Below are 111958 nucleotides of genomic sequence, written 5' to 3'. Positions count from 1 at the left end.
AATATAGACAAGCAATTGAGATTTTGACGATTTCGATCTTAAAAGGTATATGGATACCCTGGCGCGATTTCGCGGACCTTCAAGCCATCGTCCGAACCATGACGTCGAGCCCGCCTTGCTCTACGCGCAACTCGTTAAACGAGGGCGGCGCATCACGCTGTCGTTCGGACAAGGTGCCAGCGCCAATCAGCCGCACCGAGCCTGCTGCCGTTTCGAAGCGTGAGTCGAACGGCTGGTGGACATGCCCGCTCAGCACAGCATCAGCACCGGCCGCAGTGATCGCCTCCAGCGCCTTCTGCCCACGCAACGTCTCCCCATGCGCTGCGGTCACCTCGGAACCGATCAGGGGGTGGTGGCAGGCGACGATGGCCAGATGATCGGGCGGGCAGGCACGCAGCCGCTCCACCGCTTCGGCGATCGCGCGGCGACGCACCACGCCCCAGGACCAGTTGAAACGCCATTGCGCCCGTGTCGTCGTGCGCAGCGGCACCAGCCATATGCCCGGCAGGTCCAACGGCCGCTCAAGTGCGCGTTCGAGCTTCCGGAAACGCCCATAAGGCGATGTCATCCGCGCGATCGGGTTGAAATAAGGCAGGTCATGATTGCCCGGCTCGATCGAAACCGGCACATCGAGCGCCAGTAGCCATTCGGTCGCCGCCTCGAACTCGCGCGATCGCGCCCGCATCGTCAGGTCGCCGGTGACGATCACCGCGTCGGGGCGTTCCGCGCGCACACGGTCAGCGAACCACGCCACGGCCACGGCATCCTCGCGGCCAAAATGCAGGTCGGAAATGTGGAAGAGGCGGGTGGCGGCCATAAACCGTAAAGCCACCACCGCGCTTCGGGTTCCGTCAGGCCTCGACCGGATCGCCCCCGCTCCATGAGAATTCCGGCGTCCGCCGCGCCAGGATCGTTTCGGTCCGCGCCTTGAGCATCGGATCGAGCGCCTCGGGCTGCGGCACGATCCAGAACTGCCCCTCGGCCAGCGCATCATACACCTTGTCGGCGAACTCGCCAGGCTCCAGCCCATAAGTGTCGAGCATGTGCCGCAATTCAGCGACGAAATGCTCTGCGGCGGGGTTGGCGATATCGCCGAACGGATTGTCGAAGATGCCGGTCTTGACCGGGCCGGGCGCCAACAGGCTCACCCCCACCGGCGCGCCGATCATCGCCAGTTCTGCATGCAGCGATTCCGTCAGCGCCACCGCGGCGAACTTGGTGACGCTATAAGGCGCCATCAGCGGGCTCGCACCGAAACCGCCCACCGATGCCGTGTTGACGATATGGCCGCGCCCCTGCGCGATCATGCGGGGCACAAATGCGCGAATGCCATGCAGGATGCCCTTCAGGTTGACATTGATCGACGCGTCCCAGCGGGCGGGCTCGATCTCCCAGCTATAGCCCGTCGCCATGATGCCGGCATTGTTGAACAACAGGTCGACGCCGCCGAAGGCTGCCCAGGCGGCATCCGCCAGCGCCACCAGCGCGGCGGGATCGGTCACGTCGGTCGGCACCGCGATCGCACCGTCGAGCGACGCGGCGAGCGCGCCCAAAGCCGCGGCGTCGCGATCGGCCAGCACCAGCTTCATCCCCTGCGCATGTCCACGTTCGGCCAGTCCCCGGCCGATCCCGCTCGCAGCCCCAGTGATGACTGCAATTTTGCCCTCGAAAAACGCCATTCTTATCCTTCCCGTCGAAATTTTCCGCAGCTTAGTCGTGCCCCGCGCGACGCACGCCGTCCAAATGGACATGCCTGATCCGCCGGATGTGGCGAACATCACAGCGCATGGTGCGCGGACGATGCATCCAGGGTTCAGATAGAGTCGTATCTAGTTCGCAGGTGTTCAGGAGCGTGTCATGAGTTGGATGCCGATCACGGACAGCTTTGAGAGCGTCGCTGGCGTTGCCAGTGCACCGCTTCTCGCCCTGTCGGCGCTTGAATGGCGGGTCGTCGGCCTCGCCATCCGCGAAGCGGGCCGCGGTGGCGGCATCGTCATCTCGACGCGCTGGCGTCGGCTCGTCAGCATCCTGACCGGTAACGAGGCAACCCGCCCGCTCGCCGATCCGCGGCTGGAAACGCTGCGCAGCTTCGTCTGCGCCGCCCGCAACGGCCATCGTCTGGCCGAACGGCTGGCAAGCAAGCTGTTCGAATTCGGTTTCAGCCGCGATCAGATTGACGCGGTGCGGATGCTCGCAGCCCGCTGACCATCACTCGTCCAGCAGCAACACCATGTGATTTCTACCGTCGCGCCGCTCGTAGGAGAGGATCTGCGACCAGGCGAGGACCAGCGCGATGCCCGCTCCCCCTCCCCGCTCGGGCGGCGGATCGCCGGGCGGCTCGGCATCGCGCGGGTCGAAATGCGTGCCGCCATCGACGATCTCCAGCCTGATGCCATCGTCCGCCCGGCTGAAACGGATATCGATCGGGTCGCCCTCCGGCGCCTGCCCGTGTTCGACGATATTCAGCACCAGCTCCTCGACGATGATCGCCAGGTGCGCTCGATCGTCGGCGTCGCATTGGCCGATCTTGAAGAATTCCCGCACCGCCGCCAGCGCTTCGGATACGGCGCGAGGGCCTGCTGGTACCGAAATCGCCAGATTGTCGTCTTGTCGCATCGGGCTTATTCTATCCGTCATATAGCGGGGGAAAAGAAAATGATTCGCCGTGCCTTCGCCACTATCATCCTGATGCTTGCCCTCTCATCCCCGGCATTTGCGGAAATCGGGCGGGTGAAGCGCGTGACCGGCCAGGCTTGGGTGGAACGCGGCGGCAAGAAGGTGGCGCCCGCGCCCGGCCTCGCGCTGGAGAAGGGCGATACCCTCGTCACCGGCAAGGATGGCCGCCTCTCCGTCACCTTCATCGACAATACCCGCTTTTCGGCCGGCCCCGGATCGCGCGTCGCGCTGTCCGAATTCAAGTTTGATGAAACCACCCACAAGGGCCAGTTCGTCACCAAGGTCGATCGCGGCTCGCTCGCCGTGGTGTCCGGCCAGATCGCCAAGGAAGATCCCAAGGCGATGCAGGTCCGCACGCCAACATCGCTGCTCGGCGTCCGCGGCACCCGTTTCGTGGTGATGGTTCCTTGATCCGCGCCTCCGTCGCGCTCGGCGCACTCGCGCTCCTCACCGCCTGCGCCACCCAATCGGTCCTGCTGCTGGACGGCGAAAATGGTGCCAAGACGGGCGCCGTCGCCGTAATCGACGAAAAGAGCGGCGAGGATCGCGCACTGATCGATCAGGCCAACACCCGCGCCAACGTCGGCGGCAGCACGGTGCGCCAGCGTGCCGTCGACCCGACCAAGCTCTCCGAACAGGATCGCGCACTGATCGACGGCCTGCCGCCGCCGCCGCGCAGCTTCACGCTCTATTTCGCTGAGGATTCGACCGATCTCGTCAGCGGCTCCGATGCGACGCTGAACGAGCTCTTCGCCGAAGTGGCACGCCGGCCCGGGGCCGACGTGCTGATCATCGGCCACACCGATCGGCTGGGATCGCAGGAGGACAATGACCGCCTGTCACTCGACCGCGCCCGCCACATCCGCGAGACGCTGATAACGCGCGGCCTCGACCCCACCTCAACCCGCGCCAGCGGCCGCGGCGAACGCGATCCCCTGATTCCCACCGCGGACGAAACCCGCGAACCGATGAACCGTCGTGTCGAGGTGCTGGTGCGATAGGGTCTGATTAGTTCGGCGCGCAGGCGCATAAATACTACCGCCGTCACCCCGGACTTGTTCCGGGGCCCACTCTTCGGCACGCACGGACGGTGATGGTCTAGAGCCGCGGGTGACACCGCTTGCGGAATGGTGGACCCCGGAACAAGTCCGGGGTGACCAGGGGGGACTTCATCACTCCCGCACCCCAGCCCCACGATAGCGAAGCGCCAGGACCGTCACATCGTCGCTCGGCTCGCCGCCCGCCTCGAAACGCCGCACCGCCCGCAGCAACGCCGTGCCCGCCTCGCCCGCCGGGCGGTCAACGCGCCAGCGTGACAGCGCTTCGCCCAGCCGGTCATGGCCGAAAAAATCGCCTTCCGGGCTCTGGGCCTCGGTCACGCCGTCTGTGACGATCACCAGCCCCTCGCCCGGAACGAGCTGCACCGCCTCGACCGCATAGGGAAAGCCCTCGGCCGCACAGAGCGGTGGGCCTCCTTCCATCACCACTTCCTCCACCTGCCCATCCGCATCGACGCGCAGCGGATTTTCGTGGCCGGCATTGCACAGCAACACCTCGCCCGTGTCGGCGTCGATGATGCCGACCAGCATCGTCACGAACATATCCTGCCCATTGTCGCGGGAGATTTCGTCGTTGAGCGCGGTCATTGCCGCGCCAAGATCGGCCGGCCCGCGCCGCAACATGCTGCGCGCGAGCGCCTTGGAAAGCGCCATGAACAAGGCCGCCGGCACGCCCTTGCCGGTGACGTCGCCGACCAGGAAGCAGACGCGCCGCTCGTCGATCCGCATCGCATCGAAGAAGTCGCCGCCCACCGACCGCGCTGGCTCCAGCAGCGCATCGAGGTCGATGGCGGGGTTGAGGCGCGTCATCCGCTCCGCCGGCGGCAACATGCCGAGCTGGATATCGCGCGCCGCCTCCAGTTCGCCGGCCGCCTTGGCAGCGCCCAGCCGCTCGGCATCGAGCGCCAGTTCCAGCCGATGCCGTGCCCAGCCGGCTTCGACGAACAAAGCCACCAGCAACCCCGCCCCCGCCGCGCCGGCGATGATGATCGGCCGTAACGGGTCCAGCAGCAGCCCGGAAGAGTGGAAGGCTAACCAACTCGCCAATATCAGCGCCGCCACGGTCGCGATCGGGACGATGGCACTCCAGGGCAGGCGCAGCTTGGGGAGCAGCCATTGCGCCAGCAGTGCGAGCACGACACCGGCCACGCTCTCCCATAGTATCGCCAGCCGCGGGCGGACGAGCGCCTCGCCGCCGACGATCGCATTCACCGCGCGGGCCTGGACATAGACGCCATAGGTCTCGTCCTCGATCGGCGTCGTCACCACGTCCGCCGTGCCGGCCGCCGCCAACCCGATCAGCACGATCTTGCCGCGGAACCGGCCGGGGGCGAGGCCGCGTTGCAGCAGCAGATGCGCCGGCGTCACCGATTTTTCTGGCATCGGCCCATAATGCAGGCGCATCCGCCCGTCCGCCTCGACCGGAATGGTCCGGTCGTCGAGGCGGATGGCGCGTAGCCGCGATCCTTCAAGGATCGGCTCGACGCGCTCGATCTCCTTGCCCACCCGAGCCAGTTCCAGCGCAAAGCCCGGCGTGGGCACCCCGCCGACATTGGCCGCCATCAGCACGCGGCGGACTACGCCGTCCGCGTCGGGTGCGCCGTTGATCAGGCCATGACCCGCCGCCACTTCGTCCAGATCGGGGATATTGGCGATCGCGCGCGGGAAGCTGGCAACGTCCGCGGGCAGCGGACGGGTAAACTCCGCCTCCACCGGCAACTGACTCGCGTCCACATTCCCGGCCACCTCATAATCGGTGCTGCCGGGAACTAGGCCGACGCGGGCGAGCACGACCGGGTGGCTGCCCACCACCTCAGCGAACACCGCGTCCATCGACGGCAGCGCCGCCACATCGGCCTGCGCGGCCGCGCTCAATTCGGGATAGAGCGCCACCAAATGATCGGGATTATAGCGATCGGGCTCGGGGAAATTCATGTCGAAGCCGATGGCGGCCGCCCCGCCCTGGGCGATGCGCTCGGTCAACCGAGCCAGCGTGTAGCGCGGCCAGGGCCATGGTCCCACCGTCCGCAGGCTCTCGGGATCGATCAGCACGACATGCGCGATCTGGCGGGAAGGCTTGGCCGGCGCCCAGTTCTGGTAGCGATCGAACAGCCGCTCGCTGATGCCGGGCCCGGCGAAATGCAGCAGGATTACCGCGAGCAGCGCCGCCGCAAGCCCGATCGCGCGCGCCCGCACCAGCGGCGAGCGCGGCCGCGCGCCATCCGCGTCAGAGCGCGACTTCAAGCCCGTCATAGGCGCACAGCACGTCCAGCTTCGGCCGGTCGCCCCGGTTCAGCTCCTCGAACCGGATAGATTCGCGGTGCATCCGCTCGATATCCTCGTCGTTATAGGTCGGCTCATGGTGGAACAGCGCCAGCCGCTTCACCCCGGCCGCCTGGCAGAGATCAATCGCGACAATGTTGCTCGAATGGCCCCAATCGGCCTTCATCGTCACGCTGTCCGCCAGCGAATACATGGTGTCGCAGATGCAGAGGTCGGCGCGCGCGAAGAACGCCTCGAACATCTTCTCGTTATCCATGTCGTCGACGCGGTGTTCGGCATCGGTGCTGAAACAGACCGCCTTTTCGCCGTCGTCGAAGCGATAGGCATAGGATGTGTGCGAATGATATTGCGGCACCGTCTGCACCTTCAGACCACCGATGTCATAGGTTTCGCCAGGCACCAGCGTCTTGAATTCGATCTCGGCGCGCAGGCCGTCAAACGGCACCGGGAAGCTGATTTCCTCCTGCTGGCGGCGCAGCGCCTCTTCGGCATCGGGATGGCCGGCATGGATGATGATGCGGGCATTGGGATCGAAGGCCGGCCCGAAGAAGGGGAAGCCCATGATATGATCCCAATGGAGGTGCGACAGGAAGAAATTATACTCGCGCCGCTTGCCGGCGGCGCAGCGGGCGAAGGCGTTGACGCCCAGTTCGCGAAGGCCCGATCCCATATCGCAGATCACGAAACTGTCGTCGCCGCCCTCGATCTCGACGCAGGTGGTGGCGCCGCCATAGGTGCGCGCGGCGGCAAAGCTCGTATCGTTGGAAAGATAAGCGAGCGCTTCCGCCTCGTCCGCGAAGCGCCGCCCGCCGGCCGCCACCAGCGCCTGCGCCACCTTGCGTTCGATCGTCGCAGCGCGTGCCGCCACGGGAAGCGAGCCGCGCGTGCCCCAGAAACGAACCAGCATCATCTCTCCCCCATCCCGGATTTCAGCCGACGGCGTCGATTGCTGCCGTCACCGGGAAAATCTTGTCGTAGCGGCTGATCGCCAGGATCTCCCGCATCCTGTCATTGGGGCGGGCGAGTGTCATGCTTATGCTCCGGGCGTCGGCCTCGCGCTTGGCGATGGTGAGCGCGCGCAAACCGCGCGACGACATATAATCCAGTTCCGAAAGGTCGAGCACGAAGCGGTTACCCGCATCTCCTGCAACCGCAATGGTTTCCGTCATCTGCGCGAGAAAAACTTCCCACGTTTCCTCGTCCACGCGGCCACGCGGGCAGCCAATGGTGATGTTCCCCGCCGTGCTGCTCGCCCACTCCATATGCCGCAACGCTCCCCACTGCCTGCCGCCCCCCGGCAGACCTTCATCATTACTATGATTCATGGGTTTGACGACAGTGAAAGCAGCATCAACCAACTGTTCTGCATCAATTCGATACGAAAAATTGCCTTGCCATCGCCATCCGCGCGATACCGCTGTCGATCGTCTCGTCGCGCTTGGCGAAGCACAGCCGCACGACGTTGCGCACGGCGTCCTCGGCATAGAAAGCGGAAACCGGAATGGTCGCCACACCCGCCTCGCGCACCGCCATTTCGGCGAACGTCACATCGTCGGCGGAGATGCCCGACGCCGCGAGATCGACCGACAGGAAATAGGTGCCGACCGATGGCAGGACCGCATAACCCGCTTGCCCCAGCCCCGCCGCCAGCCGGTCGCGCGATCGCGCATAACCTTCGCGCATCTCCGCGAAATAATCGTCGGACATGGCGAGGCCATAAGCCGCGGCGGCCTGCAGGTTCGGCGGAGTCGTAAAGGTCAGGAACTGGTGGGCCTTGGCGATCACCCGGGTCAAATGCGGCGCCGCGCACATCCAGCCGACCTTCCATCCGGTCAGCGAGAATATCTTGCCCGCCGATCCGATCTTGACGGTGCGTTCGCGCATCCCCGGCATCGCCATGATCGGCAGATGGCGGCGCCCGTCGAACACCAGATGCTCCCACACCTCGTCGCTGATCACGATCGCATCATGGGCGACGATCCGTTCGGCCAGCAAAGCCAACGAGTCGGCATCGAACAGGCTGGCCGAAGGATTAATCGGGTTGTTCAGGATCACCAGCCGCGTGTTCGGCGTAAAGGCCGCGTCCAGCATTTCGGCGTCGATCCGCCAGTCGGGCGGGGCAAGCCTGGCGAAGCGCGGCACGCCCCCGGCGCGCAGCACCAGCGGCAGATAGGCGTCATACATGGGCTGGATCAGCAGCACCTCGTCGCCCGGTTTCACCAGCGCGAAGATCGCCGCCGCCAGCGCCTCGGTGGCGCCCGACGTCACCGTCACCTCGGTCGCCCAGTCCAGATCCATGTCCTGATGCCGGCGATAATGGTCTGCGACCGCGCGGCGCAGTTCGGGCAGCCCCGGCATCGGCGGATACTGGTTGGAACCTTCGCGGAGCGCCGTCACGGCATGCTCAATCACCGCATCCGGCCCGCGCCCGTCCGGAAAGCCCTGGCCGAGATTGACGGCGCCCAGCTCGCGCGCGAGCGCGGACATCGCCTCGAAGATCGTTGTCGGCATTTCGGCGTAGATCGGGTTCATGGCGTCCCTGAATATGCCACCCCCTCGCCGATCGAAAGGGCAGGCAGCGCCAAAAGAATCCCTTTGCCCGGAAATAGCAAATTGCCATGGCAATTTATTCTCTACTGATTTAGTAGTGTTTATAGCGAAAGGAGAATGCCATGATCGAAACAGCCGATGCCGATCGTTCGGCAAACCCCATCAACGACGATTGGAACGATCGCGATCACCGCGATCCGCCCCCGTTGACCGCAGACGAATTCTGGGCGCGCATAGAAGCCCCTTTGCGCTGACGATCACGGATCTGCCCGTCCGGAATCCCCCTCTTTCCGCGGGCAGCGGGACCGATCCTCCTCTCCGATCGCATCCCTAGACTGGACCCGATCGCTCCAGGGCGATCGGGTCTTCTTTTATCCCCGCGCCAGCACGTCCACCACATCGGCTACATGGATCGCACTCGGTTTCGCCGCGCGTGCCCGAAAATCCGGCGCGGCCGCCCTGGCCCGCGCTGCAAGCGCATCGTCGGCATGGACCTGGTTGAGCAGCGCCGCGACGGCGTCCCGTTTCAGCACTCCATGGTCCATGCTGGCACCCAACCCGGCCTCAACCAAAGCCGCTGCGGTCAGCCGCTTTTCCATATCGAACGGAACGATGACATGCGGCAGCCCCGCGCACAGCGCCGTGCAGGTCAGGCCCAGCCCGCCATGGCTCACCACTAGCCGCGATCGCTCGACGATCTTCGTGAAAGGCACCGGCTTGCGCTCGAAAGTGATGCCCGCGCGCTCCAGTTCGCCGATCTCCGCCTCGCTCATCCGCGGATCATGCATCCTGATCCTGAGCCCCGAATCTACGGCGCCGAGAAACAGCTCCTTCTGAAATCCGGCAATGCCGTTGAAATAGAAGAACAGTTCCTCGCCCCGCCCGTCGGCCATGGGCGGGATCCCCTGGATATGCGGCGCGGAATAATCGCCCGCGTCGCGCCACCCGCGATAGGGGTCGAGTTCCCGGAACACCTCGGTCAGCGTGCGATCGGCCCGCAACATCGCCGGCAACGCCGGCAGGGCTGACCGGTCCACCGCGTCCAGCTCGCGATTGACATGATCGAGCAGGCGGCGCTCGTCATGCGCGGCGGGTTTGCCAGTCAGGCTCGGAAATGTCGTGGATTCAGCGGGCGGCGTGCCGAAGCCGGTCCCGATGGCCAGCGCCGGAAACCGCCCCGCCGCCGCAAGCAGCAGGGACGGCGCGAACTCCGCCACCACCAGGTCAGGCCGCGCAGCGCGCAAGATGCCGTCCCAGGCGCGCAACAGGCCCGAAACCACGCCGGTCTCCGCCAGCCCGAGCGCCACCAATATGTCGCCGAAAGTGGCCGGGCTTGCCGTCGATCGCCGCCCCCGCGCGGTCAGCAGCGCCGGCCATAACGGCGCTTGCCATACCTCGCATCCAGCCGGCACCGCGCTGGTCTGTTGCACGGCCACCACCACCTCATGGCCCCGGCGTTTCAGTTCGGCGGCGACGTCTTTCAGTTTGACGATATGGCCCTGCCCGGCGCCCAGCTCCCAACCGATCAGGACGCGCGCCACGGCTCCTATATGCCGTCCGGGAAAGTTTCGCGGCCTATCACCGTCAGCCGCGCCACCAGATCGTCGGTGCAGGCGTCCAGCCTTTGCTGATCGGTCGATCGGATCACGAAGTTCGCGCCCACCGTGCCGTCACGGAAAAAGGGATAGCTGCCGATTTGGCACCCTTCATGCGCGGCTTCGGTCTCGCGCAATATGTCCGCCACCTCGCTTTCGGCGACCCAGCAGCCGACCGTGCGGGAGATCAAAGGCCGCCCGCCTTCAAGCTGGCCCGACAATGCCTCCAGCATCAATGCGGCGATATGCGGCACGCCGGCCATGATGATGACGTTGCCAACGCGAATACCAGGCGCGCCTGACATGCGGTTCTCGATCAACTCGGCCCCCTCGGGCACTCGCGCCATGCGCAGCCGCGCCTCGGTCAGCCCGCCGCGGCTGGCATAATAGCCTTCCAGCACCGCGCGCGCCTTGGGGTGGACGATCACGTCGCGCCCCAGCGCCGCGGCAATCGCATCGACAGTGATGTCGTCATGCGTCGGCCCGATGCCTCCGGTTGTGAACAGATAATCGTTGCGCGCCCGCAGCTCGTTCACGGCGGCCACGATCGCGTCCTGCACATCGGCGACCACGCGCACCTCGGCCAGGCGAATCCCTTGCAGGTTCAACCACAAGGCGACCTGGGCGATATTCTTGTCCTGCGTGCGGCCCGAAAGGATCTCGTCACCGATGACGATCAGGGCGGCGGTCCAGATGCGATCCTCACTCATCGCGTGCGGGCATAGAACAAGTGGCGGCCGCGGGGGAAATGCTTTCACCACACGCCTCGCAAAAACGCGTCCGGCTTGCTATATCGCGGCCATGGACAGCTATGTGAACGTCAAGGACGGCGATACCGTCACCCGCAACGGTGCAATCAAGCTCTATGGGCCCGAGGGGTTTGAGGGCATGCGCAAGGCCGGCCGGCTCGCCGCCGAAATCCTCGACGCGCTCGTCCCCCACGTCCGCCCCGGCGTCTCGACTGCGGAGATCGACGACATCGTCCGCAAGATGACGCTCGACGGCGGCGGCGTCCCCGCGACGCTCGGCTATCGCGGCTACACGCATAGCTGCTGCATCAGCATCAACCATGTCGTCTGCCACGGCATTCCCGGCGCCAAGACTTTCAAGGACGGCGACATCGTCAATATCGACGTCACCCCGCTGCTCGACGGCTGGCATGGCGACACCAGCCGCATGTTCCTGGTCGGCGACGTGCCGATCAAGGCGCGCCGGCTTGTCGAAGTTACCTATGAATGCCTGATGCTCGGCATCGAACAGGCCAAGCCCGGCAACCGCCTCGGCGACATCGGCCACGCCATCCAGACGCACGCGGAAAAGCACCGCTACGGCGTCGTCCGCGATTTCTGCGGCCATGGCCTCGGCCGCGTCTTCCACGATGCGCCGGAGGTCGTCCACGCCGGCCGCCCCGGCACTGGCCCGGAACTCCGCCCCGGCATGTTCTTCACGATCGAGCCGATGATCAATATCGGCCGCCCCGACGTGAAGGTGCTCGATGATGGCTGGACGGCGGTGACGCGCGACCGTTCGCTCTCCGCGCAGTTCGAACATTCGATCGGCATCACCGAGGACGGCTGCGAAATTTTCACGCAGAGCCCCACCGGCCGCAACGCCCCGCCTTACGCCTGATCAGTAACGGACGGGATTGCCCACGCACCCCGCCCGCCTACTCAGCCTGCGCCGAAGGCGGGATGGTAATCCACCCGCCCCGTCGCCGCGGGGCCGGCCAGCACTAGCCGCATGAAATATTCGGCCGGTGCGCCCTCATAACGCAGCGCCGCATCCTGCTCGAAACCGAAGCGCCGATAATAATCCGGCTCGCCCAGCAGCACGCAGCCCGCGGCCCCGCGCTCCCTAAGCTCGTCGAGACCCGCACGGATCAGCGCGCTGCCGATGCCGCCGCCCTGCCGGTCGGGCCGCACCGATACCGGCCCGAGCCCGAACCAACCCTTGTCCGCGCCGTCGATCGTCACGGCCGAGAAAGCAACATGGCCGACAATCTCGCCGCCCTCCACCGCCACCAGTGAAAGCGTCAGCGCACCGGCCTCGCGCAACGCGGCTATGATCGCCGGCTCGGTCTGGTCGCTATGCTCGACGGCCGCGAAGGCCCCGGCCGTCACCCGGGCGATCGCATCGCGATCCCGGGCCTGTTCCTGACGGATAATCATCGGCTGGCCCTTCATCGGTTGTCGAGCTGCGATCGCACCGATCGCCTACCCAGTTGCGAGATACGGTAAGGGCTCGATGCCTTGGATTCGATCAGCCGTTTGCGCCTCAACTTCTGGAACACGCCAAGCGTGCAATCAGAAAGAACATGGCCGTCACGGGTGAAGCAAAGGACATCGGCGATCCGCCCCTTCTCGTCATGGCGATGACGAATGAGGCCGCCTTGAGCGAGCACGTGAAGCACGCGCTGCTCGCTTCGTGAAATGTTCATTATAAGCTCGTGGATAGAACCGCATATAAGACAACCCTCGGTGCGCGATCGATCGCGCCCGGCTATCGGTTGTCGGCAGTCTCGATCGGTCGAGACGTCAGGCGGTTTGCACAAGCTCCAACATAGAAGCGGGCCGATACAATGCGGCTTCTCCGGCTGTCAAACCGCGGAAGGGTGGGCGGCGGCTCTTGGGCAGCGTGGACAAATGCGGATCATGGCCGTCTATCGGAGTTTTTCCCCTAATTGCTGCCTGTCGGGACACGCGACATTGCGGACAATATAGCCTTCGTGCAGGCTGGCAGCGGGCTAATGATTGGGGGATTTCGAATGCGGAGCATGTGGGCGTTCTTGGTTGCCCCATTTCCTGCAGCGCTGTTTCAATCCATCGTGGTCGCGTTGTGGCCGAAGGAAGGGATGGGCGTATTTAAACACCCGTCCTCAATGTTCGTCGCGGTCTGCATTTATTACTATTTCTCGGGCCTGCTTCTCGGATTGCCAGCGTGGCTGGTTATGCGGAAGCGCAATGTCGTTGGCTTACGTGGCCTTGCGATCGCCGGACTAATTGTTGGACTCTTGCCCGTCGCGGTCGCCCTTGGCTGGACAGTCGTAAAGGAAGGCGCGTCGGCCTACGTCGTTACCTACAACCTATTGTTCTTCGGGCTGGGCGGAATGGCTGCGGGTTGGGTGTATTGGCTGGTTGCGCTGCGCAATCGTGGAGCGATTGCTCCTACACAGGCTAAGGTTTAGCGTCCGCTTCCCCCGACTTTTCAGACCTTCCGCATATGAAACCTGCTACCTGAAACCCGGCCGTCGTTCATCGTCGGGATTCGCCCCCCGTAGCCTAGATTAGGTAGCCCAGCTCGTAGCAGCCCCAGCGCTTGCCCGCGAAGTGCAGCGGCACGAACACGCTTCTCAGCGGTCGATAGCGGCCTTCGCCCAGATCCTGGCGGTAGGTGTAGAGGAACCAGTCGCCATCGCGGTCCAGTGCGTCGCGAGTCTGGCGGTCCATGAAGATCTGGCGGTTGCGCGCATGTTCGGCATTCCACCGCCGGTCGCCGGTTCGCTGGGCGTGGCAGCGCGCGCTGATGTGTGTGGGCAGATGGCCGTTGCGGTCGATCAGGCAGCAACCGACGATCGCCGGATCGCGCGCGGTGGCCGCGTCCAGCATCGGCCGGATCACGCGATCGGCAAACGGCACGAAGCCCGTCATGAATTGCGGCGGATCGCTCTCGGCAATCGCGCGATAGGCGGTGACGAACAGATCGGCCTCGGCCAGCCCGCCCGTCTCGATCGCGCGCGCAATCACCGCCCGCAGCCGTTCCGCTTCCTCACAGGCCAGATCGATGAAGCGGCTGTCGGGCGTGGCGATGCCACTATGGGCGACCTGGTCGAGCATCCGGTTGGACGCCGATTCCAGCTCGTCCAGCCGCTGGCGCGTGCGCGCGAGTTCGGCGGCGTTCTCGGTTCCGCGGGTCAGGAAGGCGCCCAGCCCCTCATCCAGCGTCGCGACATGCTGGGTCACGTCGTGCCCGGCCCGCTCGATCGCCGCCGATTGCTGGTCGAACTGGGTGACGAGCGCCGCGATCGTCTCCAGCGCACCCGTGATCTCGCCGGTGCGGCTGCGCGCCGCCCGCCCGCGTTCGGCGCCCGATCGCATGTCGCCGATCACGCGCCGCGCGCTGCCGTCGAGCCGTTCGATGCTGTTGCGCACGCTCGCCGTCGCACCCCGCGCATTGCCCGCGAGCCTCTTCACCTCGCTCGCCACCGCCGCAAAGCCGCTCGCCGAATGGCCGGCGCGTGCCGCCTCGATCGAGGCGTTGATCGCCAGCATCGCCGTCTGTCGCACGATCGCGTCGAGCTGACCGGAAACCATCGCGACCTGCTCGATCGCCGACGTGAAGCCCTCAAGCTCGTCGCCCATGCGGACGACATCGTCGATCAGGCAGCCGATTTCGTCGAGCGCTCCCACCACCGCGCCATGGCTGTCGGTGATCAGGCCCGTCGCGCGCTGGGCAACGTCGCGTATCTCGGTCGCCGCCTCATTGGCCTCGTCCTGCAGCAATTGCAGATGCGCGACGCTGTGCCGCAGCGTCTCCAGCCGGCCATGATCGTCCTCGATCCGCTGATTGACCTGCGTGACGAAGCCGGCGACGTCGCTGCATTGCAATGCGAAATCGCCGCACTGCTCGCCAAGGCGCGCCAAATGTTCGTCGGTTCCCAACGTCAACGGTAACTTACCCCCTGCCCCGACAATGCCTGATCGTTGATGCAATGCAACAATCTATCGCGGGCAAATGGTAAAGTCTGTGTGAAGCCTTGTCCCTGACGCCCAAGCGCGGCAAGGCTAGGTCCATGTTCTTTTCCTTCCTTGAAGAGCTCCGCGCCGCGGGCATCCCGGCTTCGATCAAAGAGCATCTGGTGCTGCTGGAGGCACTGGAACGCGACGTCATCGAGCGCCGGCCGGAGGAATTCTATTATCTCGCCCGCGCCGTCTTCGTGAAAGATGAAGGCCTGCTCGATCGTTTCGACCAAGTGTTCGCCAAGGTTTTCAAGGGTATCGAATCCACCTTCGGCACCGATGCGACCGAACTGCCCGAAGATTGGCTGCGCAAGGTGGCCGAACTCTATCTCACGCCCGAGCAGATGGAGGAGATCAAATCGCTCGGCTCCTGGGAAGAGATCATGGAGACGCTGAAGAAGCGGCTCGAGGAACAGCAGGGTCGCCACCAGGGCGGCAGCAAGTGGATCGGCACCGGCGGCACCTCGCCCTTCGGCAATAGCGGCTACAACCCCGAAGGTGTCCGCATCGGCGGCGAAAGCGTCCACAAGCGCGCGATCAAGGTCTGGGACAAGCGCGAGTTCAGGAATCTCGATTCCACCAAGGAACTCGGCACCCGCAACATCAAGGTCGCGCTCCGTCGCCTCCGCCGCTTCGCCCGCGAAGGTGCGGCCGACGAACTCGATCTCGACGCCACCATCGACGGCACCGCCCGCCGCGGCTGGCTCGACATCCAGATGCGGCCCGAACGGCATAATGCCGTCAAGCTGCTGCTGTTCCTCGATGTCGGCGGATCGATGGACCCGCATATCAAGCTCTGCGAGGAGCTGTTCTCGGCCGCCACAGCCGAGTTCAAGAATCTCGAATTCTTCTATTTCCACAACTGCCTCTACGAAGGCGTGTGGAAGGATAATCGCCGCCGCTTTGCCGAGCGGACGCCGACTTGGGACATCCTCCACAAGTACGGCCACGACTATAAGCTGATCTTCGTCGGCGACGCGGCGATGAGCCCCTATGAGATCACCCATCCCGGCGGCTCGGTCGAACATTATAATGAGGAAGCCGGGCATGTGTGGATGCACCGCATCACCAACACCTACCCCGCCGCCGTGTGGCTCAACCCCACGCAGGAGGAGCATTGGAGCTATTCCCAGTCGACCCGCATCCTCCGTGAGCTGATGAACGACCGGATGTATCCGCTCACCCTCGACGGCCTCGACGATGCGATGCGGACACTCAGCCGGAAGAGCTGATCCAGTCAGCCCCGCGCAAGCCTGCGCCAGCTATAGCCGCCCCACGGAGGCCCAGATGAAGTTCACTCACGCATTGATGATTGCCGCTATGGCCTTGGGCACCACGCCCGCCATGGCCCAGGTTAAGCCTGTTCCCAATCCCTATAGCGATCGGCTGGAAAAGCTGACCGAGCTGCAGCGCAACGCCGCCATGCGCCGCGCGGTTCTGGACTCAGGCCAATATTGCAAGCGGGTCGAATGGAGCGGCAAGCAGCAGCAATACAAGAATCTCGTAATGTGGGTGGCCCGCTGCGATCCGGGAGGCGACAAGGCCGTCTATATCGGTCCAGATGGGTCAGTGCAGGTCCGCCCGTGCACGGATGCTGCGCAACTCAAGCTGCCGCAGTGCAGGATGCCGCCGGCGAAGAAATAAGCCCGGCTTGTCGGAACCGGCCACCGTCGATCGTCCTTGGGGCATCGAACGAACAGCCGGGAATTTCGACATGACGGAGCATTCCGACACAAGCCGCGAAGAGACAGCAATCCGCGCCCTCATCACAGCACGTGACAAGGCGATCTCGGACAAGGATTCTGCCGGCGTCATTCGCCATTATACGCCGGACATCAGGGTGTTCGATCTGGCGCCGCCGCTTACTGCGGAAGATGTTCTCGATTCCCGTGGGATCGAGGCATGGTTCGCGACGTGGATCGCGCCGATCGGTTACGAAACGGTCGACATGCGCATCGCCAGCACCGGCACGCTCGCCTTCGCCCACGGCTTCGCCCGCATATCGGGCCGCAAGACCGACGGCGAAAACGTCAATGTCTGGATCAGGCAGACTTTATGTCTGCATCGCAAAGACGGGAATGGCTGGCGCATCGCGCACGAGCACAACTCCGTCCCCTTCTATATGGATGGCAGCTACCGCGCGGCGACCGACCTCAAGCCGTGATCGCGTGGGATCACGCCGCCTTGTGCAGCACACCCCCGGTCAGCGGCTCCGGCGCGCCGGTCGTGCCGGGGAAGCTGATCGGTTTCCCGTTGAGCGACCGCACGGCCATATAAGCGAAGCCCTCCGCCTCGGTGGCATCGCCGTTCCAGCCATATGTCTCGATCGGTTCCGGCACGACGCCGCAGGCTTCGCCGAGCATCGTCATCAGCGTCGCATTATGCCGTCCGCCACCGGCAACGATTAGCCGCTTCGGCGGCTCGGGCAGCAGCTTCAGGCCATAGGACACGGTGATCGCGGTGAAGGCGGTGAGCGTCGTCGCCCCGTCCGCCGGTGACAGGCCACGCACAGGCTCCATCGTGAAATCCGATCGGTCGAGCGACTTGGGCGGCGGCTGATCGAACCATGGATTGTCGAGCATGGCCTTCAGGATCGCCTCGTCGACGCGGCCCGTCGCTGCCAGCGCGCCGCCCTGGTCGAAGGGCTGGCCCGCCTTCGCCAGCATCCAGTCATCAATCAGGCCGTTGGCCGGGCCGGTGTCGAACGCGACCAGTTCGCCGTCGCGGCCGATCCAGGTGAGGTTGCCGACCCCGCCGAGGTTGAGGATCGCGATCGGCAATTCCTGCCCCGCCATCAGCGCGCGGTGATAGACCGGCAGCAGCGGCGCCCCCTGCCCGCCCGCCGCCACATCGGCCGCGCGCAAATCGTTGATCACGGGAATGCCGAGCGCTGCCGCCATGCTGGCGCCGTCGCCGATCTGCCAGGTCCAGCCGCGATCGGGGCGATGCGCGATCGTCTGGCCATGAAAACCGATCACCGCCACGTCGGCGGGCGAGACATGCGCGTCGATCAGCAGCTTGCGCACCGCCAATATATGGCTGCGCGTCACCAGTTCCTCGGCCGCCAGGATGTCGGGATTGGCCCGCGGCGACTCGAACGCCAGCGCTAGCTCCGTCGCCGCCTTCAGCGTCGCGCGGGCGGAATCCGAATAACGCTCGCCCCGAAACGCCACAGGCCGGACGAAACCTTCCCCATCGGTCTCGATCAGCGCCGCGTCGATCCCGTCGAGCGACGTGCCGGACATCAACCCGACAGCCAGCACGGTCTTGCTCATGAATCGAACCTCTCGGGGTGGCCGCGGCGCGCGGCCCGCTCGGCGCGGGCCAACAGGAAGCGCAGTTCCATCGCACCCTCGGCCGTCAGCGGCAAGGCCAGCTTCGCGGCTCGCGCGCGGATGTCGTCCAGTTCCTTATCAGCGATACGGATGCCGACGAAATTGTCCCAGTCCCAATGCGGATCATGCTGACCGCTCAGCAGCGCATAGAGGTTGCCGGCGACATCCTCTGCCGATCGCTCCATCGGCCGTTCCGTCAGGCGCACGATCAGGGCAACCGGAATCGCGACCGGCGCCAGCGCCACGGTGATCGCGGCATTGGCCACGTCCGCCCACGTCCAGCTCCGCGCCTTTGCCATCCATTCGCCCAGCACGCTCATCTCCGCAGCACCCTAATCAAAACGCCCACTTCCATCTGCCCCTACACGGGCGCGGCGGGCCATGCTAAGCGCCGCCACCGATCAAGTTAGATGGCACCATGACCGAATATAAGTCCGATCTCCTGCGATTGCTCGATAGCCGAGGCTATATCCACCAGACGACCGACGCCAATGCGCTCGACGCGCTGGCAGCGCGCTCCATCGTGCCCGGCTATATCGGCTTCGATCCCACCGCGCCGTCGCTGCATGTCGGCAGCCTCGTCCAGATCATGCTGCTGCGCCGGCTTCAGCAGGCGGGCCACAAGCCGATCGTGCTGATGGGCGGCGGCACCGGCAAGATCGGCGATCCGAGCTTCAAGGACGAGGCGCGCAAGTTGATGACCGGGGACGTGATCGCGGCCAATGTCGCCTCGATCAAGCGCGTCTTCGAAAAGTTCCTGACCTTCGGCGACGGGCCGACCGACGCGGTGATGGTCGACAATGCCGATTGGCTCGACAAGCTGGAATATATCCCCTTCCTGCGCGACATCGGCCAGCATTTCTCGATCAACCGGATGCTCAGCTTCGACTCCGTCAAGCTCCGGCTCGATCGCGAACAATCGCTGAGCTTCCTCGAATTCAATTACATGATCCTCCAGGCCTATGATTTCCTGGAACTGTCACGGAAGGCCGCCTGCCGTTTGCAGATGGGCGGATCCGATCAGTGGGGCAACATCATCAACGGTGTCGAACTCGCCCGCCGGGTCGACGGCACCGAAGTGTTCGGCATCACCACGCCGCTCATCACCACCGCCGATGGCGGCAAGATGGGCAAGACGATGTCCGGAGCGGTCTGGCTGAACGAGGAATCGCTGCCGGCATATGATTATTGGCAATTCTGGCGGAACACGCACGACAAGGATGTCGGCCGCTTCCTCCGGCTCTTCACCGATCTGCCGCTCGACGAGATCGCCCGGCTCGAGGCGCTGGACGGCGCGGAGATCAACGCCGCGAAGATCGCGCTGGCCAACGCCGCGACAACGATGTGCCGCGGCGCCGATGCCGCCGCCCAGGCCGCCGAAACCGCGCGCCGCACCTTTGAAGAAGGCGCCGCCGGTGATGCCTTGCCAACGCACGCGGTGCCCGGCGGCAGCATCGCCATCGTCGATGCGCTGGTCGCGCTCGGCCTCGCCGCGTCCAAGGGCGAGGCGCGCCGGCTCATCAAGGGCGGCGGCGCCCGCATCGATGGCGAGAAGGTGTCGGACGAGGCGCTGATCGTCGCGATCGGTGACGCGCCGGTCAAGATTTCCGCCGGCAAGAAGAATCACGGCGTGCTCACCGCATCCTGATCGCACCAGAATACATCTTCGTCGCAACTGTGCCGTTTCGGATCAGAAACGGCATGGACGGCGCTATTTCCATAGAATTCGCAATGCTATGGCCCCGATCGACCTGACCGGAGGGCGTGGAGGCGCGTCGAGTGCCTCGCCGGAAGGGTCGCCTTTCATCACAATTCGGGTGTATCCGATGCGCTTGTCTCCCTTGTTCGTTGCGTCGACCTTCTTTGCGCTCGCCGCCACACCGGCCGCGGCGGCCACCTGCGGCTCCGTCTCGTTCGGCGCAGATTTCGTCGGCAGCTATAGCTGCAGCAGTCTCGGCACGCCGACCGGCGTCACCGGCCAGCTCGGCGGCGTCACCTTTCTCGACGACAACACACTGCTGATCGGCGGCAACGCCAATAGCGCCAACGGCTATATCGCCAGTATCGATGTCATCCGTGGGGCCGATGGCCACATCTCCGGCTTTGGTGCGCCATCGACCTTCTTCGCGGCCGCGCCGCAGATCGACGGCGGCCTTTCCTTCGGTCCGGGCGGCGTGCTGTTTGCCACCGGCTACCCGACGAACACATTGCTGCAATACAAGACCGGCAGCACGACGCCCGACAAGATCATCAACCTGTCTGGCGTCGGCGGCTCCGTGGGCACGCTGCAGTTTGTGCCGCAGGGCTTCGACGGTGCGGGCAACCTCAAGATCGCCAGCTATTCGACCGGGCAATTCTACACCGCGTCGCTGACCGCGGATGGCAACGGCCTCTACAATATCGGCGCGCTCACGCTGTCCGGCCAGTTGTCGGGCGGGCCCGAGGGTCTTGTCTATGTCGACGGCGGCAATGCTGGCTTCGGCGTCGATAGCCTGCTGGTGTCCGAATACAGCGCGGGCAAGGTCGGCACCTACAAGCTCGACGCCAACGGTAATCCGATCGCGGGCACGCGGCGGGATTTCATCAAGGGTCTGAACGGCGCGGAAGGCGCGGTGATCGATCCGCTGACCGGCGATTTCCTCTTCTCGACCTTTGGATCTGGTAACGGCTTGTTCGTCATCAGCGGGTTCACCGCCCCGGCACCGGTTCCCGAACCCGCAAGCTGGGCGATGATGATCTCGGGCTTCGGTCTGATCGGAGGTGCGCTGCGCCGCCGCACGGGTCGCCTCACCATCGCCTGATCGGCCGAGCCGGCGGCCATTAACCATGGCCGCCGGCTCGACTCGTCGTATTAACCATCTTCCTTGTGCCGCGCTTAATCCCCCGGGTTCACCGTCACCCTCTATCTCGGGGTAAGAATCATGGCTTCACAGGGTCTCGCGCGTCATCTCTTCGAAGTCGAGAAGCGCCGCGCCTCGCGTGACGAAGTCTTCCTGCGGACCTCCATTCGCCTGGCCGGATCGCCGGAAATCCCCGCGGAAATCATCAATATCTCGCGCTTCGGCTTCATGGCACGCACCGCCGCCATAGTCGCGCAGGAAGCGGTCATCGAAATCCGCCTGCCCGGCCACGAAATGTGCAAGGCCCGCGTCGCCTGGTCACTGGGCAACCGCATCGGCGCCGAGTTTCGCCCGCCGATCGACGCTGAAGAATATCGCCTCATTTTCGAAGAGCTTGGCGACTAGCCCGACCTGAGCAATCCAACAGCCGCATCCCGCTCGAACAGGTAAAGCGCCACCCGCGCCGCCCGACCGCGCTCGCCTTCCAGCCCGCCATCCCGATCGACCAGCAACCGCGCATCGGCCGTGGCAGTATCAACCAGTGCCGAAACCTGCTCGGGATCGGCCAGCCGCATCTCCGCATCACCCGATTGCCGCGTGCCAAGTATCTCGCCCGCCCCGCGCAGTTTCAGATCCTCCTCGGCGATGAAGAAGCCGTCGTTCGAATTCTTCATGATCGCCAGCCGCGCTCGCCCCGTCTCGCTCAGCGCACCACCGCGCAGGAGCACGCAGCGCGACTTGCCCTCGCCGCGCCCCACCCGCCCGCGCAACTGGTGAAGCTGGGCAAGGCCGAAGCGTTCGGCGCCCTCGATCACGATCAATGTCGCATTGGGCACATCGACGCCGACCTCGATCACGGTCGTCGCGACCAGCACCGAAACATCGCCCCGCTGGAACGCGGCCATCACCGCATCCTTTTCCGGCCCCTTCATCCGGCCATGAACCAGCCCGATCCTGTCGCCGAAACGCATCTTGAGCGTCGCGGCGCGCGCCTCCGCGGCCGCCTGGTCGGAAACCTCGCTCTCCTCGACCAGCGGGCACACCCAGTAAGCCTGCCCGCCCCCGGCGACGTGTCGCCCCAACCCATCGACCATTTCGTCGAGCCGTTGATCGCTGATCACCAGGGTTTCTATCGGCTGCCGGCCCGGCGGCATCTCGTCGAGCCGGCTCACGTCCATCTCGCCATAATGGCTGAGCGTCAGCGTGCGCGGGATCGGCGTCGCCGTCATCACCAGCAGATGCGGCGGCATCTCCGCCTTCGACGTCAGCATCATCCGCTGGGCGACACCGAAGCGGTGCTGCTCGTCGATCACGGCAAGGCCAAGCTGTTTGTAGGTCACGCCCTGCTGGAAGATCGCGTGCGTGCCGATCAGGATGTGGATCGAACCGTCCGCCAGCCCCATCAGCACACTTTCCCGCGCTTTGCCCTTCTCGCGCCCCGTCAGGATCGCGACATTGACGGGCAGCCCCGCAAGCTGGCGGGACAGCGTCTCGAAATGCTGTCGCGCCAGGATCTCCGTCGGCGCAAGCAGCGCGCCCTGCGCTCCAGCCTCCACCGCCGTCAGCAACGTCATCAGCGCCACCAGCGTCTTGCCGGCGCCGACATCGCCTTGGAGCAGCCGCACCATCGGCGTCGACTGCTGCAGATCGCCCTCAATCTCCGCGATCGTCCGCTGCTGCGCGCCCGTCGGCGCATAAGGCAGCCGCAACATGCCGCGCAGACTGCCATCCCCCTTGAGCGGCAAACCCCGCCTGCGGCGCGACGACGCCCGCACCAGCATCAAGGCAAGCTGATTGGCGAATATCTCGTCATAAGCCAGCCGTTCCCGCGCGATGCGATCGGACGGGTCGGCGTGGACGCGGCGGATCGCGTCCTGCCACGCCGGCCATTGACGCTGCGCCAGCAGGCTGGGTTCGATCCACTCGCCAAGCTCCGGCGCACGGCCAACCGCCTGTTCCGCCAATTGCCCGGCCCTGCGATTGGCCAGTCCTTCGGACAAGCGATAGACCGGCTCGCGCGCCGGCAGGTCCACGGGCTCGTCCGGTGCGATCACATGATCCGGGTGGATCATCTGCATTTCCTGACCGTACAGCTCGATCTTGCCGGAAACGGTGCGCGGCTCGCCCAGCGGGAACAGCTTGCGCGCCCAGCCCGAATTGCGCCCGAAATAGACGAGGCTCAGATAATTCCCCACCTTGTCCGTCGCATGAACGCGAAAGGGGGCGCGCGCCGATCCCGTGGCGCGATAATCCACCGGCGTCACCTGCACGGTCACCACCCGCCCCGCATCCTCGGCCTCCAGCGTCTCCACCGCCTTGCGGTCGATCCAGGTGACGGGGAGATGGAACAGCAGGTCGATCACCCGCTCCAGCCCCAGCTTGCGCAGCGGCTTCATCAGCGCCGGGCCAACGCCCTTCAGCGCTTCCACTTCGGCGAACAACGGGTTGAGAATGTCGGGGCGCATAGTAGAGGACGCATTCTTATCGACGAGCCGGCAGGTGCGCCAGCACCCGCGGGCCGATTGCCATTTGTGCGGAAAGCAAAGTCCATGGATCGAGAAACCCGGCTCAAGCGTCTGCGCTTCCGCGCCTGGCACCGCGGCACGCGGGAAGCCGATTACATGGTCGGCGGCTTCTTCGACCATGCCTCCGCCGGGTGGAGCGATGCCGAAATGGACTGGTTCGAAGCCTTCATGGAAGAACAGGACGTCGACATCATGGCCTGGGCGATGGGCGTGGAGCCGGTTCCGCCGCAGTGGCAGGGGCCGCTGATGGATGGCCTGATGAAGCTCGACTACATCACAGTGGTAAAGTGATTTGACCGATCTCCAGCGCATTCTGAAGGCCGATCGGCCGCTCACGCTGGCGGGCGTCGCCAGCGGCTTCCTGCCCTGGTTGCTGGCCGATCTCGCCCGCGCCTGCGCCGGCCGCAAGGATGGCGGCCGCGCGGTATTCGTGGCACCCGACGATTCCGCAATGCGCGCCGTGGCCGATGCCGCCCATTATTTCGCGCCCGAGATCGAAGTCCTGCAATTCCCGGCCTGGGATTGCCTTCCCTATGACCGCGCCTCGCCGTCGCTCCGCGCGACGTCGCAGCGGCTCGCCGCACTCCATGCGCTCCAGCGCAAGGCGGACAAACCGCAACTGCTGCTGACCACGGTCAACGCCGCCACCCAGCGTACCCTCACCCCCTTCCGCATCCGCCAGCTTGTCGCGCACCTCGCCCCCGGCGAGCGGATCGACCGTGACGCGCTGGCCCGGCTCCTTCAGGCCAATGGCTATGTCCGCACCGATACCGTCGCGGACGCCGGCGAGTTCGCGGTGCGCGGCAGCCTCGTCGACCTCTTCCCCTCGGGCGAGGAACTGGCGCTCCGCCTCGATTTCTTCGGCGACGAAATCGAAAGCGTCCGCCGCTTCGACCCCGCCGACCAGCGCACGGTCGATCGCGTCGACGGCTTCACCCTGCTCCCCGCGTCCGAGGCCCTGCTCGACGACGAAAGCATCAAGCGCTTCCGCACGCGCTATCGCGAGGCGTTCGGCGCCACTGCAACGGGCGATCCGCTCTATCAGGCCATCTCGGACGGCCGGCGCCTTGCGGGCATGGAACATTGGCTGCCCTACCTTGAGGATCGACTCGCCACCCTGTTCGATCATCTGCGCGACGACGACATCATCGTCCGCGATGCCGGCGACGAGGGCGCGGCCGATGCCCGGTTCGAGGCGATCGCCGATTATCACGCCAATCGTGTCCGCGCCCAGACGTCCGATCCCGGCAGCTATCGACCGATCGAGCCCAAGGCCCTCTATCTGCCGACCGACGAATGGCACGCGGTAGTTGCCGATCGCCCCATCCACGTCATCACGCCCTTCCACGAACCGCAAAGCACGACCGTTCTCGATTTCGGCGTCGACGGCCCGCGCGATTTCGCGCCGGAGCGGACGCAGAACCTCAACGTCTATGAGGCGGTGTCCGAGCATGTCGAGGCATTGCGCCGCGGCGGCAGGAAGGTCGTCCTCGCCAGCTATTCCGTCGGCGCGCGCGAGCGTCTGGGTGGCCTGCTCGCCGATCACGGGCTGACCGGCGCCACACTTGCGGACAATTGGCAGGAGGCCCTCGGCCGCGCATCGGTGGCGCTGATCGTCGTGCCCCTCGATCATGGCTTCACCACCCCCGACGTCGCCGTCCTCACCGAACAGGACATGCTCGGCGACCGGCTGGTGCGCCGTGCCAAGCGCAAGAAATCGGCCGACGCCTTCCTCGCCGAACTCGCCACGCTCACGCCCGGCGATTTGGTCGTCCATACCGAGCATGGCATCGGCCGCTATGAAGGGCTGACCTCGATCCCGGTCGGCACCTCACCGCACGATTGCGTGGCGCTCAGCTATTCGGGCGGCGACAAGCTCTACGTTCCGGTCGAGAATATCGACGTGCTCTCGCGCTACGGCGCCGAGAATGAAGGCGTCCAGCTCGACAAGCTGGGAGGGGTCGCCTGGCAGGCGCGCAAGGCGCGGATGAAGGAACGCATCCGCGAGATCGCGGGTGAACTCATCGCCACCGCCGCCGCCCGCGCGCTGCGCCCGGCAGATATCGCCGAGCCCGATTCCGGGGGCTACCCGGCCTTCGTCGATCGCTTTCCCTATCAGGAAACCGACGATCAGGATCGCGCGATCAGCGACGTGCTCGACGATCTCGCCAAGGGTACGCCGATGGACCGGCTGGTCTGCGGCGATGTCGGCTTCGGCAAGACCGAAGTCGCTCTCCGCGCCGCCTTCGTCGCCGCGATGTCCGGGATGCAGGTCGCGGTGGTCGTCCCCACCACCCTTCTCGCCCGCCAGCATTTCACCAACTTCGTCGAGCGCTTCCAGGGCTTCCCGATCAATATCGGGCGCCTGTCCCGCCTCGTCCCCGCCGCCGAGGCCAAGAAGACGCGCGATGGCCTTACCGACGGCTCGATCGACATCGTCGTCGGCACCCACGCGATCATCGCCAAGTCGGTCGAATTCAAGCGCCTCGGCCTCGTTATCGTCGATGAGGAGCAGCGCTTCGGCGTCACCCACAAGGAACGGCTGAAGGCGATGAAGTCGGACGTCCACGTCCTGACGCTCACCGCCACGCCCATCCCGCGCACCCTGCAGATGGCGATGTCCGGCCTGCGCGAACTTTCGGTCATCCAGACCCCGCCGGTCGATCGGCTGGCCGTGCGCACCTATGTCATGCCGTGGGATCCGGTCGTGCTGCGCGAAGCGCTGCTGCGCGAACATTATCGCGGCGGGCAGAGTTTCTTCGTTGCTCCGCGGATCAAGGATCTCCCCGACATCGAAGAATATCTGCGCAAGGAAGTGCCCGAAATCCGCGCGGTCACTGCCCACGGCCAGATGTCGCCCACCGAGGTTGAGGAGCGGATGTCCGCTTTCTACGACAAGAAATATGATGTGCTGCTGTCGACGACGATCATCGAGAGCGGCCTCGACATTCCCAGCGCCAACACGCTGATCATCCACCGCGCCGATCGCTTCGGCCTGGCCCAGCTCTACCAGATCCGCGGCCGCGTCGGCCGGTCCAAGACGCGCGCTTATGCCTATATGACGACGCCGGCGACGCGGACGATCACCGAAAGCGCGATGAAGCGCCTGCATGTCCTGTCCGATCTCGATTCTCTCGGCGCCGGCTTCCAACTCGCCAGCCACGATCTCGATATCCGCGGCGCGGGCAATCTGCTCGGCGACGAACAATCGGGCCACGTCAAGGAGGTCGGCTTCGAGCTCTACCAGTCGATGCTGGAGGAGGCGATCATGGAGGCCAAGGCCGGCGGCATGCGCGAAGCCGCGGTTTCGGCCCGCGATCTTTCGCCGCAGATCAATGTCGACGCGCCGATCCTGATCCCTGACGATTATGTCCCCGATCTCGATCTGCGCATGGGCCTCTATCGCCGGATGAACGAGCTCGAGACCGCAACCGAGATCGAATCGTTCGCGGCGGAGATGATCGATCGCTTCGGCAAGCTGCCCGAACCGACGCAGAACCTGCTGAGCGTCATCCAGACCAAGCTCAACTGCCGCAAGGCACATGTCGCGAAGCTCGATGCGGGTCCGCGCGGTGCGCTCGTCACCTTCTTCAACGACAGCTTCCCCGATCCGGCAGGGCTGATCGCTTATGCGCAGCGGTTGCAGGGCACCGCCAAGCTGAGGCCCGACAACAAGCTGGTCATCACCCGCCCCTGGCCGGACGCCAAGGCACGCCTCAACGGCGCGCTGCAGCTATCGAAGGGGCTGGCGAAGATTCTGGGCAGTTAGATCACACGGGGGGCAGCGAGCCTTGCTCAGCTTATACTCTCCTCCCTGAAAGGGAGGGGCTGGGGGTGGGTTGCGAGCGCCAGCGAGCTTCTTCCAGGGCGGCGTAAATCTCCACCGCACCACCAACGCGACGCGCTATGCCGTTTGCACATCGAACGCGAACCAGGCGCTCTGATTATAATCGTATAAATGAACGAGCCGCTCGCTCACATTTGCCACATAGAAGCCCGCCGAGCCCCGATCGTACCCCTCGGCCTTCGTCCCGTCGACGGCGAGAGATATGAAAACCTTGTCCCCCTCGTCGTAAAGCTCCGGAAGTGTGCCTCCGAACTTCGCTGAACGATCGCCATCAAGGCCTTGCAAGCGATTTCCCCGGCATTCGGCGGCAATCCGCAAATGCCGACCCGCCACATGGTCATACATTCCAGCGACTTTCTTGCCGATGATGACGGCATGAGCGGAAGCAGCGACCATCGCGCGGGCGTGAGGATTCATTCCTCTTCCTGACATCTTGGCGAGGCCACAGGCAAGAATTTTCGTTCAAACTGCTACGGCGCTTCCAAGCACTATCGCCAGACGCAATTCGGGCCGGGGATGAACCCGGCCCGAAAAGGCTTTGCGGAGTTACACACCCTGACCGGCAGGAACGGTTCCGGCTCGGGCGAAAGTCTTGCCGTCAGGCAAGCGCGGGGCGGCCGTTCCGGCGCCGCATTGCGGCACCGACCAGGCCGAAACCGGTAATCATCATCGCCCAGGTGGCGGGCTCGGGGACGAACGGCGTCACCACGGGCACCGTCTTCACCTTCAGATATTTGATCTTGAAGCCGTCATATTTGCTGTAGCTGGTGAAGCTGGCGCCCAGAAACAGCAGATTACCGGTTTCGTTATTGCCGTTGAGGCCGCGATACGCGGCCGAAGAGCCGCCATCCGAATGCTGGAAAGCATTGAACGGCGTGTCGACCGACGCCCAGGTCGGGAAGCTCAGCGCCGGGGAGCTGTAGGGGGTCGACGTATTGCCAATCATGATCGACGCGTCGCTGTCGGTCGAACCCGCGATGCTGTACGGCGTGAAATAGGCACCTTCCACTTCCACTTTCTTGTCGAACTGGAAGATCAGGAAGTCGAACCCGTTCTTGTTGTCGATGGTGTGGTAATTGTTGGCGCCGCCCTGATCGCTGTCATTGGTGTCGCCAAGGCCATTCGAGAAGCGGCCGAGATAGGCGTCCTGAACGGTATAGCCACCACCCGTCTTGGGCATCGCAGTCCAGGCCGTGACCTTCACCTTGACGGTTTCGGATCCGCTGGTCGCCGTGAAGGTGCGGACATTGCCGTCGGTGCCGTCGAGGCTGCCGCCACTGCCGGTCGAAAAGTCGAAGCTCAACAGCGCAGCCGAAGCCGTCGCCGGAACCACCGACATTGCCACCGCCAGTGCAGCTACACTCGCCAAACCCCGTTTTACGCAGCCCATGACACGCCCCTTGTCACTCGCCCCCGGAACTTCCGGCAGGCCAGCAGGATACACGCAAACAAGGGGCCAATCATGCCTGAATCGCAGAGATCAGCGTCCCAAAATGGTAAATGAGGCCCAAGCACTTATGATTAACGTCAAATTTGCCGACAGGACCGATTGCTCCGATTCCGCGGCATTCCGATGATCACCAATAGGGTCTTGAATCCCAATAGGAATACATCGGCGTCTCGCTCTCCCTGATTCGGTCGGTTTCGTCGAGATCCAGGCTTGGCGCGTCTTCGATCTGCTCGCGCGTGATTTCCGTGACATAGCCGCGGCGCGCCTTGTCATAGATCAGCCGCTCCCAGGGAATCGGGTGGACATGGCTGCCGATGCCGAACAGCCCGCCAAACTCCAGCACGGCATAGGCCACCTGGCCCGTCGTCTTGTGGATCATCACGGAATGCACCGATCCCAGTTTTTCGCCCTGGGGCGAGAATACCGGCGTCCCCTCGACTCGGGCCGAGGATATCAGTTCATGGGTTCCGTCTAACGATGTGGTCACATCTGTCATGGCCAGCCTCCAATCGAAGCCCCCGCCCATTCCAGCCGCGACTCTCGGGGAGCCGCTCCAGCGACCCCGCTATCATGCGCCTTTTGCGTGAAAATTGCCAGTGAGGGTGCGCCCGCGTCCGCCGCGGGCGCACCCGGATTTCAGCCGCGGAACGCCTCGTAGGTCCATTCCCAATCGCCGAGCGGCGGGCCGTCCTGGAAGCTGAACTCCTCGCGGATGTCGGTGATCTGCCAGTCCAGATAATCCTCCCAGCGGATCATGAAGAACGGCTTCTTCTGCTTGGCGCCCAGCATGGTTCCGCGCGCGATGCCGTCGAACAGGGTCGGCAGCACGGCGGGATAATGCAGGCCCGCTCGGCTGATCGAGGTCGCGGTCAGGATCGAGCCATAGGCATTGAGCTCGTGCGCGAAATCCGTGCCGAAATAATTGCTGTTGGCCATGGTGTTGGCCGCGATCAGCGCGATCTCGCCCACCGGGCTGGGATCGAGGCCGGTCACCATATGCTCGATGTCATGGTTCTGGACGCGGCGCTTGACCAGATATTCGAAATCGTTGGTCGGCGCGCCCGTGTACATGAAGTCGATGTCCAGGCCGCTCTTGACGATGAAATCATGCATCAGTTCGCCCAGCGTGCCCGGCGCCGAGCCCTCCACCAGTTCGGGCGTGAAGTTGGAAACATAGCGGGCGTCCAGCCATTCCGCGAATTCGGGAAGGCGCGCCTTCTCCGCCGTCAGATTGGCGAATACCTGGCCATAATCGGTCACCTCGCCGAACGCGCGGCTCAGTTCCGGGATCAGATAGGCGGCCGGCAGGTCGTGGCCGTCGCGCTTCAGGCCGAACTGAGCATAGATGTCGCGGAACAGCGGGTTGTTGAGATATTTGGACGTGCTGATCAGCACACTCGACTTGGCAGGCTCGGCCTGCCCCATCAGATAGGATGCTTCGTCCTTGTTGAGCTCGATCGGCTTGTTCATCGCCCTCTCCTGGCTTTTTCGCTTCAACCCATGAATTTCGGATCGCGGACGTTCAGTACCGTCCACGGATGGCCGACGAGCGCATCGGCGCTGGCGACGCCAGCCGCCGCCATCACGTCCGCCGCTTCCTCGGCATTGATATGCACCTGCGATCGGCCGCCGTTGGGAAACAGCAGTTCGATCGCCAGCGCAGCCTCGCCATCATGCGTCGCGGTCAGCCGCACGTCCGAGATGGTAGCGCCAGCGCTCATCGACCGCGAACCAGATCACCCCGCGCGGGGCGGCTCGACGAAGATGATGTCGGTCGGCGTGATCGCACCGACCGGACGGAACGCGACATAGAGGTTCCAGCTCTTGAGCAGGTTCACCGCATCTTCAGTCGGCGTAGCGGGCAATTCGCGGGTGGCGATGCTTTCCCAACTATCACCGGACAAAGGCTGGATGAAGTTGCGACGGGGCGCGATGCTGACGGCGTTGGTAGTCATGTCTCTCGCTCCCTTCAGGCGGCCATCGGCACGATCGCGCCGGTGCGGGCTTCGGTATAGCCGCCGTCACGGCTGTAGGCGCGGTGGCCGTTGACGAACACCTGTTCGACCCCGGTCGCGCGGCGGATGTAGCGGAAGCCGTCGGCAGGCAGATCGTCCACCGCGATTTCCGGCCCGCGGTCGATCGCATCGGGATCGAAAATGACGAGGTCGGCCGCATAGCCCGGCTTCACCAGCCCGCGATCCTTGATTCCCCACAGATTGGCGATGTCATAGGTCAGCTTGTGGACCGCTTTCTCGACCGACAGCGTCTTGTGGGTGCGGACATATTGGCTGAACAGGAAGCCGGTGTCGCCATAAGTGGAGAAATTGGTGACGTGCGCGCCGCCGTCGCCCGCACCAATGCCGATCAGCGGCTCGGCCAGGAAGTCGGCGATCTTGGTCGTATCGTTGTGGCCGAGCGCTTCCAGCCCGAACGAGGTCTGGAGATCGTCCTCGAGTGCGACATCGATGATCGCCTCGGCAATATGGCAGCCCCGCTCGGCCGCGATGTCGCGGATCGTACGCCCTTCCAGATGCGCGCTGTTCGGCCCCGGCCGCTTCACGAAGGCGTCCGCGAAGTCGATCTGCAGGCCGATCGGCATCATGAAATTCTCGATCTCGGCCTTCAGCTTGGCGCGATGTTCGGGGTCACGCAGAGCAACCAACTTGTCGGCATGCGGCATCATCGTCGTCGCCCACCAGCTCGGCAGCGTCGCGAAGGTCGACATCGGCGCGGTCAGGTCGAACGAAAGATCGATCGGCCGCGTCTGCATTTGCGGCACCACGCGCGCGCCGTGCGCGGTCTGCAGCTTCACCCGGTCGAGCGCGATACCCACCAGTTCCGGCGCCGCATTGCTGTCGAACAAGGGCGAGAAGGTGGTCGAGATCCCATGCTTGCGCGAAAGATCGCCCAGGATGTCGATCCGCGCGCACAACAGGTCCGCGTCCCAAAATTCGGGCACGATCTGCAGGATCGCACCGAATTCGCCCAGCACCGCGCAAAGCGCGTCCAGCTCCTTGGGCTCTGCCAGGCGCGCAGGCACCGGGCGGTTTTCATGGTCGATATCGACCCACGAACCGCTCATGCCGATCGCGCCGGCGCGCAGGCATTCGCGCAGTGCTTCCTGCATGGCCGCGATCTCTTCGTCGGTCGCCGCGCGCTCGCGCGCAGCCTCGCCCATCACCCACAGGCGGATCAGACTGTGGCCGACCGCCGGCGCGACGTTGATGCCGAGGCCACCGCGGATCGTCTCGACATATTCGCCGAATGTCTCCCACTGCCACGTGAGGCCGGCGTCGAAGGCGTTCTTGGGCATCTCCTCGATCTTGCGGAAGGTCGCGCCCAGCAGCTCGCGATGTTCGGCGCGCAGCGGCGCCAAACTCAGCGAGCAATTGCCGGGGACGATTGTGGTGATGCCATGCTCCAGCGAAGGCTGGGCAAGGCCGTCCCACACGAGCTGCGCGTCATAATGGGTGTGCGGATCGATGAAGCCGGGGGCGACGACCAGTCCTTTGGCGTCCACGACTTCCGCAGCATCGCCGCCGATCTCGCCGACGGCAACGATACGCCCACCGCGCACACCGACATCGCCGGTGAAGCTGGGTCCACCGGAACCGTCGCAGATACGCGCATTACGAATGATGAGATCGAGCGACATGCTGGCTTCCTCTGCCTCGTGATCACGAATCACCGGCACGGTCTCTGGGCCGCGCTCGGTCGTTCGATGATTACGATACAGACTGCATCTTATTTGGCAAGACGGGATTCGATGGCGGTGCCCGGCGGGCCGTCACCGGCCGATCGCCGCCCGCGTCAGGGCGCCGCAGTCCGCGTCGGTCGCCTGGGGGCCGCTCTTGCCGGAAAGCGTGCGGCCGATCATCTTGATGATCGTTCCCACCGACTTGCTTTCCTTGGGAATTACGATCTCCGGCACCCGAATGGTGCCGCGGACGCTGATCGTTCCGGGCAGGCGCAGCGCCGCTTCGCCCTTGGGTGCGCCGGACAATGCGACGGCAAGCGCCTCCTCGGGAAAAATGATCGTGCCGCTGCCGCGGGTCTGGCTGACGCTGGTGTCGACCAGCAGCGGATTAATGGTCCCGCGCCCGCCATCGACATCCAGCTTGATGGCCGCGCACCGCAGCGTCGTCTGCCCCTTGTCGTCGCCGAGCAGGCCCTTGCCCACATCGAAGCCGATCAGCGCCGCAATGCGGGACGGCAGCGATCCGGCCCGCGCCGTGACCCCAATGGCACCGTCCGAGTGGCCGACCGCTTCCCTTATCGTGTCTCCCGTGCCTTCCAGCCGCACCCGGGCGTCCACACGGCCGTCAATCTCCTTGCTATCGCCGCCGGCGAGGGCCGAAATGCTGCTGTCGGTCATGTCCAGTGCCAGCATCACGCGCGGTTTCGCCTGTCCCGCCCGCTGATCGACAATTGCCTTTCCGGTAACGGCACCCTGCTTCAGCCCCAGCCGCAGCGGCTCTGCCGTCAAAATGCGATTGTCGAGCGTCAGCACCGCCTGGACATCGGTGATCGACGAGGGGCGCCGCCCCGCCGTCACCCGGTCCACGCGCACGCGGATGCGGCCGTCGGTCTTGTCGATCTTGCGAATGTTGATGCGGGTGTTGGGGACGATCTTGAGGCCCTCCACCCGCTCCAGCGCCACCGCCTTGGCATTGCCCTCATCGCTGGCGAGATCCTCGAAATTGAGGCGCGCGAAGCGCACGTCGCCATCCAGCTTCGTCCGCCCATCGGTCTTGCGCGCCGTCAGGCGTCCAGCCAATTCGCTCGACCCGATGGTGCCCGCCAGTTTCTCGATCGTCCATGTATCCCCTTCATGACGAACCTCTGCCGCCAGATCGACCGGCTGTGTCCCGAAAAGCCCGGCTTCGATGATGCGGTCTATGCGCTTCAGGTCGTCTGCGCGGGCCGTCATGCGGAACCGCATGTCATCGGTCCGCAGCGGGCCCGCCATACTCCCCACCGCATGAAGGTTGAGCGCCATCCCTTCAATCGCCGCGTCGAACGCCCAGAAGCGGCCCGCCGCCATCGGCCCGCCACGCGCGCGCAGGCGGATCGGCGCCCCGTCCACAGTGCCGGTGCCATCGGCGGTGAGGCCCTTTGCCGGATCGATCCGGACGTTCACCGTGGCGGATCGCTTCTGCTTGGCGTCGCGATATTCGATCACGGCATCCTCGACACTCACCGCTTCCAGGCCCGCACCATCTTCGCGATTCCGCGAACCACCATCCTTGCGCCAGTTCACTCGCCCGTCCGCCGTCCGCGCTAAATTCAGCCGCACGCCCCGCGCCGTCAGCAGATCGGCATCGAGCCGCCCGATAAGGAGAGGGAGCAGATTCACGCGCATACGAAGCAGCCGGATGGACGCCATCTCCCCCTGCCCGGCCCATTGCGGCTGTGACACATGAACGTCAGACGCGCGAATCACCGGACGGAAAGAGAAAATGCCCTCTCGATCCACCGCACCGATACGAACTGGACTGTCGAACCGATCGGACAATTGGCGCTCGGCATGCCCCTTCATCCACCCCACGGGCATCATGGCGGCTGCCAGCAGCAATAGCGCCAGCATCAGCCCGCCTATCACGATCGACATTTTCAGGATGCGGCGCGGCGGAGTGAAGATCATCGCGTGGCGACGAGTGGTGCCCGCAAAGGTTCCCGGCTGCTCTTGATTGGCGGCGTTGGGCTCCGCTGCCCTTCAGTCGCCGCCGCAACCACCGCAGCCACCGCCCCCACCGTCGCTGCTGCCATCGGCCGACCCGCCACCGTCGCCCGAACTGGCGCTGCGCATCTGGTGAAACGCCGCCCAGCTCGATCCAGCGAGCACAGCCGTTCCGAACAACGCAACAGCGTGCGCGCTCTCGTCCGCGGTCGGCGCGCGACGCAGACGTTCGGCGGCCGCTTGCGCCTGCGCCAGAAGGTCGATCCCGGCGCGCGTGCGGCGATCGACGGCCCACCAGCGCATCAGGGCAAAGAACCCTGTCAGGATCAGCAGAAAGGTAAGGAAGCCGACCGGCTTGTCGCGGCCGACGCCGATCATCCACTTCGTCATGCCGAATGCCAGCAGCAGCAGATAAGGTGATGTCTGCCAAAAGCGCATCTGCAGCGTGAGCGTCTTGTCCATCAGCAACCCCGCCGAGGCCAGCGCGCGCTCCACCGGTTGCGCATAGGCTTTCAGGGCCCGTTCGATATCCTGCCAGCGAAGCGGCGTGGGCAGATGAAGGACAGCAATCGCGGCCGCGCCCTCTCCCTTATCTTTGTCGATGGCCTGGAACGCGTCCTTGCCGATCAAGGCGAGCGCCCCGGTGGTGAAAAGCCGCGTGATGGTCGCCTCGACGAACCGGGTCGGCCCTCCCGCCAGAATGGCCAGTTGATCGACATTGCGGATCGTGCCTGGTCGGCCTTCCGGCCGCAACCACCGGGGAATGACGAAGCCTGCGACGATCGCCGCAACAAGCAGAACGCCATAAAGCGCCAGAAACTCTCCGCCGTTCAGGTCGAATGGCCCCAATGACATCAGAAAGGCACTCCCTCCCTCACCAGAAAATGAAATGGGCGATCGCGATGGCAACAGCCGCGTACAGTATCCAGCGGGCGACGCGGCGTGACAGCACCGCACCGTCGCGGGGATGGATGCGCCGCGCCTTCGGATCTTCGATCAATCGCTGCGCGCCGCTCGGCCAGATGTCAGCGGGAGGAACCGCGCCGAACACCTGTTCATAGGCACGCAAGGTCTGGGCATATTGTTCGAAATGGCGGCCGCGCTCGTCCGGCCCACCGGCGGTCGGGCAATGATGCAGGCTTTGCCCCAGAACCTCCGGGCAAAAGCGCTCCCAATAGTCGCGGCTATAGGTGAGGTGGAGGTGCCAGGCTTGGTCCACCTGGTCCGACGGCGTGACTTCGATACCCGTCGTCACCGCCAGGAAACAGAAGCGGCGATACTCCTCGATCACGCGAGCGGTATAGTCGTCCGTCCACCAATTTTCCCTGGAAAGCCGCGCGGCAAAGGACAGCAACGCATCCTCAGGGCCGATCGTGTGAAGGGAAATGCGTTGCCAGATCGGGTGATCCGGATAGTCGGCAGCGGCAAGATTTTGCTCACGCATCCGATATTTCTATTATCATAGTAGATAATATTTCGCAAACTTCCCCGTTCGGATTTGCGATCGGCGCGGAGGCGCTTGGTCTGCTGTCCTACAGGCTCGCCGTCATGCTAGATCGGGCGTGAAATTGGCGGGTGTCCGCTCTTTTCACGCTCTTTCTTATCGTCGCCTTCCATGCCGTGTCGGGAAGTGGAGGACGCCAATGGCAATCCTCAACTTCCTCAACTTCGTCCCGTTTCGGGATGGCTCAGGCGGCCGTCCAGCCGCCGTCGATCGAAAGATTCGCGCCCGTGATCTGGGCCGCGCCATCGGTGCAGAGATAGATGGCGAGGCTCGCCACCTGCTCGGAGGTCACGAACTGCTTGGTCGGCTGACCGGCGAGCAGAACGTCGTTCATCACCTGCTCGCGCGTCATGTTCCGCGCCTTCATCGTGTCGGGGATCTGCTTTTCGACGAGCGGCGTCCACACATAGCCGGGGCTGATGCAGTTGGCGGTCACGCCGAAGGTCGCGGCTTCCAGCGCCACCGTCTTGGTAAGGCCGGCAAGGCCGTGCTTGGCTGTGACATAGGCCGATTTGAACGGCGATGCCGTCAGCGAGTGCGCCGACGCCGTATTGATGATCCGGCCCCATTTCTTCGCCTTCATCCCCGGCAGCGCCGCGCGGATTGTGTGGAAGGCCGAACTGAGGTTGATTGCGATGATCGCGTCCCACTTCTCGACCGGAAACTCCTCGATCGGCGCAACATGCTGGATGCCGGCATTGTTGATCAGGATGTCGACGCCGCCCAGCGTCTTCGCACAATCCTCGACCATTGCGACGATCTCGTCGGGCTTGCTCATATCGGCGGCCGAATAGACGGCCTTGCCGCCGCTCGTCGCCTCGAGCCCCTGCCGCTCCTGCTCGATCGCGGCCGCATCGCCGAAGCCGTTGATGAGGACGTTGGCCCCCTCCGCCGCCAGCGCCTTGGCATAAGCGAGCCCGATGCCCGAGGTAGAGCCGGTGACAAGCGCGGTCTTGCCCTTGAGGAACATAGTTTTACTCCGGTTTTAGCGATGAAGGAGATCGAAGGCGGCGGTTTTTCCGTCGACGATATTGCGGGCGATCAAGGCCGATTTGGTCATCGTCTCGGCCACGGCGGCTTGGCCCGCGGCCCAATGTTCGGCCATGGTCCGCGCTGAAAACTCATAGTCCCGCGATCCGCCTTCCCAGGCATTGGCGCGGTAAATGAGCTGGACGACATTGACCGAAGATTCCTCTGCCATTTCGGCAAGGCGGACCACATCCTCGTCCTGACCAAGTTCCGGCGGCAGCTTGGCGAGCACCTTGCGGATCACCTCGCGCTCGCGCCGGAGCTTCATCAACTGGTCGGATGTCTGCCGGGTCCGGCTGGAAAAGCGGATCTCCTTTTCCCGCGCGGCCACGTCCATGATCGTGTGCGGAAACGGCGATGACGCCGGAAATAGATCCACCTGGAACACCAGCATGTCGCCAAGCTGGGTGTCGAGGACGTAACTCAGCGGCGTGTTCGACACGAGGCCGCCGTCCCAATACCAGCGCCCGTCGATCTCGACCGGCGGCAACCCCGGCGGCAGCGCGCCAGATGCCATGATATGTCGCGCATCGATGCGGCGCGCCTTGGGGCCGCGCGTGTCGAAATATTCGAAATTGCCGCTCTCGATATCGACCGCACCCACCGACAGCCGCACCGGCCCGTCGTTCAGCAGATCCCAGTCGACCAGCGAGTCGAGCGTCGCAGCCAGCGGCGCGCTGTCGTAGAAGCTCAGCGCTTGCGGTGTGCCCGGCATGGCAAGCATCGGTGGCACCGCACGCGGGACAAAGAAGCCGGGCACCCCGAAGGTCGCGACATGCCCCGCCGACCATTCGTGCAGGAATTCGCGGACATTATCGTTCGGCCAGATCGGGAAGCTGGGCAGCCAGGCCGTCACCCCTTCCCAGAAGCGCCGCAATTGCTGGCAGCGTTTCGCCGGCGGATTGCCGGCGATGATCGCGGCGTTGACCGCGCCGATCGAGATGCCGGCAACCCGGTCAATCTCTATGTCCGCCGCGGCCAGCGCTTCATAAACGCCCGCCTGATAGGAACCCAGGGCACCGCCGCCTTGCAGGACGAGGGCGACCTCATCCGGCAAAGGCAGCGTCTTGCCGCAGGCCATTCGTAATGGATCGGCATCAGCCATGGCCGCAATCTGCGCCCGATATTGCACTGCGGCAAGATACAAGATTTGCAACCCGATGCCCGCACGCGCATTGTTGCCGCAGAACCGCGGGGGAGACCGAAATGCGCCTCGACGACGAACAGGAAAGCAGCCACATCGAAAGCCAGCGTGGCAGCGGCGGCGGCGGCTTCCAGCTTGGCGGCATGGGTGGAGGCGGCGGCCCCCTGGGCTTGATATTCGGTCTGGTCGCCAGCCGCTTCGGCATCCTCGGCATCATTGGCATCGCATTGGTCATGTGGCTGCTGGGCGGTAACCCCGCCTCGATGCTCGGCGGCGGCAGCCCGCAGGCGGTGCAGCCGAGCGCCAGCGGCGACTCCGCCATCCAGAACGAAACGGACCGTACCGTCGCGAAGGTTCTGGGATCGACCGAACGGCGCTGGACCGACCTGTTCGCCGCCCAGGGCCAGAAATATCCGCCGCCCACCCTGGTATTCTATGATCGCAACGGCATGTCAGGCTGCGGCGCGGCGCAATCGGCGATGGGGCCATTCTACTGTCCGGCCGACCAGAAGATCTATCTCGACACGACCTTCTTCGACGAACTCGCTTCCCGCTTCGGCGCGCCCGGTGATTTCGGCATGGCCTATGTGATCGCGCACGAGGTCGGCCATCACGTCCAGACCGTCACCGGCATTTCGGACAAGGTGCGCGCGGCGCAACAGCGGGCCAACGAGGCTGGCGCGAACGCGCTCCAGGTGAAGATGGAGTTGCAGGCCGATTGCTATGCGGGCGTCTGGGCCGCGAACGACAAGAATCTGCTCGAGCCCGGCGATGTAGAGGAAGGCATGCGAGCCGCCGAAGCGATCGGCGACGATACGCTGCAGAAGGCGGCAGGCCAGCGCCCGGTACCCGAAAGCTTCACCCACGGTACGTCGGCACAGCGCATGGAATGGCTACGCCGCGGTCTGCAGACGGGCGATCCCGCCCAGTGCGATACGTTCGCGTCCTGAGGGGCGTTAAACGGTCCGGGCGCCCTTAAAGCGTCCGGCCAGCGATCCGGGCGATTTCGCGCTGGACGACGCCTTCCACCAGTTCCGGCAGGCGCTGGTCGAGCCATTCCTTCAACATTGGGCGCAGCATCTCCCGCACCATACCTTCGAGCGTCAGCTCTGCGGTGGGAACCGGTGCCGCCACCTTTGCCGACAGTGCCTCGAACGCGTGGCGGCTCGCTTCCGCGGTCGCAGCCGAGATAAGCTCCGGATCGGCCGATACCGCGTCCACCTCGTTCGCCGGCTGGGGCAAGGCAATGGGACCAGCCACCTTGGCTTCCGGTTCCGCCGGGACGGCCTCGGTCAGTTCCAGCACCTCATCGGCATCGCTACCGCGAATCGGCGTGATCATTGATGCCGGGATCGGAACCTCGGCATCGGCCTGAGTCGCCACCGGCCGCACAGAACGCGTGCGCGGCGGGTTCATGACGGCCGCGCTGTCATCGGCGATGATGCGTTTGATGGAGGCGAGAATCTCCTCCATCGACGGGTCGTTGCGAACGTCTGCCATGGTCGAACTATTGCTCAGTTCGATGGCGGAGTCACGGGTCCTTGCGCGCGGGGATCCTCCTCCGGCGTTGCCGTCCGAGTCGCCTGCGTGGTGGGCGCGGGATCGTCCGACCAGTCCCACGCCTTGTTACGCACGCGCTTATAGTTGACGATCGGGTCGTAGAGCGTCCCGCCATCCAGGCCGAGATCGCGCATTTCCGCCTGCCCCATCGCGTTGAGCAGCGCAAAGCCCGCGACATAGGCCTCACGCCGCGCGGTCACGAGCAAGACCTGACTGTTGAGCAGTTCCTGTTCCGCGTTGAGCACGTCGAGCACGTTGCGCGTACCGACCGAATTTTCCGCGCGCGTGCCTTCCAGCGCCAGCCGGTTGGCCGCAACTGCCTGCTGCGACGATTCGATGGTTTCGAGCGCCGCCATATAGCGGCCGAACGCCGAACGCGCGTCGGCGATCACCAATCGCTCGACCTCGATCACCTGCTCCAGCGCCTGGCCCTGCAGCGCCTGCGCCTGCCGGATGCGGGCAGCCGGACCTCCACCTTGATAGAGCGGCATCCGCGCGCGCAGGCCGAAGAAGCTGTCGGTGAAGGCGTCCTTGGGGTTAAGCCCCGCAGCAGAGCCCGTCACATTATCCAGCGTACCAAGATAGTCGGTATAGCTGACACCTGTGCTGGCACTGAGACTGGGCAGCCGCGAGGCGCGCGCCGTCCGCACGTCATAACCCGCAGCCTTGGCATTTTCCTCGCTGGCCTTGAGGTTGGCATTGTTGTCGAGCGCGATGCGGACGGCCTCGTTCGGCGTCTGCGGCAAGGTCGGCAGCGGCGGCGGCGGCTCCAGCATGCCGGGCAGCAATCCCACCAGCCGGCGATAATTTTCGCGGCTGGTGGTTAAGGTGCTTTCCGCAACGGTCAACCGGCTCCGCGCGTCAGACAGGCGCGCCTCCGACTGGGCAACGTCGGTACGAGTGAGATCGCCAACGTCGAACCGATCGCGGCTGGCCTGGAGGTTGGTTTCCAGCACCTTCACCTGATTCTGGTTGAGCTCGACGATCGAAACGTCGCGAATCACGTCCATGTAGGCGGCAACCGTTTCGGTGAAGACCGCGCCTTCCGTTGCGAGCAGATCTGCCTGACCCGCAGAAACACGGGTGTCCGCCGCGCGAATCGAATTCTTGATCCGGCCACCGGCATAGATCGGATAGCTGGCGGTCGCACCGGCGGAAATCGATCGACCATTATCCTGGAATGGGCTGATGCCGCGATAATTCTGCTGAAAGGTCACATCGCTATCGACCAGCGGACGCGCCTCGGCCTTGGCAATCGGCACGCCTTCGTCAATCGCACGTTGGCGCGCGCGCGCGCCGGTGAGCGTCGGATTGACGTTATAGGCCTGAAGCAGCGCCTCGCGCAGCGTGTCGGCGGAGGCAGTATCGGCAACCATGGTCCCGGCGAGCGCCGCGCCGCAGAGCAACCAGAAACGCATGGTCGGAAGGCTCCTCAATCTCAGAACGTGAAAACGGCGGGCTTGGCGAAGCCGGGCAAGGGCGCGGCCTCTGCATCGGCAAAGGCGACGATACCGAAGCCACCGCCCGCCTTGCGGCCCACGGAAAGACGGCTCACACCGCGCTCGACGACGGCAGCGGCAAGCCGGCCACCTTCGACAAGCTGATCGATCAATGCCTGCGGCACGACCTCGATCGCACCATCGACCAGAATCAGATCATAAGGTGCGCCCGTCGCCCAGCCGGCAGCGAGCGGACCTTCGACGATCGAAACATTGCCAGGCAAGCTCGCGGTGCGCGCGGCTTCCAGCAGCGCGGCATCCTCTTCCAGCGCGACCACGCTGGACACCAGCCGCGCGAGCAGCGCCGCGGCATAACCGGTCGCGGCGCCCACCACCAAAGCGCGATCAGTTGAGGCAGGTGCCATTTCAGTCAGCAGGCGACCGGTCGCCATGGGCGCGTTGAGCGAGCGCCCGTGTCCCAACGGCACCAGTGTGTCGACATAGGCGACCTGCTCCCGGCCAGCCGGAACGAACCCTTCGCGCGGAACGGCACGCATCGCTTCAACCACGCGCACATCGTTGACGGCGGTAGTACGCAACTGGTTCGAAACCATCGCTTCGCGCATTGATTCAAAATATTGCTCGGTCACACTCGCCTCGTCGCACAACTGTCTTACAGATGCAATACACTAAAGACCACAGGCGCTTCTAGCCTGCGGCTTTTCACCCGCCAAGTCGGCTTACGACTTATGTTCGGCGGACATGCAACCAGCTTCGACAAAAAAATTGCAAAGGATGTCGGAAGCGCGGTCGTAAAATCGTCCTCGGGAGGCAACAAGCGCGTACGCACGAGGGAGACTGTCCGATGCTCTATGCCATCCTCTGCTACAATGACGAGGCCGCCGTCAGTGCCTGGAGCAAGGACGAGGAAGACCGCGTGATGGCACAGCTTGGCGCCGTCCAGGCCCCGCTCGCTGCGTCCGGTCGACTCGGCCCGGTCGCGCGCCTGATGCCGACGACCGCCGCGACCACGCTTCGCAAGGGTCGCGAGCCGGTCGTGCTCGATGGGCCGTTCGCGGAAACCAAGGAACAGTTGCTGGGTTTCTATGTGATCGACTGCGAATCGCTGGATGCAGCGCTTGATGTCGCGCGCGATCTCGCCTTCGCCAATCCCGGTACTGGCTCGTACGAAATCCGCCCAGTTCGGACCTTTGCCCCCAACAACGTCGTATCGTGACCGACACCGATTGGATCCACGCATCGCTCATCGCAGCGCGGCCGCAGGCGGTGGGCGCCCTGCTCCGCTGGTTCCGCGATCTCGATACGGCGGAGGAGGCCTATCAAGAGGCCTGTCTGCGCGCGCTGAAGGCTTGGCCGCAGAATGGGCCGCCGCGCGATCCCACCGGCTGGCTGATCTTCGTCGGTCGCAACGCCGCGCTGGATCGGGTCCGCAAGGACAGCCGGCTCGATGCGCTGCAGGACGGATCCGCGCCGTCGGATCTTGATGACGAAGAAGCGGCGGTGGCCGATCGCATCGACGGCGGCGACTATCGTGACGATGTGCTGCGCCTGCTGTTCGTGTGCTGCCAGCCGGATCTGCCGGCCACGCAGCAGATCGCGCTGGCGCTGCGGATCGTATCGGGCCTCACCGTGTCGCAGATCGCGCGCCCCTTCCTTGTTTCCGAAGCGGCGATGGAACAGCGCATCACGCGGGCGAAGGCACGGATCGCCAATGCGGGCGTCCCATTCGAGACACCCGGTCCTGTCGAAAGAGTGGAACGGTTCGCCGCCGTCGCAGCCATTCTCTATCTCATGTTCAACGAGGGCTATTCTGCCGCCGGCAATCCCGATGCCGCCTCCTTGTGCGATGAGGCGATCCGCCTTGCTCGACTCCTGCTCAAACTATTTCCCGCCGAGCCCGAGATGATGGGGCTGCTGGCGCTGATGCTGTTGCAGCACGCCCGCGCCGCTGCCCGCTTCGACGCAACCGGCGAGGCGATCCTACTCGACGACCAGGATCGGAGCCGGTGGGACCCATCGATGATCGGCGAGGCACTGGCATTGATCGACAAGGCGATGCGGCATCGCAAGCCCGGCCCCTATCAGGTGCAGGCCGCCATCGCCGCGCTTCATGCGCGGGCCGGAAGCCCCGATGAAACCGACTGGGCCCAGATCGACCTTCTCTATGCGACGCTGGAACGGCTTGAGCCTTCGCCCGTCGTCACGCTCAATCGCGCGATCGCGGTGGCGAAGGTTGCGGGGCCGGAGGCGGCGCTGGCGATGATCGACCCGCTGGGCGACCGGCTCGACGGCTATTTCCACTTTCATGGCGCGCGAGGCGGCCTGCTCCTCCAACTGGGCCGCCGGGCCGAAGCGCGCATGGCGTTCGACCGCGCCATCGCACTTGCCCGCACTCCCGCGCAGGCTACGCATATCCGAGCTCATCTCGATCGACTGACCAGTTCCTGATCCCTGGGTTGGAGCGGCCTTGTCGTTACTCTATGGCCCGACACCATGTTCGCCACGCCCGACGATTTCGCTGCCGCCCTTGCCGCCTTGCCCTCTGCGAGCGAAGCTTCGCGCGCAGTCGCTTCCGAACGGCAGGGACAGCTCACCAAGCCCCCCGGTTCGCTCGGCAGGCTTGAGGAGATCGCGATCTTCTTTGCCGGCTGGCAGGGGACCGAACGGCCGCAGATTGCCGGTGCGCGGATTGCCGTCTTTGCCGGGAATCATGGTGTCGCCGCGCGGGGTGTGAGCGCCTTCCCCGCATCCGTGACGGCCGAGATGGTGCGCAACTTCGCGAATGGCGGGGCGGCGATCAACGCGCTCGCCAAGGCTGCGGATGCCGAATTGTCTGTGGTGCCGCTCGCGCTCGACCGGCCGACCGCCGATTTCACGACTGGCCCGGCAATGAGCGAGGCCGAATGTCTCGACGCGATCAATGCGGGTGCCGCGACCATCATCAACGGGATCGACCTCCTCGCGGTCGGCGAGATGGGCATCGCCAATTCCACGGCGGCCGCAGCACTCTGTGCCCGCAGCTTCGGCGGCAGCGCCGCGGATTGGGTGGGGCCGGGCACCGGCGTTGATTCGGCCGGCATCGCCCGCAAGGTGACGGTGGTGGACGATGCGCTGGCCTTTCACGCCGATGCGCCAACCACGCCGTTCGAGACACTGCGTCGGCTGGGTGGCCGGGAACTGGCGGCGATCGCGGGCGCGGTCGTGGCGGCGCGGCTGGCGCGCGTGCCGGTAGTGATGGACGGCTTCATCGCGACCGCATCGATCGCGCCCATCGCGGCCGCCTGTCCCGATATAACCGATCATCTCATCGCCGGGCATGTCTCAGCCGAGCCGGGCCATGCGCGGTTGCTCAGCCGGTTGGGGCTGGAACCTTTGCTGGCGCTCGGCATGCGGCTGGGCGAAGGCAGCGGCGCGGCGGTGGCGATCAATGTCATCCGCGCGGCGCTGGCGGCGCACAATGGCATGGCGACCTTTGCCGAGGCGGGTGTTTCGGGCGGATGACGGCCTTTCTGCTCCACCTGCTGCGCCATGGCGCGCCAGCCCTGCCCGGCCGGCTGATGGGCCGCACCGATTGCCCGGCGACGGCGGAGGGCATCGCGGCCTGCATCAAGCAAGTGGAGGGGCTGAGCTTCGATCGGCTGATCTCGTCCGATCTCGTGCGCTGTGCCGATGCTGCGCGAGCCATTGGCGCGGCAACGATCGATCCGCGCTGGCGGGAGCTGGACTTCGGCGAGTGGGACGGGGTGGCAGCGAGCGAAGTCGACGCCGCGGCGATCGGTGCCTTCTGGGACGACCCCGATGCCAACCCGCCGCCGGGGGGCGAGCGATGGTCCAGCCTTGTCGAGCGGGTGGGCGAGGCGATCCGCGAGCTGGCGCCGGTTGATACACTGGTTGTCACTCATGGCGGGGCCATGCGGGCGGCTTTGTTGGATTTGTGCGGGTTCCAACAGAAGGATTTATGGGCCTTCGACCTGCCCTATGCCGCGCTGCTGACGCTCAAGATATGGCCGGGGGAACGGCCGACGGCGCAGATTGTCGGGTTGAGCTGATGCGCGGGCTGGTGATCGCCATCCAGTTCCTGACGCGGATTCCGACGCCGCAACTCAGGAATTTCGATGTCGCGGAGATGCCAGCCGCGATCCGCTGGTTTCCGGCGGTCGGCCTGCTGATCGGTGCAAGCGTCACGGGTGCGTGGTTGCTGGGCGCGCGAATCGACCCTTGGGCGGCGGGTCTGTTTGGCCTGGTCACGTGGGTGCTGGTGACGGGCGCGCTCCACCTCGACGGGCTGGGCGACATGGCGGATGCGCTGGGCGCGAGCCATCGCGATCCCGAACGGCTGCTGGCGGTGATGAAGGACCCGCATGTCGGCAGCTTCGGTGTATTGGCGCTCATCCTGCAATGCGCTGCCAAATTAGTGCTGCTCGCCCTCTTGGCGAGCCGAGTGGGGCCGTGGCCACTGATCGTCGTCCCGGCGCTGGCGCGGATCGGACCACTTGGATGGACGCGATGGCTGCCGCCGCTCGGCAGTGGCATGGCCGAACGCTTCGCCTGGGCCGTCCGCCCGATCGACATCGCCTTCTGGGCGGCAGCGGCCATCGCTGCGTTCGTCTTGTGGCCGCCACTCGCCATCGCGGCTCCACTCACGATCCTGTGGGCACTGTGGCTTAAACGGCGGATCGGCGGCATCAGCGGCGATTGCCACGGGGCAGGTATCGAACTGATCGAAACGGCCCTGCTTGTCGCCCTGCTCGTCGGGGCCCGATGATCCCGGCGGTCATGCCTTATTTGGTCCTCATCGCGAAACGTCCGCCCCTTGCCGGCTGACCGGCGGAAGCAGAGGATTCCATGACTGCCTGAAAGCTGGAGATTCGACCTGACCGCCCTCGCCATTCCCGATCATGTGCCGGCCGATCGGGTGTTCCATTTCGACTTCCGCAACGATGAGGCGCTCCGCCAAGACCCATGGGCCTATCTGGCGACGCTGGATGATCTGCCCGACATCTTCTTCTCGCCCGATCTCGGCGGCTACTGGGTGGTGACTCGCGCGGCTCTGATCGACGACGTGTTCAGCCGGCACGACCTGTTCACCGCCACCTCGCTCGCCATCCCCAAGATCGAGAATGCGCCGGTCCTGATCCCCAATCATCTCGATCCGCCCGCGCACACGGCTTATCGCAAACTGATGGCGGGCAGCATGTTCTCGCCGCGCGCACTGGCCGGATTGGAGGAGGATACGCGCCGCTTCGCCCGCGCGCTGTTCCACGCCTTCCCGTCCGGCCGCTGCGAGTTCGTCCACGATTTCGCCTATCGGCTGCCAATCGATATCTTCCTGAGCATGATGGGGGCAGACCTTGCCCATCGCGACGAGTGCCTTGCCTTCATCAAGGGCATCTTCCGCGGCCGGACGGTGGAGGAGACGACGGCCGGCTTCCACGCCGCCCACGCCTTCACCACCCGCTGGCTGACCGAGCAGCTAGCCGACCCGGACGCCAACCAGGGCGGAATGTTCCGGGCGATGGTGGAAGCCCGCATAGAGGGGCGGTCGCTCAACTTCGAGGAGATGCTCTCGATCACGCTGATGCTGCTGTCGGGCGGGCTTGATACGATCACGTCGCAGATGACGCACATCATGCGCTTCCTGGCGGAAAGCCCGAAGCATCGCGCCTTTCTGGTCGACAACCCCGATGCTATCCCGGTCGCGCTGGAGGAGATGCTGCGGCGCTTCGGCATTTCCTTCATCGGCCGCGCGGCGGCAGATGACTTCACCTTTGAAGGCGTCACCTTCCGCAAGGGCGATCCGGTGTGCGCGGCGACGCCGATCGCGGGGCTCGACCCCCGCGCCTTCCCCGATCCGCTGGCAGTGGATTTCGGGCGCGGCGGCGAAGGCCGGCGGGTGAAGCATCTAGGCTTCGGATCAGGCCCGCATCTGTGCATCGGCGCCTATCTGGCCCGCACCCAACTTCGCATCATGCTGGAAGAATTGCTGCCCCGCATGCCGGGGCTGCGGATCGCGCCTGGGGCAACGATCGAGAATATGCGCGGTGCGACTATGATGCTCCATTCGCTGCCGCTTGAGTGGCAGCAGGGTTGAGGCGGGCGGTGGAATCGATCCGCCCTCCGGTCGCGCCCCCGGCAATCAAGGCATAAGCCGCGGCAAGCCAGCCGTTGGCGAGATCGAAGAAGCGACGGCGCAGTGCGTCCGTGGCGGCAACGCGCGCCGCATAGAATGCCGGATCATCGATCAGCCGGCCAATGGCCGCGACGTAGCTATCGACATTGTCGACTTCCGCCTCGACGGCCGCGGGGGCGAGCATGGCGCCCCCCCGCAGACAGGCGCTGGAGGTGACCAGCGGCCGATGGGCCAATACCGCCTCGATCGAGACCTTGTTGAAACCTTCCAGGAAGGTGGAACGCGTCGGCACGATGACGGCATGGGATTGGCTCAGCAGGGCCAGCGTCCGATTGCTCGCGGTATGACCGTGAACATGGACATTCGGACCGAGCTCCATTGCCTCAACCCGCCTCTTGAGTTCGGCGAGCGCAGATCCATCCCCGCAGATATCCAGCGACACGTCCCGCCCGGCGGCGCGCAGCGCACGCATCATATCGAGCAGATCGAAGACGCCCTTCGCCTCCTCCACCCGGCCCGCAAAGAACAGGCGGAACTGGCCGGCGCCCGGGTGAACGGGCGGTTGCACGTCAGCGAAGCGGGATTCGAGATAGGTGCCGTGGAAGGTTGCGATCGGCAGCCTGTCGGACGTCAGGCGCGCGGCCTGCGCCGCGACCTCCGTGGAGACCGCGAGAAAGCCCTGGTAGAAATGGCCCAGCGCCCAGCCCTCTATCCCGAGAATGATCTGACGGGCCGGTCTGATCGGGCCGGGCGGCAGGATTTCGGTATGTTGGGAGCCGATCAGCTTGACGCCAAACAGCCGCGCGGGCGTGAGCAAAGCCCAATAGGCCACGCCGTCCATGATGATCGCATGGCTGGGCCGCGCCCGGATGAGTTGCCCGAGCAGTTCCAGCGACTGGCGGGCAAGGCCGAGTTGATAGCGCCACCCCCTGCCGAGGGATCGGGGACGCCGTGGCATGAAAGTGATGCGATCATCGCTCAACGCGGGAAGACCGGGCGGGCAGGAAACGACGCCACGTTTTGCCAGCATCCCGCAAAGCTCGAAGAATTGCGCCGAATAGGTGATCGAGGTCTGGCCCGCAGCAGGCTCGCCAGCGCGCCAACTCTGCCAGTCCGCAACCGTATCGCCAGCCACCGCCGCATAGAAAATCGGCCGGTCCGGGGTTTGCCCCATAGCCATAACCCCGTCGTTATCAGTCCGCGCCCTTTAGCCACAGCCGAACGAGTCCGACCTGCCGTAACTTGCGCGCCACTATATTATTTGTAACCACATCCATGCGCCCAACAAGACGGGAGTCGAATCTTGTTACAGCTTGATCGCTGCCCGGCCTGCAATTCGACCTCGACTGCCTTCGATTATGAAGGCGTCTGCCGTCGGACGGACGATGGCGGGCGCCCTTGGTCGGTCACTGTCTGTCAGGATTGCGGACTGCGCTTCCTGAACCCGCAGCCTGAATGGAGCGACCTGTCGCCCTATTACGACAAAAGCTACAGCGCCTATGCGCCCGACCATGGCACCGGAGGCGTCGAGGCCGAGATCGCCCGAGCGAAGGCCGCCGGCGAATACCGCCATGTACGGATCACGCCCGGCATGAAGGTGCTGGACGTGGGTTGCGGCGGCGGATCCTTTCTTCAGGTGGTGCGCGGACTCGGCGGCATTCCGCAGGGCGTGGAGCCGAGCGAGGCCGGGTTCCGATCGACATCGGCCGCGGGGCTGCCGGTATTTCACGGGCAGTTGCACGAATTCATCGCTTCCGGCCAGGCGGAGCGATACGACCTCATCACCGCAAGCCATGTCGTCGAACATCATCCCGAACCGGTGCGGATGATCCAAGAGATGTATTCGCTGCTCGCGCCAGGCGGGCGGCTATGGTTCGCCGTGCCCAATGGCGAGACGCCGGATGCCCTGGCGCTGCGCGATCGCTGGCACAGCACCGATCTGCCCTTCCACCTCACCCATTTCGGCCCGCGAAGCATGGCGAAGGCATTGGAGCGCGCCGGGATCGCCGACTATCAGCTGGAAACCTATTCGCTGCCCGACGCAGTGGAAGCGTCGATCCAGGCGCGATTGCGCTGGGGTATCGGCCTGCCCGTGCGAATCAGCCGCCATCTGCCGCTAGGCGGCATCGCCCGCAAGCGGGGCGGACGGCTCGACCGCGAAAATCGGGGCGAATCGATCCTGGTGAATGCCATCGCCCCAGCCGAGGCCGGGGCGACACCACAGTTTCATGGTATCGCCGCCGAATAACCTGAGGCGCCCGCCGATCAGATGTGGATCGGCAGGCCCTGCACCGCCATCGCCGCTTCCTTCAGCGCTTCAGGGTGCGTCGGGTGGGCGTGGCAGGTGTAGGCGATGTCTTCCGACGTCGCGCCGAACTCCATCGCCTGCGCCGCCTGCGAGATCATCGTGCCGGCCACCGACGAGATGATCCAGACGCCGAGCACCTTGTCCGACTTCGCATCGGCAATGACCTTCACGAAGCCCGCCGTATCATCGATCGTCTTGGCGCGGCTGTTGGCCAGCATCGGGAATTTGCCGACCTTCACCTCACCGCGCGCCTTGGCGTCTTCCTCGCTCAAGCCGACGCCGGCGATCTCGGGCATGGTGTAAACGACCGACGGGATCACATCGTGGTTCACGATGCCGGTCAGGCCGGCGATATTCTCGGCCACCGCAATGCCCTCATCCTCCGCCTTGTGGGCGAGCATCGGGCCGGGAATGACGTCGCCGATCGCCCAGATGCCGGGGACCGCGGTCGCGAAATCATGATCGGTTTCGATCTGGCCGCGCTTGTTGAGCGAGAGGCCAGCCTTTTCGAGCGCGAGGCCATCGGTGTTGGGGCGACGTCCGATGGAAACGAGGACGACGTCCGCCTCGATCGTCTGCGCTTCGCCGCCAGCCGCGGGCTCGACCGTCAGGACAGCCCCGGCGCCCTTGCGTGTCGCGCCCGTCACCTTGGTCGAGGTCTTGATGTCGAAGCCCTGCTTCTTGAACAGCTTGGCGGCTTCCTTGCGGACTTCGCCGTCCATGCCGGGCAGGATCTGGTCGAGGAATTCGACCACCGTGACCTTGGCACCGAGACGACGCCAGACCGAGCCAAGCTCCAGCCCGATCACGCCGCCGCCGATGACGACCATGTGGCCCGGCACCTTGGAAAGCTCGAGCGCGCTGGTCGAATCGACGATCGCTTCATTGTCGACGGTGACGCCCGGCAGCGGCGTGACCGAGGAGCCGGTGGCGATGATGATGTTCTTGGCGCGATAGGTCTTGCCCGCGACTTCCACCGTATCCTTGCCGGTGAACGCAGCACGGCCCTTGAGCCATTCGATCTTGTTCTTCTTGAACAGGAATTCGATGCCGCCAGTCAGGCCCTTCACGGCCTTCAAGCGCTGACCGTGCATCGCATCGAGATCGAGGCTGGCGCCGTCGATCTTCACGCCGAACTTGGCGAGCGCGCCCGAATGCGCTTCCTCATAGAGGTGGCTGGCGTGGAGCAGCGCCTTGGACGGGATGCAGCCGACATTGAGGCAGGTGCCGCCCAGCGTCTCGCGGCTTTCGGCGCAGGCGGTCTTCAGGCCGAGCTGCGCGGCGCGGATCGCGGCGACATAGCCGCCGGGGCCGGAACCGATGACGAGGACGTCGAAATCATAGTCGGACATGGGCACTTTCCTCATGCGTCATGCCAGCGAAGGCTGGCATCTCGTGCGACAGGAGGGCGCTCTTGCGGCACGAGACCCCGGCTTTCGCCGGGGTGACGTTACTAATTACAGGTCGATCAGCAGACGGGTCGGATCCTCGATCGCTTCCTTGATGCGGACGAGGAAGGTCACAGCGTCGCGACCGTCGACCAGACGATGATCATAGCTGAGCGCGAGATACATCATCGGGCGCGCGACGATCTGGCCGTCGCGGACGACCGGGCGCTCCTCGATACGATGCAGGCCCAGCACGGCAGACTGGCCGAGATTGATGATCGGGCTCGACAGCAGCGATCCGAACACGCCGCCATTGGAGATGGTGAAGGTGCCGCCCCGCATCTCCTCGATCTTGAGCGTGCCGTCCTTGGCGCGCTTGCCGAAGTCGGCGATCGTCTTTTCGATGCCGGCGAAGCTGAGCTTGTCGGCATCGCGGACCACCGGCACGACCAGGCCCTGCGGCGCGGAGACCGCGACCGAGATGTCGGCATAATCGCGATAGATGATCTCGTCGCCATCAATGACAGCGTTCACGGCCGGCACGTCACGGAGCGCGAGCACCGCCGCCTTGGCGAAGAAGCTCATGAAGCCGAGGCGGATGCCATGCTTCTTTTCGAACAGATCCTTGTAGCGGTTCCGCGCATCCATCACCGCCGTCATGTCGACGTCGTTGTAGGTGGTGAGCATCGCCGTGGTGTTCTGCGATTCCTTGAGGCGCGACGCGATCGTCTGGCGCAGGCGCGTCATGCGGACGCGCTCTTCCTTGCGGCCGGACGCGTCAGGCGCGATGCGCGGCGCTGCCGGGGCAGCGGCCGGGGCCGGCGCGGAAACGGCGGCGGGCTTCGGCTGACCCTGGGCCTTGGCGGCGGCGAGCACGTCATCCTTGGTCAGGCGGCCATCCTTGCCGGTACCCTTGATCTTCGATGGATCGAGACCATGCTCCAGCACCACGCGGCGAACGGCGGGCGACAGCGTCTTGGGGTCCTCATCGTCCTCGACCGGAGCGGCCGCGGGTTCGGCCGGGGCCGCAGCCTCGGCCTGGCCGACGGCGTTGCGATCTGCGACCGCGGGCGTGGCAGGCGAAGCGGCGCTCGCGCCCTCGTTTACGAGCGCGATCACGGCGCCGACCTGGACGGTATCGCCCTCGGCCACGGCCTGCTCGCCCATCACGCCATCGACGGGCGAATTGACCTCGACGGCCACCTTGTCGGTCTCCAGGCTGGCGATCGGCTCGTCTGCCTTCACCGCCTCGCCAGGCGCCTTCAGCCAGCTACCGAGCGTCGCTTCGGTGATCGATTCGCCCAGCGTGGGCACCTTGACTTCGGTCGCCATGTCTCAGTTCGCCTTCACTTCATGGCCGAGCGCTTCCGCAACGAGCGCCGCCTGCTGTTCCACATGCTTGCGTGCGAGGCCGGTGGCCGTCGCGGCGGACGCCTTGCGGCCCGCATAGACTGCGCGGGCCGGGCCGGTGCCCGCTTCCATCAGACATTCCTCCAGGATCGGCTCGACGAAGAACCAGGAGCCGTTATTCTTCGGTTCTTCCTGGGCCCAGACCAAGGTTTCGAGGTTGGGCATCCGCGCCAGCCGCTTGACCAGCGCTTCCGCCGGGAACGGGTAGACCTGCTCGATACGGATGATCGAGGTGTTCGTGTCGCCCGCCGCGTCACGCGCTTCGGCGAGGTCGTAGAAAACCTTGCCCGAGCACAGCACGACACGCTTCACGTCCTGATCCGCCGGTGCGTTCGGATCGGACAGGATCCGCATGAAGTGGCTGTCGCCCATGAACTCGTCGATCGTCGACACTGCCGACTTGTGACGGAGCAGCGACTTCGGCGTCATGATGATCAGGGGCTTGCGGAAATTGCGGTGCATCTGCCGGCGCAGCGCGTGGAAATAATTGGCCGGCGTGGTGATGTTGCACACCTGCATATTATCTTCGGCGCAGAGCTGGAGATAACGCTCCATCCGGGCCGAGGAGTGCTCCGGCCCCTGCCCTTCATAGCCGTGCGGCAGCAGCATCACGAGACCGTTGACGCGCAGCCACTTGGCTTCGCCCGCGGCGATGAACTGGTCGATCATCACCTGCGCGCCGTTGGCGAAATCGCCGAACTGCGCTTCCCACAGCACCAGCGTGTTGGGCGCGGCGGAGGCATAGCCATATTCGAAGCCGAGCACGCCGAACTCGCTGAGCGGGCTATCCAGCACCTGGAAGCGCCGATCGAGCGACGACAGGGGGATATATTTGTGGCCGTCTTTCTGGTCGGTCCACGCCGCGTGGCGCTGGCTGAAGGTGCCGCGGCCGCAATCCTGGCCCGACAGGCGGACCGGGAAGCCTTCGAGCAGCAGCGATCCGAACGCCATGGCCTCGGCGGTCGCCCAGTCGAAGCCTTCGCCCTTGTCGAACATCACCTTCTTCGCATCGAGAATGCGCGACAGGGTCTTGTGGATGTTGAAGTCTTCAGGAACGGTCGTCAGCGTGGCCGCGAGCCGGTCGACCGCGTCCTGCTTGATGCCGGTATTGGCCGCGCGGCGCTGGCTCACATCCTCGCGCGGGGCAGCGAAGCCGGTCCAGTCGCCTTCGAACCAGTCGGCCTTGTTGACGCGGAAGCCCTTGGCAGCGTCAAACTCGCCGTCGAGCATCTTGACGAAGCCTTCAACCTCCTGATCGAGCCACGCCTGATCGATCACGCCCTCCGCCTTCAGGCGGCCGGCGTAGAGATCCGAAATCGGCGGATGCTTGCGGATTTCGTCATACATCAGCGGCTGGGTGAAGCCCGGCTCGTCGCCTTCGTTGTGGCCGAAGCGGCGATAGCACCACATGTCGATCACCACGTCGCGCTTGAACGCCATGCGGAATTCGGTGGCGAGCTTGCAGACGAAGGTCACGGCTTCGGGATCGTCGCCGTTGACGTGAATGATCGGCGCCTGGACCATCTTGGCGATGTCCGACGGATAAGGCGACGAGCGCGCGAACTGCGGGCTCGTGGTGAAGCCGACCTGGTTGTTGATGACGAAATGGATCGTGCCGCCGGTGTTGTAACCGGGTAGCCCCGAAAAGCCGAAGCATTCCATGATGATGCCCTGGCCGGCGAACGCGGCGTCGCCATGCAGCAGGATCGGCATCACCTTGGCGCGCTCGAGATCGTCGAGCTTGGTCTGCTTCGCGCGCGACTTGCCGAGCACGACCGGATCGACCGCCTCGAGGTGCGAGGGGTTGGGCGCGAGGCTCAGGTGGACGACATTGCCGTCGAACTCACGGTCGGTCGACGTGCCGAGGTGATATTTCACGTCACCCGAACCGCCGACATCTTCCGGATTGGCCGAGCCGCCGGCGAATTCGCTGAAGATCGCGCGGTAGGGCTTTTCCATGACGTTGGCGAGGACGTTGAGGCGGCCGCGATGGGCCATACCGATCACGACCTCGTTCACGCCACCGGCGCCGCCATATTTGATGACGCCTTCGAGCGCGGGGACCATGGATTCGCCGCCGTCGAGGCCAAAGCGCTTGGTGCCGACATATTTGCGGCCCAGGAACTTCTCCCATTGCTCGGCATGGATCACCTTGGACAGGATCGCCTTCTTGCCGAGATCGGTGAAGTGGATCTCCTTGTCGCGGCCTTCCATCCGCTCCTGCAGGAAGCGGCGCTCCTCAATGTCGGAGATGTGCATATATTCGATGCCGACATGCCCGCAGTAATTCTTCTGCAGGATGGCGACGATCTCACGGATCGACGCGCGCTCAAGCCCCAGCGTGCCGCCGAGGTGGATCGGACGGTCAAGGTCGGACCCGAAGAAGCCGTGAAATTCCGGCGTCAGATCGGCCGGCAGTTCGCGCTTGACGAGGCCGAGCGGATCGAGCTGCGCGCCGAGATGGCCGCGCACCCGATAGGAGCGGATCAGCATCACCGCGCGGATCGAATCCGCAACGGCCTGGACGACATCTGCCGAAGAGATCGACGGACCGGTCGGCGCCGGCGCAGCGGCGGCGGGAGCGCCCTTGGCAGGCTTGGGCGGTAGGGCCGACTGGGTGGGATCGAAGCCCGCGGTCAGGCTGTCGGTTTCGGTCAGCGGCCAGTTCGACCGCGCCCAGGATGGCGACGTCACCGTGTTCGCCAGTCCTTCGAAGTAGGTACGCCAGCTCGGCTCGACCGCTGCGGGGTCAGCCTCGAAGCGCCGGTACAGCGCCTCCACGAAGGAGGGGCTAACTCCCTCCAGTTCGTCGAAACCCAGACCTTCGATACCCATTTTGCCGTCCTCGCGCGGGAGCCACGCATTAGGTTGGATGTGCCGGCGCCTTTGCACCGGTTGTCGTTAACACGTCATTTAGGGCGGAAAACGGCCGAACCCAACCGCCTCCCGCCCCAATTCATTCCGCGTGTTCCGCCCTCCCCGACGGAACCCGCGTCAAGGTCAGCCCTTGAGCACCTCGACCAGCGTCGTGCCGAGCTCCGACGGGCTAGCCGCGACGCGGATGCCGGCCGCTTCCATTGCCGCGATCTTGTCCTCAGCGCCGCCCTGGCCGCCCGAAACGATCGCGCCGGCATGGCCCATGCGACGGCCCGGAGGCGCGGTGCGGCCCGCGATGAAGCCGGCCATGGGCTTCTTGCGGCCGCGCTTGGCCTCGTCGATCAGGAACTGAGCGGCTTCCTCTTCGGCCGAACCGCCGATTTCGCCGATCATGATGATCGACTTGGTCTCGTCGTCGGCGAGGAAGAGTTCGAGCACGTCGATGAAGTTGGTGCCGTTGACAGGATCGCCGCCGATGCCGACAGCCGTCGTCTGGCCAAGGCCGGCGTTGGAGGTCTGGAACACGGCTTCATAGGTAAGCGTGCCCGAGCGCGAAACAACGCCCACCGAACCCTGCTTGAAGATCGAGCCGGGCATGATGCCGATCTTGCACTCGTTCGGGGTCAGGACGCCGGGGCAGTTCGGGCCGATCAGGCGCGACTTGGAACCCTGCAGCGCGCGCTTCACGCGGACCATGTCAAGCACCGGAATGCCCTCGGTGATGGTGACGATCAGCGGCACTTCCGCATCAATCGCTTCCAGGATCGAGTCCGCGGCGAAGGGCGGCGGAACGTAGATCACGGTCGCATCGGCGCCGGTGGCGTGAACCGCCTCATGCACCGTATCGAAGTTCGGCAGGCCCAAGTGGGTGGTGCCGCCCTTGCCCGGGGTGACGCCCGCAACCATCTGCGTGCCGTAAGCCAGCGCCTGCTCCGTGTGGAAGCTGCCGGTGTTGCCGGTCATGCCCTGGGTGATGACCTTGGTGTTCTTGTTGACGAGGATCGACATCGGGTTTGTTCGCCTTTTCTGGGGAGGCTCGAAGGACCGGAGGATTAGGCCAGGCTGGGATCGATGCCCTTGCAGGCAACCAGCAACTCCTTGACCGCGTCGACCGAGACCTGAAGGTTCGTCTTCGCCTCTGCATCAAGTTCGATCTCGACGATCTGCTCGACGCCGTCCTTGCCGATGATCACCGGCACGCCGACATAGAGCCCATCGACGCCATATTTGCCATCGACATAGGCGGCGCAGGGCAGCAGGCGCTTCTGGTCATTCAGATAGGCTTCGGCCATCGCGATGCCCGAAGTGGCCGGCGCGTAATAAGCCGAGCCGGTCTTGAGCAGGCCGACGATCTCGCCGCCGCCCGAGCGGGTGCGCTGGACGATCGCGTCGATGCGTTCCTGGGTGGAACGACCCTGCTTGATGAGGTCCGGAACCGGGATGCCCGCGACAGTCGAATACTGCACAACCGGGACCATCGTGTCGCCGTGGCCGCCGAGAACGAAGGTGTTCACGTCGCGCACCGAAACCTGGAACTCGTCAGCGATGAAGTGGCTGAAGCGCGCCGAATCGAGCACGCCGGCCATGCCGACGACCTTGTTGTGCGGCAGGCCGGAGAATTCACGCAGCGCCCAGACCATCGCGTCGAGCGGGTTGGTGATGCAGATGACGAACGCGTCGGGGGCGTTGTTCTTGATGCCCTCGCCGACAGCCTTCATCACCTTGAGGTTGATGCCGAGCAGATCGTCACGGCTCATGCCCGGCTTGCGGGCGACGCCTGCAGTGACGATGATGACGTCCGCGCCCGCGATATCGGCATAATCGTTCGAGCCGGTGATCTTAGCGTCGAAGCCTTCAACCGGGCCGCACTGCGACAGATCGAGCGCCTTGCCCTGGGGAACGCCTTCGACGACGTCGAACAGGACGATGTCGCCCAGTTCCTTGATCGCCGCTAGGTGGGCGAGCGTGCCGCCGATATTACCAGCGCCGATGAGCGCGATCTTCTTCCTGGACATGCAAGTGCCCCCAAGGGTTCGAGTTGGCTATGGGTGGCGGCCGCGCCGTTGCGTCCGCCCATGAAACGGCGCCCGCTTAGCCCCATGGGACGGCCGGGGCAACCGCTCGCGATGACGATCGGGACAGTTTTTGTTGCGCCTGCTGCCATCCGAGCTTTGCATAGATGTCGCACTCCCCCCTCTCCCGCATGCGGGAGAGGGATACGAAGCCTTATGTCCGCAGGACATTAGGCGCAGTTGGGTGAGGGCAAGCGCCGCTGTGCGGCGCGCGAGGCTGCACCTCGCTTCCCCCTCACCCAGCTACGACTAGGCGGCAAAGCCGCCAAGTCTGCGCAACCCTCTCCCCATTGGGGAGAGGGTTTTCACGCTCAGGCGTCAATCGCTTCCTCGTCCATCTGCGCGGCATTGGCCTGGATGAAGGCGAATCGGTGTTCGGGATTCTTGCCCATCAGCCGGTCGACGAGATCGCGCACGCTCTGCCGCTCCTCATATTCCTGCGGCAGCACCACGCGGATGAGGCTGCGCTTCGCCGGGTCCATGGTGGTCTCGCGAAGCTGCTGCGGGTTCATCTCGCCCAGGCCCTTGAAGCGGGCGACCTCGACCTTCTTGCCCTTGAACTCGGTCGCTTCCAGCTCGGCGCGGTGCGCGTCGTCGTGCGCATAAGCGCTCTTCGCGCCCGAAACGAGGCGATAGAGCGGCGGCTGGGCGAGGTAGACGTGCCCGCGGCGAACGATCTCGGCCATTTCCTGGAAGAAGAAGGTCATCAGCAAGGTCGCGATGTGTGCGCCGTCGACGTCGGCGTCGCTCATGATGATGATGCGCTCGTAGCGCAGCAGATCGGGGTTGCACTTTTCCCGCACGCCGCAGCCGAGTGCCTGGATCAGATCGGCAATTTCCTGATTACCCATGATCTTGGCAGACGATGCCGAGGCGACGTTGAGGATCTTGCCGCGGATCGGCAGGATCGCCTGGGTCTTTCGATCGCGCGCCTGCTTGGCCGATCCGCCGGCCGAGTCGCCCTCGACGATGAACAATTCGGTTCCCGCCGGATCATCGTTGGCACAATCGGTGAGCTTGCCCGGAAGCCGGAGCTTGCGGCCGGCAGTCGCGGTCTTGCGCTTCACCTCGCGCTCGGCCTTGCGGCGCAGGCGCTCGTCCATGCGATCCAGCACGAAGCCGAGCAGCGCCTTGCCGCGTTCCATATTGTCCGAAAGGAAATGGTCGAAATGGTCGCGGACGGCCTTTTCGACGAGTGCGGACGCCTCGGGGCTGGTCAACCGGTCCTTGGTCTGGCTCTGGAATTGGGGATCGCGGATGAAGACCGAGAGCATCAGCTCGGACCCGGTCATCACGTCCTCGGCCGCGATGTCCTTGCCCTTCTTCTGGCCAACGAGATCGGCGAAGCCGCGAATGCCCTTCACCAGCGCCGCGCGCAGGCCGGCTTCATGGGTGCCGCCATCGGGGGTCGGGATGGTATTGCAATAATAGGAATAGCTGCCGTCGGACCAGAGCGGCCACGCCACCGCCCATTCGACCGATCCTTGCGCGTTGGGGAAATCCTGCTTGCCGGCGAAGAAGTTGGCGGTAGCACATTCGCGCGTGCCGACTTGTTCCTTCAGATGATCGGCCAGGCCGCCGGGGAACTGGAACACCGCGTCCGCGGGCGTGTCGTCGCCGATCAGCGCCGGATCGCAGCGCCAGCGTATCTCGACGCCGGCATAGAGATAGGCCTTGGACCGCGCGAGCCGGTAGAGCCGGCCGGGGCGAAAATGCGCCGCCGCGCCGAAAATCTCGGGGTCGGGCGTAAATGTGACGCTGGTGCCCCGCCGGTTCGGCGCCGCGCCCACCACCTCCAGCTTCGAGGTCGCATGCCCCTTGGCGAAGGTCTGGCGGAACAGCTCGCGATTGCGGGCTACCTCGATCACCGTATCCATCGACAATGCGTTGACGACGCTGACGCCGACGCCGTGGAGACCGCCAGAGGTCGCATAGGCCTTGTCGCTGAACTTGCCGCCCGAATGGAGCGTGGTGAGGATCACCTCCAGCGCGGACTTGCCGGGGAACTTGGGATGCGGATCGACCGGGATACCGCGACCATTGTCCGCAATCGTGATGCGGTTGCCCGCAGCCAGCGTCACCTCGATCCGCGTCGCATGCCCCGCAACCGCCTCGTCCATCGCATTGTCGAGCACTTCGGCGGCCAAGTGGTGGAACGCCCGCTCGTCCGTGCCGCCGATATACATGCCCGGCCGGCGCCGGACAGGCTCCAGCCCCTCGAGCACCTCGATCGCCGAGGCATCGTAATTTCCGGAGCTGGTGGAGGGAGAGGAAGCGAAGAGATCGTCGGCCATAAGGGAACGTATAGGGGGTGGATCGAAGGGGGGCCAGTCCCCCGGCCGTGCGCAGTCCGACAATTGATCAGCGCCCCGCAATTTACAGAAACGCCATCGATGTCGGCATTTAACGCCAATTTTACGTCCAGTGACGAAGTTGAGCGGCCAAGGGGAGATCGAATGCCGCTGCTGAAATACAAGCGCGAATCCGCGGCGAAGAACATCTTCCTGTGCACCATCGCCTTACTGGGGATTTCCACAATCGGCGTCTTCGCAATCCTTCAGGATGGGCGGATGCCCTTCCCGATCCGATTTCTCGCCCATTTAATCGGACCTATCGGCGTCATCGCAGCGATCATGGCGACAGGCGTCTTCATCATCCACTTCTTCCATGCCCGAACCAGGCTGATGCGCGGCGATCTACTCGCCTTTCACGCGACGGCGCACGGCGTTGAAATCGCGACGCCGCTCAATCGGGCGTTTCATGGTTGGCGTGACATTGAGGACATCGGCATCCAGACACTCCGCGCCCACGGCAACCTGCATCGCTCCCTGCTCGTGTACCTCCGGCGTCCCGACGAGCAGACCTACCTGCAATGGTTGTTTCGCTCCTCGAAACGCAGTGCGTCGCTGGCGGCCCTCGACGCTTCCGAAGGCGAGGTTGCACGGTGGCTCGATCAAGCTTTGTGGCTCCGGCAACAGGCCATGTCTGATACCGTCACGCCGAGTACATCGGTTCCAGGCGGCAGCCCGTCGGCGCATCGACGCCCACGACAATTCGGCCGCAAGCGCAGCTAACCCTCTAGCTCGGCACGAGGCCACTCTTCACCGTTTCCACCGCATTCGCGCAGAGCGCCATTATTGCCTGGAAGGTGACGCCGGCATTGTGCGGTGAAAGCAGCGTGTTGGGGACGTCGGCCCAGCGCGCGGGCGCGGTCGGCTCGGGATCGAACACGTCGAGCGCCGCCTGGCCGAGGCGGCCGTCGCAGAGCGCCGCGATCAGTTCCGCCTCGTCGACGACGAAGCCGCGCGAAATGTTGATGAGGAGACCCTGCGGCCCCAGCGCCTCGATCACCGCCTTGTCGACGAGGCCGCGGCTATCGTCATGCGCGCGGGCGGCGACGAACAATATGTCCGCCCAGCCGGCGAGTTCCAGCAGGCTTTGCTTGCGCGGCCACGGCGCCGGCTTGTCGCGCGGCCCCCACCAGGCGATTTCCGGGCAGAAGGGCTGAACACGTTCGGCGATGGCGGCACCGATATTGCCGAGGCCGATGATGCCGACTTTTTGCGTCCGCAAGGAGATGGTGGGCGGAAAGCGCCCCTCGGTCCACCGTCCCTGCCGCACCCAGGCATCGCTTTCGACGAGCCGGCGGCGGGCGGCGATCATCATGCCGACGGCATGGTCGGCCACCTCGCCCGCGTGCATCCCGCCGCCGCTGGTGATGCGGATGCCGCGCGCGGCGGCTTCCCCCAGATCGATCCCGTCGAGCCCCGCCCCCAGCACCGCGATATGCTTGAGGTCAGGCAGCTTCGCCATCAGCGCCGCATCGAATATGTCGATGCCGCTGCTGATCGCGGCGCGGATGCCCGGCCCATGATCATCGAGCCAGGCGTCCCACGATCCGTCCACCGTCCACGGCGCGACGATCTCGAACGCATCGCCTGCCAGCGCGCCGATCGGCGTCGCCAGCGGCTCGGTGAGCATCAGGACGCGAGGTTTGTCCGCCACTATCGTCTCCTGATCCAGCCCGAGCCGCCGCGCTCGCTTACTTCTGTTTGAACGCCGTCAGTGCTGCCGTCACCATCGCTTCGGTGGCGGTTTCGATCGTCACCTGCGGGTCCGGCGCCCAGAAGGGGCTGTGGATCGACGGCAGCTTGGAAATGTCACCGCCGGCGGCATCCCATTTGCCCTGCGGCACACCGCCGACCCAGAACAAAAGCGACTGGATATTCTCCTTGTCGGCCAGATAGAATTGGCTGAAATCCTCACCTCCCATCTGCGCGCGGAGCAGCTTCACCCGATCCTTGCCGAAGCGATCGGCGAAAGCAGAGGTGATGGTGCCGGTCAGCGGCTGGGTGTTGAAGGTGGCGGGCGTGATGCCGTCCTTCAGCTTCATCTCCGGCATGCGATCCTCCGGCATGCCGGCGGCAATCGCCTCGCCCTTCGCGATGCGCGCGATGCCATCGAGCAAGATCTTGCGGACCTCGGGCGTGTAGCTGCGCACGGTGAGTTGCAGCTTTGCCTCATCCGGGATGATGTTGTGCTTGGTGCCGCCGATGAAGCTGCCGACCGTCACCACGCCCGATTCCAGCGGATCGACTTCACGCGCGACCAGCGTCTGCAATGCCGTCACGATCCGCGCGGCGAGCACGATCGGGTCCTTGGCGAGGTGCGGATAGGCGCCGTGGCCGCCCAATCCCTTGATGGTGAGATCGACCGTGTCGACATTCGCCATCGTGTAACCGTCGGCATAGCCGATCGTGCCGGCCGGCATCGACGCCGAATCGTGGAAAGCGATCACCATCGAAGGCTTGGGGAAGCGGGTGTAAAGGCCGTCATCCAGCATCCATTTGGCGCCGGTGCCGATCTCCTCGGCGGGCTGGCCGACCATCACCAGCGTGCCGGACCATTGGCTCTTCATCGCCGCCATGCGCCGGGCGGTGCCGATCCACGCCGTCATATGCGTATCGTGGCCGCAGGCATGCATCACGCCGGTCTCCGCGCCTTCGCGGGTGGCCGCCTTGACCTTGCTGGCATAGGGAATGCCCGTCTGCTCGACCAGCGGCAGCGCATCCATGTCGGCGCGCAGCAGCACGACCGGGCCGGGGCCGTTCTTCATCACCGCGACCACGCCGGTCTTGCCGACGCCGGTCGTCACCTCGAAGCCCGCTTTCTTCGCTTCGGCCGCCATCTTGGCGGCGCTCTTCACTTCCTCGCCGCTCAGTTCGGGATTGGCATGGAGATCGCGATAGATGGTCAGCAGCGAGGGCATATCGGCCTTCACCGCATCGCCAAGCGGATCAGCCAGAGCAGGCGTGGCGACAAGGCTGAGGGCGGTAAACGCAAACAGGGACTTCTTCATTGCGACTCCGAAGTTTCAGGTTTCAAATACTTGTCTGGCAGCTAGGCGGCCGTAGGGAAAGGGATTATGGCCGCTCGCCGAAGCGGAGGACGCCTTGACCGATACCGACCCCCTCGCCCGCATTGCCGCCGCGCTAGAGCGGATCGCACCGCCCCCGCCGCCCGATGGCGACCCGGCCGCGCACCCGGCCTATGTGTGGCATATGGGCGCGCTTCAGCCGACGCGGGTGTTCAAGCCGCTGCCGCTCGACCTGTTGACCGGGATCGACGCGCAAAAGGCGGCGCTGCTGGAAAACAGCCGCCGCCTCGCCAACGGCCATGCCGCGCATGACGTGCTGCTGTGGGGATCGCGCGGCGCCGGCAAATCGGCGCTGGTGAAAAGCGCGGTCGGCGCCTTGCAAGGCGAGGGCCTTGCGATCGCGCTGATCGAAGTCGCCGGCGACGCGATCGGCGGCCTGCCGCGCCTTTTCGCCCGCATTGCCGATGTGCCGCGCGCCTTCGTGCTATTCATCGACGATCTGGGATTCGAGGAAGGTAGCGACGCGCCCCGCATCCTGCGCTCATTACTCGAAGGCGGTGCGGAAGCGCGGCCCGCCAATGCGCGGCTCTACGTCACCTCCAACCGCCGCCACATAGTCCATCGCGACATGCGTGAGCAGGACAGCCCGATCAATCCGCGCGACGTGGTCGACGACCGAATGGCGCTGGCCGATCGCTTCGGGCTCAGCCTGGGTTTCCATGTCTGCGATCAGGATACCTATGTCGCTATGGTCGCGGGCTATGCCGCACAGTTCGGGCTGGAATTCGATCCGTTGGACGCGATCGGCTGGGCGACGCAGCGCGGCGGCCGATCAGGCCGCGTGGCGTGGCAATATGTGGTGGAACTGGCGGGACGCGCGGGGAAGGCGGTTTAGGAAACCGTGGCTCTTTCACCGTCATCCCAGCGAAGGCTGGGATCTCGTGCCTCCAGCGTGGTCCTTGCCGACCGAGATCCTGACTTCCGTCAGGATGACGATCAATTGGACTTGCGGAACCGCGCCACGAAGAAGCCGTCCGCCCCGCCCACATCGCCGAGCGCACCCGGCAACACGCGCACGCGCCCGGCGGCGCCCGGAATGATCCCTTCCGGTAACTCCTCCGTCTGGATCGGATCGCGGGTGAACTCGCGTTCGACCGCAAAGCCGTCAGCGACGCCCTCACCCTCGGCCGGCTCCAGCGAGCAGACCGCATAGACCAAAGTCCCGCCCGGCTTCACCCAGCTGGCCGCCTGCCGCAGCATCGCCGCCTGCTGGTCCGCCAACGCCGCAATGGCGCGATCGGTGACGCGGTGGAGCACGTCCGGGTGGCGACGGAAGATGCCGGTGGCCGAGCAGGGCGCATCGAGCAGCACCGCATCGAAGATCGGCTCGGGCGTCTCGCCCATCACGTCCGCCTGCCGCACTTCGGCGGACAAATGTGCGCGCGCCAGATTTTCGCGCAGACGTTCAAGGCGGGTTTCGGACAAGTCCGTCGCCGTCACTGTCCACCCGGCCGCGGCAAGCTGCATCGTCTTGCCGCCCGGTGCGGCGCAGAGATCGAGCGCGGCACGCCCCTCGCCCTTGCCGAGCACGCGCGCGGGGAGCGAGGCTGCGATGTCCTGCACCCACCATTCGCCTTTCGCATAGCCCGGCAGTTCGGAGACGGTGCCGCCGCGGGCAAGCCGGACATGGCCCGGGGCGAGGCTCATGCCCCCCAGCTTCTCGACCCATTCCATCGTCGCGGCCGGATCGCGCAAGGAAAGGTCGATCGGCGGCGGCGCAGCGATGGCGTGGCGCGCGGCATCCGCAGCGCCCGCGCCCCAGGCCTTGCGCCAGCGCTTGGAGATCGCCTTGGGCAGGCCCGGCGGATCGGGCAATTTCGTCTCTCCGCGCATCACCGCGCCGAACACGCCATGGACCAGCCGGCGCGGGCCACCGTCCATCAATGGCAGCACGGTCGCGATCGCGGCGTGGGGCGCCGTGCCGAGCGCCAATGCCTGCGCCAAGGCGACCCGCAAAGCGAAGCGGGCCTTGGCGTCGCCGGGCAGACGCTTCGTAGTCGCCGAATCGATCAGCGCGTCGAGATCGGGAAGTCGCCGCAGCACCTCGCCCGCAATGGCATGGGCGAAGGCGCGATCGTCGGCGCGTTCCAGCTCCGCCGTGGCGCTGCCGAGCGCCGCCTCCAGCGGAAGCCCCTGGCGCAGCACCGCATCCAGCAGCCGCATGGCGGCGCGTCGGGTGGCTACGCCGGCGGGTTCAGTGTCGCTCAAATCCGGTCCAATCGAAAATACACGTCATGCCAGCGGACGCTGGCATCTCCCTGCCTCGCTCGCGCGCCAGATGCAAAGAGATGCCAGCCTGCGCTGGCATGACAGGATGATTTTTAGCGCCGGCCGTGCGGATCGAGCGCGCTGGAGCGGCGGCGTGAAACCGGCACCGCCGTCGTCCGGCGGGTGCCGGCGGGCGCGATCCCCATGCGGCGGCGCGGATCGGGTTCCATCTCCACCGCGATAGCGTTCAGCGCAGCGATACGGTTTTCCGTATCCGGGTGGGTCGAAAACAGGCTGTCGCCGCCACGCCCCGAGAGCGCGGGCACGATGTAAAGCTGCGCCGCCGCCGGATTGCGCTCGACCACCGGATTGGGAATGCGCGCCGCGCCATTGGCAAGCTTGGCGAGCGCCGAGGCCAGCGCCTGTGGTTTGCCCGAAATCTCGGCACCACCACGGTCCGCACCATATTCGCGCGTCCGGCTGATCGCCATCTGGACGATCATCGCCGCAAACGGCGCCATGAACACCGCCGCCAGCGTCACCAGCATGTTGGGCCGGTTTTCGCCGCTACCGCCGAAGAACAGCCCGAAATTGGCGATCATCGAGATGGCGCCGGCGATCGTGGCCGTCATCGTCATGATGAGCGTGTCACGGTTGCGGACATGGGCAAGCTCGTGCGCCATGACGCCTTCGATCTCGTCGCGATTGAGGATGGCGAGCAGCCCTGTCGTCGCGGCGACCGCCGCATTCTCCGGGTTGCGGCCGGTGGCAAAGGCATTGGGATGCGGCGAATCGATGATGTAGACCTTCGGCGTCGGCAGGCCGGCACGGCGCGCGAGACCCTGCACCAGCCCGACGAATTCCGGACAGTTGCCGATATTCACCTCGCGGGCATTGTGCATCCTGAGCACGATCTTGTCGGCGTTCCAGAAGGTGAAGAGGTTCATGCCCGCTGCCACCACCAGCGCGATCATCGCGCCGCCCGAACCGCCAATCGCGTAACCCAATCCCATGAACAGAGCGGTCATCGCCGCCAGCAGCATGGTCGTCTTCAAGCCATTCATCTTGCGCTTCATCCTTCGGAGCGCAATGTGGGGAGGAATCCCGCGATCTTCAATTGGACCCTAGCGATGAACGGTAAGCGCCCACCCCATGTGAAGCCGCCAGCCTATCTGTCCCCCAGCCCGCCGGTGCCCAAGCCCGCCGAGCCGGACGCCGATGCGGCGACGCAGCTGGAAAAGGGCGAAGATCCCGTCCGTTACGGCGATTGGGTGCGCAAGGGCATCGCCGTCGATTTCTGATCTTTCGGCCGCAGAAACCGAAAGGGCGCGCGTCGGCCCGAATGAAGCCGTCGCGCGCCCTGGCCCGGAGCCGCATCGTGAGGGGGGAAACGCGGGCGACTCCGGTAACGCTGATGGGCTATCTATCGCCCGGCGATGTTACAGCGGCATGTCGCCCGCGAAATATGTTCCCCCTCAATAGCTACCGGCGAAGCGGCTGTTGTCGATCAGGCCGATCTTCTCGATCTGCGCGCGTTTGACGCTGGCCAGGGTCTCGTCGACCAACCCGTAAGGCGCCTCGCCATCGGCGCGGATGTGCAGCACGGGTTGCGCGGGATCGGCCCGCAAGGCCGCCAAACGCTGCGGCAGTGCCGCGGCCGCAAGTGGCGCGCCGTCCCAGCTATAGGCCCCCGACGCCGCGATCTCGAGCCGATGGACCGGCGGCGGCGCGGTGTTGCGTGGGCCTTCGGCCGGCAGATCGAGCGCGACCTTGTGGGTCACCACCGGCACCGTCAGGATCATCATGATGAGAAGGACGAGCAGCACGTCGATCAGCGGCGTGGTGTTCATCTCGTTCATCGGCCGGGCTTCGGCGAAAGGGATCGGGCGATAGCGCGAACGGGCCATGGCATCCTCCTGCTGTGAAGGATACAGCATAACATAACAAATGGCCGAGGGAAGCTTATTCCGGTGGCGTAACCGGTGCCGCCCGTCCTGCCCTTATGCTGTCCGCCGCGTAGATCACCAGGCCTGTCCAGATCAGCCCGAAGGTGATCATATGGACTGTCGTCAGATGCTCCCCGAACAACAGCACGCCCTGGAAGAAGACCAGGGTCGGCGCGAGATACTGGATCAGGCCGATGGTGGCGTAGCGTAGCTTGCGGGCGGCCGCGGCGAACAGCAGCAGCGGCAAGGCGGTGACGACACCGCCGCCGATCAGGAACAGATCGGTCGCCCGGTCGATGCCGAAGCGGTTGTCGCCCTGCATCGACGTCCAGACCAGAAAGACCAGCGCCAGCGGCGCCAGCAAGGCGGTCTCCACCGTCAGACCGCCCAGCGCGTCGATCGCGATCACCTTGCGGACAAGCCCATAGAGGCCGAAGCTCAAGGCCAGGGACAGCGATATCCACACCGCGCCGCCCTGCGCCACCGCCATCACCAAGACGCCCGAAGCCGCCAGCGCCACGGCCACACCCTGCACGCGGCGCAGCTTTTCCTTGAGGAAGATCATGCCGAGCGCGACGTTGACGAGCGGGTTGATGAAATAGCCCAGGCTCGCTTCCAGAACGTGCGAATTGAGCACGGCCCAGGTGTAGATCAGCCAGTTCAGGCAGATGAAGGTCGCGCTCAGCATCAGCATGGCGAAGGTGCCGCGCGAACGCAGCGCCATGCCGATCGACTTCCAGCGCCCCAGCACCGTCACCAGCACGACCAGCAGCAGCAGCGACCAGACGAGGCGATGCGAGACGATCTGCAGCGCCGGCACATGCACGAGCTGCTTCAGATAGGCGGGCAGCAGCCCCCACATGAGATAGGCTGCAAAGGCAAGGACGACGCCGCGACGGGCCTCGTCATGTGGCGATGCGGCGGGGGCGGGCTGCTGCGACATGATGCCGCGCCTTCGGGCGTCCGCCCCCCGGCGTCAACCCGTTACCGGCTTCGTTGTCCTTTTCGCTGCATTTGCGATCAGATGATGCCGCCGCCCAGGAAGAGGCGAACGCCCGCAAAGCACATCACGACGATGTTCAGCGTCTGCCCGCCCTTCGACCGCGAGATCAGGCCGAACACGAGACCGACAAAGGCGATCAGGATCACCAGCCAGTTGCCGATGCCGAGAAAGGGAAGGAACGACGGGATCGCCAGGATCGCGGCGACCACGCCGATGATAATCGAGATGATATTGAACATATGCGCATCATCACCCGGCAATCCGCCGCGTGCAAGTCAAAACTGTATTGCTCATATAATACACATGGGTTATGCCGAATCCGGACCCGTTCTGGAGAGATTGTCGATGCGCCGTTCGATCATGCTGCTTGCCTTGCCGCTTTTCGCGCTTGCCGCATGCGAGGTGAAGGTCGGCGACGATGACAAGGCCGCCGCAGGCGGCAATGCCAGCGCGGCCGTGGAGAAAAGCCATGTCTCGCTGGATATCCCCGGCTTCAGCGCCAAGGTGGATATCCCCGCCTTCGACGCCAGCGGCGAGGATATGGATATTGACGGGATCAAGCTCTACCCCGGATCACAGGTGACCGGCGTCGATATCAAGGCCGACGGCAAGGATGCGGGCGGCAAGGGCAGCGTGCGCATAGGTTATGTCAGCGCCGACACGCCCGACAAGCTGCAGGCTTATTATGAGAAAGCGGCGAAGGATAATGGCTTCACCGCCGGTCCCAACAGCAAGGATGGGCAGGCCACAGTGCTGAACCTGACCAGCAAGGACAGCAAGACCGTACAGATTGCGATCGAACCGCATGCCACCGGCAGCAAGGGCGCGCTGACGATCCTGGATTGACGCGCCGCGGCGAAAGCAGTGCCGCGCGCGGGCCGGCGACAAGCCGGCAATGAATTGGGAGGACTGAACATGATCGGCCGCACGACCGTTGCGATCGCACTGCTGCTCGGCCTCGCCGCCTGCGGGGAAAAGGAAACCGCGTCCGGCACGGTGAAGGACGACAGCGGCACCGCGACCTACAAGCTCACCGAAAAGGATGGGAAGAGTACGCTCACCGTCAAGACCGCGGACGGCAGCGCGCACATTACCAGCGGCGACGGCACGGCCGCACTGCCGGAGGGGCTCGCCCCCTATCCCGGCGCCACGATCACCAGCAGCACCCGCATCACCGGCGACACGCCGGAAAAGGGCGGATCGATGCTGAGCTTCGACACCACGGACGCGCCGGCGCAGGTCGTCGCTTTCTATCGCACAGCCGCGCAGAAGGCCGGCTATCTCGTCGAAAGCGAAGTGAAGGCCGGCACCATGGAGATGCTGGTCGCCAAGAATCCCGGCAAGGCCGCCTTCACGCTCACCGCCAATCGCGAGGGCGAGAAGACATCGGTCAACCTGCTGGGCGGCGCCGGAAGCTGAACGACACGCCGATTTCGTGATATGAGGGCGCCCAGGATTCGTCTTGGGAGGGGCCGATGTCCAATCCGCTTGATCCTGCCCGCATTCTACAGACCGGTGCGGCCTTCTGGCCTTCGAAAGTGCTGCTGACGGCCGTCGAGTTCGGCCTGTTCACGCAGCTTGGCCAGCAAGCCATGACCGGGGCCGAGGTCGAAAAGGCGATCGGCCTCCATCCGCGCGGCACCTTCGATTTCCTCGATACGCTGGTGGCGCTCGGCTTTCTGGAGCGCGACGGCGACGGGCCTGACGGGCGCTATCGCAACACGCCCGAGACCGCGGCCTTTCTCGACAAGGCCAGCGACAAATATCTCGGCGGCGCGCTGGAGATGCTGAACGCGCGTCTGTTCGGCTATTGGAACGCGCTCGGCACCGCGCTCAGGACCGGCCGGCCGCAGAATGAAGTGCGCGATGGTGGCCAACCCCTGTTCGCCGCGCTTTACGCGGATCAGGCCCGGCTCGAGCAATTTCTGGAGGCGATGAGCGGATTCCAGGGCGCCAATTTCGCCGCGCTGGCCGAAAAATTCGATTTCTCGCGCTATCAGACGGTCTGCGACGTTGGCGGCGCGCTGGCGCTGCTGTCGCGGACCCTGGCACGGCGACACCCGCATCTGCGCTTCCAGTCCTTCGATCTGCCGGTGGTGGCGCCGCTCGCCCAAAAGCAGGTCGATCAAGCGGGCCTGTCCGACAGGATCGCGGTGGTGGCCGGGGATTTCTTGCAAGGCGATCTGCCCAAGGCGGACGTCATCACCCTGGGCAACATCCTCCACGACTGGAATCTGGAGGGCAAGAAGCTGCTGATCGGCAAGGCCTACGCGGCGCTGCCGCCGGGCGGCGCGCTGATCGCGATCGAGAATGTGATCGACGATGCGCGGCGCACCAACGCCTTTGGACTGATGATGTCGCTGAACATGCTGATCGAGTTCGGCGACGCCTTCGATTATACCGGCGCCGACTTCCGATCATGGTGCGCCGAGGCCGGCTTCACCCGTTTCGAGATCATGCCCCTCGCCGGCCCGGCCAGCGCCGCGATCGCCTGGAAATAGCGGCCGCGGCGCTTATCGAGCGACTTCAGGCAGCAGCAGCCACGCCTTCGAGGGCAGCGCGGACCGCCGCCACGGCATCGCCGGCCTTGGCGCCATCGGGGCCACCGCCCTGCGCCATATCCGGCCGGCCGCCGCCGCCCTGCCCGCCGAGCGCGGCCACCGCCGCCTTGACGAGATCAACGGCGCTGACGCTGTCCTTCACGTCATCGGTGACACCGATCGCGACCGAGGCGCGCCCCTCGTTGACCGCGACCAGCACCGCGACGCCCGAACCGATCCGCGCCTTGGCGTCATCGACCAGCCCGCGCAGGCCCTTGGGATCGAGCCCTTCGATCACCTGGCCGATGAAGTTGCGACCACCGACCTGCTCCGGCCCGGCGTCGTCCGCCTTCGCGCCGCCGCCGCTGCCGGCAAGCGCCAGCGCCTTCTTGGCATCCGCCAGCTCGCGCTCCAGCCGCTTGCGCTCCTCGACCAGCGAGATCACCCGCGCCGGCACCTCATCGGGCGACGCCTTGAGTGCGGCGGCAACTTCCTTGAGCTTGTCTTCGCGCGCCGTCAGCCACGCACGCGCAGCCTCGCCGGTCAGCGCCTCGATACGGCGAACGCCGGACGAAACCGCGCTTTCCGACACGATCTTGAACAGGCCGATATCGCCAAGCGCGGAGACGTGCGTGCCGCCGCACAGCTCGACCGAATAGCTCTTGTCGTCGGCATGGCCCATCGAAAGCACGCGGACCTCGTCGCCATATTTCTCACCGAACAAGGCCATCGCGCCCGCCGCGATCGCCTCGTCGGGCGTCATCAGCCGGGTGCCGACATCTTCGTTGGCGCGGATATGGTGGTTCACCTCGGCCTCGATCTCGGCGATCTCCTGGGGCGACAGCGCCTTGGGGTGCGAGAAGTCGAAACGGAAGCGATCGGCCGCAACCAGGCTGCCCTTCTGGGTGACATGGCCACCGAGATGCTTGCGCAGCGCCGCGTGCAGCAGATGCGTGGCCGAATGGTTGGCGCGGACCCGCGCCCGATATTCGACGTCGATGGCGAGCTGGATCGCATCACCGACCTTGATCTCGCCGCCTTCGATCACCGCCTTGTGCGCGTGGATACGGCCGAGCGGCTTGGCGGTGTCGGTAACGGTGGCGAAGAAGCCGCCATCGCCCTTCAGCTCGCCGACATCGCCCATCTGGCCGCCGCTTTCGCCATAGAAGGGCGTCTGGTTGGTGACGATCATCACCTCGTCGCCGGTCTGCGCGGCCTTCACCCGCTCGCCCTCGCGAACGATGGCAATGACTCTGCCTTCACCGGTGTTGCTCGAATAGCCGGTGAACTCGGTGCTGCCGGCTTCCTCGGCGATGTCGAACCACACTTCGTCCGACGCCTTCTCGCCCGATCCCTTCCAGGCGGCGCGGGCGGCGGCCTTCTGCTCGGCCATCGCCGCGTCGAAGCCGGCGCGATCGACGCCATAGCCCTGCGCGCGCAGGGCATCCTCGGTAAGATCGTAGGGGAAGCCGAACGTGTCGTAGAGCTTGAACGCGACCGCGCCCGACAGCGTCTCGCCCGCCTTCATGCTGCCGGTAGCCTCGTCGAGCAGGCGCAGCCCGTTGGCGAGCGTCTGGCGGAAGCGGGTCTCCTCCAGCTTCAGCGTCTCCTCGATCAGCGGCTGCGCGCGAACCAGTTCGGGATAAGCGGCGCCCATCTCGGCGACGAGCGCGGGCACCAACCGGTGCATCAACGGCTCGGATGCCCCCAGCAGATGAGCATGGCGCATCGCCCGGCGCATGATGCGACGGAGCACATAGCCACGCCCCTCATTGGCCGGCAGCACGCCGTCTGCCACCAGGAAGCCCGAAGCGCGCAGGTGATCGGCGATCACGCGATGCGACGCCTTCCACGATCCGGCGGTGTCGGTGCGGGTCAGCTCGCCAGAAGCCGCGATCAGCGCCTTGAACGTATCGGTGTCGTAATTGTCATGAACGCCCTGGAGGACGGCGGCGACGCGCTCCAGCCCCATGCCGGTGTCGATCGAGGGACGCGGCAGATTGACCCGCTCCTCCTTCGTCACCTGCTCATATTGCATGAAGACGAGGTTCCAGATCTCAACGAAGCGGTCGCCATCCTCCTCCGGGCTGCCGGGAGGGCCGCCATAGATATGGTCGCCATGGTCGTAGAAGATTTCGGAACAGGGGCCGCACGGGCCGGTATCGCCCATCGACCAGAAATTGTCCGATGTCGGGATGCGGATGATGCGATCGTCGGGCAGGCCGGCGATCTTCTTCCACAGGTCGAACGCCTCGTCATCGGTGTGATAGACGGTGACGGTCAGCTTGTCCTTGGGCAGCGCCCAGTCGCGGGTCAGCAGCGTCCAGGCGTGATGGATCGCCTGTTCCTTGAAATAATCGCCGAAGGAAAAATTCCCCAGCATTTCAAAAAAGGTGTGGTGCCGCGCGGTGTAGCCGACATTATCGAGATCATTATGCTTGCCGCCGGCGCGGACGCACTTCTGCGACGAGGTCGCGGTGGAATAAGGCCGCTTTTCCAGGCCGGTGAACACGTTCTTGAACGGCACCATGCCGGCATTGACGAACATCAACGTCGGATCGTTATGCGGCACCAGCGGCGCCGAAGGCACGATCTGGTGCCCCTGGCCCCCGAAATATTCGAGGAAGGAGCGGCGGATGTCGTTGGTCGATGTCATGGCCGCGACTTAGTGGAGCGCGGCCCGCTTCTCAAGCTGAGTCGCGGAAGCCGATGCAGCGATTGATGGAATCCAACTCCCAAGTGGCTGTCCCAAAATGATGCGCCGTTTTCGTGACACCATAACCGGTTTGCTCGATGAGACATATTATTACCTAAATATTACAACCTATTACAAATCAGAAGAGACCGCCGAAGCCGCGAAATAATGTTAACATATATGGTTAACACACTGTTAATTTGTATGTTTTCCACCGCGCCGCGCTTGATAAGCTGCCTCATCCGATTCCCGTCACGGGGCGTGGCGGCAGTCGACGCAAAATGGGGACTGCAACATGAAAGTAGCTAAGCTTCTGGCAGGGGCAGCGCTGGCCTTCACCGCGCTCGCCGCGACACCAGCATCGGCCGTCAAGATCAACCTCAACTATACCGGCGCAGGTTCGCCCAATGACGATGCGGCCTATCAGGGCTTCGTCGCCGCGGCGAATTTCTGGGAAACGATCCTGACCAACAATTCCACGGTCAATCTCAACGTCAGCTATGCCGTGCTGCCGCCCAACGTGCTCGGTTCGACCGGCAGCACGCGCGCCGACGTTTTTCTGAAAGACGTCACCTCGGCGTTGCAGAGCCGCGCTAATTCCGCGCTCGACGCGACCGCATCCGCAAGCGCGGCGGCGGAAGTCAATGGCGCCGGCGCGGTCAGTGCGATCACCCACACGCCACTCCAGGGTTCGCTCGGCGTGCAAACCGGCAACCGTGAATGGGACAACGATAATAGCGAGAATAACAGCTATATCTGGGGCAATACTGCCAACCTGAAGGCCCTGGGCATCACCAAGGATTATCTTGGCAACGACATCAGCAATGTCGTGGACGGCACTGTCCGGTTCAGCACCGAGTTCAAGTTCGACTTCAACCCCACCGACGGCATCGATGCCGACGCGATCGACTTTGTCGGCGTGGCGGTCCACGAAATCGGCCACGCGCTGGGCTTCGTCAGCGGCGTCGACCTCTATGACCAATATGGCTTCCCCAACGGCCCATCATGGCAGCAAGGCGGGTTCGACTTCGACAATCCCGGCGGCGGCCTGATGAGCGTGCTCGATCTCTTCCGCTACAGCTCCGATCCCTCGGGTCTCGCGCCTGGCGGCGACGCGGTGCTCGACTGGTCGGTCGCCAACGCCGCCTACATCGCGGCCGGTGGCAATCCCTTCTTCTCGATCGACGGCGGCGCTAACCAGCTGTTCGGGGATTCGCGCTTCTCCACCGGCCGCTACAATGGCGACGGTCGTCAGGCATCGCACTGGAAGGACAATCTTCCCGGCGTGCCGCAGATCGGCGTGATGGATCCGACGGTCGCTTATGGCCACCAGGACATCGTCGAAGGGCTCGATCTCGCTGCCTTCGACGCCATCGGCTACGACATCGCCTATGACGTCCTGATCCACGGGCAGAAGAGCTTCAGCTCGGCGGTGATGCCGGGCTTCTCGCTCTCGTCTATCCCGGAACCGACGACCTGGGCGCAGATGGTGCTCGGCTTCGGCTTCCTGGGCGGCGCCTTCCGCCGCGCGCGGCGCGAAACCGCCGGCACTGCAACCGCCTGACGCTCGTCAGACGAAAGATCGGCCGGCGGATCGCGTTGATCCGCCGGCCTTTTCTTTGCCCTTCAGGGATCGACGCAGCCGAACTGGTTTTCCAGCGGCTTCAACCGTTCGGGCGGCAATTGCGCGGCCATGCCCTTGTCGATGAAGCTCTGCTCCTCCCGCACGATGCGGAAGCTGCCATCCTTTTCCTGATGCCACATCAGGTAACCGCAATGCAGGTAGATGTTGGGGAACTTGCTGCGAAAATCGGCCGCGACATACAGACCGGGCGCGGGCGCATCGGGCGGATCGCGATACCAGGTGAGGCGGACGACGCGGCGTTCCTCGGCCTTGCCTGCCTCCGCGTTGAAGCGCGCGGATTCGGCCTCGTAGAGATCTTCCTTCAGATAGCCCTTCATCGACGGTCCGATCAGCGCATAGGCGCGATCGAAATTCCCGCCATCCTTCGCCTTGAAGTAAGCGTAGCTGTCCTCGATGACCTTGCGCTGCGTAGTCTCGTCGGGGATCGCATCGCCCGCCTGGACGGGCAGGGCGACGGCAGCCAGCAGGATCAGCCAATCAGGCATAAGCGTAAGGGCCTCCGGCATGGAGCGCGCGGCCATAGGCCGGGCGGGCGTGAATGCGTTCGAGCCAGTCGATCAGATGCGGCCGGCTTTCGCCCAGTCCGCCGCGCTGACGTGAGGCTTCGAGCGGAAAGCTCATCATCACGTCCGCCGCGGTGAAGATGTCGCAGGCGAACCAGGGCCGCGTCGCGAGTTCCGCGTTCAGCCAGTCGAGATGCTGGTTGAGCATCCCCTGCACCGGCTTCAGCGCAGGCTTCCCAAGAATGCCGAGTCTGCCGATGACGAGCAGCGCCAGCAGCGGCGGCATCATCGATCCTTCGGCATAATGGATGAAATGGCGGTAGCGCAGGCAGGCGTCGCGATTGCCCGGCGGGCCGAGCCGGCCATCGCCCTTCTCCACCAGATATTCGACGATCGCCCCGCTTTCGGCGATCACCCGCCCCTCATCCTCGATCACCGGCGCCTTGCCGAGCGGATGCACGCGGCGAAGCTCTGGCGGCGCGAGCATGGTCTTCTTGTCGCGCTCGTAGCGGACGACCTCATAAGGCAGCTCAAGCTCTTCGAGCAGCCATAACACACGCTGCGAGCGCGAATTTTCCAGATGATGGACGATGATCGTCATGGCCGTCTGCTCCCTCGGGGCAAGCGGGGCAGACATGCCGCCGGAACGTGCGGGAAGCGAGCGATTTTTTGGAGGCTTTCTTCCCCAATCCCATTCATGTCGATCGGAGTTCGAGCGAAGCCGAGAACGTAGTCGAGACACGCCCACCCCAAACGGAACGCTTGGGGCCGCGTCTCGACTTCGCTCGACACGAACGGAATTAAAGAGGTTATTCCGCCGCCTTCTTCTTCGCCGGAGCCTTCTTCGCCGCGGGTTTCTTCGCAGCAGCCGCCTTTTTCGGCGCGGCTTTCTTCTTGCCCTTGGCCGGGCCCTTCGCGGCCCGCTCGGCCAGCAATTGCACCGCTGCCTCCAGCGTCAGTGCCGCAGGATCGGCGCTCTTGGGCAGCGTGGCATTGGTGGTGCCGTCGGTCACGTAAGGCCCGAAGCGCCCCTCCATCAGCTTCACCTCGGCGCCCGATTCCGGGTGTGCGCCGAAGACCTGAAGCGGCTCGCGCGAACCGCCGCGCGCGCGGCCACCGCCGGCCGCCGCCTCGGCAAGCTTCACCACCGCCGCGTTCATGCCGGTCTCGAACACCTCATTGGTGGACGAAAGGCGCGCATATTTGCCGTCGTGGGCCAGATAGGGGCCGTAACGCCCGATCGACGCGGTGATCGGCTTGCCGCTTTCGGGATGCGCGCCCACCTCGCGCGGCAGCGACAGCAGCTTCAGCGCCCAATCCAGCCCGAAATCCTCGGCCGGCACGTCCTTGGGGATCGATCCGCGCTTGGCATCCTTGCCGTCGCCCAACTGGACGTAGGGACCAAAACGGCCGGACCGCTTGGTCACTTCCAGCCCGGTGGCGGGATCGATGCCGAGATTGACCGGCCCCGCATCGCCACCATCTTCCGCCCCGCCCTTCTGCGCGAAGCGGCGGGTGAACTTGCACTCCGGATAGTTGGAGCAGGCGATGAACGCCCCAAATTTGCCGCCACGCAGGCTCAGCCGGCCCTCATGGCAGGCCGGGCACAGCCGCGGATCGGTGCCGTCGCCCTTGTCCGGGAACAAATACGGCCCGAGGAACTCGTCGAGCGCCGCCGTCACCTCGGACGGTTTCTGCTCCATCACCTCGACCGTCTTGGGCTTGAAATCGCGCCAGAAGGCTTCGAGCACCGCCTGCCAGTCGGCACGCCCGCCCGATACGTCGTCCAGGCTTTCTTCCAGCCCGGCGGTGTAATCGAAGCTGACATAGCGCTCGAAGAAGCGCTCCAGGAAGGACGTGACCAGCCGGCCGCTTTCCTCGGGGATGAAGCGGTTCTTCTCCAAGGTCACATATTCGCGATCCTTCAAGGTCTGCAGGATCGAGGCGTAGGTGGAAGGCCGGCCGATGCCGAGTTCCTCCATCTTCTTGACCAGGCTCGCTTCCGAATAACGCGGCGGCGGCTGGGTGAAATGCTGCTCGGCGTTGACCGCCTTCTTCGCTGGCGCATCGCCCTCACCCATCCGCGGCAGGCGCTTCGAATCCTCGTCGCCTTCATCGTCGCGGCCCTCTTCGTAGAGCGCGAGATAGCCAGGGAAGAGCACGACCTGGCCCGTCGCGCGCAACGCATTGCGCCCGGTGCCGTCGACCAGTTCCACCGTCGTCCGCTCCAGCCGCGCCGATGCCATCTGGCTCGCCAGCGCGCGCTTGAAGATCAGATCATACAGCCGCGCATGATCGCCCGAACCCGCTCGATCCTTCGAGAAGTCCGTCGGCCGGATCGCCTCGTGCGCTTCCTGCGCGTTCTTGGCCTTGGTCTGGTACTGCCGCGGCTTGTCCGGCACGTAGGACGCGTCATAGCGGTTCGCGATGGCGCCGCGCGCGGCGGAAATGGCGCTGCCGTCCATCTGCACGCCGTCGGTACGCATGTAGGTGATCGCGCCGTCTTCGTAGAGATTCTGCGCGACCCGCATCGTGTGGCTGGCCGAGAAGCCGAGCTTGCGCGCGGCTTCCTGCTGCAAGGTCGACGTCGTGAACGGCGGCGGCGGGTTGCGGGTGAGCGGCTTGGTCTCGACCGTCGCGACCGAGAAGCGCCCGGCCTCGACATCCTTCTTGGCGGCCTCGGCATCGCCCTGATTGCCGATCGTCAGCCGATCGATCTTGTCACCCTTCCAGCGAACCAGCCGCGCGACGAAGGGCACGCCGTCCTGCTCCATGTCGGCCGCGACCGACCAATATTCTTGGGGCCGGAACGCCTCGATCTCGCGCTCACGATCGACGACGAGGCGCAGCGCCACCGATTGCACGCGGCCCGCCGATTTCGCCCCCGGCAGCTTGCGCCACAGCACCGGCGAAAGCGTGAACCCCACCAGATAATCGAGCGCGCGGCGCGCCCGGTATGCGTCGATCAGATCCTCGTCGAGTTCGCGCGGGTTCGCCATCGCTTCGAGCACCGCTGGCTTGGTGATCGCGTTGAAGGTGACGCGCTGCACGTCCTTGGGCAGCGCCTTCTTCTTCTTCAGCACCTCCTGCACGTGCCACGAAATCGCTTCACCCTCGCGATCAGGGTCGGTCGCGAGGATCAGGGTGTCGGCGTCCTTGGCCTCGTCGGCGATCGCCTTCAGCTGGCGCGCCTTGTCGGCATAGGCCTCCCACTCCATCGCGAAGCCGTTGTCGGGATCTACCGAGCCATCCTTGGCCGGCAGATCACGGACATGGCCGTAGGAGGCGAGCACGCGGTGCCCCGGCCCCAGATATTTCTCGATGGTTTTGGCCTTGGCGGGCGATTCGACGACGACGAGCTTCATGAGATCAAGCTATTCCCCACATGTGTACGCGCGAGGGTGGAGAGCCGGCCGCCCCCCCGTCAAGCAAACACTTCTTCCAGCCTTGGCGCGTTTGACCGCAGTATCGCGTAGATCGCGACCGCCGCGTGCCAGCTGACCACGACGACTGCCGACGACACGATGTTGAGCGGCAACGTCAGCGACAGCGAAGGCTGCACGCCTCCGGCCTGATAGGTGGCGACGCTGGCAAATCCTACAACCAGCACAAGCGGTGCGTAGATCACGGCGAGGGCGAAGAAGATCGACCAGAAATGCCCGGTCGTTTCCTGCCAGCTCCGCCGCATCGCTTCGAAAACGCCCGTTTCCTCGCCGATGAGCACGGGAACGCACGTCACCCATCGCACCAACAGGAAGACGCCGGGGACGATGAGAAGTGCGAAGCCGGCCATGATCGCCAGGCCGGAAAGGATACCGAGCCCCAGGATCGCCCAGAAGCGGCGGGTGCGATAGCCATCCGGCATCAGATCGGCCGCCGAAAGCAGGCCCGCGACGATCGTATATTCCGCGAAGATCGAGACGGCGGCGCTGACCGCGCCGTTGGCCAATGTAACCACGCCCAGCACCAGGCTGGCGATGACGGCGGGCATCGCATTGCCGCGCAGCAGTTCGAACGTGCGCGAAAGAATCGCGCCGCCCGTCAAGGTCGTTTCCGTCATGTCCTTATTCCCCCCGGAATTTGGGGCCAGCTTATCAGCCGGCCGGCGAGGCACAAGCCCCGCCGGCGAACGCGCGATGGTTCAGGCGAACACGTCCGCCAATGCCGGTGCCGCGGGGGAACGGAGTTCCCAGAAGGCGATCGCCGCATGCCAGCCGATGATCGACGAGAGGCCGATGAGCGAGTTAAGGATCAGGCTTTCGGCGAGCCCACCCGACTCCTCCATCCCCGCATCCGCCGCGGATATGCCGATGCCGATGGCGACGATCACGGCAATGATGAGAGGCAGATAGATGACGAGCAGCGATCCGAAGATGGCACCGCCATAGCCCTTGGTCCGCTCCCAGCTCAGGCCGAGGGCACGGGTGACGCCGCTATCCTCACCGATCAGCGCCGGCACTGCCGCGAACCAGCGGATCGCCAGGAACACGCCGGGCACGACCAGCAGCAGCAGGCCGAGAATGATCGCCAGGTTGGAGAGGAAGCAGACGCCGAACACCGCGCCGAAACCCGCGGCGCGATATTCGCCCGCCCCGGCGGAATCGAGCCCGCCCGCGTCCATCACCGTCTTGGTGATGAGATATTGGGCGTAGACCGTGGCAAGGCCGCTCACCAGCATGTTGCCGCGCCCATCCGGCCCGACGAGCATGTCCATGGCGACGGACAATGCAGTCAGCGCCGCGAAGGCGCCCGCGGCCAGCGGCAGATTGCCCTGCAGCACCAGCATCGTCCGCTTGAGGATGCTCCCCGTGCTGATCGCGCTCGATCCCAATATTGCGATGTCGGTCATTCTCCACCCCTGTCATCATTCGTCACGCGCAACCCCTTGCGTCGTGAGCCCGCCTGCCTAAACCCGCGCAGATGGAGATCGTCACGCCACGCTTGCTGCTGCGCAGGGCCCGCTGGGACGATCTAGATGCGCTGCACGCCGTCCTCTCGAACGATCGCGCCATGGTCTATTGGTCTTCCCCGCCGCACGAACGGCGCGAGCAGACCGAGGAATGGCTTGCCGCGATGATCGACGCTCCGCCCGAACTAAGCGACGATTTCGTCGTGGTGCGCGACGGACATGTCATCGGCAAGGCGGGCGCGTGGCGGTTGCCGGAAATCGGCTATGCCCTCCATCCCGATCATTGGGGACAGGGCCTGGCGCGCGAGGCGCTGGCGGCGTTCATCAGCCATGTCTTCACGCGGCCCGACGTGACCCAGCTCACCGCCGATGTCGATCCGCGCAACCCGGCATCGCTGCGCCTGCTGGCATCGCTCGGCTTCCGGGAGACGGGACGTGCGGAGCGCACCTGCCACACCCATATCGGCTGGTGCGACAGCGTCTATTTCGCGCTCGACGAAAGCGATTGGCACCGTCCGGCTTGAAGCTCGTTAAAGCCGGCCCTAGATGAGCGCCCGCGAGGCCACGTCCTCCCCCATCATCATGGGCATCAAGTCCGGGACGGCCCGGCTCTTCTAAGGAGAGCCGCGCATGGCTTGGATCTATTTGGGTATCGCCGGTCTGCTGGAAGTCGTCTGGGCCTTCGCGATGAAACAGTCGCACGGCTTCACCCGCCTTGTCCCCAGCGCCGTCACCATCGTCACGATGATCGCCAGCTTCGCCTTGCTGTCGGTTTCGATGAAGGCGCTTCCGCTCGGCACGGCTTATACGGTGTGGACGGGCATCGGCGCGGTGGGCGCGTTCGTCGTCGGCATCCTGGTGCTGGGCGAATCCATCAGTGCAATGCGCATCGCCGCGGCGTTGCTGATCGTCTCTGGCCTCGTCATGATGAAGCTGTCCAGCGCGGCCTGAGCCGTCAGGCGAGGCTCACCCGCCCGCCCGCGTGCCGCTCCAGCCGGCCGGCCAGCTCCAGTTCCAAGAGCACCGTCTGCACGATGGCGGGCGGCAGGCCGGACAGACGGATCACCTCATCCACCGGCACGGCTACCGGGCCGAGCAGTTCGGTCACGGTGCGGCGATCCGCCTCGCCCGCGTCCGCGGAAACCGAGGGCGCGGGCTCGTAGGGCTGGCGTATCGACGCGACGCCATCGGCAATCGGGCGCAGCGCCTCCAATATGTCGGCTGCGGACTGGATCAAGGTCGCGCCCTCGCGGATCAGCAGGTTACAGCCCTGCGCACGCGGATCGAGCGGCGATCCCGGCACCGCCATCACCTCGCGCCCAAAATCGGCGGCGAGCCGGGCCGTGATCAGCGATCCCGATTTCGGCGCCGCTTCCACAACCACCGTGCCTGCGCTCATCCCGGCGATGATGCGGTTGCGATAAGGGAAATGGCGCGCCCGTGGCTCCAGCCCTGGCGGCTGTTCCGCCACCAGCAGCCCCTGCGTCGCAATCGCATCCTGCAATCCGGCATTTTCGGGCGGATAGGCAATGTCGATGCCGCCGGCGATTACGCCGACCGTCCCGCCGTCCAGCGATCCCGCATGGGCGGCCGCATCGATGCCGCGGGCCAGGCCTGACACCACCGTCGCCCCGGCATCGGCGAGTTCGCGGCCAAGCTGCCGCGCAAAACGGATCGCACCGGCCGACGCGTTGCGCGCGCCCACCATCGCGACCAGCGGCTTATCGAGCAGCGCCATCCTGCCCCGGACGATCAGCGCCGCTGGCGCATTTTCGATCTCGGCCAGCAGACGCGGATAGAGGCCCAGTCCACGAAACAGATAGTGCGCGCCGAGCTTCGCGACATGCGCCACTTCCCGCTCCACATCGGCGCGGGGCGCGATGCGGATCTCGCGGCCGCCGCCACGCCGCGCCAGTTCGGGCAGGGCATCGAGCGCCGTCCGCGGGTCGCCGAAGCGCAGCAGCAAATGATGATAGGTGACGGGACCGATATTGGTGGAGCGGATAAGTCGCAGCCGCGCGATGCGATCTTCCTCGATCGCCGAAAGATCGCGGCCGTCAGCCAACCGTCTTGTTCGCGCCGATGCGGGGTTCCGTGCCCGCGAGCAGCCGTTCGATATTGGCGCGATGTTTCCACAGCACCATCACCGCGAAGGCGAGGAACAGTAGCGTCAGTGCGAAATTGCCCATCGCCGCCGCCACCACCGGCGGGGCGAGCGCGGCCGCCATCCCGCCGACCGAGGAATAGCGCGTCAGCAGCGCCGCGCCGAGCCAGATCACCGCGAAGGCGATACCCGCCGGCCATAGTAGGGCCAGCGCCAAACCGAGCAAAGTCGCGACGCCCTTGCCGCCATTGAACTTCAGCCAGATCGGATAGAGATGGCCAAAGAAGGCGCCCACCGCCGCCAGCGGCGTCAACTCGGGCGCATAGGCGCCGGCGATCAGTACCGCCACCGCACCCTTGGCTCCATCCAGCAACAGCGTGAGCGCCGCCAAGCCCTTGCGGCCGGTGCGCAGCACGTTGGTCGCGCCGATATTGCCGGATCCGATCGCGCGAAGATCGCCGGCGCCCGCCGCGCGGGTCAGCAGCACGCCGAACGGCACCGATCCCAGCAGATACCCGCCAAGGAGCACGATCAGCGGCCAAACCCAGCTTGCAGCAGACACCCATCACCCCATCGTTGCGGACCGACAATAAATGTTGCGGCGTCAACCGCAACAATCTGCGTCAATTCGGTCCTCTTTGCCCCGCCATTAGGTGATTTCGACAGGCGACGCATCTAGGCTATGGCGACAAATGATGAGTGACGACCGCCCCCTGCTGTTCTTCGATTCGGGCGTGGGCGGGCTTTCCGTCCTTGCGCCCACGAAGCTGCTGCTGCCCAACGCGCCGATCGTCTATGCGGCGGACAATGGCGGCTTTCCCTATGGCACCAAGACGGAAGCCGAAATCGCCGCGCGTGTGCCCGCGCTGCTAGGCCGGCTGGTTGAACGCTATCACCCCCGCCTGATCGTCATCGCCTGCAACACGGCCTCGACCATCGCGCTGGGCGCGGTGCGCGCGGCGCTCGACCTGCCGGTGGTGGGCACGGTGCCCGCAATCAAGCCCGCCGCGCTGCAATCCAAGACCCGCGCGATCGGCGTGCTCGGCACCAATGCCACCGTCCGCCAGCCTTATGTCGACGATCTCTCCGCCAAGTTCGCGAGCGACTCGCTGGTGCTGCGCCACGGATCGGCGCGGCTGGTGGAACTGGCCGAAGCGAAGCTGCGCGGCGAGGCGACCGATCCGGCCGATTATGCCGCGGTGATGGCAGGCCTGCTCGATCAACCGGGCGGCGACCGGCTGGACACCGTCGTCCTCGCCTGCACCCATTTTCCGCTGGTCGAGGAGGAACTGGCCGCCGCCAGCCCCCGCCCGCTCGCCTTCATCCATGGCGGCGACGGGATCGCGCGGCGGATCGCTTACCTTACCGAAGGCCAGGAATGGCCCGACGCGCGCGCGCCCGCCATCGCCGTCTTCACCGCGCCGTTCGATATATCGCCCGGCCTCGCGGCGGGGTTGCGCGCCCGCGGGCTGGAGGAGATCCGCTTCCTCTGATCGGTGGTTTTGTCGCATCCTGCCTTGGCATCGGCGTTCGACGAACCATATCGGGCGGCGACAGATGAATGCGCTCGATCATAGTTGCGAATTGTTCGCGCTGGAAAAATCCGACGGGCTTCCGTAGAAGCGCCATGTTTCGAGGGCGCAGATGCCCCCGGGGGAGTAGGTTCCTTGGACTATCAGCGCGTTTTCGCGGATGCGATCGACCGGCTACATGCCGAAGGCCGTTATCGCGTCTTTATCGACATCCTGCGTAACAAGGGCTCCTTCCCCAACGCGCGCTGCTTCGCCGGCCATAACGGGCCGAAGCCGATCACCGTCTGGTGCTCGAACGATTATCTCGCCATGGGCCAGCACCCCAAGGTGATCACCGCCATGGAAGACGCGCTGCACGATGTCGGCGCCGGCTCCGGCGGCACCCGCAATATCGGCGGCAACACGCACTATCATATCGATCTCGAGAACGAGCTGGCCGACTGGCACGGCAAGGAAGCCGCTTTGCTCTTCACCTCCGGCTATGTTTCGAACGATGCGACGCTGTCGACGCTCGGCAAGGTGCTGCCCGGCTGCATCATCTTCTCGGACGAATTGAACCACGCCTCGATGATCGCGGGCATCCGCAATTCGGGCTGCGAGAAGCGCGTCTTCCGCCACAATGATCTCGCCCATCTTGAAGAACTGCTGGCGGCCGAGGATGCGGACACGCCGAAGCTGATTGCGTTCGAGAGCGTCTATTCGATGGAAGGCGATGTCGCGCCGATCCATGCGATCTGCGATCTCGCCGACAAATATAACGCGCTCACCTATCTCGACGAGGTTCATGCCGTCGGCATGTATGGCCCGCGCGGCGGCGGCATCGCCGATCGCGAAGGTGCCGCGCACCGCCTCACCATCGTCGAAGGCACGCTCGCCAAGGCGATCGGCGTGATGGGCGGCTATATCGCCGCGGACCGCACGATCATCGACGTGATCCGGAGCTACGCGCCGGGCTTCATCTTCACGACCTCGCTGTCGCCGGTGCTGGTCGCGGGTGCGCTCGCGTCGATCCGCCATCTCAAGGAATCGGCGGAGGAACGCGACGGCCAGCAGACCGCCGCCGCGATGCTCAAGGCCAAGTTCCGCGAAGCCGGCCTGCCGGTGATGGATTCCTCCACCCATATCGTGCCGCTGATGGTGGGCGATCCGGTGAAGGCCAAGCGCGTCAGCGACATCCTGCTCGCCGAATATGGCGTCTATGTTCAGCCAATCAATTATCCGACTGTGCCGCGCGGCACCGAGCGGTTGCGCTTCACCCCCGGCCCGCAGCACACCGAGGAAATGATGCGGGAGCTGACCTCGGCCCTGCTCGAGATCTGGGACCGGATCGAGCTCCGCCTCGCCGCCTGACCGCGGCCTATTTCCCCGCCGCCGCCTTCAGATAAGGCATCGGATCGACCGACACATAACCCGGCGTCGCGCCCGCGAAGTGCCGAAGCCAGTAGTTATGCCCGGCGCCATAGACCACGACAATGCGGTCGCCGGGCTTCGCCTGCCGCATCAGCTTGGCGAAGATCTTGGCGTTGCGCAGATACCAGGCGGCATTGAGGTCAGCACCCGGCTGCGTGTCATTGTCGCCGATGCCGAGCAGGCCGTAATAGAAATCCTGACCGGCCAGGAAGCTTGCTGGGTCGTTGTGGAACATCAGCAACTCGGCGACGCTCGCCGTCTTCTGCATCGCCTCGAACTTTGCGATCTCGCCGCCGATCCCGGCGTGCAACGCTTCCAGCTTTGGCTTCTCGCCATGCGCGGCCGCGTAAGCGTCGACCTTGTCATAGGGGAAATAATCGGGCTCGCCAGGGCCGGGCTGCTCGTCGATGCCCTGCACGTCCTTCAGCCCCGCCGCATTCGCCAGACGATAGCCGATCTGGACGATCTCGTTGCGGTCCTTGGCCAGCAAGGTTGGTGTGAAGCCGCGATATTCGGCGACCGAAAGGTCATCACTCTTGGGCTGCATCTCGACCATCACCTTGGTCGGCCGGAAGGCGAGCAGCGCGTTCGCGACAGCGGCCAGCTCCGCCTGCCGCTTTGGCGTAAGCGGGTCGTCCGCCTTGGCATTATGGAGATCGAGACCCGGATTGTTCATGTGATAGACGCCGAGCACCATCACCTGCACCGGCTCCGCGGCATGAACGGCCGCCGGCCACGCAAAAGCCGCGAGAATCATCCCCAACAGCCTCATCTCGCCCCTCCCGTTTGTGTATTATTCATATAATACACTAAAGCGAAGAGCGTCAATCGGGGCGGATCAGCCGCGCTTCCCAGGCATAGCCGCGATAGAGCGGCGCGAACTGCCACCCCAACCCGCGACGCGCGGCGACATCGGCCACAACCTCGCGCAGATCGGCTCGCGGCGTCACGTCAAACTTTCGGAGCCAGGCGAACAACAGCGCGCGGAAGGCGCGGGGTAACCCCTCCTGCTGCCCGAAATCGACGATGTGCAGCCGCCCGCCCGGCGCCAGCGCATCCGCCGCTGCGGCGATCGCATCCTGCCAGCCCGGGATCATCGACAGCGTGTAGGACAGGAAGATGCGATCAAACCCGCGCACGCCAAACAGCGCGTGCGGGTCGAAGCCCGTCGCATCGCCGCGCGCCAGCCGGATACGCCCACCCAACCCTTCGCGCGCAACCGCGGCGTCGGCCGTCTCCAGCATCGCCGCCGATATGTCGAATCCATGGAACCGCGCATCCGGCCATATCCGCGCGGCCGCGATGAGATTGCGGCCGGTGCCGCATCCCACCTCCAGCACCGTGCCGCCCGCCGGCGGCACCAGATCGCGGATCAGCCGGTCGCGCCCCAGCAGATAATATTTGCGGCTGGCATCATAGATATGGCGCTGGTGGCGGTAGATCGCATCCATGCGCGCGGCATGGGCGGTCATGCGGCCTTCAGCACATAAAGGTGGAAGCCGCCATAGATGGACGAACGGTCCTGCGCAGTGAACACTTCGGACTCCGCGGCGCGATACTCCCAGCGGCTCAATATCTCCGCCGGCACCCGCCCCGGCAACAGGCTGGGCGCCGCCGCCGTGCGGAAGATGACCCGCGCGCCGGCCCGCGCCGTCCGCGTTATCTCCGCCCACAGCGCCGCGAGTTGCGCGTCCGTCATCCAGTCCTGCGCGTCGAGCAGCACATAGCGGTCGAGGCTGGCATCGTCGCTCGCCTTCAGGAAATCGACGAAATTGGCGTGCCGCACATCGACGCGGCCGACGCGATCCACGACAGCCGCATGATGCCGCTCGCGCAGATAGGGCGGCAGCGGCGCATCGGGCGCCGGGCCGTAACCGCGCCCGAACGCCTGCCAGGCGAAATAATTGTCGCGGATGTCGAAATCGCAGGCGAGCTTTTCCAGCCGCGCGCGCAGCACCGCGGCCATGCCCTCATCATCCTCGCCGGCCAGCGCATCATATTGCGCGGGCGGAATGCCCAAACCGAACAGCGAAGCGGGCTGGTCGGTCAGCCAGCGGACGAACTTCTTGTCGAAGATCGGTGCCAGTTTCGTCTCGAATATCTCCCGCTGCTCCTCGATGGAGTTTGCAGCCAGCATCGCCCGCGGATCGACGCCATGGAGCCTGGCAACGATATGCGCGGCGCCGATGAACTGGCCGAGCAGTCCCCTCCGATAGATGTTGCGCGCGAACCCGCCGATCCGCCGCCGTCCGGTCAGATCGCGGCCCTCCCAATAGCGACGCGACATATCGTCGAGATGCGGGCGGATAAATTCGCGATAGGCGGCAAGATTGTCCGCCTGGTCAGCCTGGCCGAAGAAGCGATGAAAGCTTCCATGATCGGGGAGGTGCCGCGCGGCCGCCAGCTTCAGCCGGTTGAAGGCAATATGCGCGGTGTTGAGATCGACTGCGGTGATCCGCGCGGGATCGGCCGTGAGATAACTCAGCACGTTGCAGCCGCCGCTTGCGATCGTGACGACGTGATTGCCCGGTTCGATCGCCATGGCCGCCATGTCGACTTCGGGATCTTCCCAGATCTGGGCATAGACGAGGCCGCGAAACGCGAAGGTGAAGGCGCGTTCGAGCAGCCCCTGCTTCGTCATCTGGCCATGGCGGTGGACCGCCTCGGCGACTTTCCGGTTGGGTATGGGGTGCGATTGCTGTGCGAGTGAGGCCACGACATCTTCCCGGCGGGGCCGCGGCACCGAATGCGCCGTCCGCCCGCCCCGCTGCCGTCGCACTAGGGCGGTTCGGCGACGCCGCGGTTACGGTTCGACTACGGATTGTTACAGTCGGGGACGCCTTAGCTCCTCCCTGAGCTTGCTCGGGGAGGGGGACCATCCAAAGGAAGGTGGAGGGGCAATTCCACCGTTGCGCCATACCCCTCCGTCGCGCGGCGCGTGCCACCTCCCCGAGCAAGCTCAGGGAGGATCATTAGCTCAATCCCGGCAGAAGCCCTCACCCTGCTTGATGACCAGGCAGTTTTTCTTCCCCGCGAGATATTTGAGACCGGTTTCGTCGCCGGTCGCCTTGCGGATCGTCTCTTCCTTGCCGTCGCGGGTGAAGCGGATCGTCTCGCCCGATGCGGTGCCGACATAATTGGCGGGGCCATCAAGCAGCGTCACTTTCAGCGCATATTGTCCCGCGTCCGGCCCCGGCGCAATCTCCAGCACGAGCCCTTCGACGCCCACCCATTTGCCGATCCACGCATCTGTCGGCAGCGGTGCGGCGGGGGTCGCGACATTCTCCGCGACCGCCATGTCCGGCTCAGGCGGCAGGATCGCGTTGGATGCGGTGGCGTCCGCGGCATTGTCCGGGCTGGCCGCAGGCTCCTTGGTGCCGCAGGCCGCGAGCAATGCGCAGGTGGCGAGGATCATTATTCGCTTCATCTGCAAGTCCTTCCCTCGTTCACGATCCGCCTCCAACGCATGGGATCGCCGCTTCGCAACATGGCAGGTGGCGTTTCCCCATCCAAGCTCCTAGATAGCCGCCATTCGACTCATTTGCGGAACGTCTCCCATGGCCGAAACCATCGCCATCGCATCCGATCATGCCGCCATCGACCTGAAGGCCGCCCTTGCCGACTGGCTTCGCGAACAGGGCCATGAGGTGATCGACCTCGGCCCCGCGACGACCGAATCGGTCGATTATCCCGATTATGGCTACAAGCTCGCCGAAGCCGTCGCCGTCGGCCGCGCCGAGCGCGGCGTCGCGCTCTGCGGATCGGGCATCGGCATCTCGATCGCGGTCAACCGCAACCCCCATGTGCGCTGCGCCCTGGTTTCGGACGGGCTGTCCGCCCGCCTGTCGCGCCAGCACAATGATGCGAACATCATCGCCATGGGTGCACGCCTGATCGGCGTCGACACCGCCAAGGATTGTCTGACGGCCTTCCTTTCCACCGATTTCGAAGGCGGCCGCCATCAGCGCCGCGTCGACAAGCTTTCAAACCCCGCCAGCGCGAAGGAGCCCGCATGAGCACCAACCCAGCCACCTTGTCTGAGGTCCAGCCCGACGGCTTCTTCACCCGCGGCCTTGCCGATGCCGATCCCGCCGTGTTCGGCGGCGTCCGCCAGGAGCTTTCGCGCGAGCAGAACCAGATCGAACTGATCGCTTCGGAGAATATCGTCTCCAAGGCGGTGCTCGAAGCGCAGGGCTCGGTCTTCACCAACAAATATGCCGAAGGCTATCCCGGCAAGCGTTACTATCAGGGCTGCGCGCCGTCCGACGTGGTCGAAACGCTCGCGATCGAACGCGCCAAGCAGCTCTTCAACTGCGGCTTCGCCAACGTCCAGCCGCACTCGGGCGCGCAGGCGAACGGCGCGGTGATGCTCGCGCTCACCAAGCCTGGCGACACGATCATGGGCCTCAGCCTCGATGCCGGCGGCCACCTTACCCACGGCGCCCGTCCGGCGCTTTCGGGCAAGTGGTATAATGCCGTGCAATATGGCGTCCGCCCCGACGATCATCTGATCGACTTCGATCAGGTGGAAAAGCTGGCCAAGGAACATAAGCCGACTTTGATCATCGCCGGCGGCTCGGCCTATCCGCGCCACATCGATTTCGCCCGCTTCCGCGCCATCGCCGATGAAGTCGGTGCATTGTTCATGGTCGACATGGCCCATTTCGCCGGCCTCGTCGCCGGTGGCGTCCACCCGACGCCGTTCGATCACGCCCATGTCGTCACCACCACCACGCACAAGACGCTGCGCGGCCCGCGCGGCGGCATGGTGATGACCAATGACGAGGCGATCGCCAAGAAGATCAACTCGGCGGTGTTCCCCGGTCTGCAGGGCGGCCCGCTGGTCCACGTCATCGCCGCCAAGGCGGTGGCCTTCGGCGAAGCGCTGCAGCCCGAGTTCAAGAGCTACGCCAAGGCCGTGGTCGAGAACGCCAAGACGCTGGCGGCGACGCTCAAGGAACGCGGCGCGAACCTCGTCTCGGGCGGCACCGACACGCACCTGGCTCTGGTTGACCTCACCCCGCTGGGCGTGACCGGCAAGGATGCGGACGAGGCGCTCGAGCGTTCGGCGATCACCTGCAACAAGAACGGCATCCCGTTCGATCCGCTGCCGCCGACCAAGACCAGCGGCATCCGCGTCGGATCGCCCGCCGGCACCACCCGCGGCTTCGGCACGGCCGAGTTCCGCGAGATCGGCAATATGATCGCCGACGTGCTCGGCGGCCTGAAGGCCAAGGGCGAGCATGGCGATCCCGCGGTCGAAGCCGACGTCAAGGCGCGGGTCGAGGCGCTGTGCAAGCGCTTCCCGATCTATCCGGGGGCCTGATCCTTGAAATGCCCGTTCTGCGGCCATGACGACAGCCAGGTAAAGGACAGCCGCCCCACCGAAGACGGGGCGGCGATCCGTCGCCGCCGCCAGTGCGAGGGCTGCGGCGCGCGCTTCACCACGTTCGAGCGGATTCACCTGCGCGAACTGACCGTGGTGAAGAGCGAGGGCCGTCGCGAGCCGTTCGAACGGGAGAAACTGGAACGCTCGATCGCGATCGCGTGCCGCAAGCGCGCGATCGATCCCACGCGGATCGACCGGCTGGTTTCGGCTATCCAGCGCCAGATCGAAACCAGCGGCGAAAGCGAAGTCGCGGCAGCGCAGGTCGGCGCAATGGTGATGGATGGTCTGAAGGCGCTCGACACCGTCGCCTACATCCGCTTCGCTAGCGTCTACAAGGACTTCACCGAAGCCAAGGATTTCGAGGACTTCGCCGGCACCGTGGCGGAAGCGGGGAAGGAAGGGTGAGCCAGCCCCCCGTCATCGTCCTCGTCCGTCCCCAGCTTGGCGAGAATATCGGCAAGGCCGCGCGCGCGATGCTCAATTTCGGGCTGATCGAGATGCGGCTGGTCTCCCCGCGCGATGGCTGGCCCAACCCCGATGCCGGCCCCGCCGCCTCGGGCGCGGACATCGTGCTCGCCAATGCCCAGCTCTATGAAAGCGTTGCCGACGCCGTGGCCGACTGCGCGCATGTCTATGCGACGACGGTGCGCAAGCGCGGCGTGACCAAGCCTGTGGTGACACCGGAGGAAGCCGCCCGCTCGATCCGCACCGATCAGGGCCGTTCCGCCATCCTGTTCGGCCCCGAACGGTCGGGTCTCGAAACCGACGATGTCGCCGTCGCCCGCTCCATCCTGACGGTGCCGATCAATCCCGAATTCGGCAGCCTCAATCTCGCGCAGGCGGTGATCCTGGTCGCCTATGAATGGTCGAAGGGCGAGGCGCTCGCTTCCCCGCCCGCCACGGAACTTGAACCCCCGGCACCACAGCAGGAACTGGACGGCATGATCGGCCAGTTGGAAACCATGCTCGACGGTGCGGGCTTCTTCTTTCCGCCCGATCGCACGCCGACGACGAAGCGGACGCTGCGCACCATGCTCACCAAGCCGGGCTGGACCGCGCAGGAGGTGCGGACGATGCGCGGCGTGCTCAGCGCGTTGGCCAACCCGCGTCCGCGTTAACGCGCGTCGAACCGCTCGAACTCGTACGCGATCGAACCTTCCACGAGCTGCTCGTAGATCGCCCGCACCAGTTCCGGCGGAAACCCGACCTTGGCGGCCACCGCAGCGGCATTGTCGATCACCTGGGCCTTGCGGCCCTCATCGCGCACCGCGTCGCGGGTCGATTTGATGCGCGCGGCGGCGTCCATGTAGCGCATGCGCTGGCCCAGCAGGGAGACGATCCGTTCGTCCAGCGCGTCGATCGCGGCGCGGACTTCGGTCATGGTGGTGCAGGCGTCGGGGGAGAGTGTTTCGGACATGGCGCCTCCCTAGAGCGTCATGCGCCCGCCGCCAACCTTGACTCCGTGCGCCCACCTCGTCATAGGCGCCGCTTCGCAATTGGCCCCGCACCCTCGGTGAAGCGGTGGCCCTGCCGGATTCGTCCGTCAGCGCGGCCCCGAGGAACCGACACGAAACGCAATTGAAGGAACTGACATGTCGAAGCGCAACAGCGCCAAGTACAAGATTGACCGCCGGATGGGCGAGAACATCTGGGGTCGCCCGAAGAGCCCGGTGAACCGTCGTGAATATGGCCCCGGCCAGCACGGTCAGCGCCGCAAGGGCAAGACCTCGGACTACGGCATCCAGCTCAAGGCCAAGCAGAAGCTGAAGGGCTATTACGGCGAAGTCACCGAGAAGCAGTTCAAGAAGTCGTACATCGAAGCGTCGCGCATGAAGGGCGACACCGGTCAGAACCTGATCGGCCTGCTCGAGCGCCGTCTGGACGCGCTGGTCTACCGCGCCAAGTTCGCGCCGACGATCTTCTCGGCCCGCCAGCTCGTTTCGCACGGTCACATCTATGTGAACGGCGTGAAGTGCAACATCGCGTCGCGTCTGGTGAAGCCGGGCGACGAGATCACGCTGGGCAAGAAGGCGCAGGAAATGGCGCTAGTGCTCGAAGCGCAGAGCCTGTCCGAGCGTGACATTCCGGAATATGTCGCTCCCGACGGCGGCGCCAAGGTCACCTTCGTCCGCGTGCCGACGCTCGACGAAGTGCCCTATCCGGTGAAGATGGAACCGAACCTGGTCGTCGAATTCTATTCGCGCTGATCCGGTTTCCATACCGACAGAAAAAAGGGGCGGTCCCATTCGGGGCCGCCCTTTTTCTTTGCGTCACCCCTTTTGGATCAGGAAGGCGTCCAGGCCCGCTTCGTCCGCTGCCCGTTGCGGCCTTCGTCGGGCAGGTCGTCCTCGGCGGGCATGGCCAGATCCTCCTCGGCGACGTGGCGTTCGCGGGCGCGAGCCAGCAGATCGCGGGCGAACCTTGCCGGCCGGCCACCGTGCGGGTTCGCCGCCAGCGGCTCGATCATCCCCGCGGCCGCATCGAACTGCTTCTTGCGCAGCAGCGCGATCGTTGCGTCGAAGCGGATGATATCGACCTGCGGCGCCAATGCCTGCGCGCGCAACAGCACGTTCAGCGTGTTATCGTCCATCGGCTGCAAGGACCGGCTTTCGACATAGGCCATCAGTGCCGGCACATAATTGGGATTGGCCCGGAAGGCGCGCGCGAACCATTTGCGCGATTTCAGATAATATGGCGCGCGCGCCTCGCCTTCCAATCGTCGGGCGGCGACCAGTTCCGCATAGCCGCGCAGGAACAAGGTTTCGCCATCCCTGGCACCGCCTGCGATCAGCTTGTCGAGCAATTCGGTGCCGGCGCTGCGACTGCCGAAATCCAGCTCCGCCGCCGCCAGGACAGACATGGCGAAGGGGTCAGCGGGATAGCGCACAGCCTCGCGGCGCACCTGTTCCAGCAGAATGGCTCCGCGGGCACGGTCCGGGCCCAGCCGGATCGCCGCGCGCGGCAGCAGCAGTTCATCCGCCGCCGGGGGTAGTGGCGTGATCGCCACCGATACCGCCTCGCGCTCGCTGGGCCGGGTGAAGCGGACATAAGTGAGCTTGCCGCCCGCATAGCGCCGCAGTTCTCTTGCGAACGCCTTGTAATCCATCCCCATCTCGCGCTGGAACGCGGTCGCGCCATCCTCCCCCTTCGCGCGCGCTGCGAGATAGCGGTGAAGCGCCGCCTGCTTGCCGGGCGTGCGGAACGCCCAATGCACCACCAGCCAGCTCTGCGCGTAGAAGAGCGGCAACTGATCGGCGCTGAGGCCCATCAGGTCGCCGTCGAGCACGCGTTCCATCGGCAGCCAGGTCTTGGACGTCAGCCAATAAGCACGGTTGAGGTTGAAGCGCCCGACCTCGATCGAACTGTCGGTCAGGTTCGCCGTCATCATGAACTCGGCGAAGCCTTCGACATACCAGACCGGATAGGCGACCGGATAATATTGCATCATGAAATGATGGGCATATTCGTGCAGCAGCACATCTTCGCCGCCCAGGCCGATGCCGTCACGGCGGATAGCGAAGGCCGCGATCGATCCCCATCGCGCCATGTAGAAACCCGCCACCGACTGCACGACCGGCCGGATGATGCGGAGCTGGCCGGTGCCACTGACAAGATAGATGTCCAGCTTCGCCGGCGCGGGCTGCGCGGTGCCGCCGGTCATCATCCGCAGCACCTGATCATAATCTTCCAGCATCACCGCGAACTTGCGGAGCTGCGCCTCGCTGCCTTCGCTATAGATTCTGAAATTGGCGGTTTCGGCCTGCAGCCACCGCGCCTGGGCAGGTTGGATGGCGACGACCGCCATCAGCAACGCCAGTCCCAGAGCGATGATCGTGCGGGCCATCCCTCTCCCTTGCTTCCGCTCCCCTCACCGCCCGCGCTACAGGCGGCGAGGACGGAGCCTACTATAGCCCCATAGATTGGCGCAGGAAGGCATCACTCTTGCCGAGCATCTCGGCGCGAGCGATTGAGTCATCCAATTGATGGTCGAGACCCGGATAATAGAGAACCTGCGGCGTCTTGCCGGCAGCCCTGAGCTTGCTTTCCATCAACCGGCTCGCACGCACATCGACATTAAGGTCGAGTTCGCCATGCACCAGCATCACCGGCGACTTGATCTGCGCGGCGTTCTGCGCAGGCGACCCTTCATGGATATGCGGGCCGCTGCCGATGAAGCGCTGCGCCTCCACGAAATTGGACCAACCGCGATATTGCTCCTTCAGATCATTGAGATCAGTAACGGGCGCAATCGCGACGATCGCCTTGTAAAGATCGGGCGCCACAACGCCGGACTGCAAGGCGGCGTAGCCGCCATAGGACCAGCCCACGATCGCAAGCTTCTTCGGATCGGCAATACCCTCGGACACCAGCCATTTGCCGCTGTCGACAACGTCCCCGATCGCGATTTTCCAGGATTGGAAGCCGTTATTCTGGAACCAGGCGTCGCCATAGCCCGTGGAACCACGAAAATTCGGCTGGAGCACCGCATAGCCGCGATTGGCATAATATTGGGCGAGCCAGTCGAAACCCCATTCGTCGCGCGAACCCGGGCCGCCGTGAGGCATCACGATAGCCGGCAATCCCTTACCCGAAGAACCGGGTGGTAATGTCAGATAGGCCGGAATCATCGCGCCGTCGGATGCGCGCACGTCGATCGATTTCACGTTCGCCAGCTTGTAATCGGCCAGTTCGGGTCGACTGAGGAACAGCGGTCGCAACTGCTTCGTGCCCCGGTCAAACAAATAATATTGCCCCGGATCGACGTCACTACCCGCCCAGACCAGCAGTTGCTGCCCATCCGCACTCTCGCCTTCGAAATAAACTAGCGGCGCGTTTGGCAGTGCTTTGCCCAGGCCCGCCGCGAGCTTCTTCAGCGGTTCATCGAAATAAACGGCTTGCCGGCGGTCGGTGACAAAGGAAACGCCTACAATACGGCCCTTGCGTCCGATCCTGACCAGACCATCCACGTCCACGTCGGACCGCGAAAATACCTGCTCGTCCTGCAATGTCCCGTCGAGCGAACGCCGGACCAGCGCCTTACGCCCGTCCTTCTTTAGGAAGCCGTAGACTTTGTCGTTAGCCGGATCGACGGCATAGGGATTGAACCCCTCTTCCGTCATCGAATTATAGTCGCCAAGGCGCCGCCAATCGTCACTTCCCGCGGCGCGGTAGGAATAACGCGTGATGCCGGTCGTATAGCCATCGCCCTTTAATTCCGCGACGCCCTTGATGCGGACTGTGCCCAGACCGTCCGTGATATACTCATTGGCGTCGCGGGCAGGATCGACGATGCGCTTGGTTGCAAGCGTGAGCGTATCCACCCGCTCAACCCCGAACCCTTCGAGCTTCTTTTCTATCAAGGTGTCGAGGCGCCCGGCGGGCACATATTGCCGACCGACCAGCACAGCATTGTCCTGTCCGGGGAGCCAATCGATGACTGCTCCACCAAAGCGGTTGAAATATCTGGCGTCACCGGAATCGCGACTGCTGACCAGTTTCAGATCGCTACCATCGATGTTGAGCGCCACCATCCGCGTCGTGCCGACAACCTGCCCAGCGCCCTTCTGGATCGAATAAACCGTGCAGACCAAACGGCCCTCGGACACCCAATCGCACCGCCTCAGCAGTTCCGGCTCGCCTGTGGAAACAAGGGCACGCAGAGGTGGCGTACTTCCGTCCACGGGCACAGTGTATAGCGCAATCCCCTTGTCCTTGTAGGGCGCAAGGAACGACACCCGCCCGCCCTTGGGCGACAGCTTCGCTCCCATCACGCTCTCCCGCGCCCCGAACGCGACCTCCGGGGTGGCGGTGGGCGTCTGCGCCAGAACCGGCGCGCACAGCAGTATGCCGCCCGCAAAGAGCGACTTCAGCAACTTCATGTATTGTATCCCCCTTTTATCCCGCTGGGACGTTAGCGGCAATGTATCGTTACGCAAGCCGTCCGGATCGCTTGCCCGCCGCCTACAGCGCTGCCATGGACGCCGGTAATCATGTTTTTCGGGAATTCGCTTATGCGTTTCGCTTTCGCCGCTTCGCTCCTTGCCCTCGCCACGGCGGCCCCCGCCGCCCAGCCCGCCGCGCCCGCCATCAATGTCGAGACGTTGAAGGACATCACTAGGACGCTGTCCGACGACAGCTTCCAGGGCCGCGCGCCCGCGACGCCGGCCGAGGACAAGACCGTCGCTTTCATTTCCGATCGCTTCGCCAAGGCCGGCCTGAAGCCCGGCAATAAGGGCGGCTGGTATCAGGATGTGCCGCTGGTCGAACTCACGCCCACGCCCGGCTTCGCGATCGGCATCACGGGCGGCAAGGCGCCGGTGAACCTCGCCTACAAGACCGACCACATGACCTGGTCCTACCAGGTCGCGCCGAAGATCAATGTCGCCAACAGCGATGTCGTGTTCGTCGGCTATGGCATCAACGCGCCCGAACGCGGCTGGAACGACTATGCCGGGCTCAATGTCAGGGGCAAGACCGTCCTCATCCTCGTCAACGATCCCGACTGGAAGACGCAGACGCTGGATGGTCCCTTCGGCGGCCGTGCGATGACCTATTATGGCCGCTGGGATTACAAGTATGCCGAGGCCGCGCGGCAGGGCGCGGCCGCCGCGCTCATCATCCACGATACCGAGCCCGCGGCTTATGGTTTCAACGTCGTCGTCTCGTCCAATGTCGGCAGCCAGCTCGGCTTCGACGAGCCCGGCAACCATATGGACCAGTCGAAGGCCGTCGGCTGGATCACCAACGATGGCGCGCGCCAGATCTTCGCGTCGGCCGGGCAGGATTTCGACAAATTGGTCGCATCAGCGGGACAGAAGGGCTTCAAGGGCGTGCCCTTCACCGGCCTGAAAGCGAACTTCTCCTTCGATCAGGCGATCCGTCGTCAGAAATCGAAGAATGTTGTCGGCATCATCCCCGGAAAAACGCGGCCGGACGAATATATCCTCTATTCCGCGCACTGGGATCATCTGGGCATCTGCGAGCCCGTCGCCGGCGACAATATCTGCAACGGCGCGGTCGACAACGCATCGGGCATCGCCGCGCTGACCGCGCTGGCTGAGGCCTATCGCGCCGCCGGACAGCCCGAACGCTCGGTGATCTTCCTTGCCGTCACTGCCGAGGAATCGGGCCTGCTCGGCTCCGAATATTATGCCGCCAACCCGATCTATCCGTTGGCGCAGACGGTGGGCGGGGTGAACATCGACTCGCTCAACGTCATCGGCAAGGCGAAGGACGTGGTCGTCGTCGGCCCCGGCAAGTCGGAGCTGGAGGATTATCTGAAACGCGCCGCCACTACCGAAGGCCGCGTGCTGGTGCCCGAACCGACACCCGAAAAGGGCTTCTATTACCGCTCGGATCATTTCAGCTTCGCCCGGCTCGGCGTGCCGATGATCTATTTCGAAAGCGGCGACGATCTGGTCAATGGCGGCACCGCGCGCGGCAAGGCGCTGGCCGAGGATTACATCACCAACCGCTATCACGGCCCCAAGGACGAATATGATCCCAACTGGGATTGGTCGGGCGCCGTCTCCGATCTGAAGCTTTTCTATGCGATCGGGCGCGAGCTTGCGGATTCCGACAAGTGGCCCAACTGGTATCCGGATGCCGAATTCCGCGCCATCCGCGACAAGTCTCGCGCAGGGAAGTGACCTGATGACCCACCGCCAACCCGCCGAATGGGCACCCCATGATCGCGTCTGGATCGGCTTTCCCAGCCATGCCGATCTGTGGGAAGATGATCTGCAGCCGGCGCGGGAGGAGGTCGTCGCCTTCGCCCGTGCGGTCGATGCCGATGGCGCGGGCGAACGCGTCGTCCTGGTCGCCGCCGACAAGGCGTCCGCCAAGGATGCGCTGGCGATGGCCGGTCCCTCGGTCGATGTCGTCACCGCGCCGTTCGGCGATATCTGGCTGCGCGACACCGGCCCGATCATCGTCCACGCCACCAATTCGGCCGCCGGCGTGCCGACGGCGATGGATTTCGCCTTCAACGGCTGGGGCGGCAAATATGATCTGCCCAATGACGACAAGATCGGCCGCGCACTGGCGGAAGCCGCGCGCTTCCCGGTCGAAAGCCGCGACTGGATCTTCGAAGGCGGCGCGATCGATGTCGACGGCACCGGCCTGGTTGTCACGACCGAGCAATGCCTCTTGAACCCCAACCGCAACCCCTATCTGTCGCGCGGCGATATCGAGGCGCGGCTGAAGGCGGATCTCGGGCTCGATCGCGTGCTGTGGCTCGGCAACGGCCTGCTCAACGACCATACCGACGGCCATGTCGACAATCTCGCCCGCTTTGTCGGCATCGGCCGCATCGCCATCCCGGAGCCGACCGCGAACGACCCGAACGAGGCGATCTATCGCGATGCCGCCGCCCGAGCCCGCGCTTTCGGGCTGGAGGTCGTCGGCGTCCCCTCCCCCGGCAAGGTCGAGCGCGACGGGGAGATCGTGCCCGCCTCCTACATGAACTTCTATATCGGCAATGCGGCGGTCGTCGTGCCTATCTATGGCGCGCCCAACGATGATGCCGCCGTGGCCGCGATCGGCGCTCTGTTCCCCGGCCGTCGCACCGTGGGCATCCTCGCCGATCATATCCTGACGGGCGGTGGCAGCCTCCATTGCATCAGCCAGCAGGTGCCGAGCGCCTGAACGCCCCCCCCCCAGAAATCATCCTTCGCCCCGGCGCGGGCCGGGGTCCATGGCTCTACCGGCATGGGCCACCGCTCGTGGAGGGATCCATGGATGCCAGCCTCCGCTGGCATGACGGAAATGGAACATAAAGCTCCGGGCTTGGCGTCGGCCCTGCCCGCGCCTATTTGGGCCAGCCGCCCCCGGAGACCTGTCGATGACCGAACTGACCGTTGCCGCCCTCCAGCTCGCGCTCAGCGATGACGTGGAAACCAACATCAAGGCGGTGTCCGAACTGGTGCGCGAGGCCGCGTCAAAGGGCGCGCAGGTGATCCTGCCGCCCGAACTCTTCGAAGGGCATTATTTCTGCCAGGTCGAGGACGAGGGACTATTCACCCGCGCAAAGCCCACCGCCAGCCACCCCTCGGTGCTGGCGATGCAGAAGCTTGCGGATGAACTCAACGTCTATATCCCGACCAGCTTCTTCGAGGCGGATGGGCCGCATCATTATAACAGCCTCGCGATGATCGGGCCGGACGGCAAGGTGATGGGCGTCTATCGCAAGAGCCACATCCCCGACGGCCCCGGTTACGAAGAGAAATTCTATTTCCGCCCCGGCAATACCGGTTTCAAGGTTTGGCCGACGGAGAAGGCGACGATCGGCGTCGGCGTCTGCTGGGACCAATGGTATCCGGAAACAGCGCGCACGATGATGCTGATGGGGGCGGAGATACTGTTCTTCCCGACCGCCATCGGCAATGAGCCGCATGATCCCGATCTCGACACCAGCCGGATGTGGCAGCGCGCGATGGTCGGCCATTCGGTGTCGAACGTCGTGCCGGTGGTGGCGTCCAACCGCATCGGCAAGGAAGGCGCGATGACCTTCTACGGCCACAGCTTCATCGCCGACGAACGCGGCGACTATCTCGCCGCCTTCGGGCGCGAGGAAACGGGCGTGCTGGTCGCGACGATCGATCTCGATCGGGTGAAACGCCACCGCGCCGCCTTCGGCTTCTTCCGCGATCGCCGGCCCGAGCTTTACGGGCGGCTGGCGCAGGATATCTAGCGGACGGGGATCACCCGCTCTCGCCCAAGCCGCGCCAGCCGATCGCCCAAAAAGTCCATCACTACGCGCACCCGCGGCGTGTGGCGCAGGCGTTCGTGGGTGAGCAGCCATAGCCCGCGCATCTCGCCCGGCATCGGATCGAGGCAGCGGACCAGATCGGGCTCGCCCTCCGCCATGAAGCAGGGCAGTACGGCCAGACCGATGCCCGATCGGATGGCGGAGAGCAGGCCGGTTTCGGAATCATGGTGCATCGCCACCTTGTCCTCCAGCCCGTTGCGTTCCAGCCATGCGCGATAGACGCGCCACACGCCGGGACCGCCGCCGCCGATAAAGGGATGGTCGTGCAGGTCCTTGCGGCGGCTCGGCCGCCCGTGCTGAGCCGCATAGTCGCGGCTGCAATAGACGGTCCACATATCGTCGCCCACGCGTCGCCCGACGAGCCCGCCGCCGGTCGGCCGGTCGGCGCTGCGCAGTGCCACATCGGCGCCGCCCGTGGCCAGATCGCGCACCTGATCGCTGGTATCGAGTTCGATGCGGATGCCGGGATGCGCGGCGTGCAGATCGCGCAGGATCGGCGCCAACACTGTCACCGCGTAAAGCTCCTGCATGGTCAGCCGCACCGTGCCGCTCGCGTCGCGTCCCTGTGACGCCGCCGCCTCGGCCAGCGCACCGGCGGCCGCCTCGACCGCTTCTGCCTGCGCCACAAGCGCCTGGCCCGCCGGCGTCAACACATAGCCCGCCTGCCGCCTGTCGAAGAGGGTAAGTTCCAGCGCCTGCTCGAGCGCCGCCACGCGCCGCGCCGCGGTCGTCTGGCTCACCCGCAGCTCGCGGCCCGCGGCGAGCGTGCTGCCGGTGCGCGCGACCGCCAGGAAATAGCGCAGATCATTCCAGTCGAGCATGAAGAGCATTCTGCACTTTTGCAGAACGCACATGCAACATCGTTGTTCGTCAGGACTCAGCAGGTTGGGCTATCAAAGTCCCACGGCGAAACCACCGCCGGCCCTGCCCCACGGAGACAGCCATGAAGACGATGCTTGCGCTTTCCGCGCTTGCCGGTGCCCTGTGCGTTGCGCCGGCTCATGCCCAGCCGCTGACCGGCACCGGGACCGAGATGGTCCGCCATGCCGATCTCGATCTTTCCAACGCCAAGGACCGCGCGGTCCTCGATCGCCGGCTGCGCAGCGCCGTGGAAACCGCCTGCGGCCCGATGTCGAGCGCCGATCCCAAGGGTGCCAACACCGTACGCCAGTGCCGCGCCGAAACCCTCGCCCGTGCCGAGGCAGAGCGTGATCAACTGGTCGCCGCCGCCCAACCCGCAACCCCGACCCAGTTGGCGTCGAAGCAGCCGAATTGAGCGGCTGCACTCAGATCTCAAACGTCAGGTCGATATAGGCATATTTGGTATCGCCCGTATCCGGCGCGTTGGGGGCGTCGTTCAGCAGCCCCCGCTTGGCGAGGTAGGCGACGCCCGTATCGACCCGCAGCAGATCGGGGATCAGCGTGTGCCGGACCCGCGCCTCGATCTGATGCCCCGCAAAGCGCCCCGACGCCCCCGTGCGATCGCGCACGCCGGTCGACGAGAAGCTGTCGGTCGCACCCTCCGCCCACAAGGCGCGATACATCACCATCGCATCGGTCTTCTTGTCGGGCTTCACATCCATCCGCACGCCCGGCGACGAGAGGTTCGCACGCCCCACCGGCCCATAGAGGCTGGTCGGCCCGAACTCGAAGCGCCGCGCGCCATAAAGATTGTCGAAGCGGTTATAGTTCCCCGCCGAAGGCCCGTCGCCGCTCGCTTCGTCGAAATGCAGCGAAATTCGTGGCTTCCACGCGCCGGCGAAGGTCTTGCCGATCTCCGCGTGGACGAAATAGGCCGAAACGTCGAGGTCGGTCAGATCGGTCGCCGCGGTGCTGCCGCGCGTCTCGCCGAACTGGTAGGCCGCTTCCAGATCATAATCGAAAGCGCCGTTCGCCGGCTTGCGGGCCAGGCGGATGCCCGGCGTGAACAGCCGCCGATTGCGCGTCAGCCGCGATGCGGAATCGCGCTCGAACAGGCGATAGCCATAGACTTCCAGCGTGCCCTTGCCGAACACATTGGCCTTGGTCAGGCTGCCGCCGAAAAGCTGGAGGTCGGTGGTTTCCTGGTCCCACTTCACCTCGTCATCGCGAATGCCGTCGGCATCATCGGGCAGGCGGATCTGCGGCATCGACCATAGCAAAACCAGCCGGTCGCCCGCCTTGCTGTTCCAGTCGAGATAGGCGCCGGTGTAAGCGTTGGTGCTGTTGCGGAACGCCTGCCGCGCAATCAGGCGGCGCGATCCGATGTCGAGCGTGAAGCGGCCGGCCTTGACGAAGGCCTTCGACCCACCGGGCAGATCGTCGAGATCGATCCCGACATAGGCCTGCACCATTTCCATCGCGTTGACCTCGGTAGTCCCCGCCGACGAATTCTTCTTCTGGCCATAGGTCCGCGCGTCCCACAACTCGCCGCCAAGGCGCACCGGGCCGGCATCATATTCGGCAAAGATATTGGTCTTCAGCGACCACATGAAATCATCTTCGGCCGCATTGGGGCGGAACTGGCCGTCCAGTCCCTCGACGCGAGAGCGCAGGCTCGCCTTCAAGGTCAGCCCCTCGGGAGCACCGACCGCGGCCAGCAGCGGGTTGGCTTGCGCCTGGGCCGCGCCGGGCGCGAGCAGCCCGAACGATGCGGCCAGCAGCCAGTGGCGGGTGCGCATGGCAGCGCGCGGGGCTTTCGGGCGGACAGCGTCGCGCCCGATCTCGGTCTTCATCTGATCGGAACTCCAACAGGGTTACACGCTCTTTATAGGCGCCAATCGGCGCGCCCGGTTTCGGAAGGGTTATCGCCGCGACAAAGCGAAAATTGTCCGCAAACGGACAGTCCCGCCGCGACAGCGAAGCCCATATTTGGGATTTCTCACCAACCTTTGGCGGCGATTTTCACCATCCTGAGGCACACCGTCCCGCCAAAACCCGCCAAATCCTTGAACATCATAGTTTAACATTCATCTGGCACGGAGCGTGCAGCGTGATCGGCAACAAGCGGAGAGTTCCCCGCTGAGCCAAGGAGTAAACCAGATGCACGCCGCCCAGCCGTCCCTTTTCCGCCGCCCCGACACCTTCTTCGGTGCGTGCGAAGCGCTCGGCCAGGATTTCGGCTTCAACGCGAACTGGCTGCGGGTCGCGCTCGGCGTTGTTGTGCTGTTCAACCCGATGGCGGCGATCTCCGCCTATCTCGCGATCGGCGTGATCGTCCTCGCCTCGCGCCTGATCTTCCCGGCCCGCGCCCGCCGCCGCGCGGCCGAAGCGCCTGCGGTCGCGGTTCTCCCCGCCGCGCCGCAGGCGGCCCAGATTGAGCGCGAAGAACCCGAACTCGCGGTCGCCGCTTAGCAGCCTGTCAAAAGACACCGTCACCCCAGCGAAGGCTGGGGTCCATGGCTCTCTCCACAAACGGTAACGCCGAAGGATAGAGCCATGGATGCCAGCCTGCGCCGGCATGACGGCAAGGTTGAGAATGCGGATAGCTCCCCCACCCTTGCGTCCCACGGAACGCCGCGCCGCTTGCTCCCCCTCCCCCGCCCTCGCTAGGACAGGCGATCATCGCAGATCATCGGGGCGGGAATGACGGTTAGACTATCGATCTGGCGGGCGCTGCCCGCTCTGGCGCTGACATGCGCGCCCATGGCCGTTGAAGCCGCCACCCCTGTCCCGTTCGCCGCCCCGGCAAAGGGCACGCGCACCGTCTATCGCAACGCTGCCCTGATCGACGGCACCGGTGGCCCGATGCGCCGCGGCATGGCGGTCGTGGTCGATGGCGACCGCATCGTCGAAGTGGTCGGCGACCGCGACATTTCCGGCGCCTCGCTCGCGAACGCCAACGTGATCGATCTCAAGGGCCAATATATCCTGCCCGGCCTGATCGACAGCCATGTCCATGTCGCGACCCCGCCCGATCGCGTGCGGGCCGAAGCCGTGCTGCGGCGGAACCTCTATGGCGGCGTCACTGCGGTCCGCGACATGGCAGACGATCTGCGCTCGGTCGCCGAGATCACGCGCGCCTCGCTGGTGGGCGAGATCGCCGCCCCGGACCTCTTTTATGCCGCGCTGATGGCTGGCCCCAGCTTCTTCGACGACAAGCGGACGATCGCGGCCGCCATGGGCACCACGCCCGGCAAGGTGCCGTGGATGCAGTCGATCGACGAGACGACCGACCTGCGCACCGCCGTCACCCTCGCCCGCGGCACCTATGCCAGCGCGATCAAGGCTTATGCCAACATGCCGGGCGAGCGCGTCGCCGCGATCGTCGCGGAGGCGCACCGCCAGGGCATCCCCGTCTGGGCGCATGGCGCGATCTTCCCGGCGACCCCGGCGGAGGTGATCGCCGCAGGCCCCGACGTCATCAGCCATGTCTGCTATCTCGCCTATCAGGCGTCGGACGCGGTGCCCGGCTCCTACCAGAAGCGCGTCCCCGTCGCCTTCGATCGCTTCGGCAAGCAAGGCAGCCCGGTGACGGCCGACCTGTTCAAACAGATGGCAGCGAAAGGCATCATCCTCGACGCCACCGGCCGCGTCTATCTGGACTATGACGCCCGCGCCAAGGCGCACCCGGAAAAACCCGCGCTCTGCACCGCCGATCTCGCCGCGCGGCTCATCCAGCAGGCGCGCAAGGCCGGCGTGGAAATCTCCACCGGCACCGACGGCACCGCGGACGCCAGCGACCCGTGGCCCGAACTGCATGACGAACTGGTCTATCTGGTCGAGCAAGCGAAGATGCCCGCCGCCGCGGTGATCCGCTCCGCCACGCTGATCGGCGCGCGCGCCGCCGGGCAGGAGAAGGACATGGGCACGGTCGAACCCGGCAAGCTCGCCAATCTCGTCATCCTGTCCAAAAACCCCTTGGAAAATATCAGGAATATCGACAGCATCACGATAACGGTGAAGCGCGGCCACGCCTTCCCCCGCGGCGACTTCAAGCTGTTGACCAAAGACGAACTGGGGGACGACGAATGAGCAGCAATACCGATCGCCGATCCTTTCTCGCGCTCGGCGCCGGCGCGCTGGCCGCCCCTGCGCTGGCGTCACCGGCACTGGCCTGGGCAGCAGGCGATCCGATCGCCAGCATGATCGTCGTCAACGCGCTCGGCGGCCTCGAAAACCCGAACGATCCCACCAAGCGCGACCGTCCCTTCCTCGATGCCCGCGCACTCGCCGATGCCCGCGCCTCCGGCCAGACCGCGGTCAACGTCACGATCGGCTATGTCTCCGGCCCGGACGAGCCGTTCGAATACAGCGTTCGTGAAGTCGCGCAGTGGGACAAGCTCGTCCGCGATCATCCCAAGGATCTGCTGAAGGTGATGAGCGCCGCCGACATCCTCCGCGCCAAGGCCGAGGGCAAGACCGGCCTGATCTATGGCTTCCAGAATGCAGCGATGATGGGCAAGGATGCGAGCCGCGTCGACATCTTCGCCGATCTCGGCGTCAAGATCATCCAGCTCACCTACAACCCCGCCAACCAGCTCGGCGATGGCTCCATGGCGCCGGAGAATCGCGGCATCACCCCGTTCGGGCGCGAGGTGATCGAACGCCTCAATGCGAACCGCGTGATGGTCGATCTATCCCACAGCGGCCAGCAAACTTGCCTGGAGGCCGCGCGCTTTTCCAAGCGGCCGATCTCGATCAATCATACCGGCTGCCGCGCCGTCACCGATCTGCCGCGCAACAAGACCGACGAGGAATTGCGGCTGGTCGCCGAAAAGGGCGGCTTTGTCGGCATCTATTTCATGCCCTTCCTCAACCCCACCGGCCATGCCCGCGCGGCCGATGTCGTCGCCCATATCGATCATGCCGTGAACATCTGCGGCGAGGATCATGTCGGCATCGGCACCGATGGCGGCACCAGCCAGATCGACGACCTGAAGGCCTATGAAAGCCGCCTGGCCGAGGAGATCGCCAAGCGCCGCGCCTCCGGCATCAGCGCGACGGGCGAGCGGCCCGATACCTATCCCTTCGTCGTCGATCTCCGCGGGCCGGACCAGTTCCGCAAGCTCGCCGGGCTGTTGCGCGAACGCGGCTATTCGACGACGCGGATCGAGAAGATCCTGGGCCAGAATTTCGTGCGCCACGCGCAGGAGATCTGGGGCTGAAGCTCCGGCTTGGCATATCCGGCCATCAGCATTCAGGGTAGGACGAAGGGCCGCATATCCTCCGTTCGGACGTTGCGATCACCCTGCCCCCATGGCATCGCGTCGACGATACCAAGGAGATACTGATGCCGGATTCGATTGCCACCAAGCCGTTCATCGTCGGAATCGGGGGCACGGCGAGCGCCAATTCCTCGACCGAACAGGCCTTGGCGATCGCTCTCGCGTCAGCCGAGCGCGCCGGTGCCGAGGTGAAGCTGTTCGGTTCGGCGACGCTCGCCGCAATGCCGCACTATATGACCGAAGCGAGCACCACTTCGGCCGAGGGGCGCGAATTCGTCGAGGCTATCCGTCGCGCCGATGGCGTGATCATCGCCAGTCCCGGCTATCACGGATCGATCTCGGGCCTCGTCAAGAATGCCATCGATTATCTGGAAGAAACGTCGAAGGACGTGCGCGTTTATCTGGACGGCGTTCCTGTCGGCCTGATCGCCACCGCCTATGGCTGGCAGGCGACCGGCAGCACGCTCGCCACCCTGCGTTCGATCGTCCATGCGCTACGCGGCTGGCCGACGCCGCTGGGCGCCGCGATCAACAGCTCGGGCGGCATCTTCAAGGGCGGCGTGTGCAGCGATGCCGGCGCCAGCAACCAGCTCGAACTCGTCGGCCGCCAGGTGTTTGAATTTGCCCGCCTGCGCCGCGTCGATCCGAGCGTGACCGAAACGAGCGCCGCGTGAGGGCTTTCATCGTCGCGCTGGCGATTGCCGCAGCCCTGCCGGCCGCCCCGGCTCTCGCAGCGCCGGCCGTCACCAAGACGGCTTCGGGCATCGAATATCAGGTGCTGCGCAAGGGCAAGGGACCGCGGCCGGCCGCAACCGATCGCGTGCAGGTCAATTATCGAGGCATGCTGGCGGACGGCACGACCTTCGACGCCAGCCGTTACGACATGCCCGTCACCTTCCCGCTCGATCAGGTCATCCCCGGCTGGACCGAAGCCGTGCAGCTGATGGAAGTCGGATCGAAGTACCGCTTCGTCATCCCGCCGGAGCTGGCTTACGGCGACGCGGGCGCCGGCGCGGACATCCCGCCGGGCGCCACTTTGACCTTCGATATCGAGCTTGTCGCCATCAACCCGCCGGAATGACGACCAGACAGGAGAGACGCCATGACAGTCGCCAGGCATTATGTGATGCACGCCGCCGAAGGGCAGGACGCAGTGCTCGAAACAGCATTGCGTGGTCTGGCCGACGCGGTGCGGCCGATCCCCGGCTGCCAGGGTGTCGAACTGCTGCGCGACATCGGTAACGAGCGCCGCTTCATCTTCATCGAGAAGTGGGATTCGGTCGATGCCCACAAGGGTGCCGGCGCGCATCTGCCCAAGGAAGCACTGGGGCCGGTGATGGCCGCGCTCGATGGCCCGCCCGATGGCGGCTATCTGGATTATCTGAAGACGGTCTAGGTTATTCGGCCCGCCCTTTCGCAATGATATTGCGCGAAGGGCGGATCGGGCTGGACTTTATTAAGCATCCCGCGTTATGGGCCATTCCATGTTGTCGCGCCGCGGCCTTCTCCTGCTTCGACTTACGCGCCCTTAGGCGCGCGATTTCGCTTGGCCTCCGCGGAGGCTTCGAGCCACGGCGTCTAAGGGCAAAAGATCACCCCGAACGACAACCCTGCGACAGGAGCAGGCGACCGTGCCAAATGCCAACAACGACACTATTCTGATTTTCGACACCACCCTGCGCGATGGCGAGCAGTCTCCCGGCTGTTCGATGAACCTGGAAGAAAAACTGCAGGTCGCCGACCAGCTTGAAGCCATGGGCGTGGACATCATCGAGGCCGGTTTCGCCATCGCCAGCCAGGGCGATTTCGAGGCGGTGAGCGAAGTCGCCCGCCAGTGCAAGACGGCCACCGTCGCCAGCCTCGCCCGCGCCGCTGCGGCGGATATCGACCGCGCCTGGGAAGCGGTGCGCCATGCGGGCAAGCCCCGCATCCATACCTTCATCGCCACCTCGCCGCTCCACATGCGGGTCAAGCTCAACAAGAGCCCGGAGGAGGTGCTGGAGGCGATCGGCCGCACCGTCGCGCACGCCCGCAACCTCTGCCCCGATGTCGAATGGTCGGCCGAAGATGCGACGCGATCGGACCCCGATTTCCTGGCCCGCGCCATCGAAATCGCGATCGCGTCCGGCGCGCGGACGATCAACCTGCCCGATACCGTCGGCTACGCCACGCCCGAAACCTATGGCGCGATGTTCCGCGACATGGTCAATCGGGTGCCCAATGCCGACCAGGCGATCTTTTCCACGCATTGCCACAATGACCTTGGCCTCGCCGTCGCCAACACCCTTTCGGCGGTGATGGCGGGCGCGCGGCAGGTGGAATCAACGATCAACGGCATCGGCGAGCGCGCCGGCAATGCCGCGGTCGAGGAAATCGCGATGGCGCTGAAGGTCCGGCATGACGTCATGCCGGTCCGCACCAACATCGTCTCGACCGAGATCACGCGGGCGAGCCGCCTCGTTTCCGGCATCACCGGCTTCCAGGTCCAGCCCAACAAGGCGATCGTCGGCGCCAACGCCTTCGCGCATGAAAGCGGCATCCACCAGGATGGCATGCTGAAAGATTCGTCGACCTACGAGATCATGACGCCGGAAAGCGTCGGCGTTTCGACGTCGAACCTGGTGATGGGCAAGCATTCGGGCCGCGCCGCCTTCCGCTCCAAGCTGGAAGATCTTGGCTACAGCCTGGGCGACAATGCCTTCCAGGATGCCTTCGTGCGTTTCAAGGCACTCGCCGACGCCAAGAAAGCGGTCTTCGACGAGGATATCGTCGCGCTGGTCGATGATGAGGTGCTGCGCGGGCATGACCGCATCCAGGTGAAGGAAGTGGAGATCCACTGCGGCACCGGCCCGGCGCGCGCGATCCTGACGCTCGAGATCGACGGCGAGGAAAAGACGGCGGCGACGCGGGGCAGCGGCCCGGTCGACGCGCTGTTCGCCGCGATCCGTGAACTCATTCCGCACGAGCGCGGCACGCTGGAACGCTATGAGGTCCATGCCGTCACCGGCGGCACCGATGCGCAGGCCGAGGTTTCGGTGCTGCTGTCGGAAGAAGGCCGCACCACCCGCGGTCGCGGCGCGCATCACGACACTTTGGTCGCATCGGCCCGCGCTTATGTGAACGCGCTCAACAAGCTGATGGTGAAGCGCGGCCGCGCGCCGGTGGACGTGGCCGCCGGCTGAGGCTCGCATGCCCGCCGATCGCAGCGCGATCGGCGGGACATTCGCTACATGTCGGCGATAAAGCCTACGTCCACCGCGCCGGACGACGCCAGCAACACGATCCCACCGCAAATGGCGAAGGTCGCAAGGCTGAGCCGATCCTTGGTCGCGAAGACGATTGGATCGTCATCCATGTGGCCGCGGCGCGCCAGCAACAGGAAACGTGCGATCCAGTAAGAGAAGAACGGGCATATCAGCAGCAGCAGTTCTGGCGCCGGATAGAGCTTCGAAACCGTCGGCTGCGTCGTGTAGATCGCAAGCACAAGCGTCGCGCTGAAGCCGCTGGCCGCGCCCATGCCCACCAGGACGTCCATATCCTCGGGATAATAACCCCTGCCCGCCACCCGAGATGCCGGCTGCACAGTCAGGTTGGCCAGTTCAGCGCAGCGCTTAACGACCGCGAGCGCGAAAAAGAGGAACATGGAGAATACGAGCAGCCAAACCGACAACAGGATGCCGGTTGCCACCGCGCCCGCGACGATACGCACCGTATAGAGCCCGGCAAGGGTGAAAATGTCGACCAGCGCCGCCCGCTTCAAGCGCAGCGAGTAGGCGGTGGTAACGACAATATAGGCCACCAGGGTCAGGATGAAGCCCGGCGGCAGGAACAAAGACGTGACGATGGCGAGCGCGAAAAGCAGCCCCGCCATGCCTATACCCGTGGACACCGCGACATCGCCCGCCGCGAACGGCCGTAGCCGCTTGCGCGGGTGCGCACGATCCGCCGCGAGATCGAGCAGGTCGTTGATCAGATAGGTCGCCGATGCCGCAAGGCTGAAGGCGATGAAGGCGAGCAGGCTCGCAACAAAGGCATCCATGTCCGTCCGGTGCCCGGCGAACATCGGCACGAAGATCAGCGCATTCTTGGCCCATTGGTGCGGGCGCATCGCCTTCACCATACCGCGCCAGCGATTTCCGGTATCCGGGAAGGACGCGCCGGCATTTGCCGGTGCGCGACGCAACCGCGTCGCCGCACCGGCACACAGAGCCTGGCGCGACTTTTCCCAGACGGCATGGTCGGCAGCGCAATCGCCGACATAGTCGAAACCCTGATGGCCGTGCCGTTCGACGAGCAAAGCCGCCTTGTCCCGGCCTTTCAGGTTGATGCTCTCGGTCGCCTCGACCTGATCGAACAGGCCGAGATGCGCCGCAATTCGCTCCGCCCAGCGCCGCGGCGACGCGGTGACGAGCGCCACCGGCCGCCCCGCCTGTCGTTCCGCCGCGATGAAATCCAGCAGGTCCTCGCGATAGGGCAAGGCCGTGGGGTCTATGTCGATGCGGGCGGCCAGTTCCTGCTTCAGCCGCGCCTTGCCCGCCGCCAACCATAGCGGCACCCGCCACAGATCCGCGGGATGGTGCTTGGCGAACTGGATCATCGCTTCGTGAAGCAGGTCGGTGCGGATCAGCGTCCCATCGAGATCGACACAGAGCGGTATCGTAGTGTCCATCAATGCACTCCGACGCCGGGCGCCGCGCGATCGGATAGCGCCACCATCACCACGCCGCAGGCGACGAGTAAGGTGCCCAACAGCCGCTGCATCGACACCGCTTCGCCCAGCACCAGCACGGAAAGCCCGAGTACGAGCAGGAAGCTCAATCCCACGAAGGGATAAGCCAGCGACAAGGGCAGGCGCGACAGCACGTAGAGCCAGGAGAGTGTCGCCGCGCCGTAGAGGAAGATACCGATCAGCAGCCGCGGCTCGAACGCCAGCCGCCCGATCGCCTGCCAGTTGCCACCCCCACCAGTCAGCTGCTGGGCCGCGACGGAGCTCATGCCCAGCTTCAACAGCAATTGCGCGACCGCGGTGGAAAGAATCGAAAAGGCCAAAGCGAGCAATGTCGAAAGATTGATCAACCATTTTCTCCCGTCGGCCTACGCAACACCCGGCCCAGGGCACAATCCGATTGCCGATTATCCTGCCTGTATGAAAATTGCGTGCAAGCTATTCAAGCGTCGCGAAGTCTGCATAAGGGCTTCGACAGGGGGAAAAATCCGTGGCGAACGCTTCCCAATTTGTACCGATGCGGCCGAACCGTATGGGAC

The 111958-nt window shown here is 65.0% G+C and carries 113 protein-coding genes (1 of these 113 cut by a window edge); 50 read left to right on the top strand and 63 right to left on the bottom strand.

The window, feature by feature from the left end; genetic code table 11:
* Nucleotides 1–79 precede the first annotated feature (79 nt).
* Nucleotides 80–817, bottom strand: a complete 738-nt coding sequence (locus tag ACFB49_RS02600) for a metallophosphoesterase family protein (RefSeq protein WP_380879802.1) — start codon at nucleotides 815–817, stop codon at nucleotides 80–82.
* A gap of 34 nt (nucleotides 818–851) precedes the next feature.
* Complete coding sequence (locus ACFB49_RS02595) at nucleotides 852–1679, bottom strand: SDR family NAD(P)-dependent oxidoreductase (protein ID WP_380875570.1); 828 nt, start codon at nucleotides 1677–1679, stop codon at nucleotides 852–854.
* A gap of 178 nt (nucleotides 1680–1857) precedes the next feature.
* On the opposite strand from ACFB49_RS02595, the gene ACFB49_RS02590 reads away from it, so the two are divergent.
* Nucleotides 1858–2205: a hypothetical protein gene (locus tag ACFB49_RS02590; protein WP_380875567.1), complete on the top strand. Its 348-nt coding sequence runs from the start codon at nucleotides 1858–1860 to the stop codon at nucleotides 2203–2205.
* 3 nt (nucleotides 2206–2208) lie between these two features.
* Here the strand turns inward: ACFB49_RS02590 and ACFB49_RS02585 are convergent, their stop codons facing one another.
* Nucleotides 2209–2616, bottom strand: coding sequence for an ATP-binding protein (locus ACFB49_RS02585; RefSeq protein WP_380875565.1), 408 nt, complete (start codon nucleotides 2614–2616; stop codon nucleotides 2209–2211).
* Between the two features lie 39 nt (nucleotides 2617–2655).
* Between ACFB49_RS02585 and ACFB49_RS02580 the strand changes: the two genes are divergently transcribed.
* Nucleotides 2656–3087 (top strand): FecR domain-containing protein, encoded by a 432-nt coding sequence (locus ACFB49_RS02580; protein WP_380875562.1) that lies wholly within the window; start codon nucleotides 2656–2658, stop codon nucleotides 3085–3087.
* Complete coding sequence (locus ACFB49_RS02575; protein WP_380875559.1) at nucleotides 3084–3677, top strand: OmpA family protein; 594 nt, start codon at nucleotides 3084–3086, stop codon at nucleotides 3675–3677. Before ACFB49_RS02580 ends, ACFB49_RS02575 begins: the two co-directional genes overlap by 4 nt.
* 171 nt (nucleotides 3678–3848) lie before the next feature.
* Here ACFB49_RS02575 and ACFB49_RS02570 read toward each other — a convergent pair whose 3' ends face one another.
* The 4 genes from ACFB49_RS02570 to ACFB49_RS02555 are packed head-to-tail and all read right to left on the bottom strand — an operon-like array spanning nucleotide 3849 to nucleotide 8549.
* Nucleotides 3849–5987, bottom strand: a complete 2139-nt coding sequence (locus tag ACFB49_RS02570) for a CHASE2 domain-containing protein (RefSeq protein WP_380875556.1) — start codon at nucleotides 5985–5987, stop codon at nucleotides 3849–3851.
* Nucleotides 5962–6924, bottom strand: a complete 963-nt coding sequence (locus ACFB49_RS02565) for an MBL fold metallo-hydrolase (protein ID WP_380875554.1) — start codon at nucleotides 6922–6924, stop codon at nucleotides 5962–5964. The genes ACFB49_RS02570 and ACFB49_RS02565 overlap by 26 nt, the downstream gene beginning before the upstream one ends.
* Before the next feature lie 22 nt (nucleotides 6925–6946).
* A complete protein-coding gene (locus ACFB49_RS02560) occupies nucleotides 6947–7375 on the bottom strand; it encodes an STAS domain-containing protein (RefSeq protein WP_380875551.1) in 429 nt (142 codons plus the stop codon).
* 10 nt (nucleotides 7376–7385) lie between these two features.
* On the bottom strand, nucleotides 7386–8549 hold the full coding sequence (locus tag ACFB49_RS02555) for an aminotransferase (protein WP_380875549.1): 1164 nt from the start codon (nucleotides 8547–8549) through the stop codon (nucleotides 7386–7388).
* A 140-nt stretch (nucleotides 8550–8689) separates the two neighbouring features.
* Here ACFB49_RS02555 and ACFB49_RS02550 point away from each other — a divergent pair, with 140 nt between their 5' ends.
* Complete coding sequence (locus ACFB49_RS02550; protein WP_380875547.1) at nucleotides 8690–8821, top strand: hypothetical protein; 132 nt, start codon at nucleotides 8690–8692, stop codon at nucleotides 8819–8821.
* Nucleotides 8822–8938: 117 nt separating this feature from the next.
* On the opposite strand, the gene ACFB49_RS02545 is transcribed toward ACFB49_RS02550, so the two are convergent.
* The gene (locus ACFB49_RS02545) at nucleotides 8939–10108 is read right to left on the bottom strand and encodes a glycosyltransferase (protein ID WP_380875545.1); all 1170 of its coding nucleotides are present in this window, start codon (nucleotides 10106–10108) and stop codon (nucleotides 8939–8941) included.
* Between the two features lie 5 nt (nucleotides 10109–10113).
* Nucleotides 10114–10872 (bottom strand): competence/damage-inducible protein A, encoded by a 759-nt coding sequence (locus ACFB49_RS02540; RefSeq protein WP_380875542.1) that lies wholly within the window; start codon nucleotides 10870–10872, stop codon nucleotides 10114–10116.
* A 91-nt stretch (nucleotides 10873–10963) separates the two neighbouring features.
* Between ACFB49_RS02540 and map the strand changes: the two genes are divergently transcribed.
* The gene (gene map / locus ACFB49_RS02535; protein WP_380875540.1) at nucleotides 10964–11791 is read left to right on the top strand and encodes a type I methionyl aminopeptidase; all 828 of its coding nucleotides are present in this window, start codon (nucleotides 10964–10966) and stop codon (nucleotides 11789–11791) included.
* Nucleotides 11792–11832: 41 nt separating this feature from the next.
* On the opposite strand, the gene ACFB49_RS02530 is transcribed toward map, so the two are convergent.
* Complete coding sequence (locus tag ACFB49_RS02530) at nucleotides 11833–12330, bottom strand: GNAT family N-acetyltransferase (protein WP_380875537.1); 498 nt, start codon at nucleotides 12328–12330, stop codon at nucleotides 11833–11835.
* Between the two features lie 11 nt (nucleotides 12331–12341).
* The gene (locus ACFB49_RS02525; protein WP_380875534.1) at nucleotides 12342–12599 is read right to left on the bottom strand and encodes a YjhX family toxin; all 258 of its coding nucleotides are present in this window, start codon (nucleotides 12597–12599) and stop codon (nucleotides 12342–12344) included.
* Between the two features lie 336 nt (nucleotides 12600–12935).
* Between ACFB49_RS02525 and ACFB49_RS02520 the strand changes: the two genes are divergently transcribed.
* Nucleotides 12936–13346 carry a hypothetical protein gene (locus ACFB49_RS02520; RefSeq protein WP_380875531.1) on the top strand — a complete coding sequence of 137 codons (411 nt, stop codon included), beginning with the start codon at nucleotides 12936–12938 and terminating at the stop codon, nucleotides 13344–13346.
* A 94-nt stretch (nucleotides 13347–13440) separates the two neighbouring features.
* Here the strand turns inward: ACFB49_RS02520 and ACFB49_RS02515 are convergent, their stop codons facing one another.
* Nucleotides 13441–14826: a methyl-accepting chemotaxis protein gene (locus tag ACFB49_RS02515; RefSeq protein WP_380875528.1), complete on the bottom strand. Its 1386-nt coding sequence runs from the start codon at nucleotides 14824–14826 to the stop codon at nucleotides 13441–13443.
* Nucleotides 14827–14951: 125 nt separating this feature from the next.
* On the opposite strand from ACFB49_RS02515, the gene ACFB49_RS02510 reads away from it, so the two are divergent.
* The 3 genes from ACFB49_RS02510 (at nucleotide 14952) to ACFB49_RS02500 (ending at nucleotide 17062) form a co-directional block, all read left to right on the top strand.
* Nucleotides 14952–16130: a VWA domain-containing protein gene (locus tag ACFB49_RS02510; protein ID WP_380875525.1), complete on the top strand. Its 1179-nt coding sequence runs from the start codon at nucleotides 14952–14954 to the stop codon at nucleotides 16128–16130.
* Nucleotides 16131–16185: 55 nt separating this feature from the next.
* Nucleotides 16186–16542, top strand: coding sequence for a hypothetical protein (locus tag ACFB49_RS02505; protein ID WP_380875522.1), 357 nt, complete (start codon nucleotides 16186–16188; stop codon nucleotides 16540–16542).
* Nucleotides 16543–16612: 70 nt separating this feature from the next.
* Nucleotides 16613–17062 carry a YybH family protein gene (locus tag ACFB49_RS02500; protein ID WP_380875519.1) on the top strand — a complete coding sequence of 150 codons (450 nt, stop codon included), beginning with the start codon at nucleotides 16613–16615 and terminating at the stop codon, nucleotides 17060–17062.
* Between the two features lie 10 nt (nucleotides 17063–17072).
* On the opposite strand, the gene ACFB49_RS02495 is transcribed toward ACFB49_RS02500, so the two are convergent.
* Nucleotides 17073–18173: an anhydro-N-acetylmuramic acid kinase gene (locus ACFB49_RS02495; RefSeq protein WP_380875517.1), complete on the bottom strand. Its 1101-nt coding sequence runs from the start codon at nucleotides 18171–18173 to the stop codon at nucleotides 17073–17075.
* On the bottom strand, nucleotides 18170–18553 hold the full coding sequence (locus ACFB49_RS02490; RefSeq protein WP_380875514.1) for a hypothetical protein: 384 nt from the start codon (nucleotides 18551–18553) through the stop codon (nucleotides 18170–18172). The genes ACFB49_RS02495 and ACFB49_RS02490 overlap by 4 nt, the downstream gene beginning before the upstream one ends.
* Before the next feature lie 98 nt (nucleotides 18554–18651).
* Here ACFB49_RS02490 and tyrS point away from each other — a divergent pair, with 98 nt between their 5' ends.
* The 3 genes from tyrS (at nucleotide 18652) to ACFB49_RS02475 (ending at nucleotide 21478) form a co-directional block, all read left to right on the top strand.
* Nucleotides 18652–19881, top strand: a complete 1230-nt coding sequence (tyrS, locus tag ACFB49_RS02485) for a tyrosine--tRNA ligase (RefSeq protein ID WP_380875511.1) — start codon at nucleotides 18652–18654, stop codon at nucleotides 19879–19881.
* 178 nt (nucleotides 19882–20059) lie between these two features.
* Nucleotides 20060–21034 carry a PEPxxWA-CTERM sorting domain-containing protein gene (locus ACFB49_RS02480; RefSeq protein WP_380875508.1) on the top strand — a complete coding sequence of 325 codons (975 nt, stop codon included), beginning with the start codon at nucleotides 20060–20062 and terminating at the stop codon, nucleotides 21032–21034.
* A gap of 120 nt (nucleotides 21035–21154) precedes the next feature.
* Nucleotides 21155–21478, top strand: coding sequence for a hypothetical protein (locus ACFB49_RS02475; RefSeq protein ID WP_380875505.1), 324 nt, complete (start codon nucleotides 21155–21157; stop codon nucleotides 21476–21478).
* Here the strand turns inward: ACFB49_RS02475 and recG are convergent.
* On the bottom strand, nucleotides 21475–23538 hold the full coding sequence (gene recG / locus ACFB49_RS02470; protein WP_380875502.1) for an ATP-dependent DNA helicase RecG: 2064 nt from the start codon (nucleotides 23536–23538) through the stop codon (nucleotides 21475–21477). The genes ACFB49_RS02475 and recG overlap by 4 nt on opposite strands.
* Before the next feature lie 84 nt (nucleotides 23539–23622).
* Here recG and ACFB49_RS02465 point away from each other — a divergent pair, with 84 nt between their 5' ends.
* A complete protein-coding gene (locus tag ACFB49_RS02465; RefSeq protein WP_380875499.1) occupies nucleotides 23623–23889 on the top strand; it encodes a succinate dehydrogenase assembly factor 2 in 267 nt (88 codons plus the stop codon).
* A gap of 1 nt (nucleotide 23890) precedes the next feature.
* Nucleotides 23891–27367 carry a transcription-repair coupling factor gene (mfd, locus tag ACFB49_RS02460; RefSeq protein WP_380875496.1) on the top strand — a complete coding sequence of 1159 codons (3477 nt, stop codon included), beginning with the start codon at nucleotides 23891–23893 and terminating at the stop codon, nucleotides 27365–27367.
* A gap of 135 nt (nucleotides 27368–27502) precedes the next feature.
* On the opposite strand, the gene ACFB49_RS02455 is transcribed toward mfd, so the two are convergent.
* From ACFB49_RS02455 to ACFB49_RS02400, 12 genes are all read right to left on the bottom strand, one after another.
* Nucleotides 27503–27862, bottom strand: coding sequence for a hypothetical protein (locus tag ACFB49_RS02455; protein ID WP_380875493.1), 360 nt, complete (start codon nucleotides 27860–27862; stop codon nucleotides 27503–27505).
* A 181-nt stretch (nucleotides 27863–28043) separates the two neighbouring features.
* Nucleotides 28044–28784: a PEPxxWA-CTERM sorting domain-containing protein gene (locus ACFB49_RS02450; RefSeq protein ID WP_380875490.1), complete on the bottom strand. Its 741-nt coding sequence runs from the start codon at nucleotides 28782–28784 to the stop codon at nucleotides 28044–28046.
* A gap of 238 nt (nucleotides 28785–29022) precedes the next feature.
* Nucleotides 29023–29391 (bottom strand): PRC-barrel domain-containing protein, encoded by a 369-nt coding sequence (locus ACFB49_RS02445; RefSeq protein ID WP_380875488.1) that lies wholly within the window; start codon nucleotides 29389–29391, stop codon nucleotides 29023–29025.
* A 140-nt stretch (nucleotides 29392–29531) separates the two neighbouring features.
* Complete coding sequence (locus tag ACFB49_RS02440) at nucleotides 29532–30365, bottom strand: Coq4 family protein (RefSeq protein ID WP_380875485.1); 834 nt, start codon at nucleotides 30363–30365, stop codon at nucleotides 29532–29534.
* A 23-nt stretch (nucleotides 30366–30388) separates the two neighbouring features.
* Nucleotides 30389–30616, bottom strand: coding sequence for a hypothetical protein (locus ACFB49_RS02435; RefSeq protein ID WP_380875482.1), 228 nt, complete (start codon nucleotides 30614–30616; stop codon nucleotides 30389–30391).
* A 15-nt stretch (nucleotides 30617–30631) separates the two neighbouring features.
* On the bottom strand, nucleotides 30632–30850 hold the full coding sequence (locus tag ACFB49_RS02430) for a hypothetical protein (RefSeq protein WP_380875480.1): 219 nt from the start codon (nucleotides 30848–30850) through the stop codon (nucleotides 30632–30634).
* Nucleotides 30851–30864: 14 nt separating this feature from the next.
* Nucleotides 30865–32550: an amidohydrolase family protein gene (locus tag ACFB49_RS02425; RefSeq protein WP_380875478.1), complete on the bottom strand. Its 1686-nt coding sequence runs from the start codon at nucleotides 32548–32550 to the stop codon at nucleotides 30865–30867.
* Between the two features lie 132 nt (nucleotides 32551–32682).
* The gene (locus tag ACFB49_RS02420) at nucleotides 32683–34506 is read right to left on the bottom strand and encodes an AsmA family protein (protein WP_380875475.1); all 1824 of its coding nucleotides are present in this window, start codon (nucleotides 34504–34506) and stop codon (nucleotides 32683–32685) included.
* Between the two features lie 105 nt (nucleotides 34507–34611).
* Nucleotides 34612–35430, bottom strand: a complete 819-nt coding sequence (locus ACFB49_RS02415; RefSeq protein ID WP_380875473.1) for a TIGR04222 domain-containing membrane protein — start codon at nucleotides 35428–35430, stop codon at nucleotides 34612–34614.
* Nucleotides 35431–35449: 19 nt separating this feature from the next.
* Nucleotides 35450–36019, bottom strand: coding sequence for a glycine-rich domain-containing protein (locus ACFB49_RS02410; RefSeq protein WP_380875470.1), 570 nt, complete (start codon nucleotides 36017–36019; stop codon nucleotides 35450–35452).
* Between the two features lie 244 nt (nucleotides 36020–36263).
* Nucleotides 36264–37049: a 3-hydroxybutyrate dehydrogenase gene (locus ACFB49_RS02405; RefSeq protein WP_380875468.1), complete on the bottom strand. Its 786-nt coding sequence runs from the start codon at nucleotides 37047–37049 to the stop codon at nucleotides 36264–36266.
* Nucleotides 37050–37064: 15 nt separating this feature from the next.
* Nucleotides 37065–38213, bottom strand: a complete 1149-nt coding sequence (locus tag ACFB49_RS02400) for a patatin-like phospholipase family protein (protein WP_380875465.1) — start codon at nucleotides 38211–38213, stop codon at nucleotides 37065–37067.
* Nucleotides 38214–38314: 101 nt separating this feature from the next.
* On the opposite strand from ACFB49_RS02400, the gene ACFB49_RS02395 reads away from it, so the two are divergent.
* The gene (locus ACFB49_RS02395; protein WP_380875462.1) at nucleotides 38315–39202 is read left to right on the top strand and encodes a neutral zinc metallopeptidase; all 888 of its coding nucleotides are present in this window, start codon (nucleotides 38315–38317) and stop codon (nucleotides 39200–39202) included.
* Between the two features lie 25 nt (nucleotides 39203–39227).
* Here ACFB49_RS02395 and ACFB49_RS02390 read toward each other — a convergent pair whose 3' ends face one another.
* From ACFB49_RS02390 to ACFB49_RS02380, 3 genes are read right to left on the bottom strand one after another with little or no spacing between them, the layout of a single operon-like run.
* On the bottom strand, nucleotides 39228–39752 hold the full coding sequence (locus ACFB49_RS02390; RefSeq protein ID WP_380875460.1) for a DUF2497 domain-containing protein: 525 nt from the start codon (nucleotides 39750–39752) through the stop codon (nucleotides 39228–39230).
* A 14-nt stretch (nucleotides 39753–39766) separates the two neighbouring features.
* Complete coding sequence (locus tag ACFB49_RS02385) at nucleotides 39767–41230, bottom strand: TolC family outer membrane protein (RefSeq protein ID WP_380875457.1); 1464 nt, start codon at nucleotides 41228–41230, stop codon at nucleotides 39767–39769.
* A gap of 20 nt (nucleotides 41231–41250) precedes the next feature.
* Nucleotides 41251–41919, bottom strand: a complete 669-nt coding sequence (locus ACFB49_RS02380) for a protein-L-isoaspartate O-methyltransferase (protein ID WP_380875454.1) — start codon at nucleotides 41917–41919, stop codon at nucleotides 41251–41253.
* Between the two features lie 197 nt (nucleotides 41920–42116).
* Here ACFB49_RS02380 and ACFB49_RS02375 point away from each other — a divergent pair, with 197 nt between their 5' ends.
* The 6 genes from ACFB49_RS02375 (at nucleotide 42117) to ACFB49_RS02350 (ending at nucleotide 47363) form a co-directional block, all read left to right on the top strand.
* A complete protein-coding gene (locus ACFB49_RS02375) occupies nucleotides 42117–42488 on the top strand; it encodes a YciI family protein (RefSeq protein ID WP_380875451.1) in 372 nt (123 codons plus the stop codon).
* Entirely contained in the window at nucleotides 42485–43720 is a 1236-nt protein-coding gene (locus ACFB49_RS02370) for an RNA polymerase sigma factor (protein ID WP_380875448.1), read from the top strand. The genes ACFB49_RS02375 and ACFB49_RS02370 overlap by 4 nt, the downstream gene beginning before the upstream one ends.
* Nucleotides 43721–43765: 45 nt before the next feature.
* Nucleotides 43766–44773, top strand: a complete 1008-nt coding sequence (gene cobT / locus ACFB49_RS02365) for a nicotinate-nucleotide--dimethylbenzimidazole phosphoribosyltransferase (RefSeq protein ID WP_380875446.1) — start codon at nucleotides 43766–43768, stop codon at nucleotides 44771–44773.
* Nucleotides 44770–45321 (top strand): histidine phosphatase family protein, encoded by a 552-nt coding sequence (locus ACFB49_RS02360; protein WP_380875443.1) that lies wholly within the window; start codon nucleotides 44770–44772, stop codon nucleotides 45319–45321. Before cobT ends, ACFB49_RS02360 begins: the two co-directional genes overlap by 4 nt.
* Entirely contained in the window at nucleotides 45321–46037 is a 717-nt protein-coding gene (gene cobS, locus ACFB49_RS02355; protein WP_380875441.1) for an adenosylcobinamide-GDP ribazoletransferase, read from the top strand. Before ACFB49_RS02360 ends, cobS begins: the two co-directional genes overlap by 1 nt.
* Before the next feature lie 150 nt (nucleotides 46038–46187).
* On the top strand, nucleotides 46188–47363 hold the full coding sequence (locus tag ACFB49_RS02350) for a cytochrome P450 (protein ID WP_380875438.1): 1176 nt from the start codon (nucleotides 46188–46190) through the stop codon (nucleotides 47361–47363).
* Here the strand turns inward: ACFB49_RS02350 and ACFB49_RS02345 are convergent.
* On the bottom strand, nucleotides 47320–48576 hold the full coding sequence (locus ACFB49_RS02345) for a glycosyltransferase family 4 protein (protein WP_380875435.1): 1257 nt from the start codon (nucleotides 48574–48576) through the stop codon (nucleotides 47320–47322). The genes ACFB49_RS02350 and ACFB49_RS02345 overlap by 44 nt on opposite strands.
* 129 nt (nucleotides 48577–48705) lie before the next feature.
* Here ACFB49_RS02345 and ACFB49_RS02340 point away from each other — a divergent pair, with 129 nt between their 5' ends.
* Entirely contained in the window at nucleotides 48706–49650 is a 945-nt protein-coding gene (locus ACFB49_RS02340; protein ID WP_380875432.1) for a methyltransferase domain-containing protein, read from the top strand.
* A 17-nt stretch (nucleotides 49651–49667) separates the two neighbouring features.
* Here the strand turns inward: ACFB49_RS02340 and lpdA are convergent, their stop codons facing one another.
* The 6 genes from lpdA to parE form a co-directional block, all read right to left on the bottom strand.
* Nucleotides 49668–51062 carry a dihydrolipoyl dehydrogenase gene (lpdA, locus tag ACFB49_RS02335; protein ID WP_380875430.1) on the bottom strand — a complete coding sequence of 465 codons (1395 nt, stop codon included), beginning with the start codon at nucleotides 51060–51062 and terminating at the stop codon, nucleotides 49668–49670.
* Nucleotides 51063–51167: 105 nt separating this feature from the next.
* Complete coding sequence (odhB, locus tag ACFB49_RS02330) at nucleotides 51168–52430, bottom strand: 2-oxoglutarate dehydrogenase complex dihydrolipoyllysine-residue succinyltransferase (protein WP_380875427.1); 1263 nt, start codon at nucleotides 52428–52430, stop codon at nucleotides 51168–51170.
* 3 nt (nucleotides 52431–52433) lie between these two features.
* Nucleotides 52434–55343, bottom strand: coding sequence for a 2-oxoglutarate dehydrogenase E1 component (locus tag ACFB49_RS02325; RefSeq protein WP_380875425.1), 2910 nt, complete (start codon nucleotides 55341–55343; stop codon nucleotides 52434–52436).
* Nucleotides 55344–55508: 165 nt separating this feature from the next.
* Nucleotides 55509–56393 carry a succinate--CoA ligase subunit alpha gene (gene sucD / locus ACFB49_RS02320; RefSeq protein ID WP_380875422.1) on the bottom strand — a complete coding sequence of 295 codons (885 nt, stop codon included), beginning with the start codon at nucleotides 56391–56393 and terminating at the stop codon, nucleotides 55509–55511.
* Nucleotides 56394–56437: 44 nt separating this feature from the next.
* Nucleotides 56438–57400: a malate dehydrogenase gene (gene mdh, locus ACFB49_RS02315; RefSeq protein WP_380875420.1), complete on the bottom strand. Its 963-nt coding sequence runs from the start codon at nucleotides 57398–57400 to the stop codon at nucleotides 56438–56440.
* A 368-nt stretch (nucleotides 57401–57768) separates the two neighbouring features.
* Complete coding sequence (parE, locus tag ACFB49_RS02310) at nucleotides 57769–59751, bottom strand: DNA topoisomerase IV subunit B (RefSeq protein ID WP_380875418.1); 1983 nt, start codon at nucleotides 59749–59751, stop codon at nucleotides 57769–57771.
* A 162-nt stretch (nucleotides 59752–59913) separates the two neighbouring features.
* Between parE and ACFB49_RS02305 the strand changes: the two genes are divergently transcribed.
* Nucleotides 59914–60531 (top strand): hypothetical protein, encoded by a 618-nt coding sequence (locus ACFB49_RS02305; protein WP_380875416.1) that lies wholly within the window; start codon nucleotides 59914–59916, stop codon nucleotides 60529–60531.
* A gap of 4 nt (nucleotides 60532–60535) precedes the next feature.
* On the opposite strand, the gene ACFB49_RS02300 is transcribed toward ACFB49_RS02305, so the two are convergent.
* The gene (locus ACFB49_RS02300) at nucleotides 60536–61462 is read right to left on the bottom strand and encodes an NAD(P)-dependent oxidoreductase (protein WP_380875413.1); all 927 of its coding nucleotides are present in this window, start codon (nucleotides 61460–61462) and stop codon (nucleotides 60536–60538) included.
* A gap of 37 nt (nucleotides 61463–61499) precedes the next feature.
* Nucleotides 61500–62816, bottom strand: a complete 1317-nt coding sequence (locus ACFB49_RS02295) for an amidohydrolase (RefSeq protein ID WP_380875410.1) — start codon at nucleotides 62814–62816, stop codon at nucleotides 61500–61502.
* Between the two features lie 94 nt (nucleotides 62817–62910).
* Here ACFB49_RS02295 and ACFB49_RS02290 point away from each other — a divergent pair, with 94 nt between their 5' ends.
* Entirely contained in the window at nucleotides 62911–63729 is an 819-nt protein-coding gene (locus tag ACFB49_RS02290) for an ATP-binding protein (RefSeq protein WP_380875407.1), read from the top strand.
* Between the two features lie 101 nt (nucleotides 63730–63830).
* Here the strand turns inward: ACFB49_RS02290 and ACFB49_RS02285 are convergent, their stop codons facing one another.
* Both ACFB49_RS02285 and htpX read right to left on the bottom strand, forming a co-directional pair.
* A complete protein-coding gene (locus ACFB49_RS02285) occupies nucleotides 63831–65102 on the bottom strand; it encodes an RsmB/NOP family class I SAM-dependent RNA methyltransferase (RefSeq protein ID WP_380875405.1) in 1272 nt (423 codons plus the stop codon).
* Between the two features lie 113 nt (nucleotides 65103–65215).
* Nucleotides 65216–66166 carry a zinc metalloprotease HtpX gene (gene htpX / locus ACFB49_RS02280; protein ID WP_380875402.1) on the bottom strand — a complete coding sequence of 317 codons (951 nt, stop codon included), beginning with the start codon at nucleotides 66164–66166 and terminating at the stop codon, nucleotides 65216–65218.
* A 66-nt stretch (nucleotides 66167–66232) separates the two neighbouring features.
* On the opposite strand from htpX, the gene ACFB49_RS02275 reads away from it, so the two are divergent.
* The gene (locus ACFB49_RS02275; RefSeq protein ID WP_380875399.1) at nucleotides 66233–66403 is read left to right on the top strand and encodes a DUF1674 domain-containing protein; all 171 of its coding nucleotides are present in this window, start codon (nucleotides 66233–66235) and stop codon (nucleotides 66401–66403) included.
* Between the two features lie 174 nt (nucleotides 66404–66577).
* Here ACFB49_RS02275 and ACFB49_RS02270 read toward each other — a convergent pair whose 3' ends face one another.
* The 3 genes from ACFB49_RS02270 to ACFB49_RS02260 all read right to left on the bottom strand — a co-directional run bounded on the left by ACFB49_RS02270 (nucleotide 66578) and on the right by ACFB49_RS02260 (nucleotide 68290).
* On the bottom strand, nucleotides 66578–67009 hold the full coding sequence (locus tag ACFB49_RS02270) for an ExbD/TolR family protein (RefSeq protein WP_380875396.1): 432 nt from the start codon (nucleotides 67007–67009) through the stop codon (nucleotides 66578–66580).
* Nucleotides 67010–67064: 55 nt separating this feature from the next.
* Entirely contained in the window at nucleotides 67065–67991 is a 927-nt protein-coding gene (rarD, locus tag ACFB49_RS02265; RefSeq protein WP_380875394.1) for an EamA family transporter RarD, read from the bottom strand.
* Between the two features lie 77 nt (nucleotides 67992–68068).
* Nucleotides 68069–68290 carry a hypothetical protein gene (locus ACFB49_RS02260; RefSeq protein WP_380875391.1) on the bottom strand — a complete coding sequence of 74 codons (222 nt, stop codon included), beginning with the start codon at nucleotides 68288–68290 and terminating at the stop codon, nucleotides 68069–68071.
* 106 nt (nucleotides 68291–68396) lie between these two features.
* Between ACFB49_RS02260 and ACFB49_RS02255 the strand changes: the two genes are divergently transcribed.
* From ACFB49_RS02255 to ACFB49_RS02245, 3 genes are all read left to right on the top strand, one after another.
* Nucleotides 68397–68897, top strand: coding sequence for a hypothetical protein (locus ACFB49_RS02255; RefSeq protein WP_380875388.1), 501 nt, complete (start codon nucleotides 68397–68399; stop codon nucleotides 68895–68897).
* A 69-nt stretch (nucleotides 68898–68966) separates the two neighbouring features.
* Complete coding sequence (locus ACFB49_RS02250; RefSeq protein ID WP_380875385.1) at nucleotides 68967–69470, top strand: hypothetical protein; 504 nt, start codon at nucleotides 68967–68969, stop codon at nucleotides 69468–69470.
* A 56-nt stretch (nucleotides 69471–69526) separates the two neighbouring features.
* Nucleotides 69527–70552, top strand: a complete 1026-nt coding sequence (locus ACFB49_RS02245; protein ID WP_380875383.1) for a methyltransferase — start codon at nucleotides 69527–69529, stop codon at nucleotides 70550–70552.
* Nucleotides 70553–70577: 25 nt separating this feature from the next.
* On the opposite strand, the gene alaS is transcribed toward ACFB49_RS02245, so the two are convergent.
* Nucleotides 70578–73247, bottom strand: coding sequence for an alanine--tRNA ligase (alaS, locus tag ACFB49_RS02240; RefSeq protein WP_380875381.1), 2670 nt, complete (start codon nucleotides 73245–73247; stop codon nucleotides 70578–70580).
* Nucleotides 73248–73581: 334 nt separating this feature from the next.
* Here alaS and ACFB49_RS02235 point away from each other — a divergent pair, with 334 nt between their 5' ends.
* Nucleotides 73582–74850: an NF038122 family metalloprotease gene (locus tag ACFB49_RS02235; RefSeq protein ID WP_380875378.1), complete on the top strand. Its 1269-nt coding sequence runs from the start codon at nucleotides 73582–73584 to the stop codon at nucleotides 74848–74850.
* Between the two features lie 62 nt (nucleotides 74851–74912).
* On the opposite strand, the gene ACFB49_RS02230 is transcribed toward ACFB49_RS02235, so the two are convergent.
* From ACFB49_RS02230 to ACFB49_RS02210, 5 genes are all read right to left on the bottom strand, one after another.
* Nucleotides 74913–75416, bottom strand: a complete 504-nt coding sequence (locus ACFB49_RS02230; protein ID WP_380875375.1) for a DUF4019 domain-containing protein — start codon at nucleotides 75414–75416, stop codon at nucleotides 74913–74915.
* Nucleotides 75409–76035, bottom strand: a complete 627-nt coding sequence (locus ACFB49_RS02225) for a glutathione S-transferase family protein (RefSeq protein ID WP_380875373.1) — start codon at nucleotides 76033–76035, stop codon at nucleotides 75409–75411. The genes ACFB49_RS02230 and ACFB49_RS02225 overlap by 8 nt, the downstream gene beginning before the upstream one ends.
* A gap of 208 nt (nucleotides 76036–76243) precedes the next feature.
* Nucleotides 76244–78799, bottom strand: a complete 2556-nt coding sequence (gene topA / locus ACFB49_RS02220) for a type I DNA topoisomerase (protein WP_380875370.1) — start codon at nucleotides 78797–78799, stop codon at nucleotides 76244–76246.
* A 59-nt stretch (nucleotides 78800–78858) separates the two neighbouring features.
* On the bottom strand, nucleotides 78859–79494 hold the full coding sequence (locus ACFB49_RS02215; protein WP_380875368.1) for a glycerophosphoryl diester phosphodiesterase membrane domain-containing protein: 636 nt from the start codon (nucleotides 79492–79494) through the stop codon (nucleotides 78859–78861).
* Nucleotides 79495–79575: 81 nt separating this feature from the next.
* Complete coding sequence (locus ACFB49_RS02210) at nucleotides 79576–80283, bottom strand: glycerophosphoryl diester phosphodiesterase membrane domain-containing protein (RefSeq protein ID WP_380875365.1); 708 nt, start codon at nucleotides 80281–80283, stop codon at nucleotides 79576–79578.
* A gap of 92 nt (nucleotides 80284–80375) precedes the next feature.
* On the opposite strand from ACFB49_RS02210, the gene ACFB49_RS02205 reads away from it, so the two are divergent.
* Together ACFB49_RS02205 and sugE are read left to right on the top strand one after the other, a co-directional pair.
* A complete protein-coding gene (locus ACFB49_RS02205) occupies nucleotides 80376–80867 on the top strand; it encodes a GNAT family N-acetyltransferase (protein ID WP_380875362.1) in 492 nt (163 codons plus the stop codon).
* A 106-nt stretch (nucleotides 80868–80973) separates the two neighbouring features.
* Entirely contained in the window at nucleotides 80974–81294 is a 321-nt protein-coding gene (sugE, locus tag ACFB49_RS02200) for a quaternary ammonium compound efflux SMR transporter SugE (protein ID WP_380875359.1), read from the top strand.
* A gap of 4 nt (nucleotides 81295–81298) precedes the next feature.
* Here the strand turns inward: sugE and dprA are convergent, their stop codons facing one another.
* Both dprA and plsY read right to left on the bottom strand, forming a co-directional pair.
* Nucleotides 81299–82408, bottom strand: a complete 1110-nt coding sequence (dprA, locus tag ACFB49_RS02195) for a DNA-processing protein DprA (RefSeq protein ID WP_380875356.1) — start codon at nucleotides 82406–82408, stop codon at nucleotides 81299–81301.
* Nucleotides 82401–83009 carry a glycerol-3-phosphate 1-O-acyltransferase PlsY gene (gene plsY, locus ACFB49_RS02190; protein WP_380875353.1) on the bottom strand — a complete coding sequence of 203 codons (609 nt, stop codon included), beginning with the start codon at nucleotides 83007–83009 and terminating at the stop codon, nucleotides 82401–82403. Before plsY ends, dprA begins: the two co-directional genes overlap by 8 nt.
* A gap of 133 nt (nucleotides 83010–83142) precedes the next feature.
* Here plsY and murI point away from each other — a divergent pair, with 133 nt between their 5' ends.
* Both murI and hemA read left to right on the top strand, forming a co-directional pair.
* Nucleotides 83143–83940 carry a glutamate racemase gene (gene murI, locus ACFB49_RS02185; RefSeq protein WP_380875350.1) on the top strand — a complete coding sequence of 266 codons (798 nt, stop codon included), beginning with the start codon at nucleotides 83143–83145 and terminating at the stop codon, nucleotides 83938–83940.
* A 174-nt stretch (nucleotides 83941–84114) separates the two neighbouring features.
* Nucleotides 84115–85329 (top strand): 5-aminolevulinate synthase, encoded by a 1215-nt coding sequence (gene hemA / locus ACFB49_RS02180; RefSeq protein ID WP_380875347.1) that lies wholly within the window; start codon nucleotides 84115–84117, stop codon nucleotides 85327–85329.
* A gap of 7 nt (nucleotides 85330–85336) precedes the next feature.
* On the opposite strand, the gene ACFB49_RS02175 is transcribed toward hemA, so the two are convergent.
* The 4 genes from ACFB49_RS02175 to ACFB49_RS02160 all read right to left on the bottom strand — a co-directional run bounded on the left by ACFB49_RS02175 (nucleotide 85337) and on the right by ACFB49_RS02160 (nucleotide 88816).
* On the bottom strand, nucleotides 85337–86161 hold the full coding sequence (locus ACFB49_RS02175; protein ID WP_380875346.1) for a DUF5694 domain-containing protein: 825 nt from the start codon (nucleotides 86159–86161) through the stop codon (nucleotides 85337–85339).
* 52 nt (nucleotides 86162–86213) lie between these two features.
* Nucleotides 86214–86861 (bottom strand): class I SAM-dependent methyltransferase, encoded by a 648-nt coding sequence (locus ACFB49_RS02170; protein WP_380875343.1) that lies wholly within the window; start codon nucleotides 86859–86861, stop codon nucleotides 86214–86216.
* The gene (locus tag ACFB49_RS02165) at nucleotides 86858–88030 is read right to left on the bottom strand and encodes a DUF3419 family protein (RefSeq protein ID WP_380879801.1); all 1173 of its coding nucleotides are present in this window, start codon (nucleotides 88028–88030) and stop codon (nucleotides 86858–86860) included. The genes ACFB49_RS02170 and ACFB49_RS02165 overlap by 4 nt, the downstream gene beginning before the upstream one ends.
* Before the next feature lie 336 nt (nucleotides 88031–88366).
* Nucleotides 88367–88816, bottom strand: a complete 450-nt coding sequence (locus ACFB49_RS02160) for a hypothetical protein (RefSeq protein WP_380875340.1) — start codon at nucleotides 88814–88816, stop codon at nucleotides 88367–88369.
* Nucleotides 88817–88946: 130 nt separating this feature from the next.
* On the opposite strand from ACFB49_RS02160, the gene rpiB reads away from it, so the two are divergent.
* The 4 genes from rpiB to ACFB49_RS02140 are packed head-to-tail and all read left to right on the top strand — an operon-like array spanning nucleotide 88947 to nucleotide 91896.
* Entirely contained in the window at nucleotides 88947–89405 is a 459-nt protein-coding gene (rpiB, locus tag ACFB49_RS02155) for a ribose 5-phosphate isomerase B (RefSeq protein WP_380875338.1), read from the top strand.
* Nucleotides 89402–90715, top strand: a complete 1314-nt coding sequence (glyA, locus tag ACFB49_RS02150; RefSeq protein WP_380875335.1) for a serine hydroxymethyltransferase — start codon at nucleotides 89402–89404, stop codon at nucleotides 90713–90715. The genes rpiB and glyA overlap by 4 nt, the downstream gene beginning before the upstream one ends.
* 3 nt (nucleotides 90716–90718) lie before the next feature.
* On the top strand, nucleotides 90719–91183 hold the full coding sequence (nrdR, locus tag ACFB49_RS02145) for a transcriptional regulator NrdR (protein ID WP_380875332.1): 465 nt from the start codon (nucleotides 90719–90721) through the stop codon (nucleotides 91181–91183).
* Entirely contained in the window at nucleotides 91180–91896 is a 717-nt protein-coding gene (locus ACFB49_RS02140; RefSeq protein ID WP_380875329.1) for an RNA methyltransferase, read from the top strand. The genes nrdR and ACFB49_RS02140 overlap by 4 nt, the downstream gene beginning before the upstream one ends.
* Here ACFB49_RS02140 and ACFB49_RS02135 read toward each other — a convergent pair.
* Nucleotides 91893–92195, bottom strand: a complete 303-nt coding sequence (locus ACFB49_RS02135) for a chorismate mutase (protein WP_380875326.1) — start codon at nucleotides 92193–92195, stop codon at nucleotides 91893–91895. The genes ACFB49_RS02140 and ACFB49_RS02135 overlap by 4 nt on opposite strands.
* 175 nt (nucleotides 92196–92370) lie before the next feature.
* Here ACFB49_RS02135 and rpsD point away from each other — a divergent pair, with 175 nt between their 5' ends.
* Nucleotides 92371–92985, top strand: a complete 615-nt coding sequence (rpsD, locus tag ACFB49_RS02130) for a 30S ribosomal protein S4 (protein ID WP_380875323.1) — start codon at nucleotides 92371–92373, stop codon at nucleotides 92983–92985.
* Between the two features lie 77 nt (nucleotides 92986–93062).
* Here the strand turns inward: rpsD and ACFB49_RS02125 are convergent, their stop codons facing one another.
* Nucleotides 93063–94622 (bottom strand): hypothetical protein, encoded by a 1560-nt coding sequence (locus ACFB49_RS02125; protein ID WP_380875320.1) that lies wholly within the window; start codon nucleotides 94620–94622, stop codon nucleotides 93063–93065.
* 61 nt (nucleotides 94623–94683) lie between these two features.
* Nucleotides 94684–96657, bottom strand: coding sequence for an alpha/beta hydrolase family protein (locus ACFB49_RS02120; protein ID WP_380875318.1), 1974 nt, complete (start codon nucleotides 96655–96657; stop codon nucleotides 94684–94686).
* Nucleotides 96658–96789: 132 nt separating this feature from the next.
* On the opposite strand from ACFB49_RS02120, the gene ACFB49_RS02115 reads away from it, so the two are divergent.
* The 3 genes from ACFB49_RS02115 (at nucleotide 96790) to aguB (ending at nucleotide 100469) form a co-directional block, all read left to right on the top strand.
* Nucleotides 96790–98427 (top strand): M28 family metallopeptidase, encoded by a 1638-nt coding sequence (locus ACFB49_RS02115; RefSeq protein WP_380875315.1) that lies wholly within the window; start codon nucleotides 96790–96792, stop codon nucleotides 98425–98427.
* Between the two features lie 4 nt (nucleotides 98428–98431).
* The gene (locus ACFB49_RS02110) at nucleotides 98432–99424 is read left to right on the top strand and encodes an agmatine deiminase family protein (protein ID WP_380875312.1); all 993 of its coding nucleotides are present in this window, start codon (nucleotides 98432–98434) and stop codon (nucleotides 99422–99424) included.
* A gap of 196 nt (nucleotides 99425–99620) precedes the next feature.
* On the top strand, nucleotides 99621–100469 hold the full coding sequence (aguB, locus tag ACFB49_RS02105) for an N-carbamoylputrescine amidase (protein WP_380875310.1): 849 nt from the start codon (nucleotides 99621–99623) through the stop codon (nucleotides 100467–100469).
* Here the strand turns inward: aguB and ACFB49_RS02100 are convergent.
* Nucleotides 100466–101377, bottom strand: coding sequence for a LysR family transcriptional regulator (locus ACFB49_RS02100; RefSeq protein WP_380875308.1), 912 nt, complete (start codon nucleotides 101375–101377; stop codon nucleotides 100466–100468). The genes aguB and ACFB49_RS02100 overlap by 4 nt on opposite strands.
* A 113-nt stretch (nucleotides 101378–101490) precedes the next feature.
* Between ACFB49_RS02100 and ACFB49_RS02095 the strand changes: the two genes are divergently transcribed.
* Entirely contained in the window at nucleotides 101491–101823 is a 333-nt protein-coding gene (locus ACFB49_RS02095; RefSeq protein WP_380875306.1) for a UrcA family protein, read from the top strand.
* A 10-nt stretch (nucleotides 101824–101833) separates the two neighbouring features.
* Here the strand turns inward: ACFB49_RS02095 and ACFB49_RS02090 are convergent, their stop codons facing one another.
* Complete coding sequence (locus tag ACFB49_RS02090; protein ID WP_380875302.1) at nucleotides 101834–103261, bottom strand: alginate export family protein; 1428 nt, start codon at nucleotides 103259–103261, stop codon at nucleotides 101834–101836.
* A 307-nt stretch (nucleotides 103262–103568) separates the two neighbouring features.
* Here ACFB49_RS02090 and ACFB49_RS02085 point away from each other — a divergent pair, with 307 nt between their 5' ends.
* The 7 genes from ACFB49_RS02085 to ACFB49_RS02055 all read left to right on the top strand — a co-directional run bounded on the left by ACFB49_RS02085 (nucleotide 103569) and on the right by ACFB49_RS02055 (nucleotide 109875).
* Nucleotides 103569–103880: a PspC domain-containing protein gene (locus tag ACFB49_RS02085; protein ID WP_380875300.1), complete on the top strand. Its 312-nt coding sequence runs from the start codon at nucleotides 103569–103571 to the stop codon at nucleotides 103878–103880.
* A 291-nt stretch (nucleotides 103881–104171) separates the two neighbouring features.
* On the top strand, nucleotides 104172–105500 hold the full coding sequence (locus ACFB49_RS02080) for an amidohydrolase family protein (protein WP_380875297.1): 1329 nt from the start codon (nucleotides 104172–104174) through the stop codon (nucleotides 105498–105500).
* Entirely contained in the window at nucleotides 105497–106633 is a 1137-nt protein-coding gene (locus tag ACFB49_RS02075; RefSeq protein WP_380875295.1) for a dipeptidase, read from the top strand. The genes ACFB49_RS02080 and ACFB49_RS02075 overlap by 4 nt, the downstream gene beginning before the upstream one ends.
* Nucleotides 106634–106758: 125 nt before the next feature.
* Nucleotides 106759–107367 carry an NADPH-dependent FMN reductase gene (locus ACFB49_RS02070; protein WP_380875292.1) on the top strand — a complete coding sequence of 203 codons (609 nt, stop codon included), beginning with the start codon at nucleotides 106759–106761 and terminating at the stop codon, nucleotides 107365–107367.
* Entirely contained in the window at nucleotides 107364–107774 is a 411-nt protein-coding gene (locus tag ACFB49_RS02065) for an FKBP-type peptidyl-prolyl cis-trans isomerase (protein ID WP_380875289.1), read from the top strand. Before ACFB49_RS02070 ends, ACFB49_RS02065 begins: the two co-directional genes overlap by 4 nt.
* A gap of 21 nt (nucleotides 107775–107795) precedes the next feature.
* Complete coding sequence (locus ACFB49_RS02060; protein ID WP_380875286.1) at nucleotides 107796–108089, top strand: putative quinol monooxygenase; 294 nt, start codon at nucleotides 107796–107798, stop codon at nucleotides 108087–108089.
* Nucleotides 108090–108324: 235 nt separating this feature from the next.
* Nucleotides 108325–109875 (top strand): 2-isopropylmalate synthase, encoded by a 1551-nt coding sequence (locus ACFB49_RS02055; RefSeq protein ID WP_380875283.1) that lies wholly within the window; start codon nucleotides 108325–108327, stop codon nucleotides 109873–109875.
* A gap of 44 nt (nucleotides 109876–109919) precedes the next feature.
* On the opposite strand, the gene ACFB49_RS02050 is transcribed toward ACFB49_RS02055, so the two are convergent.
* A complete protein-coding gene (locus ACFB49_RS02050; RefSeq protein ID WP_380875281.1) occupies nucleotides 109920–111362 on the bottom strand; it encodes a UbiA family prenyltransferase in 1443 nt (480 codons plus the stop codon).
* Nucleotides 111362–111769 carry an EamA family transporter gene (locus ACFB49_RS02045; protein WP_380875278.1) on the bottom strand — a complete coding sequence of 136 codons (408 nt, stop codon included), beginning with the start codon at nucleotides 111767–111769 and terminating at the stop codon, nucleotides 111362–111364. The genes ACFB49_RS02050 and ACFB49_RS02045 overlap by 1 nt, the downstream gene beginning before the upstream one ends.
* A gap of 182 nt (nucleotides 111770–111951) precedes the next feature.
* Between ACFB49_RS02045 and ACFB49_RS02040 the strand changes: the two genes are divergently transcribed.
* Nucleotides 111952–111958, top strand: partial view of a hypothetical protein gene (locus tag ACFB49_RS02040; RefSeq protein WP_380875275.1) — the 5' portion only. Its footprint extends 1445 nt past the window's final position; the window shows 7 of its 1452 coding nt (coding positions 1–7); it begins with the start codon at nucleotides 111952–111954; its stop codon lies beyond the right edge, outside the window.

Origin of the sequence: Sphingomonas sp. DBB INV C78, assembly GCF_042693015.1 — a bacterium.
In the GTDB taxonomy this organism is placed as follows: Bacteria; Pseudomonadota; Alphaproteobacteria; order Sphingomonadales; family Sphingomonadaceae; genus Sphingomonas_E.
The sequence above is the reverse complement of the archived record's forward strand: the minus strand, read 5'-3'. Positions and strand labels throughout refer to the sequence as shown.

Coding starts and splice junctions, on each gene's coding strand:
- aguB (WP_380875310.1), top strand. CDS start 99,621: ATGACCGAACTGACCGTTGCCGCCCTCCAGCTCGCGCTCAGCGATGAC.
- ACFB49_RS02465 (WP_380875499.1), top strand. CDS start 23,623: ATGGATCGAGAAACCCGGCTCAAGCGTCTGCGCTTCCGCGCCTGGCAC.
- ACFB49_RS02060 (WP_380875286.1), top strand. CDS start 107,796: ATGACAGTCGCCAGGCATTATGTGATGCACGCCGCCGAAGGGCAGGAC.
- ACFB49_RS02430 (WP_380875480.1), bottom strand. CDS start 30,850: ATGACTACCAACGCCGTCAGCATCGCGCCCCGTCGCAACTTCATCCAG.
- topA (WP_380875370.1), bottom strand. CDS start 78,799: ATGAAGCTCGTCGTCGTCGAATCGCCCGCCAAGGCCAAAACCATCGAG.
- ACFB49_RS02525 (WP_380875534.1), bottom strand. CDS start 12,599: ATGAACATTTCACGAAGCGAGCAGCGCGTGCTTCACGTGCTCGCTCAA.
- sucD (WP_380875422.1), bottom strand. CDS start 56,393: ATGTCGATCCTCGTCAACAAGAACACCAAGGTCATCACCCAGGGCATG.
- ACFB49_RS02480 (WP_380875508.1), top strand. CDS start 20,060: ATGCGCTTGTCTCCCTTGTTCGTTGCGTCGACCTTCTTTGCGCTCGCC.
- ACFB49_RS02115 (WP_380875315.1), top strand. CDS start 96,790: ATGCGTTTCGCTTTCGCCGCTTCGCTCCTTGCCCTCGCCACGGCGGCC.
- cobT (WP_380875446.1), top strand. CDS start 43,766: ATGTTCGCCACGCCCGACGATTTCGCTGCCGCCCTTGCCGCCTTGCCC.
- ACFB49_RS02590 (WP_380875567.1), top strand. CDS start 1,858: ATGAGTTGGATGCCGATCACGGACAGCTTTGAGAGCGTCGCTGGCGTT.
- ACFB49_RS02305 (WP_380875416.1), top strand. CDS start 59,914: ATGCCGCTGCTGAAATACAAGCGCGAATCCGCGGCGAAGAACATCTTC.
- cobS (WP_380875441.1), top strand. CDS start 45,321: ATGCGCGGGCTGGTGATCGCCATCCAGTTCCTGACGCGGATTCCGACG.
- ACFB49_RS02490 (WP_380875514.1), bottom strand. CDS start 18,553: ATGAGCGTGCTGGGCGAATGGATGGCAAAGGCGCGGAGCTGGACGTGG.
- ACFB49_RS02210 (WP_380875365.1), bottom strand. CDS start 80,283: ATGACCGACATCGCAATATTGGGATCGAGCGCGATCAGCACGGGGAGC.
- ACFB49_RS02385 (WP_380875457.1), bottom strand. CDS start 41,230: ATGCGTTTCTGGTTGCTCTGCGGCGCGGCGCTCGCCGGGACCATGGTT.
- ACFB49_RS02435 (WP_380875482.1), bottom strand. CDS start 30,616: ATGAGCGCTGGCGCTACCATCTCGGACGTGCGGCTGACCGCGACGCAT.
- ACFB49_RS02400 (WP_380875465.1), bottom strand. CDS start 38,213: ATGGCTGATGCCGATCCATTACGAATGGCCTGCGGCAAGACGCTGCCT.
- ACFB49_RS02260 (WP_380875391.1), bottom strand. CDS start 68,290: ATGTTCAATATCATCTCGATTATCATCGGCGTGGTCGCCGCGATCCTG.
- ACFB49_RS02295 (WP_380875410.1), bottom strand. CDS start 62,816: ATGAAGAAGTCCCTGTTTGCGTTTACCGCCCTCAGCCTTGTCGCCACG.
- ACFB49_RS02360 (WP_380875443.1), top strand. CDS start 44,770: ATGACGGCCTTTCTGCTCCACCTGCTGCGCCATGGCGCGCCAGCCCTG.
- ACFB49_RS02100 (WP_380875308.1), bottom strand. CDS start 101,377: ATGCTCTTCATGCTCGACTGGAATGATCTGCGCTATTTCCTGGCGGTC.
- recG (WP_380875502.1), bottom strand. CDS start 23,538: ATGCGCCCCGACATTCTCAACCCGTTGTTCGCCGAAGTGGAAGCGCTG.
- map (WP_380875540.1), top strand. CDS start 10,964: ATGGACAGCTATGTGAACGTCAAGGACGGCGATACCGTCACCCGCAAC.
- ACFB49_RS02175 (WP_380875346.1), bottom strand. CDS start 86,161: ATGAGGCTGTTGGGGATGATTCTCGCGGCTTTTGCGTGGCCGGCGGCC.
- ACFB49_RS02095 (WP_380875306.1), top strand. CDS start 101,491: ATGAAGACGATGCTTGCGCTTTCCGCGCTTGCCGGTGCCCTGTGCGTT.
- ACFB49_RS02135 (WP_380875326.1), bottom strand. CDS start 92,195: ATGTCCGAAACACTCTCCCCCGACGCCTGCACCACCATGACCGAAGTC.
- ACFB49_RS02230 (WP_380875375.1), bottom strand. CDS start 75,416: ATGCCTGATTGGCTGATCCTGCTGGCTGCCGTCGCCCTGCCCGTCCAG.
- ACFB49_RS02270 (WP_380875396.1), bottom strand. CDS start 67,009: ATGGCCCGTTCGCGCTATCGCCCGATCCCTTTCGCCGAAGCCCGGCCG.
- ACFB49_RS02245 (WP_380875383.1), top strand. CDS start 69,527: ATGTCCAATCCGCTTGATCCTGCCCGCATTCTACAGACCGGTGCGGCC.
- ACFB49_RS02570 (WP_380875556.1), bottom strand. CDS start 5,987: ATGACGGGCTTGAAGTCGCGCTCTGACGCGGATGGCGCGCGGCCGCGC.
- ACFB49_RS02425 (WP_380875478.1), bottom strand. CDS start 32,550: ATGTCGCTCGATCTCATCATTCGTAATGCGCGTATCTGCGACGGTTCC.
- ACFB49_RS02345 (WP_380875435.1), bottom strand. CDS start 48,576: ATGGGGCAAACCCCGGACCGGCCGATTTTCTATGCGGCGGTGGCTGGC.
- ACFB49_RS02080 (WP_380875297.1), top strand. CDS start 104,172: ATGGCCGTTGAAGCCGCCACCCCTGTCCCGTTCGCCGCCCCGGCAAAG.
- ACFB49_RS02405 (WP_380875468.1), bottom strand. CDS start 37,049: ATGTTCCTCAAGGGCAAGACCGCGCTTGTCACCGGCTCTACCTCGGGC.
- ACFB49_RS02450 (WP_380875490.1), bottom strand. CDS start 28,784: ATGTCGGTGGTTCCGGCGACGGCTTCGGCTGCGCTGTTGAGCTTCGAC.
- ACFB49_RS02600 (WP_380879802.1), bottom strand. CDS start 817: ATGGCCGCCACCCGCCTCTTCCACATTTCCGACCTGCATTTTGGCCGC.
- ACFB49_RS02440 (WP_380875485.1), bottom strand. CDS start 30,365: ATGAACAAGCCGATCGAGCTCAACAAGGACGAAGCATCCTATCTGATG.
- rarD (WP_380875394.1), bottom strand. CDS start 67,991: ATGTCGCAGCAGCCCGCCCCCGCCGCATCGCCACATGACGAGGCCCGT.
- ACFB49_RS02110 (WP_380875312.1), top strand. CDS start 98,432: ATGACCCACCGCCAACCCGCCGAATGGGCACCCCATGATCGCGTCTGG.
- ACFB49_RS02225 (WP_380875373.1), bottom strand. CDS start 76,035: ATGACGATCATCGTCCATCATCTGGAAAATTCGCGCTCGCAGCGTGTG.
- ACFB49_RS02595 (WP_380875570.1), bottom strand. CDS start 1,679: ATGGCGTTTTTCGAGGGCAAAATTGCAGTCATCACTGGGGCTGCGAGC.
- mdh (WP_380875420.1), bottom strand. CDS start 57,400: ATGTCCAGGAAGAAGATCGCGCTCATCGGCGCTGGTAATATCGGCGGC.
- ACFB49_RS02455 (WP_380875493.1), bottom strand. CDS start 27,862: ATGAATCCTCACGCCCGCGCGATGGTCGCTGCTTCCGCTCATGCCGTC.
- ACFB49_RS02505 (WP_380875522.1), top strand. CDS start 16,186: ATGAAGTTCACTCACGCATTGATGATTGCCGCTATGGCCTTGGGCACC.
- ACFB49_RS02540 (WP_380875542.1), bottom strand. CDS start 10,872: ATGAGTGAGGATCGCATCTGGACCGCCGCCCTGATCGTCATCGGTGAC.
- ACFB49_RS02325 (WP_380875425.1), bottom strand. CDS start 55,343: ATGGGTATCGAAGGTCTGGGTTTCGACGAACTGGAGGGAGTTAGCCCC.
- parE (WP_380875418.1), bottom strand. CDS start 59,751: ATGGCCGACGATCTCTTCGCTTCCTCTCCCTCCACCAGCTCCGGAAAT.
- ACFB49_RS02445 (WP_380875488.1), bottom strand. CDS start 29,391: ATGACAGATGTGACCACATCGTTAGACGGAACCCATGAACTGATATCC.
- ACFB49_RS02585 (WP_380875565.1), bottom strand. CDS start 2,616: ATGCGACAAGACGACAATCTGGCGATTTCGGTACCAGCAGGCCCTCGC.
- ACFB49_RS02510 (WP_380875525.1), top strand. CDS start 14,952: ATGTTCTTTTCCTTCCTTGAAGAGCTCCGCGCCGCGGGCATCCCGGCT.
- ACFB49_RS02500 (WP_380875519.1), top strand. CDS start 16,613: ATGACGGAGCATTCCGACACAAGCCGCGAAGAGACAGCAATCCGCGCC.
- ACFB49_RS02565 (WP_380875554.1), bottom strand. CDS start 6,924: ATGCTGGTTCGTTTCTGGGGCACGCGCGGCTCGCTTCCCGTGGCGGCA.
- ACFB49_RS02085 (WP_380875300.1), top strand. CDS start 103,569: ATGCACGCCGCCCAGCCGTCCCTTTTCCGCCGCCCCGACACCTTCTTC.
- ACFB49_RS02410 (WP_380875470.1), bottom strand. CDS start 36,019: ATGCGTGAGCAAAATCTTGCCGCTGCCGACTATCCGGATCACCCGATC.
- ACFB49_RS02215 (WP_380875368.1), bottom strand. CDS start 79,494: ATGACGGAAACGACCTTGACGGGCGGCGCGATTCTTTCGCGCACGTTC.
- ACFB49_RS02075 (WP_380875295.1), top strand. CDS start 105,497: ATGAGCAGCAATACCGATCGCCGATCCTTTCTCGCGCTCGGCGCCGGC.
- ACFB49_RS02170 (WP_380875343.1), bottom strand. CDS start 86,861: ATGACCGCCCATGCCGCGCGCATGGATGCGATCTACCGCCACCAGCGC.
- ACFB49_RS02090 (WP_380875302.1), bottom strand. CDS start 103,261: ATGAAGACCGAGATCGGGCGCGACGCTGTCCGCCCGAAAGCCCCGCGC.
- ACFB49_RS02580 (WP_380875562.1), top strand. CDS start 2,656: ATGATTCGCCGTGCCTTCGCCACTATCATCCTGATGCTTGCCCTCTCA.
- ACFB49_RS02375 (WP_380875451.1), top strand. CDS start 42,117: ATGCTCTATGCCATCCTCTGCTACAATGACGAGGCCGCCGTCAGTGCC.
- ACFB49_RS02390 (WP_380875460.1), bottom strand. CDS start 39,752: ATGGCAGACGTTCGCAACGACCCGTCGATGGAGGAGATTCTCGCCTCC.
- ACFB49_RS02420 (WP_380875475.1), bottom strand. CDS start 34,506: ATGTCGATCGTGATAGGCGGGCTGATGCTGGCGCTATTGCTGCTGGCA.
- ACFB49_RS02070 (WP_380875292.1), top strand. CDS start 106,759: ATGCCGGATTCGATTGCCACCAAGCCGTTCATCGTCGGAATCGGGGGC.
- ACFB49_RS02495 (WP_380875517.1), bottom strand. CDS start 18,173: ATGAGCAAGACCGTGCTGGCTGTCGGGTTGATGTCCGGCACGTCGCTC.
- ACFB49_RS02255 (WP_380875388.1), top strand. CDS start 68,397: ATGCGCCGTTCGATCATGCTGCTTGCCTTGCCGCTTTTCGCGCTTGCC.
- ACFB49_RS02235 (WP_380875378.1), top strand. CDS start 73,582: ATGAAAGTAGCTAAGCTTCTGGCAGGGGCAGCGCTGGCCTTCACCGCG.
- ACFB49_RS02415 (WP_380875473.1), bottom strand. CDS start 35,430: ATGTCATTGGGGCCATTCGACCTGAACGGCGGAGAGTTTCTGGCGCTT.
- sugE (WP_380875359.1), top strand. CDS start 80,974: ATGGCTTGGATCTATTTGGGTATCGCCGGTCTGCTGGAAGTCGTCTGG.
- ACFB49_RS02160 (WP_380875340.1), bottom strand. CDS start 88,816: ATGAAGCGAATAATGATCCTCGCCACCTGCGCATTGCTCGCGGCCTGC.
- ACFB49_RS02275 (WP_380875399.1), top strand. CDS start 66,233: ATGAACGGTAAGCGCCCACCCCATGTGAAGCCGCCAGCCTATCTGTCC.
- ACFB49_RS02555 (WP_380875549.1), bottom strand. CDS start 8,549: ATGAACCCGATCTACGCCGAAATGCCGACAACGATCTTCGAGGCGATG.
- htpX (WP_380875402.1), bottom strand. CDS start 66,166: ATGAATGGCTTGAAGACGACCATGCTGCTGGCGGCGATGACCGCTCTG.
- odhB (WP_380875427.1), bottom strand. CDS start 52,430: ATGGCGACCGAAGTCAAGGTGCCCACGCTGGGCGAATCGATCACCGAA.
- tyrS (WP_380875511.1), top strand. CDS start 18,652: ATGACCGAATATAAGTCCGATCTCCTGCGATTGCTCGATAGCCGAGGC.
- ACFB49_RS02050 (WP_380875281.1), bottom strand. CDS start 111,362: ATGGACACTACGATACCGCTCTGTGTCGATCTCGATGGGACGCTGATC.
- ACFB49_RS02125 (WP_380875320.1), bottom strand. CDS start 94,622: ATGGCCCGCACGATCATCGCTCTGGGACTGGCGTTGCTGATGGCGGTC.
- alaS (WP_380875381.1), bottom strand. CDS start 73,247: ATGACATCGACCAACGACATCCGCCGCTCCTTCCTCGAATATTTCGGG.
- ACFB49_RS02120 (WP_380875318.1), bottom strand. CDS start 96,657: ATGAAGTTGCTGAAGTCGCTCTTTGCGGGCGGCATACTGCTGTGCGCG.
- ACFB49_RS02550 (WP_380875547.1), top strand. CDS start 8,690: ATGATCGAAACAGCCGATGCCGATCGTTCGGCAAACCCCATCAACGAC.
- rpiB (WP_380875338.1), top strand. CDS start 88,947: ATGGCCGAAACCATCGCCATCGCATCCGATCATGCCGCCATCGACCTG.
- ACFB49_RS02520 (WP_380875531.1), top strand. CDS start 12,936: ATGTGGGCGTTCTTGGTTGCCCCATTTCCTGCAGCGCTGTTTCAATCC.
- ACFB49_RS02475 (WP_380875505.1), top strand. CDS start 21,155: ATGGCTTCACAGGGTCTCGCGCGTCATCTCTTCGAAGTCGAGAAGCGC.
- ACFB49_RS02395 (WP_380875462.1), top strand. CDS start 38,315: ATGCGCCTCGACGACGAACAGGAAAGCAGCCACATCGAAAGCCAGCGT.
- lpdA (WP_380875430.1), bottom strand. CDS start 51,062: ATGTCCGACTATGATTTCGACGTCCTCGTCATCGGTTCCGGCCCCGGC.
- murI (WP_380875350.1), top strand. CDS start 83,143: ATGAGTGACGACCGCCCCCTGCTGTTCTTCGATTCGGGCGTGGGCGGG.
- ACFB49_RS02165 (WP_380879801.1), bottom strand. CDS start 88,030: ATGACGAAGCAGGGGCTGCTCGAACGCGCCTTCACCTTCGCGTTTCGC.
- rpsD (WP_380875323.1), top strand. CDS start 92,371: ATGTCGAAGCGCAACAGCGCCAAGTACAAGATTGACCGCCGGATGGGC.
- ACFB49_RS02530 (WP_380875537.1), bottom strand. CDS start 12,330: ATGATTATCCGTCAGGAACAGGCCCGGGATCGCGATGCGATCGCCCGG.
- ACFB49_RS02250 (WP_380875385.1), top strand. CDS start 68,967: ATGATCGGCCGCACGACCGTTGCGATCGCACTGCTGCTCGGCCTCGCC.
- glyA (WP_380875335.1), top strand. CDS start 89,402: ATGAGCACCAACCCAGCCACCTTGTCTGAGGTCCAGCCCGACGGCTTC.